The 82,456-nt window shown below is 61.1% G+C and carries 69 protein-coding genes, 3 tRNA genes and 6 pseudogenes (1 of these 78 only partly in view); 47 read left to right on the plus strand and 31 right to left on the minus strand.

Annotated features, from left to right (window positions below; genetic code table 11):
- Positions 1-293 carry the 5' portion of an NAD(P)/FAD-dependent oxidoreductase gene (locus O7A70_RS19590; RefSeq protein WP_337141841.1) on the minus strand. Its footprint begins 604 nt before the window's first position, so the window shows 293 of its 897 coding nt (coding positions 1-293); it begins with the start codon at positions 291-293; its stop codon lies off the left edge, out of view.
- 118 nt (positions 294-411) lie between these two features.
- On the opposite strand from O7A70_RS19590, the gene O7A70_RS19595 reads away from it, so the two are divergent.
- The 3 genes from O7A70_RS19595 to O7A70_RS19605 all read left to right on the plus strand — a co-directional run bounded on the left by O7A70_RS19595 (position 412) and on the right by O7A70_RS19605 (position 4,333).
- On the plus strand, positions 412-1,056 hold the full coding sequence (locus tag O7A70_RS19595; protein ID WP_337141842.1) for a TetR/AcrR family transcriptional regulator: 645 nt from the start codon (positions 412-414) through the stop codon (positions 1,054-1,056).
- 389 nt (positions 1,057-1,445) lie between these two features.
- Entirely contained in the window at positions 1,446-3,479 is a 2,034-nt protein-coding gene (locus O7A70_RS19600; RefSeq protein ID WP_337141843.1) for a class I SAM-dependent DNA methyltransferase, read from the plus strand.
- A 182-nt stretch (positions 3,480-3,661) separates the two neighbouring features.
- Complete coding sequence (locus O7A70_RS19605; RefSeq protein ID WP_337141845.1) at positions 3,662-4,333, plus strand: type IIL restriction-modification enzyme MmeI; 672 nt, start codon at positions 3,662-3,664, stop codon at positions 4,331-4,333.
- An 861-nt stretch (positions 4,334-5,194) separates the two neighbouring features.
- Here O7A70_RS19605 and O7A70_RS19610 read toward each other — a convergent pair.
- Positions 5,195-6,505, minus strand: a complete 1,311-nt coding sequence (locus O7A70_RS19610; protein WP_337141846.1) for a hypothetical protein — start codon at positions 6,503-6,505, stop codon at positions 5,195-5,197.
- Between the two features lie 302 nt (positions 6,506-6,807).
- On the opposite strand from O7A70_RS19610, the gene O7A70_RS34205 reads away from it, so the two are divergent.
- On the plus strand, positions 6,808-7,617 hold the full coding sequence (locus O7A70_RS34205) for a thermonuclease family protein (RefSeq protein WP_442921194.1): 810 nt from the start codon (positions 6,808-6,810) through the stop codon (positions 7,615-7,617).
- 12 nt (positions 7,618-7,629) lie between these two features.
- On the opposite strand, the gene O7A70_RS19615 is transcribed toward O7A70_RS34205, so the two are convergent.
- A complete protein-coding gene (locus O7A70_RS19615) occupies positions 7,630-8,256 on the minus strand; it encodes a recombinase family protein (RefSeq protein WP_337141847.1) in 627 nt (208 codons plus the stop codon).
- A gap of 189 nt (positions 8,257-8,445) precedes the next feature.
- Between O7A70_RS19615 and O7A70_RS19620 the strand changes: the two genes are divergently transcribed.
- The 4 genes from O7A70_RS19620 (at position 8,446) to O7A70_RS19635 (ending at position 10,714) form a co-directional block, all read left to right on the plus strand.
- Positions 8,446-9,189 (plus strand): hypothetical protein, encoded by a 744-nt coding sequence (locus tag O7A70_RS19620; RefSeq protein WP_337141848.1) that lies wholly within the window; start codon positions 8,446-8,448, stop codon positions 9,187-9,189.
- Positions 9,190-9,297: 108 nt separating this feature from the next.
- Entirely contained in the window at positions 9,298-9,813 is a 516-nt protein-coding gene (locus O7A70_RS19625) for a hypothetical protein (RefSeq protein WP_337141849.1), read from the plus strand.
- Positions 9,814-10,019: 206 nt separating this feature from the next.
- Positions 10,020-10,265: a DUF982 domain-containing protein gene (locus O7A70_RS19630; RefSeq protein WP_337141850.1), complete on the plus strand. Its 246-nt coding sequence runs from the start codon at positions 10,020-10,022 to the stop codon at positions 10,263-10,265.
- A gap of 113 nt (positions 10,266-10,378) precedes the next feature.
- Positions 10,379-10,714: a hypothetical protein gene (locus O7A70_RS19635; RefSeq protein WP_337141851.1), complete on the plus strand. Its 336-nt coding sequence runs from the start codon at positions 10,379-10,381 to the stop codon at positions 10,712-10,714.
- A gap of 106 nt (positions 10,715-10,820) precedes the next feature.
- On the opposite strand, the gene O7A70_RS19640 is transcribed toward O7A70_RS19635, so the two are convergent.
- The gene (locus O7A70_RS19640) at positions 10,821-11,471 is read right to left on the minus strand and encodes a hypothetical protein (RefSeq protein ID WP_337141852.1); all 651 of its coding nucleotides are present in this window, start codon (positions 11,469-11,471) and stop codon (positions 10,821-10,823) included.
- A gap of 67 nt (positions 11,472-11,538) precedes the next feature.
- Between O7A70_RS19640 and O7A70_RS19645 the strand changes: the two genes are divergently transcribed.
- Positions 11,539-12,405, plus strand: coding sequence for a DUF7946 domain-containing protein (locus O7A70_RS19645; protein ID WP_337141853.1), 867 nt, complete (start codon positions 11,539-11,541; stop codon positions 12,403-12,405).
- A 4-nt stretch (positions 12,406-12,409) separates the two neighbouring features.
- Here O7A70_RS19645 and O7A70_RS19650 read toward each other — a convergent pair whose 3' ends face one another.
- Positions 12,410-13,819, minus strand: coding sequence for a tyrosine-type recombinase/integrase (locus tag O7A70_RS19650; protein WP_337141854.1), 1,410 nt, complete (start codon positions 13,817-13,819; stop codon positions 12,410-12,412).
- Positions 13,820-13,911: 92 nt separating this feature from the next.
- Positions 13,912-13,986 (minus strand) — tRNA-Asn (locus O7A70_RS19655).
- A 222-nt stretch (positions 13,987-14,208) separates the two neighbouring features.
- Here O7A70_RS19655 and O7A70_RS19660 point away from each other — a divergent pair.
- A complete protein-coding gene (locus O7A70_RS19660; protein WP_027146779.1) occupies positions 14,209-14,469 on the plus strand; it encodes a hypothetical protein in 261 nt (86 codons plus the stop codon).
- 47 nt (positions 14,470-14,516) lie between these two features.
- Here the strand turns inward: O7A70_RS19660 and O7A70_RS19665 are convergent, their stop codons facing one another.
- Positions 14,517-14,825, minus strand: coding sequence for a hypothetical protein (locus O7A70_RS19665; RefSeq protein WP_337141855.1), 309 nt, complete (start codon positions 14,823-14,825; stop codon positions 14,517-14,519).
- A gap of 150 nt (positions 14,826-14,975) precedes the next feature.
- Between O7A70_RS19665 and O7A70_RS19670 the strand changes: the two genes are divergently transcribed.
- The 3 genes from O7A70_RS19670 to O7A70_RS19680 all read left to right on the plus strand — a co-directional run bounded on the left by O7A70_RS19670 (position 14,976) and on the right by O7A70_RS19680 (position 17,376).
- Positions 14,976-15,049: transfer RNA gene (locus tag O7A70_RS19670), tRNA-Cys, on the plus strand.
- Positions 15,050-15,139: 90 nt separating this feature from the next.
- The gene (locus O7A70_RS19675) at positions 15,140-15,808 is read left to right on the plus strand and encodes a protein-L-isoaspartate O-methyltransferase family protein (RefSeq protein WP_337141856.1); all 669 of its coding nucleotides are present in this window, start codon (positions 15,140-15,142) and stop codon (positions 15,806-15,808) included.
- Positions 15,809-15,990: 182 nt separating this feature from the next.
- On the plus strand, positions 15,991-17,376 hold the full coding sequence (locus O7A70_RS19680; RefSeq protein WP_337141857.1) for a TolC family outer membrane protein: 1,386 nt from the start codon (positions 15,991-15,993) through the stop codon (positions 17,374-17,376).
- On the opposite strand, the gene O7A70_RS19685 is transcribed toward O7A70_RS19680, so the two are convergent.
- On the minus strand, positions 17,373-17,690 hold the full coding sequence (locus O7A70_RS19685; RefSeq protein WP_337141917.1) for a hypothetical protein: 318 nt from the start codon (positions 17,688-17,690) through the stop codon (positions 17,373-17,375). The genes O7A70_RS19680 and O7A70_RS19685 overlap by 4 nt on opposite strands.
- Between O7A70_RS19685 and O7A70_RS19690 the strand changes: the two genes are divergently transcribed.
- From O7A70_RS19690 to O7A70_RS19710, 5 genes are all read left to right on the plus strand, one after another.
- Entirely contained in the window at positions 17,632-18,462 is an 831-nt protein-coding gene (locus O7A70_RS19690; RefSeq protein WP_337141859.1) for a PopZ family protein, read from the plus strand. The genes O7A70_RS19685 and O7A70_RS19690 overlap by 59 nt on opposite strands.
- A gap of 301 nt (positions 18,463-18,763) precedes the next feature.
- Positions 18,764-21,547: a valine--tRNA ligase gene (locus O7A70_RS19695; protein ID WP_337141860.1), complete on the plus strand. Its 2,784-nt coding sequence runs from the start codon at positions 18,764-18,766 to the stop codon at positions 21,545-21,547.
- Positions 21,548-21,906: 359 nt separating this feature from the next.
- Positions 21,907-23,154, plus strand: coding sequence for an OmpP1/FadL family transporter (locus O7A70_RS19700; RefSeq protein WP_337141861.1), 1,248 nt, complete (start codon positions 21,907-21,909; stop codon positions 23,152-23,154).
- Between the two features lie 291 nt (positions 23,155-23,445).
- Positions 23,446-25,170, plus strand: a complete 1,725-nt coding sequence (ilvD, locus tag O7A70_RS19705) for a dihydroxy-acid dehydratase (protein ID WP_337141863.1) — start codon at positions 23,446-23,448, stop codon at positions 25,168-25,170.
- Positions 25,157-26,005: a tetratricopeptide repeat protein gene (locus O7A70_RS19710; RefSeq protein ID WP_027146788.1), complete on the plus strand. Its 849-nt coding sequence runs from the start codon at positions 25,157-25,159 to the stop codon at positions 26,003-26,005. Before ilvD ends, O7A70_RS19710 begins: the two co-directional genes overlap by 14 nt.
- 165 nt (positions 26,006-26,170) lie before the next feature.
- On the opposite strand, the gene O7A70_RS19715 is transcribed toward O7A70_RS19710, so the two are convergent.
- From O7A70_RS19715 to erpA, 4 genes are all read right to left on the minus strand, one after another.
- Positions 26,171-26,488 (minus strand): hypothetical protein, encoded by a 318-nt coding sequence (locus O7A70_RS19715; RefSeq protein ID WP_337141864.1) that lies wholly within the window; start codon positions 26,486-26,488, stop codon positions 26,171-26,173.
- Positions 26,489-26,578: 90 nt separating this feature from the next.
- A complete protein-coding gene (xth, locus tag O7A70_RS19720) occupies positions 26,579-27,373 on the minus strand; it encodes an exodeoxyribonuclease III (RefSeq protein ID WP_140711439.1) in 795 nt (264 codons plus the stop codon).
- 7 nt (positions 27,374-27,380) lie between these two features.
- Positions 27,381-27,773, minus strand: a complete 393-nt coding sequence (locus O7A70_RS19725; RefSeq protein WP_337141865.1) for a VOC family protein — start codon at positions 27,771-27,773, stop codon at positions 27,381-27,383.
- A gap of 7 nt (positions 27,774-27,780) precedes the next feature.
- Positions 27,781-28,128 (minus strand): iron-sulfur cluster insertion protein ErpA, encoded by a 348-nt coding sequence (erpA, locus tag O7A70_RS19730; RefSeq protein WP_140508725.1) that lies wholly within the window; start codon positions 28,126-28,128, stop codon positions 27,781-27,783.
- A 76-nt stretch (positions 28,129-28,204) separates the two neighbouring features.
- Here erpA and O7A70_RS19735 point away from each other — a divergent pair, with 76 nt between their 5' ends.
- The 13 genes and pseudogenes from O7A70_RS19735 (at position 28,205) to O7A70_RS19795 (ending at position 44,286) form a co-directional block, all read left to right on the plus strand.
- Positions 28,205-29,419, plus strand: a complete 1,215-nt coding sequence (locus O7A70_RS19735; RefSeq protein WP_337129323.1) for a deoxyguanosinetriphosphate triphosphohydrolase — start codon at positions 28,205-28,207, stop codon at positions 29,417-29,419.
- A 61-nt stretch (positions 29,420-29,480) separates the two neighbouring features.
- On the plus strand, positions 29,481-31,238 hold the full coding sequence (gene argS / locus O7A70_RS19740) for an arginine--tRNA ligase (protein ID WP_337141866.1): 1,758 nt from the start codon (positions 29,481-29,483) through the stop codon (positions 31,236-31,238).
- A 103-nt stretch (positions 31,239-31,341) separates the two neighbouring features.
- Entirely contained in the window at positions 31,342-34,812 is a 3,471-nt protein-coding gene (locus O7A70_RS19745) for an SPOR domain-containing protein (RefSeq protein ID WP_337141868.1), read from the plus strand.
- Between the two features lie 164 nt (positions 34,813-34,976).
- Entirely contained in the window at positions 34,977-35,996 is a 1,020-nt protein-coding gene (nagZ, locus tag O7A70_RS19750) for a beta-N-acetylhexosaminidase (protein WP_337141869.1), read from the plus strand.
- A gap of 61 nt (positions 35,997-36,057) precedes the next feature.
- Positions 36,058-36,861 (plus strand): segregation and condensation protein A, encoded by an 804-nt coding sequence (locus O7A70_RS19755; protein WP_337141870.1) that lies wholly within the window; start codon positions 36,058-36,060, stop codon positions 36,859-36,861.
- Positions 36,858-37,625: an SMC-Scp complex subunit ScpB gene (scpB, locus tag O7A70_RS19760; RefSeq protein ID WP_337141871.1), complete on the plus strand. Its 768-nt coding sequence runs from the start codon at positions 36,858-36,860 to the stop codon at positions 37,623-37,625. Before O7A70_RS19755 ends, scpB begins: the two co-directional genes overlap by 4 nt.
- 179 nt (positions 37,626-37,804) lie before the next feature.
- Positions 37,805-38,026, plus strand: coding sequence for a twin-arginine translocase TatA/TatE family subunit (locus O7A70_RS19765; RefSeq protein ID WP_015317533.1), 222 nt, complete (start codon positions 37,805-37,807; stop codon positions 38,024-38,026).
- A gap of 30 nt (positions 38,027-38,056) precedes the next feature.
- Entirely contained in the window at positions 38,057-38,806 is a 750-nt protein-coding gene (tatB, locus tag O7A70_RS19770; RefSeq protein WP_337141872.1) for a Sec-independent protein translocase protein TatB, read from the plus strand.
- Positions 38,803-39,678 carry a twin-arginine translocase subunit TatC gene (gene tatC, locus O7A70_RS19775; RefSeq protein WP_337107238.1) on the plus strand — a complete coding sequence of 292 codons (876 nt, stop codon included), beginning with the start codon at positions 38,803-38,805 and terminating at the stop codon, positions 39,676-39,678. Before tatB ends, tatC begins: the two co-directional genes overlap by 4 nt.
- 192 nt (positions 39,679-39,870) lie before the next feature.
- Complete coding sequence (gene serS / locus O7A70_RS19780; protein ID WP_337141873.1) at positions 39,871-41,175, plus strand: serine--tRNA ligase; 1,305 nt, start codon at positions 39,871-39,873, stop codon at positions 41,173-41,175.
- A pseudogene (gene surE, locus O7A70_RS19785) lies at positions 41,175-41,932 on the plus strand (5'/3'-nucleotidase SurE). The gene serS and the pseudogene surE overlap by 1 nt, the downstream one beginning before the upstream one ends.
- Positions 41,929-42,588, plus strand: a complete 660-nt coding sequence (locus O7A70_RS19790; RefSeq protein WP_337141874.1) for a protein-L-isoaspartate(D-aspartate) O-methyltransferase — start codon at positions 41,929-41,931, stop codon at positions 42,586-42,588. The pseudogene surE and the gene O7A70_RS19790 overlap by 4 nt, the downstream one beginning before the upstream one ends.
- Positions 42,589-42,753: 165 nt before the next feature.
- Positions 42,754-44,286 carry a peptidoglycan DD-metalloendopeptidase family protein gene (locus O7A70_RS19795; protein WP_337141875.1) on the plus strand — a complete coding sequence of 511 codons (1,533 nt, stop codon included), beginning with the start codon at positions 42,754-42,756 and terminating at the stop codon, positions 44,284-44,286.
- Positions 44,287-44,398: 112 nt separating this feature from the next.
- Here O7A70_RS19795 and O7A70_RS19800 read toward each other — a convergent pair whose 3' ends face one another.
- Positions 44,399-45,289 (minus strand): NAD-dependent epimerase/dehydratase family protein, encoded by an 891-nt coding sequence (locus tag O7A70_RS19800; RefSeq protein WP_337141876.1) that lies wholly within the window; start codon positions 45,287-45,289, stop codon positions 44,399-44,401.
- A gap of 113 nt (positions 45,290-45,402) precedes the next feature.
- Between O7A70_RS19800 and O7A70_RS19805 the strand changes: the two genes are divergently transcribed.
- Positions 45,403-46,224, plus strand: a complete 822-nt coding sequence (locus O7A70_RS19805) for an AraC family transcriptional regulator (RefSeq protein WP_337141877.1) — start codon at positions 45,403-45,405, stop codon at positions 46,222-46,224.
- Between the two features lie 39 nt (positions 46,225-46,263).
- Here O7A70_RS19805 and O7A70_RS19810 read toward each other — a convergent pair whose 3' ends face one another.
- The gene (locus tag O7A70_RS19810) at positions 46,264-47,139 is read right to left on the minus strand and encodes an ATP-binding protein (protein WP_337141878.1); all 876 of its coding nucleotides are present in this window, start codon (positions 47,137-47,139) and stop codon (positions 46,264-46,266) included.
- Positions 47,140-47,429: 290 nt separating this feature from the next.
- Here O7A70_RS19810 and yajC point away from each other — a divergent pair, with 290 nt between their 5' ends.
- From yajC to O7A70_RS19840, 6 genes are all read left to right on the plus strand, one after another.
- Complete coding sequence (yajC, locus tag O7A70_RS19815; protein ID WP_010909882.1) at positions 47,430-47,771, plus strand: preprotein translocase subunit YajC; 342 nt, start codon at positions 47,430-47,432, stop codon at positions 47,769-47,771.
- Positions 47,772-47,822: 51 nt separating this feature from the next.
- Positions 47,823-50,372, plus strand: coding sequence for a protein translocase subunit SecDF (gene secDF / locus O7A70_RS19820; protein WP_337141879.1), 2,550 nt, complete (start codon positions 47,823-47,825; stop codon positions 50,370-50,372).
- A 25-nt stretch (positions 50,373-50,397) separates the two neighbouring features.
- The gene (locus O7A70_RS19825; protein WP_337141880.1) at positions 50,398-50,793 is read left to right on the plus strand and encodes an Mth938-like domain-containing protein; all 396 of its coding nucleotides are present in this window, start codon (positions 50,398-50,400) and stop codon (positions 50,791-50,793) included.
- Between the two features lies 1 nt (position 50,794).
- Entirely contained in the window at positions 50,795-51,643 is an 849-nt protein-coding gene (locus tag O7A70_RS19830) for a phytoene/squalene synthase family protein (protein ID WP_337141882.1), read from the plus strand.
- A gap of 79 nt (positions 51,644-51,722) precedes the next feature.
- A complete protein-coding gene (locus O7A70_RS19835) occupies positions 51,723-52,157 on the plus strand; it encodes a hypothetical protein (protein ID WP_337141883.1) in 435 nt (144 codons plus the stop codon).
- Positions 52,157-53,107, plus strand: coding sequence for a sterol desaturase family protein (locus O7A70_RS19840; RefSeq protein WP_337141885.1), 951 nt, complete (start codon positions 52,157-52,159; stop codon positions 53,105-53,107). The genes O7A70_RS19835 and O7A70_RS19840 overlap by 1 nt, the downstream gene beginning before the upstream one ends.
- A 5-nt stretch (positions 53,108-53,112) precedes the next feature.
- Here the strand turns inward: O7A70_RS19840 and O7A70_RS19845 are convergent.
- From O7A70_RS19845 to O7A70_RS19865, 5 genes and pseudogenes are all read right to left on the minus strand, one after another.
- Positions 53,113-53,387 (minus strand): annotated as a pseudogene (locus O7A70_RS19845) (type II toxin-antitoxin system RelE/ParE family toxin).
- A complete protein-coding gene (locus tag O7A70_RS19850; RefSeq protein WP_337141886.1) occupies positions 53,359-53,661 on the minus strand; it encodes a type II toxin-antitoxin system ParD family antitoxin in 303 nt (100 codons plus the stop codon). Before O7A70_RS19850 ends, O7A70_RS19845 begins: the two are co-directional and overlap by 29 nt.
- 73 nt (positions 53,662-53,734) lie before the next feature.
- A complete protein-coding gene (trmFO, locus tag O7A70_RS19855; protein ID WP_337141887.1) occupies positions 53,735-55,147 on the minus strand; it encodes a methylenetetrahydrofolate--tRNA-(uracil(54)-C(5))-methyltransferase (FADH(2)-oxidizing) TrmFO in 1,413 nt (470 codons plus the stop codon).
- A gap of 562 nt (positions 55,148-55,709) precedes the next feature.
- Positions 55,710-55,850 carry a DUF1127 domain-containing protein gene (locus O7A70_RS19860; RefSeq protein WP_084637117.1) on the minus strand — a complete coding sequence of 47 codons (141 nt, stop codon included), beginning with the start codon at positions 55,848-55,850 and terminating at the stop codon, positions 55,710-55,712.
- 48 nt (positions 55,851-55,898) lie between these two features.
- Complete coding sequence (locus O7A70_RS19865; protein ID WP_084637119.1) at positions 55,899-56,039, minus strand: DUF1127 domain-containing protein; 141 nt, start codon at positions 56,037-56,039, stop codon at positions 55,899-55,901.
- Between the two features lie 234 nt (positions 56,040-56,273).
- Here O7A70_RS19865 and O7A70_RS19870 point away from each other — a divergent pair, with 234 nt between their 5' ends.
- Positions 56,274-57,392, plus strand: coding sequence for a DUF2157 domain-containing protein (locus O7A70_RS19870; protein ID WP_337141888.1), 1,119 nt, complete (start codon positions 56,274-56,276; stop codon positions 57,390-57,392).
- Positions 57,389-57,973: a GDYXXLXY domain-containing protein gene (locus tag O7A70_RS19875; RefSeq protein ID WP_337141889.1), complete on the plus strand. Its 585-nt coding sequence runs from the start codon at positions 57,389-57,391 to the stop codon at positions 57,971-57,973. Before O7A70_RS19870 ends, O7A70_RS19875 begins: the two co-directional genes overlap by 4 nt.
- A gap of 25 nt (positions 57,974-57,998) precedes the next feature.
- Here O7A70_RS19875 and O7A70_RS19880 read toward each other — a convergent pair whose 3' ends face one another.
- Both O7A70_RS19880 and O7A70_RS19885 read right to left on the minus strand, forming a co-directional pair.
- Positions 57,999-58,703, minus strand: a complete 705-nt coding sequence (locus O7A70_RS19880; RefSeq protein ID WP_337141891.1) for a class I SAM-dependent methyltransferase — start codon at positions 58,701-58,703, stop codon at positions 57,999-58,001.
- A gap of 142 nt (positions 58,704-58,845) precedes the next feature.
- Positions 58,846-58,930 (minus strand) — tRNA-Leu (locus O7A70_RS19885).
- A 358-nt stretch (positions 58,931-59,288) separates the two neighbouring features.
- Between O7A70_RS19885 and tig the strand changes: the two genes are divergently transcribed.
- Complete coding sequence (gene tig, locus O7A70_RS19890) at positions 59,289-60,764, plus strand: trigger factor (protein WP_027146817.1); 1,476 nt, start codon at positions 59,289-59,291, stop codon at positions 60,762-60,764.
- A gap of 151 nt (positions 60,765-60,915) precedes the next feature.
- Complete coding sequence (locus O7A70_RS19895) at positions 60,916-61,440, plus strand: hypothetical protein (RefSeq protein ID WP_337141892.1); 525 nt, start codon at positions 60,916-60,918, stop codon at positions 61,438-61,440.
- A 156-nt stretch (positions 61,441-61,596) separates the two neighbouring features.
- On the opposite strand, the pseudogene O7A70_RS19900 reads toward O7A70_RS19895, so the two are convergent.
- The 4 genes and pseudogenes from O7A70_RS19900 to O7A70_RS19915 form a co-directional block, all read right to left on the minus strand.
- A pseudogene (locus O7A70_RS19900) lies at positions 61,597-61,761 on the minus strand (JAB domain-containing protein); the annotation flags it as partial.
- A gap of 576 nt (positions 61,762-62,337) precedes the next feature.
- A complete protein-coding gene (locus tag O7A70_RS19905; RefSeq protein ID WP_337141894.1) occupies positions 62,338-62,748 on the minus strand; it encodes a hypothetical protein in 411 nt (136 codons plus the stop codon).
- Between the two features lie 27 nt (positions 62,749-62,775).
- Positions 62,776-62,934: a hypothetical protein gene (locus O7A70_RS19910; protein ID WP_337141896.1), complete on the minus strand. Its 159-nt coding sequence runs from the start codon at positions 62,932-62,934 to the stop codon at positions 62,776-62,778.
- Positions 62,935-63,188: 254 nt separating this feature from the next.
- Complete coding sequence (locus tag O7A70_RS19915; protein WP_337141898.1) at positions 63,189-64,076, minus strand: hypothetical protein; 888 nt, start codon at positions 64,074-64,076, stop codon at positions 63,189-63,191.
- 224 nt (positions 64,077-64,300) lie between these two features.
- Between O7A70_RS19915 and O7A70_RS19920 the strand changes: the two are divergent.
- The 4 genes and pseudogenes from O7A70_RS19920 to O7A70_RS19935 all read left to right on the plus strand — a co-directional run.
- Positions 64,301-64,438, plus strand: a pseudogene (locus O7A70_RS19920) (IS3 family transposase); the annotation flags it as partial.
- Between the two features lie 412 nt (positions 64,439-64,850).
- Positions 64,851-65,608: pseudogene (locus tag O7A70_RS19925) on the plus strand (IS5 family transposase); the annotation flags it as partial.
- A gap of 158 nt (positions 65,609-65,766) precedes the next feature.
- On the plus strand, positions 65,767-67,071 hold the full coding sequence (locus O7A70_RS19930; protein ID WP_337141899.1) for a hypothetical protein: 1,305 nt from the start codon (positions 65,767-65,769) through the stop codon (positions 67,069-67,071).
- A gap of 33 nt (positions 67,072-67,104) precedes the next feature.
- The gene (locus O7A70_RS19935; protein WP_337141900.1) at positions 67,105-69,006 is read left to right on the plus strand and encodes a cell wall hydrolase; all 1,902 of its coding nucleotides are present in this window, start codon (positions 67,105-67,107) and stop codon (positions 69,004-69,006) included.
- 307 nt (positions 69,007-69,313) lie between these two features.
- Here the strand turns inward: O7A70_RS19935 and O7A70_RS19940 are convergent.
- A pseudogene (locus O7A70_RS19940) lies at positions 69,314-69,539 on the minus strand (DNA-binding protein).
- A 321-nt stretch (positions 69,540-69,860) separates the two neighbouring features.
- On the opposite strand from O7A70_RS19940, the gene O7A70_RS19945 reads away from it, so the two are divergent.
- On the plus strand, positions 69,861-70,271 hold the full coding sequence (locus O7A70_RS19945) for a tyrosine-type recombinase/integrase (RefSeq protein WP_442921195.1): 411 nt from the start codon (positions 69,861-69,863) through the stop codon (positions 70,269-70,271).
- 581 nt (positions 70,272-70,852) lie between these two features.
- Here the strand turns inward: O7A70_RS19945 and O7A70_RS19950 are convergent.
- From O7A70_RS19950 to O7A70_RS19970, 5 genes are all read right to left on the minus strand, one after another.
- Entirely contained in the window at positions 70,853-71,215 is a 363-nt protein-coding gene (locus tag O7A70_RS19950; protein WP_337141901.1) for a hypothetical protein, read from the minus strand.
- Between the two features lie 103 nt (positions 71,216-71,318).
- Positions 71,319-74,657, minus strand: coding sequence for an ATP-binding protein (locus tag O7A70_RS19955; protein WP_337141902.1), 3,339 nt, complete (start codon positions 74,655-74,657; stop codon positions 71,319-71,321).
- Entirely contained in the window at positions 74,654-76,846 is a 2,193-nt protein-coding gene (locus O7A70_RS19960; protein WP_337141903.1) for a trypsin-like serine peptidase, read from the minus strand. Before O7A70_RS19960 ends, O7A70_RS19955 begins: the two co-directional genes overlap by 4 nt.
- Positions 76,847-76,859: 13 nt before the next feature.
- Positions 76,860-78,029: a trypsin-like serine peptidase gene (locus O7A70_RS19965; protein ID WP_337141904.1), complete on the minus strand. Its 1,170-nt coding sequence runs from the start codon at positions 78,027-78,029 to the stop codon at positions 76,860-76,862.
- Positions 78,019-81,915 (minus strand): DNA/RNA non-specific endonuclease, encoded by a 3,897-nt coding sequence (locus O7A70_RS19970; RefSeq protein ID WP_337141905.1) that lies wholly within the window; start codon positions 81,913-81,915, stop codon positions 78,019-78,021. The genes O7A70_RS19965 and O7A70_RS19970 overlap by 11 nt, the downstream gene beginning before the upstream one ends.
- Positions 81,916-82,456 lie beyond the last annotated feature (541 nt).

An 82,456-nucleotide genomic window follows, 5' to 3' on the forward strand; every position in this document is an offset into this window, starting at 1 on the left:
AGGGTTTCGCCATCCTCAGTAGCGACCGCGAAATCGTCGATGGCGCCGGAGACGCTGTCGGCCCGGGCATTGACCAGCCTGACCGTGGGATAACGCGCCAGTTGCCGCCGCGCCTCGGCCAGGATGTCCAGCGGTGGCTTGTGATCGTGGCCGAGCAGGCCATGCGAGTGGCCGGCGAAGCGGTTGCGCGGCTGGCCGGTATCGAGAACGGTGACCTTGCGGCGGGCACGGCCGAGCTGCAGGGCGCCGGCGAGACCGGCAAAGCTGCCGCCGATGATGATGACGTCATCCATGGTGATGGGCTCCGTGTTGTGGATGAAGCGCTGGGCCCAGGGCACAACGACTTGCATTTCAGATACTATATGGTATCATAATGCAGGAATTAGGATACTGTCAAGGACTGGAATTGTCGTGACTGAAAACAGCCGGGGCCGGCGCGGCCGGCCCGCCAACGAGGCGCTTGGCCAAACGATCATCGACGCCGCGAGCGAACTCTTTGTTGAATTGGGTTTTCAAGCGACGACATTGGACAAGGTCGCCCAGCGAGCGAAGATATCCAAGCTCAGCATCTATCGGCACTTCGAGAACAAGGAGGCGCTGTTCAGCGCGGCCATCGCGGCCGGCTGCCATCAGTTTGCACAGGCTCTTTTTGAGGGCGTCGACGGTTCAGCCGAAGATCAGCTCATGGCGGTGGGATCATCCCTGCTTCGCACCCTGATGAGGCCGGACGTCAGCAATGTCGAAGCCATGATCATGGCCGACAAGACCAATCAAAAGTCGTTAAGCAAGCTCCATTACGAAGCCCGCCCCGCCCATATCATCGCCGAAATCGAGGCCCTGTTGCGTCAGTTACACGCGAAGGCGGTTCTGAACGTGCCCGATCCTCTCCGGTCCGCCCGCTTGTTCGCCGCGCTTTTCAAAGGATCCGATCTCTTGATTATCGCACGCTTCGATCAGGCGAGAGCAGAGGACGACAACGAAATCGAATCCTATTGCCGATCGGCCGTCGCCATGTTCATCGCCGCCCATGGTGGCAACGACTACGCGGGCGGATAGCCTAGACGAGGATCCTCGATGTTCTGACACTCTGGAAGCAGGACTTATCGAGATCGAAGAGTATGGGAGAAATTGCACGCTGGCACGCAGCATCGCGCCATGGCGTAGAAGAGGCGGTGGCTCCCCGGGCCAGACAAGTTCGACAAATCGAACCGGGTATCACAAGGCCAGAAAAGCCTTTATTTCCAGTCGCTTGGTGGGACCTCTTCCTCAAAGCGTCAGCCGCCTCGGTGTATCTCAAGGGGTAGCAGCGGTGTATCTCTCAGTCAAGCTCGGTTTTGCCACTCTCCAAGCAACAATGTATAGCCAGTCAGGTCTCTTGATGGTGCCTGAACAACCCCTATGATGGCGCTCGCTGGTCCCTCCAGCGTAGGGGAGGCCACCACAGCATGACGCCGCAAACCTTCATCGCCAAGTGGCAGAACTCTCAGTTGAAGGAGCGGGCAGCTGCGCAGGAACATTTCCTCGATCTTTGCCATATGCTCGGGGAACCCACGCCCGCCGACGCCGACCCAACAGGCTTGGACTACGGATTTGAGGTAGGCGCTTCTAAGACCATGGGCGGCAAAGGGTTCGCTGACGTCTTCAAGCGAAACCACTTCGGATGGGAATACAAGGGTACCAAGGCCAACCTCGACACCGCGTTTCTACAGCTTCAACGTTACGCCGTAGCATTGGACAACCCGCCTCTGCTCATCGTTTCGGACATTGGCACCACGATCCGTATCCATACCAACTGGACTAACTCCGTTTCTAAGACCTACACGATCGCCATTTCCGATCTTGGCGACGGCGAAAAACGCGGTTGGCTGAAGTCTGCCCTGTCTGATCCCGAGGCTCTGCGCCCAAAAAAGACCCGCCAACAGCTGACTGAAGAGGTTGCTGCGGAGTTCGCACAACTCGCCCGTTCTCTACAGGATCGCGGCCATGTGCCGGAACAAGTGGCCCATTTCATCAACAGACTGGTCTTCTGCATGTTCGCGGAGGATGTGAAGCTCCTTCCCGAGACGATCTTCACCCGGATGCTGGAACAGGCGCTGGACGATCCGACCGAGTTCGAACGCTTTGCCCGTGAATTGTTTGTGGCGATGAGGTCCGGTGGTCGGGTCGGCTTCGAGAAGGTAGCGTGGTTCAACGGTGGCTTGTTCGACGACGACTTAGCTTTTGCCCTGACCAAGCAAGAAATCAAGCTGGTCCACCGGGCAGCCTCGCAGTATTGGGGAGACATCGACCCTTCCATTCTCGGCACGCTGTTCGAACGCGGTCTTGACCCGGATAAGCGCAGCCAGCTGGGCGCGCACTACACCGACCGTGACAAGATCATGATGATCATCAACCCAGTGATAGTTGATCCGCTAACAGCCGAATGGCAGAAGGCCAAGGCCGAAATCTCGGGGCTGATGGCGAAGGCGGCATCATCGAAGGGCAGCATCGCAACACGGGCCTACAACCAAGCCCAAGGTGTCTTGGAGCGACACCTAAAGCGGCTTGCGGAGTACCGGGTGCTGGACCCTGCGTGCGGTTCAGGAAACTTCCTCTACCTCGCTCTGAGGGAGCTGAAGGACCTCGAACATAGGGCTCAGGTGGAGGCCGAAGCGATGGGGCTGCCGCGCCGGTTTCCGCAGATTGGTCCCGAGGTTGTCAAGGGCATCGAGCTAAATCCCTATGCGGCGGAGCTTGCCCGCGTCTCGGTTTGGATTGGCGAGATACAGTGGATGCTCAAGAATGGCTTCGCCGCCAGCCAGAACCCGGTCTTGAAGCCACTCAACAACATCGAGTGCCGGGATGCCCTGCTCACGTGGGTTCCTGGTGACGCTGACGACAGGGGACAATGGATCGAAGCCAAGTGGCCCGAGGTTGATGCAATCATAGGAAACCCACCTTTCCTCGGCGGGAAGATCATGCGCTCGGAATTGGGAGACAGCGCCGTGGCCAGCCTGTTCGCAACCTATCGTGGTCGCGTTCCGCCCGAGGCTGACCTTGTCGTCTACTGGGTAGAGAAAGCCGCAACCGCAATTCGACGAAGGCCATCGACCCGAGCTGGGCTTGTTACGACGAACTCCATACGCGGCGGAGCGAACCGCAGGGTCATGGAAGCCATCGCGGAGAACATGAGCATCATCTCGGCATGGGATGATGAACCTTGGACAGTGGATGGTGCGGCAGTCAGGGTTTCGTTGGTCGTGTTCGGATCGCTGTACGAGCATGAGGTTCCGCATCTAGACGGACGGCCTGTTGCCAAGATCAACTCAGACCTCACTGCCACCGATTTCGATTTGACCAAGGCACGCCGTCTCGCGGAGAACGCTGGAGTTGCCTTCCAAGGGCCTGTGAAGATCGGCTCCTTCGAAATCAGTGGAGATTTTGCACGTAAGCTATTGACCCTGCCTACCAACCCAGACGGCTCTCGAACGCTGACGTAATCCGCCCATGGGTGAACGGAATTGATATTGTCCGGCGACGACGGGATATGTGGATAGTCGACTTCCACGAACGGGCCGAGGCAGATGCCTCTGTCTACGAGGGTCCATTCGAACACATCCGAGCTATCGTCAAGCCATCTCGTGATAGCAATCGTAGGGATCGTAGACGGCTAAACTGGTGGATGCATGGGGAAACCGTGCCGGGGCTGAAGGGACGCATGGCCGGGCTTAATCGAGCGATTGTCACGCCCCGTGTTTCGAAGCACCGCGTATTCGTATGGATTTCGTCTGACACCTTGCCGGACAGCGCGGTTGTCGCCATTGCCCGCGACGATGACACCACATTCGGCATTCTCCATTCGCGTTTCCACGAGTTGTGGTCGCTGCGAATGGGCACATGGCTTGGGGTTGGGAATGACCCTCGTTACACGCCCACGAGCACGTTCGAAACGTTCCCGTTCCCCGAGGGATTGGCGCCCCAAAAGCCTGCTGACCAACACCCCATAAGCGCAGTTGCCATATCGGCGGCCGCCAAACGGCTCAACGAGTTGCGCGAGAATTGGCTGAACCCGGCTGATCTTGTGAGAAGAGAGCCGGAAGTTGTCCTCGGCTACCCCGACCGAATTGTTCCAGTCGATGACAATGCCGCCGTGATACTCAGCAAGCGCACTCTAACGAACCTCTACAACGAACGACCAGCATGGCTTCAGCACGCTCACAACGCGCTGGATGACGCTGTGGCGGCGGCCTATGGGTGGCCCGCCAACTTGTCCGACGAGGAGGTTCTGTCCCGCCTGTTCGCGCTCAATCAAGAGCGGGCTTCCGCTCAGGTCGCAACTCTGACCAAACATTGACGGGGGTCACGCGGGGAGGGGCCGCAACAAGCGGGCAACTGGCAGGCTGGAGTGCTGGATTAGAAGTTCACAAGCCAGTTCAACGTCGCGACCGATGTGACGCAGGACACGACCTCTCGACCTCGGATAGGCATGCAACTCTGTCGCGCCGATGCCGCTTCCCCATTGTTTGTGCGTTCCTGACGACATCTTGTGAACCAGTTTTGCAGTTTGTACACGCTTGAACTCTGCCTTGGTTTCCGCCTGGGGATCGTCGCGGATAACCATCTCGACAGCGAGCGCGGCCGCGACGACGCGACGGGGGTCTACCTTCGCCTTGCGTAGCCTCGCCCAGGCCGCTCGCGTACGATCGTCAGGAGATAACCCGCGAAGCCTGAACGCCTCCACATGAGGCCCTGCGGCCCTGTACAATGTCTCCACGCGCTCGATTGCGTTTGTGACCCATACGTTGTCCGCGTTCGCCTCCAGCCAAACGTGAGCAGCCTTGCGATAGGGTGTGATCTCCTTGGCCGTGTAGGATGGTTTGTACGCGCTGCCGTGACGGGCAAGGTGGTCAGAATGCGAGCGGCAGAACCGAGTATCCAGACCATCCGTGGTGCCCGCACGAGCAGGCTTTCCGCAGCCCAAGACACGGCAGCGTGTGAACATATGGCTTGGGTCAGCCGCTCGGGCTTTGACCTCGCTCTTGCGCTCTCGCTTCTTCGTCCAATTCGTCAATCTCGGGTCCCTCTTAGGTGTGCCGTGGGTTTCCCCTTAAGGGAACAAGCAGTGGGGTGAAGGGCTACCTGAGTGAGATGGAGGGGTAGCCTAACATGCAGATGAAGTTTGATAGGACCAAGTACAGGGACGAAGTCCCATCCCTTAGCCTTCAACCGTAACGGTGCCCTCAACATGGACATGGGCCTTGAACACATTGAGCATGACTTCCTTAGTCTCCAACACCTTGGAGGATGGAACCATCACTGCGTCATGGATCGGCAGAGCGACAATCCCCTCGGCGCGAAGGCTAAGGAGAACGTCTACAAGAATGCTGCTCTCAATGAACTGAGCGTCGTGGCCAAGACCCTTGTGGAATTGATCCTTGATTAATGGGTGCTTGGCTTCGATGGCGTCGACCACCTCGCCGATCTTGTCGGTCTTGCGAAACAGCGTCTTGGTGCCCTTGGGGAAGCGGTCTGGCCGGGCCTCAGCGAATATCATGGCGCTCATCACCTTCTTGATGCCATCTCTATGCTGGTTGTATCCGGCCATCGAATAGAGGTCGCCGGTGGCCGGGAGGTGGCCTGCCATGCCGTAGAGGATGCGGGCGCCCACTTGACCATAGTCCAGCTCCACGGCCTTCTCTCCCCCGATCTTGAGCCCTTGCCGTCGCTCGTGCTTCCGTAGCTGCTGCCAGAAACCTCCGAACATTCTGCCGCCACTGTCGAACCGCGCCTGGGTGAAGATGCGACGTAAGCGCCTGTCTCGGATGTCGAAAGCCGTGTGTGGCCCCAGAATGCCCAGAGGATCATACCTGAGGTCGGCCGCCGCCAGCCACTGGTTGATCTTCTCAAGCTCGTGGCGGTAACGCTCTGTGGTAGGGGTGTCGGCGTATTGCTCCAGTCCCCCTTCATCCCAATAGTTGTCAGGGTCCTTCACTCGCTTGAGGACAACTGTTTCGCCGTGGGGATGTTCGTCGAGGTCGTCAGTCTGGATGTCGCCGTCATCCATTCGCTTCAGCAAAGTCGGCCCCGGTCGGATAACCGTCGATTTCGAAGCGCCAGGTATCGGAGCGGCCTTGTCCTGACGCACGTAGCCCAGTTCGGGCTTGGCGAGCAGGTCCAGAATGCGTGGAAATACCTTGCTGTAGGCTCGCGGGCGATATCGGCTCCTCGTTCCCAAGACCCGATTGGACCGGGTGACATAGATGTCGAGCGGGTATTCGACGAGATGATGATGCATCAGGTCAGACAGGATGGCATCCACCGTCAGGTCGAAGGTTTCTTGGTCTACGACCCGACGCTTGTTCCTCGTCAACCCTGCATGCTGCTCGTAGTTCAGGAGCAACCTGATGGCTTCCGCCACGATGCCCTTGGTGCCGTCTGACGAAGCGAACCGATACGCATTGAACGGACGATCGCGTTCGTCATCTTCGTCATCTGAGGTCGCGGAAAGCGGGGCGATCTGGTCCAACTACAATCTTCCAATTCTTCAAAATGGCCACCCCGCGCCCACGGCCACACAGAGGGCCACGGGCGGGCGTGAGGTCGGGCTGAGGTGGGAGGCTCGGCAGCGTCTCGCGGGGTGTCAGAGCGCACCTACGGCTGCCTGTCACTGGTTGCCGAGCCAGCGAGATATCGCAAGTCAGGCGGCAACGACAAGGGCAAAAGCGCGCGGTCTGTGCCTCTCCCCGGCGAAATGATAGGCTGGGCTTTGACCTCGTCTGCCACGGCAACTCGGCGGGGTCTGTCTTGTGAGGCCGGGGGGCATTCACTGTGGAGCCCGAAGACCTGAAGTCCCGCATCGAGATTGCGCTGGCAGGCGACCGCCTGAGCCAATGGCAAAGGCATTTCCTCGTCGATATTCACGTCCGTCTGCAGAAGTACGGCTCCAACACGCGGCTGACCGACAAGCAGCGCGCCAAGCTATTAGAGGCCATCGGTTACGCCCCACCAATGAGCCAGGCACCGCCCCAGCCACGCCCTATCGGCTCTCGGTCCAGCCCGTGGAGGCCGCGCCGCCGCCGACGGAGCCCACTTGCGCGGGAGGCTCGATATCTGGCCCGTCGATTTGTCAGAACCTTTGGGATCGCTCTGGCAGTCATCGTCGGAGGCCTCATCTACTCTTACCTTACCGGAACCCGCCACATGCCTTCTTCAAGCGGTTGGGCCGTGGGGTCGCCAGAGACGGAAACCACCACCACGCCGTTGACGAGGAGCCAGTTCACCATCACGGACGGTGACACTATTCGCCTCAGCGGTGCCGCGAAGGGTACTCGGCTGGTCGGCTTCAATGCGCCCGAAAGCATCGAGCCAAGGTGCGCCTCTGAGGGAGACCTTGGGCGTCGAGCGAAGGCGCGCCTCAAAGAGCTGGTGGCCACTGCCAAGTTGGAACTGAAGATGGTTCCGTGTTCTTGCCCGCCGGGTACCGAGGGCACGGACAAGTGCAACTACGGGCGAAGCTGCGGCTCTCTCTTTGCCGATGGCCGCGATGTTGGCGACGTATTGGTGTCAGAGGGGTTGGCTGTACCGTTTGTATGCTTCTCCACAAGCTGTCCGCCGACGCCACGCCCTTGGTGCAGATAGGGCGCGTTCGCCTCACCTCCCGGCGATTGGTTCGAGACGCTTCGCCAGCTTCGCGAGGGTCGAGCGCGAGCAATTGGTGGCCTTTACGATGGTGTTCCAGCTCTGCTTCTTGCGCAGCATGTCCATGATCGCCTCATTGCGCTCGGCGTCTTCGGGGCGACCCTTCATCTTCCCCTCAGCCCTCGCCTTGGCAATCCCCTGAGCCTGCCTGCGGCGTCGGTCGTCGTAGTCCTTGCGAGCGATGGCGGCGAGCATGTCGAGCAGCATCCCGTTGATCGCGTCGAACATCCGCCCGGTGAAGGCGTCCTCGGTCTTCAGCATCATGTGTGAGGTCGGCAAGTCCAGCGCTACGACCTTGACCTCTCGGTCCTTGATCTCACGCTTGAGCTGATCCCAGTCCTTGTCCGACAGGCGGCTCAGGCGGTCGACCTGTTCGGTCAGCAGAATGTCGCCGGGCTTGCTGTCCCTGAGCAGCCGGAACAGCTCTGGCCTGTGCAGCGAAGCCCCGCTCTCGTTCTCCTCGTAGGTGGCCGCAATGGTCAGACCACGTTCCTTGCAGAACGCCTCAAGGTCTCCTCGTGCGCGCCCCGCGTCCTGTTCCTTGGTCGAGGCCCTGAGGTAGGCTCGAATGAATGTCACGGTGCCCTCCAGTTCGGTTTGACTGGTTCGCTAATAGATGGTTCGGTTTGACTGGTCAAGAGGCATTTATCGAACCAACATCAGCCCGGTACGGAAAGGGCACACCCAAAGAGACTGGGTGAAATGCCTGTTCAAATCACCGTCACGACAGCGCTAAATTGTAGCGCCGTGCCCGACGAGGAAGATGGAATGAGAGAAGACGAGCGCATTTCGATCGTTAAGGAACTCCTCTTTGCCTACGTGAAGAGCCCGTCCCTCCGCCATATCCGCGACCCCTACTCGCTGATCAGATTGGCGCAGGAGATCGTTAGGCGAATTGACCGAGGCAATTCGATCTGGAGGAAGTGGGACGGGCAACGCGAGGTCCTTCTCAAGTCCGCCCTGGGTTGTTGGATACCAGTCGAGGCTCTGCGCGACTTCATCAATGAAATGCCAGGGCCACAGGTTACGACGACAGATGTCGACCAGCGCCTGAGAGCGTTCGAGGACGAGGAATACTTCTCATACCCAAAAGAGCAGCTTCGCCCTGGGTGCCTCGCGCTTTACGAGAAGGAAAGAGCCCACGGTACTGAGCTTCCGGCCATCATCGGCTTGCTCAGGGACCACGTGGAGCGGGAAGAGGAACGGCTTCGGGTTGAGCAGGAAGAACGGTACAAGAGATCGCGTGAGGAGGACCGGATAGCTCGCGAACAGCGGCTCCTGTCAGGCGCAGACTGCAAGTGGACGCAGCTCCAGAAATCCCCTCACTGGTTTTGCCGCGTCAATGGCAGGACATACCGTCTCTCACCGACGAAAGACAAAATGTGGAACCTCTACCGCGTCAATTCGGTCTCGGAAGAGGATGAGAAGGGCTTGATAGGGAAGTACCAACGGCGCGGAGACGCGACGAAAGTGGTCTCACAAATGGCCTATCAGCCGGAGCCAAAGTGGTAAAGCATGAAATCGGAGCCTTGGCGTATTGGCCGTGGTGCAACGACAGTCCGTACCTGATAGATCATTTCGATTGTTGACGCTGTCCAACCCCGGCCAAGTGGAGAACGCATGAACGACAAACCAGACCGGGAGCGACAGCTTGTCATCCAAATCGTGAAGGGAGCAACTCCCGAGCAAGCCGACGCGCTCCGCACGTGGGCGTTGAAGCTCCTTGAAATCCGCCAGTCGGACTTGCCGGCGCGAACGAAGGCCAAACTGGCCGTAGCTGCAACCGTGCAAGGCAAAGTCGTAGGACCAATGCTCAAGAATGCGCTCGGGCGTGCGAAGAGCCTTGGGTGGGACAACAGGACTATGGCCCAGCGCCTCGGGCTCGGTGGCGCAGTCTTGGGGGTAGCAGTATTTGGCGGTCATAGTGCGGGGATTGCCGCTCTCGGGGTGGGCGTCGGGGTGCCCCTCTGGGCGGTACTGGGAGCCGGGTCGATGTTTGCAACGTATCTTTATGAAGAGCTTACCGAGGCCGCAGCGAGCGCCAAGAGTGGAGCTACCTACACGGTCATAGACGCGGACAAAGAGGACGGGCCGACGGCCTCAAGGAAAAGCCCGCCCCAAACACCGGCAGGATAACCCGTGGCCCAGGGTGCGTGTGTGAGGGTCTAATAACATGGCCGCATCGACAAACGGCTCTGGCGCGCCACCCATCGGGTGATGCGACGCTGTCATAGCGTCCGAAGGCCGAAAGGGGGTACGGGGGTAATCGCGCGCTGCCGCATATCTGATCGGGGTCAGAAAAATCTGTACCAAACATTCCCGACCTCCATTAGCGTCCCCTGATGGCACTCCACTGGTTCAACCCTCCGGTCTACGTTAGGACTGACCGACCTGGCATTCGCTTCGGGGTCAGCCATGTAGAGGGTGCCTCCGAGCAACTCCTCAAGTGGACCCAGCGCGGCCCTAAGTGGAAGCAGGCTGTCGAGACTTGCATGGCCGCCATGGAAGGCGATGTGCCCCCTCAGGACGCCCGTAGGGCATTCGAGGCGGCAGCCAAGGAAGAGAAGATGTTCTTTCCGCCCGCCTGAGCCGGGCCACGTTCGCATCACACCTCCTCGGAACCTTGACACGGCGCTCAAGCCCCTCGAAGAGAGACATTGGGCAGGCTGCGCCAGTCAGCCGGGCAGGAGAAAATACGAGCATGAGACGATTTCTTTTGGTTGCCCTCGCTGGACTGGCATTCACGCCGGCTATGGCCGAGAATATCCTCCCGATCAAAGCCGAGGATAGCCGCTGGATCGAACCCGAGGGTAACCGCTTCAGGCTCGCGTCGGCCATCCGGCGCTTTAACTACGACTGCCCGGAGGCCAAGCTGGGGGACATCGTTGTTGGCACGGAAAAGACCCTCTTGATACAATGCGGTCCTGCCGATGGCACAAAGAGGGTAATCGAGGGCCAGCTCTACTACCTCAACGTCGCGGCTGACAACTACGTGACCAGAGCGCCCGCGCCATCATCTTCGTGGTGGCCGTGGTAGCATCTCAACTTGTGGCTCGGCCTGCGAGATAGACGTGCCACAAACCAGCACCTTCATTCTATGTTTGGGACGTCGCCACCTACCAAGAGTGTCCCAGTAGCCTACGCTATGGCTGCGTAGCGTCGTCGCTCAATTCGCTCAAAATGCCGCCCTTCAAAGTGGGGCGTGGCTGGAAATGGACAAGCCCGCGCCGCTCTTCGGGATCGAACCCAGCACGCCGGATCGCGCCAAAGATGCGGGCCTCCACCCAATCCGCACCTTCCTTCAGCAGATCGAGCGAGTTTCGACCCTCGAAGGGGCCGCCTTTCATCAACAGCACAGGCTTGGCATCATCGTCGGCCAGCGCCAGCAGCGAGAGCCGAGCAGCCCGGAATGTGCCGTCTGGCTTTATCCATTGCTCGTAAGCGCGCCACTGATATTCGTGGATGACGTTGTCACGTTCCTGCCGAAGGAAATCCCAAAAGATCGCGTGATGTTCCCTCTGGTCTTTGATGGCATTCCACTCGACCGTGATCTCTTGCCTGATACGAGGCGAAAGGCACGATTTTGCGTCAACCCGGAACAAGTCGATCGCCGTCCTAAGGACCGCGCAGGTGCCTATCCAGATGACCTTCCACTCCGACAGCAGGAACGTCGCCTCTGCAAGCCGTTCGTCAAGGTGACGGATGCCGCTGCGGCCGTCGGACAGCGCGCGGTAAGAGGAGAGGAAATACTTCACGGGCACATAGCTGTTCGCGTACTTCGTCGGGACTGTCATCTGAGGCCGGGCCTTTTGACTTTCGTGTCTATTTGTTCTTCATTTCCACTTTGGGAGCGAGGGCACCATGCAAGTGGAAAAGGTCGATCCGATAAGGATCAAGTTCGATGGATTGGATGCGGACAGACACATCGTTGAACTTGAACCGCTTGCGCTTTCACTTCGTGGCGCCTCCAAGCTCATAGCGTCTGGTGGTCAGGTGGCGCTCACCGGACGCTATTCAAAGCGCGAGATAGGCAATTCTGTAAAGGTCTATGCACTGCCTCCACAGCCTGGGTCCTATGACATCTGGGTACTGGTTCAGGCTGGGTTTGGATTGGCAGCGGCCGTGACCGTTCCACTACTCCCTTACATCGATGTTGCAATCAGAACAGCGGCGACCAAGGCAACTGAAGCCTTGGTAAATGCAACCATCGCCCGTTGGGCCAACAAACCCAAAGAAATGGACGCTGCTAACAAGGTCGCGGTAAGGGCTTTGGAGGAAATGGGGCATACGGCACGGGCTGCTATTCAAATGGCGGAACGGCTATCACTATCAAACCATGCGGGCGTAAAGATGCTGGTCAGCCCAATCGGGACATCGGCTCAAACACTTCAAGTCGGCCATCTGGACAGTGGGGCTTTCCCGGTAACGGAAACGGATCGAGCTGAGATCGAGAAAGTCGAGCCCATAGAGATAGGGGCCGAGCAGGTAATGACGATAAGCATTTCCGAACTCGACTTGGTAACCAAGACCTGTAAAGTCTCTGTCGTTGGCGACGAGCAGCCAAACCGCCGGGTTTCCGGGCAAATCACCGACCCGTTGCTGGGGGTTCCAAACAATCCCTACTCGACAGCGTTTGATCGGCAAATTCCGATAGCGGTCAAATGCAAGCCGCAATACTCAGAAGGCGAGATTGACCGCATCTTTATCTCGGATGCAATGCAAGAATAGACGGTCACGAAACCGATCTGTTCACGGTGGCGAGCGCCTTCTCAAGCGCCCGTCTGGCGACCTCAAGCCTCGCCTCGTCGCCCCCATAGTCCTCCCCAACGCTGCCTGAGGAGTGCCCAAGGATGATGTCTTGGTCTGACTTGCTGACGCCAGCCAGTCGCAGCCGATCTTTCATCAGGTGACGAAGTGAATGCGTTGTGGCCTTTGGGTCCGCCACGCAAGCCCTAACGTGTTTCCCGAGGGCTGCTGAAGCGGACGCGGGACCCCGAGGTCGTCCATAGGCCGGAAACAGCATCATGGCATTGCCGGCAGCTTTGACGGCTTCCTTTGCGGCGTCCAGAGCGTCGCCGATCAAAGGGACGTTGCGCCGCGACACCTTATTCTTGATACGCCGGTCGTCATGCCACTCGACCGTGATGTGTGGAATGGCGTGGTCAAGGTTCACGTCCGACACACGAAGGCCCGACACCTCAGCAAGGCGGCATCCGGTTCCATTTAGAATTGTCCAAATGTGCCTAAGGTCCGTCTTGGCATGGTAGGCGATGCGGGCGGTTATGGCTTCAACCTCGTCCAGGGTGAATGGCCGACGCTTGTCCTTGTCGGGCTCCGCCCTGTCCTTCGGCGCAGCCTCCAAGTTCATAAAGGGGTTGGTGGCGCCGGCTAAGTCAAATTCCCTTATGGCGTGGTTGATGACCGCGCGGACCACGTTCAAGTAACGGTCTACAGAAGACGCTTTGCGCCCATCGAGCATGTGATCGCGAACTTCCTTGGCGTCCTCGCGCTTGATGCTGGCCAGCTTGCGGTCCTTGCCAAGTGCCTCCACGACGAGCTTGAAGACCCGCTCAAGCTCCATCTGCTTCGTCTCGTCGTCCCCAACTCGCTCCTTAAGATAGAGCCTCTTGGCGTCCTCAAGGGTCGGGGCTGGCGTACCCGATGGGTTCAGCATCAGCGCGCGCGCCAATGCGGTGTCTGCCTCGGTCGGGAGGAAATCGGGGAAGGGGAGGTCGTCGTCGTCGTCATCCTCGACATTGTCGAAATCTGGAACGTACTTGCGGGCAATCTTCTCGACGGCCTTCATTCTGGCCTGCCAGTCCGTGTCATGCTCGATCTCGTCGAGAGACGGGAAGTCCCGGTCTTGGCGGAAGCCCATCTTGCGGGCAGCGGCTATGCCGTCGCGGAAATGACCCCATTCAGTTGGGGCAGGCCCATTGGCGCGCTTGGTCGCGTCGGCCAAGAGTTTCTCAGCCTCAGCGTGAACTCTCGGATATTTCCTAAGCGCCTCCTGCTCGGTGGCCCCAAGCGGCACGAGGTGTTCTCGCTTGCCCAAAACGGTCCGAAGTTCGTCAGGGATTTTGCGCCTGTAGCGCCATCCGGCTTTGCCGCGTTTCTGTATATGCTTCACGTCAATCTTCATGCTCAGGGTACCCCGCAGTGTATCGCGCGGTGTATCTCTGGGGAAGCGGAAACCCTTGCAATCCTTGGGCTTCAAGACTTTTCTGGTGATAGTGGCTCCCCGGGCCGGATTCGAACCAGCGACCAACCGGTTAACAGCCGGTTGCTCTACCACTGAGCTACCGGGGAACGGAGGCTCTTTGAGCAAGTGGCGCAGCCTATAGCAAACCCGTTTCGGCTTTGCAAAGCAGCATTTCGCATTTTGTCGAGACTTTTTCGCCCGGTGGTTTCTCGCAATCGGCTTTGCCCACCCACATATTAGCCGTCTTGGCGACGGGCGCGGAACCGAAAGGGCGGTCGCGGCTTTCGTAAAATGGCATTATCTGGCCCCCAGACAGGCAGTTTTTCGCAATGACGGCAGCGGACGAAAACCGGATACCCGCACGAAAGATCTCGGTTTTCGGGCGCGAATTCACCATGCCGCAGTCGCGCGGTCTCAGAATCACCATCGGCGTGCTTTTGACGATTGGCGGCCTTCTGGGGTTCCTGCCGATCCTTGGCTTCTGGATGGTGCCGCTCGGACTGCTGGTACTCTCCTACGAAATCGCCATGGTCCGCCGCCACCGGCGCCGCTTGGTCGTCTGGTGGGAGCGGCGACGCCGGCCGGACTGAGCGGCCCTTGCCGACGCACCTCGCACGGCGGTGGCCTTCGAAGAGAATCAATCTTGGCGCCGTCTCTCCGTGCCAGATTCCTCCGAATCGGGTTGCGCGCCTGCCTTCAAATCCTCGCTGATCTCCTTCAGGACCGCGGAAGCCGAGGCCAGACGCGCGCGGTCACGCGGTGACAGCCTGCCGGTGCCTTCAATTCTCAGGCAGTCGATGGCATAGCGCACCAGTTCCTCGCACCCCAGCAGCGGCACGCTTTCCGTTTCGTGCGTTTCATCCTTTGGTTTTGCCATGGGCATGGCGCAGTCTCCCTGTTTCTCAACGCAAGCCGGTGCGCGGCGTTTCGCTCGATCATCCGCCATGCTTAATGGATTGCTAATAGGGCGGCCGTGACGGCGATCTGACAGGGGGGCGGAGCCGGCGCAGAGGAAAGCGTTCGGAATACGTCGTGGCCGCTTGACGGCATTTTCGCCGCAACCTATTGGAACCGGGTGGAACGCCGGGAGCAAAGAGGCCTCGTGGCGGAGTGGTTACGCAGAGGACTGCAAATCCTTGCACCCCGGTTCGATTCCGGGCGAGGCCTCCAATGCCCAGGCTCCCGCGCGTCAGCGCCGGAGCCTGAAGTTCCGGTCGAAATGAACCGCGATTCTGACGCGGCAAGCAGATTGGTTGGAACATGAGCGCTGATTTTTCCGAACTTCGCATCAAGATGGTCGATGGTCAGGTTCGCACCACCGACGTGACCAGCGCGCCGTTGCTCGACGCGATGCTTTCCGTGCCGCGCGAGGTTTTCGTCGGCGATCGCCAGCGCGATCTGGCCTATATCGACGAGGACATCCGTATCGCCGGCAGCGCCGATGGCCCGCGATACCTGATGGAAGCTTCGCCGCTGGCCAAGCTGATGCAACTGGCCGAGATCAGCGTGGCCGATTCGGCGCTCGATGTCGGCTGCGGCACCGGCTACGCCTCGGCGATCCTGTCGCGCCTGGCGAGATTCGTCGTGGCGCTCGAAAGCGATTCGGCCTTGGCGCAAACCGCCGCGTCGACCCTGTCCAGCCTGGGCTGCGGCAATGTGACCGTGGTTCAGGGCGCACTGGCGCAAGGCCATGCGGCCAAGGCACCTTACGATGTCATCTTCATCGGCGGCAGTGTCGGCAAAGTGCCTGCGTCGCTGCTCGACCAACTCGCCGAAGGTGGACGCCTGGTCGCGGTCGAAGGACAGGGCAATTCCGGCGTGGCGCGGCTTTTTTTCAAGGGTGGGGGGGTTGTAACCGGGAGAAGGGCATTTAATGCGGCAATTAAGCCACTACCCGGCTTCGAACGTGAGCATGCTTTCGAATTCTGAATGATTTGGCCTTGCAGCAAAGGCTTTGTCATGGTCGCTTGCATTTGAACGATCGTTGCTGATCCCAGACTGGGGGCACTTTGGGCCGAGCGACAGGGAACATGAAACACGCCACGCCGGCTGCTCCAGAAGGAGAAGCCGGCGCGGCGCGGTTCCCATGGAAAACGAATGAGGGATATACCGTGCCGTCAGTACGCAAATCACTTTTCACCGCCGTCCTTGTTTCGGCGACCGCACTATCCCCACTGGCTGCATCGGCTGAAACCATCACCGGTGCCCTAGCAAAAGCCTATCAGTACAATTCCACACTGAATGCATCGCGTGCCGGCGTGCGTGTGACCGACGAGAGCGTGGCCATTGCCAAGTCGGGCTGGCGTCCGACGGTTACCGGATCGGCCAACATCGACTATACGAACACGCGCCGGGCAAATGGTGGCGGCAATTCGAAGCTGACAAGCGGCAGCTACGGCATCCAGATCAACCAGTCGCTGTTCGACGGTTTCCAGACGAGAAACAACGTGGCGGCGGCTGAATCCCAGGTCAAGGCGTCGGTCGAAAGCCTGCGAAACACCGAAGAGAACACCCTGTTCAATGCGGCTACCGCCTATATGGACGTGATTCGCGACCGGCAGATCGCGGTGCTGACCGAACAGAACCTGCAGTTCCTGACCGAGCAGGCACGCGCCGCGCGCTCGCGCTTCGAGGTCGGCGAAGGCACCCGCACCGATGTCGCGCAGGCCGATGCCTCGCGCGCTTCCGCGGTGGCATCGCTGAGCGCGGCCCGCGCGCAGGCGCTGGCAAGTGCCGCGACCTATCACCAGGTCGTCGGTGACGAGCCCGGCAAGCTCAAGCCTGCTTCGCCATTGGGCAGGTTGCTGCCGTCGAGCCTTGACGCCGCTATCGCCATCGGCTCGGCCGAACATCCGGCCATCCTTGCCACCCAGCATCTGGTCGACGCCGCGGGGTTCACGGTGAAATCGTCCGAGGGCGCGCTGTTGCCGCAGTTGTCGGCTTCGGCCGGCGTTTCGGAAAACTACCGCAACTCCATCCCCGACGTGACGGGTTCCAACGGCAATTCGACCTCGGCCAATATCGGCGCGACGCTGACCATCCCGATCTATTCCGGCGGCCGGACCTCGGCGATCGTGCGGCAGAACAAGGAGTCGCTCGGGCAAGCGCGTATCCAGGTCGACGTCAGCCGCGACCAGGTCCGCCAGGCTGTCGCCACGGCATGGTCGCAATACACCGCCGCGCAGCAAAGCGTATCCGCCAACAGGCAGGTGATCGAAGCCGCACAATTGGCGCTGAACGGCGTCATCGAGGAGCGCAATGTCGGCCAGCGCACGACGCTCGACGTGCTCAATGCACAGGCCACCGTAATCACGGCCAAGATCAACCAGGCCAATTCCGAACACGACGTGGTCGTGGCGAGCTATGCCATCCTCTCCGCGATCGGCCACCTGTCGGTCGACCGGCTTGCGCTGCAGGTGACGAAATACAAGCCCGAAGAGCACTACAACGCCGTCAAGGACAAGTGGATCGGCCTGCGCACGCCGGACGGCCGCTAGGCCTTTCGTTCGAACGGCGTTTCCGGGTTGAGCGGTTCGATCGGAAACGCCTGACTGTCGTTGTCCTTCGATGGGTTGCTGACGGGGGCCGTCACGCGGCTTTGGCGGAATCGCTCTAATCTGTTGAAATCCCACATGTCCCCAGATTGGGGATTCTCGTGCGGCGATCCGTCGGTTACGCTGTCGTCATGATTCGAATCCGGCTGTTGCCGGAGCGGAAACCTGCAACGGGTCACAAGGGCGGCGGATGTGACGATGGCAACGGCAAGCAGCGCACAGCGCGAACCCTCCATGGAAGAGATACTGGCTTCCATCAGGAGGATCATCGAAGACAGCGACAACGGTCGCAAGCAGCCTGGCGAGGCCGATGAGTTGCAGCAGGATTTGGAGCCCGCGCCGAGTGCTGTTGCGGCCGCCGATATAGACGCGTTCCGCGCCGAACTGCATGCCGTTCCCGAGGTCAGGAAACCGGCCGCTATGGCGGAAGTCCAGGCGCCAGCCGTACAGCCGGCGATCGCACGCACGGAAGCGCCGCCACGTGCCGATCCGGCTGTTGGCAGGACGCCGACGACATTGGCCGAGGTCAGCGCCCGGGTTGCCGCCGAGCCGGTGCCCAGCCGCGACGCGCCAGCGGCTCCCGCGGAGCTTGCGGCGAGTGAAGCCATTATCGCCGATTGGCGTCGCGAGATCGCGGCGGTTGGCGAGCAAGCCAAGGCGATGCCGGACCGGAGCATCCGCAAGCCAGCGGCACGGCCGGAGGTGGCGGCGAGCGAAACGGCGGTGGACCCCGCGACCGAGCGGTCTTCGTCGAGCGATGCTCCGGGCACGGCCCAGGCGCGCGCGGCGGCAAACGAAGCGCATGCGGTGCGTCCCGCGATTCTTTCCGAACATACCGGCCGGCAGGTTGCTGCCGCCTTCGGCGAACTGTCCGACGCCTTTGCAAGCCGCAGCAAGAAGACATTCGACGAGATGGCCGAAGAAATGCTGCGGCCGATGCTGCAGGATTGGCTGGACAACAATCTGCCGACGCTGGTCGAAAGGCTGGTGCGCGAAGAGATCGAGCGCGTGGCACGCGGGGCACAGTAGCGTCCAGGCTTGCATTCCAGAAGAAGCGCCGCCGTCGAGGCGGCGTTTCTCGTTGTGGCGAGGTCAACCGCTGGTCGCCGAACTGGCAAAGGCGATCAAATTGCCGTCGGGGGTCGCTGACAATGAAGGTGCGGGAGCCCCAGGGCTCGGTTCGCAACGATGCCTTACGGCCGTCCGTTGAAATGAACAGGGCCGCGCCTATCTGCTTGTGATGATCCCGGGCGGCCTCGCGGTTGACTTGGCCAGGACCTTCCGATTTACACCGAACCAGCAAAATCCCGACAGCGCGGACCGTTTCCCCATGCTTGAAAAGACCTACGACGCCAAGACCGTCGAGCCGAAGATCGCCAAGGTGTGGGAGGAAGCCGACGCGTTTCGCGCCGGCGCCGGGGCGGAGGAGGGGGCCGAGGCCTTCACCATCGTCATTCCGCCGCCCAATGTCACTGGCTCGCTGCATATGGGCCATGCGCTCAACAACACGCTGCAGGACATTCTGGTTCGCTTCGAGCGCATGCGTGGCAAGAACGTCCTGTGGCAGCCCGGCATGGACCATGCCGGCATCGCCACGCAGATGGTGGTCGAGCGCCGGCTGATGGAAAAGCAGATCCATCGCCGCGATCTCACCCGCGAAGAATTCATCGAGAAGGTTTGGGAATGGAAGGCCGAATCGGGTGGGTTGATCTTCAACCAGCTGAAACGTCTCGGCGCCTCCGCCGACTGGTCGCGCGAACGCTTCACCATGGACGAGGGCCTGTCCAAGGCCGTGCTCGAAGTGTTCGTCACGCTCTATAAGGAAGGGCTGATCTACAAGGACAAGCGCCTTGTGAACTGGGACCCGAAACTGTTGACCGCGATCTCCGACCTCGAGGTCGAGCAGCAGGAGGTCAACGGCAATCTCTGGCATTTCCGCTATCCGATCGAAGGCGCGGCCTTCGATCCGGAAAACCCGAAAACCTTCATCATCGTGGCGACGACTCGTCCCGAGACGATGCTGGGCGACACGGCTGTCGCGGTGAATCCCGACGACGAGCGGTTCCAGCATCTCATCGGCAAGAACGTCGTCCTGCCGATCGTCGGGCGCAAGATCCCTGTCGTGGCCGACGAGTATTCCGATCCGGAAAAGGGGTCGGGAGCGGTCAAGATCACGCCGGCGCATGATTTCAACGACTTCGAGGTCGGCAAGCGCCACAAGCTGCCGGCGATCAACATCCTCACCGTCGAAGCCGCCATCAAGCTCAGGGATAATGAGGACTTCCTCGCCGGCCTCGAGGTGACACCAGAGCGTCAGGCGGTATGGGACGAACTCGACGGCCTCGACCGTTTCGTCGCGCGCAAGAAGATCGTCGAACTGATGGAGGCCGGCGGCTTCCTCGACAAGGTCGAGCCGCATCGCCATGCGGTGCCGCATGGCGACCGCGGCGGCGTGCCGATCGAACCGTTCCTCACCGAACAATGGTATGCCGATGCGGCCGAGCTCGCCAAGCCGGCGATCGCCTCGGTGCGCGAAGGTCGTACCAACTTCGTCCCGAAAAATTGGGAAAAAACCTATTTCGACTGGATGGAGAACATCCAGCCCTGGTGCATTTCACGCCAGTTGTGGTGGGGACATCAGATTCCGGCCTGGTATGGGCCGGACGGCCGCGTCTTCGTCGAGAAGACCGAGGAAGAGGCGCTGAGTGCGGCGATCGAATATTATTTGGCTCTGGAAGGGCCATGGAAGGCCTGGGTCGAGGACAAGCTCGAGAACTTCAAGCCGGGCGAGATCCTGATCCGCGACGAGGATGTGCTCGACACCTGGTTTTCGTCGGCGCTGTGGCCGTTCTCGACGCTTGGCTGGCCGGACCAGACACCGGAGCTGAAGACCTACTACCAGACCGACGTGCTGGTCACCGGCTTCGACATCATCTTCTTCTGGGTTGCCCGCATGATGATGATGGGCCTGAACTTCATGGACGAGGAACCGTTCCACACCGTCTATGTCCATGCGCTGGTGCGCGACAAGAACGGCGCCAAGATGTCGAAGTCGAAAGGCAACGTCATCGACCCGCTCGATCTCATCGACGAATATGGCGCCGACGCATTGCGCTTCACCCTGACCGTGATGGCGGCGCAGGGGCGCGACGTGAAGCTCGACCCGGCGCGCATCGCCGGCTACCGCAATTTCGGCACCAAACTGTGGAACGCGACGCGCTTTGCCGAGATGAACGAAGTCGCGCGCAATGACGATTTCTGGCTGAACGACGCCAAGCTGGCGGTCAACCGCTGGATCCTGACCGAGTTGACGCGCGCCGCGCGCGAGATCACCGACGGCATCACCTCGTACCGCTTCAACGAGGCGGCTGGAGCGGCCTACCGCTTCGTCTGGAACCTGTTCTGCGACTGGTATCTGGAACTGCTGAAGCCGGTGTTCATGGGCACGGACGAGGCGGCCAAGGCTGAAAGCCGCGCTTGCGTCGCCTTCGTGCTCGACGAGATTTACAAGCTGCTTCATCCGATGATGCCGTTCATGACCGAAGAGTTGTGGGCGCAAACGGCGGGCGAAGGCAGGGAACGGGCCTCGCTGCTGTGCCATGCCGCATGGCCGTCGCCGGATTTCGAGGACGCGGAAGCAGCCGCCGACATCAACTGGCTGGTCGATCTCGTCTCCGGCATCCGCTCGGTGCGCTCTGAGATGAACGTGCCGCCGGCGGCCATTGCGCCGCTCGTGGTGGTCGGCGCCAACGACGTGACGCGCGAACGACTGGTTCGCGAGGAGTTCGCGATCAAGCGGCTGGCGCGCGTCGGCGACATCTCGCTCGCCGATGCGGCACCCAAGGGGTCGGCGCAGATCGTGCTCAACGAGGCGACGATCTGCCTGCCGCTTGGCAGCCTGATCGACCTCACGGCGGAGGCCGTGCGGCTGCAAAAGGAACTGGTCAAGGTGACCGAGGAAATCGCGCGCCTGCACAAGAAGCTGTCGAATGAGAAATTCGTCGCCAGCGCGCCGGCCGAGATCGTCGAAGGCGAACGGGAAAAGCTCGCAGAATATCGCGACGCGCAGGACAAGCTTTCGGTGGCGCTGACCAGGGTTCGTGACGCCGGCTGAAGGGCAGATTCGGGAGATTTTAGCGCCCTCTAAAATGGGCGGTCTCGTGCCTCGAAAACCGGCATTCCGTTGCGTTAATGTTGACGTAAACGGAAGTTTTTGCCCCATTGTTGCCATAATGTAACAATGGGGCCGCAGACCGCTTAAATCGGCCTTTTTTGAGCCTTTCCGGTCGCTTTTTCCCTCTTTTGGAGCGGTGAACCTCACCAAAGACCGTTTTTTGGCGTCGCGGCGTCCGCCTGCATTTTGCCCGAAATGCGTTGGGCGAACATGTACATGTACGCCCAACGTATTCGTTATTGCACCGTTAACGTGAATTGGTTCTAGCTTGATCCAATAGTTATTCGGGGAGGATGTCCATGAACAATTTGCGTCTGAAAGCACTGCTGGGGGCAGGGTGCTTTTCGTTGGCTTTGATGGGTTCGGCGATGAACCCGGCGCATGCCGGCGGCATTGAGCGCGGTGGCTACGACATCGATTTGCTTTTCGATCCTGCGCCGTTCGCCACGGAAGCGGAAGCGACTTATGTGATGCCGCAACGCAAGCTTAAGAATGCGGTGGATACAGATCCAAGTGACGGAAACGTCACGTTCTTGGGCAGCACGGCGAATGACAGCGAGAACTATTGGGTGCCGCGCATCGGCGTCAAGGCGCAGGTCGTCCAGGGCGTCGATTGTATGTTCGACTATTCGCAGCCCTGGGGTGCACACACCAATCCGGGTCTTTGGGCCGGTGCCGAGTCCAATATGGAAACCGACATCAAGAGCAACAATTATGCCGGCACCTGCTCCTACAAGATGGACGCCGGCAAAGGTCAGGTCCGCTTCATCGGGGGCGTCTACTATCAGGAAGTCTATGGCTTCAAGGAAGACCTGGTGTCGCCGCTGGTGCCGGGCTTCCAGGGCACCGGCCGAGTCGATCTCAAAGGCACCGGGTGGGGCTGGCGCGCTGGCTTGGCCTATGAAATCCCTGAGATCGCGCTGCGCGCTAGCCTCGTCTACAATTCGCGGGTCAAGCTCGACAACATCACGGGCACGCTGGATTTGACGCATGTCGGCAGTGTCGTGCTGCCGATCTACGGCGCGACCGAGTACATGCCGGACACGGTGGAATTGAAGTTGCAGTCAGGCATAGCGCCCGGCTGGCTTGCCTTTGGTTCGCTCAAGTGGGTCAACTGGAGCCTACTGCAGAGTGTTCCGATTTGCGTGCAAGGTACTCCCGCCGCGGCATGCGTTACAGGTGATGCTCTGCATTCAGGTCAGATCACGTCGCTGGATCTGATGTATCGTGACGGCTGGACGGTTGCGGGCGGCATCGGTCATAAATTCAACGATGAGTGGAGTGCGGCTGGGCAGCTTTCCTGGGATCGCGGCACCTCGCATGGCTTTGGGTCGCAAACCGACACCTGGACGCTGGGCGGCGGCGTCGCCTACACGCCCAAGCCCAACATCGAGGTTCGTCTGGCTGGTGCGATCGGCGTCCTGACCAGCGGCCATTCGGGTACAGTGGCAGGTGAGAACGGCTACGTCGCCGGTAAAGAGGTCAGCTATGACTTCGGCAACGACCTAGTCACCGCGATTTCGGGCGGCCTCAAGATCAAGTTCTAAGCCTCTGAAAATGGTAGTAAAAGGCCGGGCGATGCTCGGCCTTTTTCGTTTGAGCCTGGGTTGCCGTCAAGTCTGTTATCCAAGCGGCGATGCATATAAGCCGCGCTCTCCGCCGCCTCGCGCAATTGTGACGTTTCAGCAACACTTTCTGAACAACCCCTCCGCTAAGGGGCAGGCCGAGGAAATTGCCCATTTCCCGCCATAAACCCGGCGCACCTCGATCTTGTCCCGGGACATGCGCCAAAAGGCTCGGCGATGGGACGGGCCGCACCGCCCGCGGCAAGGATGAGAATGGACGCCAAGGTCATTTCAAAGGCTAAGCTCCCTAGCCGCCATGTGACTGTCGGTCCGGCGCGTGCGCCGCACCGGTCCTATCTCTATGCCATGGGCCTGTCGGCGGCCGAGATCGCGCAGCCGCTGGTCGGCGTCGCGTCCTGCTGGAACGAAGCGGCACCCTGCAACATCTCGCTGATGCGCCAGGCGCAGGTGGTCAAGAAGGGCGTCGCAGCCGCCAACGGCACACCGCGCGAGTTCTGCACCATCACCGTCACCGACGGCATCGCCATGGGCCACCAGGGCATGAAGTCGTCCCTGGTGTCGCGCGAAGTCATCGCCGATTCGGTCGAGCTCACGATGCGCGGCCATTGCTACGATGCGCTGGTCGGCCTCGCCGGCTGCGACAAGTCGCTGCCCGGCATGATGATGGCCATGGTGCGGCTCAACGTGCCGTCGATCTTCATCTATGGCGGTTCGATCCTGCCCGGCAGCTATCGCGGCCGCCAGATCACGGTGCAGGATGTGTTCGAGGCGGTCGGCCAGCACTCGGTCGGCACGATCGACGATGCCGAGCTGCTTGAAATCGAGCAGGCCGCCTGTCCGTCGGCCGGTTCCTGCGGCGCCCAGTTCACCGCCAACACCATGGCCACCGTCGCGGAGGCAATTGGCCTCGCGCTGCCCTATTCCTGCGGCGCACCGGCGCCCTACGAAATGCGCGACCGTTTCAATTTCGCCTCGGGCGAAAAGATCATGGAGCTGATCGCGAAAAACGTCCGCCCGCGCGACATCGTCACGCTGAAGGCGCTGGAAAACGCGGCGACCGTGGTTTCGGCCACCGGCGGCTCGACCAATGCGGCACTGCATCTGCCGGCGATCGCGCATGAGGCGGGGATCAAGTTCGACCTGTTCGACGTGGCGAAAATCTTCGAGAAGACACCCTACATCGCCGACCTCAAGCCAGGCGGCAAATATGTCGCCAAGGACATGTTCGAGGCAGGCGGCATCCCGCTGCTGATGAAGACGCTGCTCGACCACGGCTATCTGCATGGCGATTGCCTGACGGTCACTGGCCGTACTTTGGCCGAAAATATGGAGCATGTTGCCTGGAATGAACACCAGGATGTGGTCCGTCCGGCCAACAGACCAATTACCCAAACCGGCGGTGTCGTGGGGTTGAAGGGAAACCTTGCCCCCGAAGGCGCGATCGTGAAGGTCGCGGGCATGGCGGAGTTGAAATTCTCCGGCCCGGCGCACTGCTTCGATTCGGAAGAGGAATGTTTTGAGGCGGTGACGAACCGCGCCTATCAGGAAGGCGAGGTTCTGGTCATCCGCTATGAAGGACCACGCGGCGGCCCGGGCATGCGTGAGATGCTGTCGACGACTGCGGCACTCTACGGCCAAGGCATGGGCGGCAAGGTGGCGCTGATCACCGATGGCCGCTTCTCGGGCGCGACACGCGGCTTCTGCATCGGCCATGTCGGGCCGGAAGCGGCGGTGGGCGGCCCGATCGGTCTCATCAGGGATGGCGACGTGATCACGATCGACGCGGTGAACGGCACGATCGAGGTGGCGCTGTCCGAGAGCGAGCTGGCGGCGCGAGCGAAGACATGGAAGGCGCGCACGACCGACTATCAGTCTGGCGCGATATGGAAATACGCACAAACGGTAGGGTCCGCCAGGGATGGCGCGGTCACCCATCCGGGCGGTGCGAAAGAAACACACTGCTATGCGGATATCTGAGTTGTTGAAGTCAACACCAGAGTTGTTGAGGTCATCCGTCCTTTCGGCACTGGTCGCGGTTGCGATCTTTGGCGCCGTGGGCCAGGCCATGGCCTTCGACGACAAGGTGTTCGACGACAAGACCGGCGTGAAGCCGCAGTCGAGCCCCTGGGCGGTGTTCCAGTTCGGTTTCTCCGCCTACAAGAGTGGCCACAAGGAGCAGGCCGCCGAGGCCTATAAATACGCCGCCGAAAACGGCCAGATCGGCGCCACCTGGAAGCTTGCCCGCATGTATGCCGAAGGCGACGGCGTGGCCCGCGACGATTATGAGGCGTTCAAGTTCTTCTCGGAGATCGTCGACCAGGACGTCGAGCCCGGCTCTCCGGAAGAAAGCTACGTCTCCGACGCTCTGGTGGCGCTCGGCGACTATCTGCGCACGGGCATTCCAGGCAGCCCGGTCACCGAGAACGAGGTGGCGGCGCAGGAATACTACATGCGCGCCGCCGCCAACTACCGCAATCCGAACGCCCAGTTCGAGATGGGCCAGATGTTCCTGAAGGGCGAGGGCGGCGTGAAGGCCAGCGTCAAACAGGCCGGGCGCTGGTTCCAGCTCGCCGCCGAGAAGGGCCATGCCGGCGCACAGGCGACGCTTGGCCACCTGTTGTTCCAGAGCGGCAAGATCGTGCGCGGCCTGGCGATGATGACCGCGGCCCTCGAGCGTGCGTCGCCGGCCGATCAGCCCTGGATCCGCGGCATGCAGGAAGAGGCGTTCGCCGCGGCCGGCGAAGCCGACCGCCGCACCGCGATCTCGCTGGCGGACGATATCCTGACCAAGGGCAACAACACCGATCAGTAGGCTCTTTCTCCCGTCACCATGCGACGAGCGGAGGAGCGATCCGTGTAGTGGACGAAAAGCCAACTGCTTGGCTTTTCGAGCGACAAACGCCAGCAAGGCACTGAGGGGCAGCGTCGGCCTATCAAGGCTCGTCTCGACCTGAAGGCGAGGCAATCCAGAAGAAAATCAGTTTTCGGTCGGTTCCGTCGGCACCATGCTTGGCGCGGGTGTCGAGATCGGCGTGACGTGCACCTGCGGCGCCATGGTGTTTGCGGGGCAGCTATCGCCAACCTTGGTCCAGGATGTGTTGTTCAGCACCATGTCGCAGCGAGCCAAATGACTCTGATCGGCGACCGTCAGGCAGGCGACCTGGCCGACCGGATAGGATTTTCCATTGGCAAGACATTCCTGCGCGGCGAGGGCCGGCACGATCGCGACCGTGGCGAATGCCAAGCCGATCGGACAAAGAGCAAATCGAATGGTCATGGGAACCCCGGCCGCCATGATGATCTCCCATCATGCGTCGGAATGTGGCGATATAAGGTCCTCCGGCATCGGCGTGCCTGGCACTAGCCCGCAGCGGCAGGCCCCAGGTCAGGCCGGCAGCAAGGCGAGGTCGATGGCAACCGGGACGTGATCGGACGGTTTTTCCCAGGCGCGCACATGCTTTTCGATCGAGGCCGATGAGAACCTGTTCGCGGCTTCCGGCGACAACAGCAGATGGTCGATGCGGATGCCGTTGTTCTTCTGCCAGGCGCCGGCCTGATAGTCCCAGAAGGTGTAGGTGTCCGAGGCATCGGTGACCGCGCGCACCGCCTCGGTGAAGCCGAGGTTCAACAGCCGCCGGAAGGCTTGCCGCGTCTGCGGCTGGAACAGCGCGTCGCCCAGCCAGTTCTCGGGAAATCGCGCGTCGACCGGCTCGGGGATGACGTTGTAGTCCCCGGCCAGCACCAGCGCCTCTTCCAGCCTCAGGCGCTCCTGCGCCCAGCGCTCCAGCCGCGCCATCCAGGACAGCTTATAGGGAAACTTCTTCTCGTCATCGATCGGGTTGCCATTCGGCAAATAGAGCGAGGCGACGCGAAGCGCCCCCTTGTCGGTCGAGAACACGCCTTCGATGAAACGCGCCTGTTCGTCGGCATCGTCGCCCGGCAGGCCTTTGATAACCTCGTCGAAGCGCAGCTTCGACAGCAGCGCGACACCGTTGAAGCCCTTCTGACCGTGGATTTCGACATTGTAGCCAAGCGCCTCGATCTCGGCGCGCGGGAACTGTTCGTCGACCGTCTTGATCTCCTGCAGGCAGACGATGTCGGGCGCGCTTTCGGTCAGCCAATGGGTCAGGTTGCCGATGCGGGCGCGCACGCCATTGATGTTCCAGGTGACGATTTTCATGACGGTCTCATTGTTCCTGCGACGGAAGGCGTTCGACGAGTCCGATCGTATTGCCTGCCGGGTCCTTTATAAAGGCCATCCATTCGCTTTCCCCCGCCGGACCGAACTGCCCCTCGGTGTCGCGATGGACCAGCGTCGGCGGCGCGGTGAAGGGAATGCCGGCTGCCCTTGCCTCGGCGTGGAAGGCTTCGAGGCCAACACTATCGAGATAGATGGTGCCGGCCGGGATGCCATCGGTGAACAACAGCCTGACATCGCCGGCCATGATGAAGGCGATGCCGGGCGGATCGTAGCGGGCATGAACGCTCATGCCGAGGACATCGCGCCAAAAGGCCAACGTCGCGTCGAGGTCGCGACCGGCGGAGAGCGCAACCTGACGAACCGCGCCGGTTGCGGGCATCTCGGTCCTAGATGGAGAAGCTGGTGCCGCAGCCGCAGGAGGCGACCGCATTCGGGTTCCTGATCTGGAACGACTGGCCCATCAAATCGTCGACGAAGTCGATGACCGAACCGCCCATATAGACCAGGGACAGATCGTCGATCAGCACCGTGGCGCCATCCTTTTCGATGGCGACGTCGTCGTCGTTGCGTGTGTCGACGAGGTCGAACTTGTAGGAAAAGCCGGAGCAGCCGCCGCCTTCGACGGAAACGCGCAGCGCTGTCTTGCCGGCTTCGGCCGAAACAATCCTGGCGATCCGCTTGGCGGCAGCCTCGGTCATCTCGACTTTCATGGCGGTCTTGGCATCCGCGCCCATAGGCGTCACCTTGCTTTCGGTTTCACATGATAGGTATGAAGCGCGACGGGGCAAGTCAACTGCGGCAGCATCAGCCATGACAAATGAGCTTGGCGACATCGGATTCGGCTATCGGCCACGCGCGGCCTATGCCACGGATCCGGCCCGCTCGCGCGGCCGGCTGTTCGACGAGGTGGAAAGTCCGACCCGCACGCCGTTCCAGCGTGACCGCGACCGGATCATCCATTCGACGGCGTTTCGGCGGCTCAAACACAAGACGCAGGTCTTCATCGCCCATGAAGGCGACCACTACCGGACAAGGCTGACCCATTCGATCGAAGTGGCGCAGATCGCGCGTGCGCTGGCGCGGGCGCTACGCGGCGACGAGGATCTCGCCGAGGCGGTGGCGCTGGTGCATGATTTCGGCCACACGCCCTTTGGCCACACAGGCGAGGACGCGCTGAACGAAAAGATGGCGGCTTGGGGCGGCTTCGACCACAACGCACAATCGCTGCGCATCGTGACCAGGCTGGAGGCTCGCTACGCCGAATTCGATGGGCTCAATCTGAGCTGGGAAACGCTGGAAGGCTTGGTCAAGCACAATGGTCCGCTCACCGACAGCAGCGGCCAAGGCCTGAAAGGGCCGGTACCGCAGGCGATCCGCGACTACTCGCAATTGCAGGATCTCGAACTTGACCGGTTCGCCGGCATCGAGGCGCAGTGCGCGGCGATTGCCGACGACATCGCCTACAACACGCATGATATCGACGATGGGCTGCGGTCAGGGCTGTTGACGCTGGACATGCTGAAGGGCGTTTCGCTGCCCGGAACGATCCTGACGAGTGTGCGCGAGCGCTATCCGAGGCTTGATGACGTGCGCACCGGTCACGAATTGATGCGGCGGCAGATCACGGCCATGGTCGAGGATGTGATCAAGTCGACGACCGCCAATCTGGAGCGGATCAGGCCGCCGAGTGCCGACGCGGTGAGGGCGGCGGGCGAGACGATGGTGACCTTTTCGGCCGAGATGGCGGAAGCCGAGAAGGAACTGAAGGCCTTCCTCTACAAGCACCTCTACCGGCACGAGGAGGTCATGCGGGTGCGCGCGGACGCCGAGCAGATCGTCAGGGACCTGTTCGATGTCTATTTCGCCGATCCGCGCGCCATGCCGGACGGCTGGCGCGAAGGGCTGGACCGCGCGCAGGATCGCATCAAGGCGCGCAGCGTCGCCGATTTCCTGGCCGGCATGACCGACACCTACGCGCTCAAGGAACACAGGCGTTTGTTTGACCGCACCCCGGATTTGAGCTAGGGCGGGCTCGATTTGCCGGCCAAAGGGCCGGATTCGTCACAAAGCCGCCAGAGCATACACCATGAACATCTTCGCCGATTTCACCGCGCGAGTCGTAAAAGCTGTCGAAGCGCTTGACCTGAAAGACAAGGACGGCGTTTCGCCTGATCTGTCGCGTATCGCCGTCGAGCCGCCGCGCGACGCCAGCCACGGCGATCTCGCTACCAATGCGGCAATGGTGCTGGCCAAGCCGACCGGACAAAACCCGCGCGCGCTGGCCGAGAAATTGGCGGAAGCGCTGCGGGCCGACAGGGACGTCGCCGCCGCCGAGGTCGCCGGTCCGGGTTTCGTCAATCTGCGGCTCAAGGACGGTTTCTGGCAGGCGCATCTGTCGGCGCTTCTGGGCGAGGGGCGCAATTATGGCCGTTCGACGATCGGCGCCGGCCACAGAACCAACGTCGAATATGTCTCGGCCAACCCGACCGGGCCGATGCATGTCGGCCATTGCCGGGGTGCCGTCGTCGGTGATGCGCTCGCCAACCTGATGGCGTTCGCCGGCTACGACGTGACCAAGGAATATGTCATCAACGACGCCGGTGGGCAGATCGACGTGCTCGGCCGCTCGGTCATACTGCGCTACCGCGAGGCGCTCGGTGACGACATCGGCGAGATACCACCAGGGCTTTATCCGGGCGACTATCTCGTCCCTCTTGGCCAGGCGCTAGCTAAGGAATTTGGCCGGGGCCTGCTGCAGATGCCGGATGAGGAGGCGCTGGCCATCGTCAAGGATCGCGCCATCGATGCGATGATGGCGATGATCCGCGAGGACCTTGCGCTGCTCAACGTCCACCACGACGTGTTTTTCTCCGAACGCACGCTGCATGCGGACAATGCCCGGAAGATCCGCTCTGCGATCAACGACCTGACGCTGAAGGGCCATATCTACAAGGGCAAGCTGCCGCCGCCCAAGGGCGAGAAGCCGGACGACTGGGAAGACCGCGAACAGACGCTGTTCCGCTCGACCGCCGTCGGCGACGACATGGACCGGGCGCTGGTCAAGTCCGATGGCTCGTTCACCTATTTCGCCGCCGATGTGGCGTATCTGAAGGACAAGGTCGATCGCGGCTTCGTCGACCTGATCTATGTTCTCGGTGCCGACCATGGCGGCTACGTCAAGCGCCTGGAAGCCTTGGCGCGCGCGATTGCCGGCGACGACGTCAAGCTCACCGTCCTCTTGTGCAATCTGGTCAAGCTGTTTCGCGATGGCGAGCCGGTGCGTATGTCGAAGCGGTCCGGCGACTTCGTGACGCTGCGCGAGGTGGTGGAGGAAGTCGGACGCGATCCGATCCGCTTCATGATGCTCTATCGCAAGAACGATGCGCCGCTCGATTTCGACTTCGCCAAGGTGACCGAGCAGTCCAAGGACAATCCGGTGTTCTACGTGCAGTATGCCTCGGCGCGCTGCCATTCGGTGTTCCGGCAGGCGAGCGAACAGTTGGGGGAGGCGAATTTCGATCGCAACGGCCTGGCGGCCGCGGCAACGTCGCTGACCGACGAAGGTGAAATCGGCCTGATCCGAAAACTCGCTGAATATCCGCGTCTGATCGAGTCCGCCGCTCTTGCGCTCGAGCCGCATCGGCTGGCATTTTATCTCTATGATCTGGCTTCCAGTTTCCATGGACACTGGAACCGTGGCACGGATAATCCGGACTTACGTTTTGTTAAGGTTAACGACCGACAATTGACGCATGCCAGACTAGGGCTGGTGCAGGCTGTTTCGGATGTTCTCACGTCCGGCCTGACGTTGATCGGAGCCGCCGCGCCCACCGAAATGCGTTAGGTTTGACTAAAAAACCTGTCACCTTTTGCCCACATTGCGCTGGTAAGGGCCAACCCTGCGCGACGTCCAAGGCGTCCGAATGAGTGCGAGTTCGGGAACAATAATGGCAGACAGAACCCAGCTGAGAGTAGCCGACAACAACGATATCGGCGAGGATGATCCGTTCGCGGAACTGACCAGGATCATGGGATTCGACCCACGCCAGCCGGTCAAGCCGGCCGAGCCGAAAGCCGCTGTCACCGATGGGGCTGCGCGAGAGGGCGATTTCGACATCGATCTCGAGAAGGAACTGATGGGCGAGTTCGACGCTGTCGATAGCGTTGCTGCTCCAGTTGTCGAAGCTCGTGAGCCGGCATTCGAGCCGATGGCCGTCGATGCGGTGGACGACGATCTTGCGCTGTCGCTCGATGACGATTTCCACCTGGACATGGCTGAAGTCGATGACCAGGCGGTCGCCGCAAGCCATGCGAACCCTGGCGCCTCGGAAGCCGTGCTGTCCGTCGAGCCTGCCTTTGACGCCGATTTCGATAGTGCCGTCGCCAGTTCTCTGGAAGACGTTTCGCCCTTCGACGACGATCTGCCAATGGAGGACGAGCTTGCCGCCTCCCTCGACCAGGATTTCCATATCGAGGACGAGGCAGCCGAGACCCGGCATGCCATTGAATCGCCGGTTGCCGAAGTGCCGGTGGCCGTCGAGCCGGCCTCCAATCATGAATTCGACGATGCGGTCGCGATCTCGCTCGAAGACGAGCTGATGCTCGACGACCATCCGGCGGATCAGCGCCAAGAGGCTGCTGTCGAATATCCAGAACCTGTACTGGCCACCGCGAGTGAGACCCAGGCGATCTCCGAAGAGGATTTCGTGGATCACTTCGACGACGCCATGGCAGATGTCGACGTGGATTTTGACGTTCAGGCGGATGAGCCAGAGGCTTTTGACGGCACGCAAGCGCACCAGTTGCTTGCCGATGCCGTCGACACGACGGACGAGATTCCAGGTGTTGAAGCCATTTCGGATGACGCTTTCGATCTGAATTTGGACGAGGCGTTTGCCCAGCCTGGCGAAGAGCCCGTCGCTGAAATCGCCGCGGCTCCGGCGCAGTCGGCAGCGCCCGTGGCAACCATTGCACCGCCAGTGCAAGCCCCCATCGCGGACGAACGAAGCCTCGAAGACGAGTTGAACGCGCTTCTTGGCGCCATGACCGCGCGCACGCCGCCATCGGCCAAGGAGCCGGTCATGGCTCAGTCCGTCGTGAACCAGCCGGCCGCGGTACCCGTTCAGCCGCCTCTCGGCGCGACAGCAAAGGTCGCGGAGGAACCCGCCGATTTTGTTGGTGATCTCGACTGGGATCTCGACGAAGCAGTATCCGAGGATGTGCATCACGCCGGATCCGCCCAGGCCGCCGGCGCCAACCTCGACGACCTGTTGCTCGATGAACTTCAGGACCAGGATTTCGGTTCGGATGGCGCTGAACAGGGCGATGTCGATCTCGACAATGATGCCTTGGATGCCGCCCTGGCCAAAAGCATCCATTCGCATGACGAAACAGCGTCCCGGCGGGATCAGGCCGATTCGCTCGATTGGCTGGCGGATCGCTCCGCACAGTCGGAGCCGGCCCGTTCCTGGAGCCGCGTGACACCGGTCCCCCAACAGCCGGCATTTGCCGCGCAGCCTGTCGCCTCGACGGCGGCCAGGACGGCAGCGCCGGAAGTGGCCACGGTGCCTTCCTACCGTTCGGCCGAGCCGGTTGCAGCTGCTCCCTATATGGCTCCGGTGTCGGCACCGCAGGCGCCGCAGTCCTCGAGCTATGAAGAGATGCCCGATGTCGAGACGGTCGATGTGCCGGAGCGTGTCGTGGCGCTGGCTGACGATCTCGACATTCCAGAGTTGCATTTCGAGGAAGATCAGCCGGCAGCGTCCGGTTATGACGATCTCGACGCCGAATTCGCCAGCCTTCTGACTGAGATGAATTCCGTGGAGGTCGCGCCTGCTGACGCCAGCGCCGCCGCTTATGCCGACGAATCCTACAATGCCGGGTACAATCCGGGCTATGACAAGGTCAATCCGGGATATGGCGCAGCCAATCCGGGCTATGACGCAGTCAATCCGGGATATGACAGGGTCAATCCGGGCTATGACAGCGTCAATCCCAGATATGGCGCGGCCAATCCGGGATCCGAAGAGCCCAGGCAAGCCTATCAGCCGGAAGCGCGGACCTATGCGGCACGGCCGGCGGAAATGGCTGGCCGCGCGTCGGCGGCTTCGGCCTATGCCGATGCCGCCGAAGGCTTCGATCTCGACAATCTGCCCGGCAGCCAGCCGGTCTCGCAGGCGGACGATTTTACCGTCGATGAACTCGACTACGATCCCGAACTGGACGAAGCGATGTCGGTTCCGGGCCTCGGCGAGCGGGAAGCCGCCAGGTCGTCGGGCCGGCGCGGCCTGTTCATTGCCGCGATTGTCGGTGCCGTGGCGGTCGCTGGCGGTCTTGGCGCCTTCGCGCTGTCTTTGGGCGGCAAGGGCGGCAGCGAAGCTCCGGTGATCGTCAAGGCCGACAATTCGCCGATCAAGATCAAGCCGGAAAATCCGGGCGGCGCCGTGGTGCCGAACCAGGACAACAAGGTCTATGACGCGGTGGTCAAGGGTGCGAAGCCCGCCGAGCCGGTCCAGCAGAAGCTTGTCACCAACGTCGAGGAACCGGTGAACGTGCAGGCGAAGGACGCGGCCCGCGCAGTCGATCTTTCTCCCGACCAGAACGCTGCCGCCGGCACGGATGGCGGCGGCGACGTTTCGACCGCTGGCGCGGCCCCGGCCGACAACGCGGCGCCCGCGCCGAAGTCGGAGGATCGCATCGCGCAGGTCCTGCAGGACGCCGACAAGGGCACCAACAATAATGTTGTTGCCGTTGCGCCGCGCAAGGTCAGGACCATGGTGGTCAAATCCGACGGATCACTGGTGGCGCGCGAGGACCCGGCACCGGCGGCACCCCAGGTGGCCGCGGCGGAGCCGACCGATCCGGCGCCACAGCATGTGGCGCCTGCCGGTCAGGCCGAGGCCGACCAGACTGGCACCGACCAGACTGGCACCGATCAGACTGGCACCGATCAGACTGGCACCGTGGCGCCCGCCGCCGCGCAGGCCGACGATGCGCCGGCTCTGAAGCCCGCCGCCAAGCCTGCCAAGGCTGAAGCCAAGGCACAGTCGGCCAACACGCCAGCCAAGGTTGCGATCGCGCCGCAGCGTCCGTCCGACCAGCCGGTCGACGTGGTCGGCGAGGTCAAGCCCGATCAGGTCGCTTCCATCGATCCGGCCTCGACCGCGACCGGCAGCGGTTCGTGGTCGATACAGATCGCTTCGCAGCCGACGGTGGACAGCGCCCAATCGACCTACCGGGATCTGCAGCGCCGCTATGGCAGCGTGCTTTCCGGCCGCACGGCCAACATCGTCAAGGCCGAGATTGCCGGCAAGGGCACGTTCTACCGCGTCCGCGTTCCGGCCCAGTCGCGCAACGACGCCATCAATTTGTGCACCAGCTACAAGGCTGCGGGCGGCAACTGCTTCGTATCGCGCTAGACGTCGATCCATCTCTCAAAGCCGGCGCGGCCCAAGCACACGCCGGCTTTTTCATATGGCGACATTCATATGCCTGACTTTTTCATGTGGAAGCATGTCTTGCAGCCCGCCGCATGCGGTCAGGCATGATTCCCTTTGATCGCGCGAAGCCCTAGACTCCTGAAATGACCGAATCAAAATCCATGATCCTCGGCTGTGCCGGGAAATCGCTCACCCGCGAAGAAATCAATTTCTATCGCAACGAATGCCCGTGGGCCTTCATCCTGTTTGCCCGCAATATCGGCGAGGCCGAGCAGATCCGCGATCTTGTCGCCGAAATGCGCGACTGTATCGGACGCCCTGACGCGCTGGTGTTCATCGACCAGGAAGGCGGCAGGGTACAACGCCTGCGGCCGCCGCTGGCCCCGAACTATCCGGCCGGTAGCGCGCTTGGGGCGCTGTGGCGCGATGACCACGACGCCGGTGCCCGCGCCGCCTGGCTGATGGCACGGCTGCATGCCTTCGACCTGCTCCGCTACGGCATATCGGCGGATTGCCTGCCGGTACTCGACGTGCCGATCGAAGGGGCCAGCGATGTCATCGGCGCGCGCGCCTACGGCAAGGATCCGCGTCCGGTCATCGAACTCGGCCGCGCCGCGGGCGAGGGCCTGATGTCGGGTGGCGTGCTGCCCGTGATGAAGCATATTCCGGGGCACGGCCGAGCCTTTGCCGACACGCATTTCGAACTGCCTGTCGTCGACGCCTCGCTCAGCGATCTGCAGCGGCACGACTTCGCTCCGTTCCGCGAGCTCAACCATCTGCCGATGGCAATGACCGCGCATGTCGTCTACAGCGCGATCGATCCCAAGAACCCGGCGACGACTTCCGGCAAGGTCATCGACGAGATCATTCGACGCGAGATCGGCTTCGATGGACTGCTGATGAGCGACGACACGTCGATGAAGGCACTTTCTGGGGATTTCCCGACAAAGGCGGCCTCGATCCTTGCGGCGGGCTGCGATCTGGTCCTTCACTGCAACGGTATTTTTGAGGAGATGGCTGGCATCGCATCGCGCACCACAGGACTTGAAGGCAAGTCGCTGGAGCGCGCCAAGCGGGCGATGACCTATATAAGCAAGCGCGACGCGGCCGAAGAAACCGAGATCCGTGCCGAATTCGCCACCTATTTCGACGCGGTGGCCTAGCAAGAGGACGTGACAGGCAGTGGCGGAAGCATTGGAAAGCAAGGCCGCGAAGGCTGCACCGATGGACCGTCTGTGGGCCGAGAACGATGAGTCACGGCTGACGGGCGACCCCTCGCTGGTCGTCGACGTGGCCGGCTTCGAAGGCCCGCTGGATCTTCTCTTGCATCTTGCCCGCACCCAGAAGGTCGACCTGGCGCGCATTTCGATCCTGGCGCTGGTCGAGCAATATTTGACCTTTGTCGAGACGGCGAGGGCGCTGCGGCTCGAACTTGCCGCCGACTATCTGGTGATGGCGGCGTGGCTGGCCTTTCTCAAATCGAAGCTCCTGATCCCCAAGCAGCCGGGCGAAGAGGGCGAAAGCGGCGAGGAACTGGCGGCGGTGCTGCAATTCCGGCTAAAGCGGCTCGAAGCCATGCGCGACGCGTCGGCGCGACTGGTCAACCGCAACCGGCTCGGCCGCGACGTGTTCGCGCGCGGCATGCCGGAAATGGTCATCATCGAGAAGCGCAACACTTATTCGGCTTCGCTCTACGATCTCTTGACCGCCTATGCCCAGCAGCGGCAGAAGCAGGCGATCACCAATGTGACGATCGCCAGGCGCGGCGTCTGGTCACTCAAGGATGCTCGCGACATCCTGACCCGGCTGATCGGCTCGCTGCGCGACTGGACGACGCTCGACAGCTTCCTCATCCAATATCTGACCAGCCCGCAAGAGCGGCGCACCGCGATCGCCAGTTCGTTCGCGGCCACACTGGAACTGGTGCGCGAGCGCAAGATGGATATGCGGCAGGACGAGGTGTTCGCACCGATCTATCTGCGCGACCACCGCGCACAGGCAATCAAGGCAGTCGAGGTGGCATCATGAGCGAACGCGCCAACGCTTCGGTCATTCCTTTCAAGATGGACGATGAGCCGGAAGAGGGCGAGATCGATCAGGCTTCGGCCCAGAATCCAGTACAGAATCCGGCCGAGCGGCTGCATATGGCGGAAGCCGTGCGCATGGCCGAGGCGATCGTGTTCGCCAGTGCAGAGCCCGTCAGCGAAAAGCAGCTCGCCGCACGGCTTCCCGATGGCATCAACGTCGCCCTCGCCATGACAGAGCTGCAGCAGATCTACGCCCGGCGAGGCGTCAATCTGGTGCGGGTCGGCGACGCCTGGGCGTTCCGCACCGCCGGCGACCTGGCCTTCCTGATGAGCCGCGATACGGTGCAGCAGCGAAAACTGTCGCGGGCGGCGCTCGAGGTGCTGGCGATCATTGCCTATCACCAGCCGGTGACGCGCGCCGAGATCGAGGACATCAGGGGCGTCGAGACCTCGAAGGGAACGCTGGATACGCTGCTCGAGACGGAATGGGTGCGCATGCGCGGCCGGCGCAAAACGCCCGGCCGTCCCGTTACCTATGGCACCACCGAAACCTTCCTCGACCATTTCGCGCTCGAGGAGATCCGCGATCTTCCAGGTATGGAGGAACTGAAGGGCTCGGGTCTGCTCTCAGGCCGCATGCCGTCGAACTTCTCCATCCCGCAGCCGCCCGCCGATCCCGACGTGCTGACCGAGGACGAGGATCCGTTGACCGACATCGATCTCGAGGAGCTCGGCCTGCTGACGCCGCGCGTCACGGAAGATTGACCACGAGCGCCTATCAAAAGCCGCTTTACGCCTTTACATGCGCCGTTTGGTAGCGGGCCGCTTCGCTGAAAATGCGTGACATCCGACACCCTTTCATAAACTCTGTCGCGGTTGTGTTTGAATCCCAACGCGAAAACGCATAGATCATCGCCAGGGAAACCATTCGAGAGAGATTTGCTATGGGTTCATTTTCGATTTGGCACTGGATGATCGTGCTGGTCATCGTGCTTCTGGTGTTCGGCCGCGGCAAGATCCCCGAGCTGATGGGCGACATGGCCAAGGGCATCAAGAGCTTCAAGAAGGGCATGGCCGACGACGACGTCGCCGACGACAAGCGCACCGTCGAACACCGTGCCGATGAGACCGTTTCGGCCGCGAAGGAAAAGGCCAGCAAGAGCTGAGCCAAAGAGTTCTAGTCGGAACAGATTGCCATGTTTGAAGTCGGCTGGACCGAAATGCTGGTGATCGCGATCGTCATGATCGTGGTCGTCGGGCCAAAGGATTTGCCCAACATGCTGCGCACCTTTGGCCGCACGGCGGCGAAGCTGCGCGCCATGGCGGGCGACTTCCAGAAGCAGTTCAACGAGGCGTTGAAGGAAGCCGAGCTCGACGACGTCAAGAAGTCGGTCGACGAGCTCAGGGGCCTGAGCCCGGTTGCCGAGATCAAGAAGCAGCTTAATCCGTTCGAGCAGGCTGCGGCCGATGTGCGCGCCGGCGTCGACGCCGTGATGAAGCCGAAACCAGCGGCCGATCCGTCGGCGCCCGCCGCTTCGACGCCACAGGTGGCCGAGCCGTTGAAGAACGGTGCAACGACCATGCCTGGCGTCAACGGGCCTGAAGCCACGACACCAGCCCCGATTTTCCCGGCGATGACCGATGAATCGGTGGTGGCGGCATCCACGGAATCTGCCGTTGCGCCCAAGGCAGCTAGGAAAACCGCGAAGACGGCACCGGCTGCGAAGGCGCCGTCCAAGGCCTCGACGTCCGCGAAGGCCGTGACGGCAAAAGCCGCGCCCGCGCCCAAGGCGCCGACGAAGGCCACGACAGCGGCAACGCCTGCGGCCGTGACGAAGCCTGCCGCCGCCAAGTCGACCGCCGCCAAGGCTGGGACGAAAGCCGAACCGAAGCCTGCTCCGGCGAAGAAGCAGGCGACCAAAAAGACGGCTGGAGCCGCCAAGTGAGCGTTTCGGACAAGGAAAAGGACGAGATCGAAAAATCGTCGGCGCCGCTGATGGAGCACCTGATCGAGTTGCGCAGGCGGTTGATCTGGTCGCTCGGTGGCTTCTTCGTAGCCTTCCTGGTCTGCTTCTTCTTCGCCAAGCGGCTGTTCAACATTTTGGTCGTCCCCTTCAAATGGGCGACGAAATGGGCGGGGCTCGACCCGCACAAGGTCGAGCTGATCTACACCGCGCCGCAAGAGTTCTTCTTCACCCAGGTCAAGCTCGCCATGTTCGGCGGCATGGTCATCGCCTTCCCGTTGATCGCCACGCAGATCTACAAATTCATCGCGCCCGGCCTCTACAAGAACGAGCGCAATGCCTTCCTGCCGTTCCTGATCGCATCGCCCATCCTGTTCCTGATGGGCGCCTCGCTGGTCTATTTCTTCTTCACGCCGATGGTGATGTGGTTCTTCCTCGCCATGCAGCAGGTCGGCACGGACGACCAGGTACAGATTTCCCTGCTGCCGAAAGTGTCGGAATATCTCAGCCTCATCATGACGCTGATCTTCTCCTTCGGTCTGGTGTTCCAGCTGCCGGTGGTGACCAGCTTGATGACGCGTGTCGGCATGCTGTCGTCCAAAGCGCTGGCGGAAAAGCGCAAATGGGCGATCGTCATCGCCTTCATCGTGGCCGCGGTGCTGACACCTCCAGATCCGATGAGCCAGATCGGTCTGGCCCTTCCGACCATCCTTCTCTACGAGGTCTCCATCTGGGCCGCGCGATGGATCGAGCGGGATCAGGAAAAGCAGCGGCTTGCCCGCGAGAAGCAGGAAGCCGGCGAGACCGTGGCGGACAAGGCGCCGGACGAGCCGCCAGCGCCAGCTGCTTCGTAGGACAACAGGGCCGGGCCAGCGTCGGAAAACAGCAATCAGCCCATCTTGCATCGATCAAGGATGCGGTTTACCCCCTCTGACTGAAACGCATCGCCATAAAGGCGGTGCGTTTCAGTTTTGTTTTGAGCATGTCGTTGTCCCAAAACCGCTACGCACTTTTGGGCGACATGCTACCCGAGGAGCGTTCAAACCATGCTTGACATCAAATGGATTCGCGACAACCCGAAGGCCCTTGTCGAGGCGCTCATCAAGCGCTCGTGGCCGTCGGCTGAGGCGCAGTCCACGGTCGATGACCTGATCACCCGGGATGAGGCGCGGCGCGAGCATGTCACCGAACTGCAGACCAAGCAGGAGCGCCGCAACGCCGCCTCGAAGGAGATCGGCAACGCCATGCGTTCGGGCGATGCCGCCCTTGCCGAAAAACTCAAAGCCGAAGTCGGTGAGATCAAGACTTTCATCCAGAACGGCGAGGCGCGCGAGCGCGAGCTCGACAAGGCCCTGAACGACGCGCTGGCGGTGCTGCCCAATGTGCCGCTCGACGACGTGCCGGTCGGCAAGGACGAGCATGACAATGTCGTCAGGCATATCGTTGGCAAGGCACCGACGCGGCCGAACTGGGTGAAGGAGCATTTCGAGATCGGCGAAGCGCTCGGCATGATGGATTTCGAGCGCGCGGCAAAGCTGTCGGGCTCGCGCTTCACCGTGCTCAAGAGCGGCCTGGCGCGGATGGAACGCGCGATCGGCCAATTCATGCTCGACCTGCACACGACCGAGCACGGCTATGAGGAGATCATCCCGCCGCTGATGGTGAAGGACGACGTTCTGTTCGGCACCAACCAGTTGCCGAAATTCGAGGAGGATCTGTTCTTCACGCCACACGGGGAGGGCAGGCTTGGCCTGATCCCAACCGCCGAAGTGCCACTCACCAATCTCGTGCGCGAGGAAATCACGTCGCATGAAAAGCTGCCGCTGCGCTACACCGCGCTTACGCCCTGCTTCCGTTCGGAGGCAGGCTCGGCGGGGCGTGACACGCGCGGCATGCTGCGTCAGCATCAGTTCTACAAGGTCGAACTCGTGTCGATCACCGACCAGGAATCCTCGCTGGCCGAGCATGAGCGAATGACGCAGTGCGCCGAGGAAGTGCTGAAGCGGCTCGGCCTGCCGTTCCGCACCATGGTGCTGTGCACCGGCGATATGGGCTTTGGCGCCCGCAAGACCTATGACATCGAGGTCTGGCTGCCCGGCCAGAATGCCTATCGCGAAATCTCGTCCTGCTCGGTCTGCGGCGATTTCCAGGCGCGCCGCATGGATGCCCGCTACAAGGACAAGGACGGCAAGGGCAACCGCTTCGTCCATACGCTCAACGGTTCGGGCACCGCTGTCGGCCGCGCCCTTATTGCTGTCATCGAAAACTACCAGAATGAGGATGGCAGCGTAACCATTCCTGAAGTGCTGCGGCCTTACATGGGCGGCCTGGAAAAGATCGAATCGAAATAATGCGCATTCTTCTGACCAATGATGACGGCATTCATGCCGAGGGCCTGGCGTCGCTCGAGCGCGTCGCCCGCACACTGTCCGACGATGTTTGGGTGGTGGCGCCGGAGCAGGACCAGTCGGGTTATGCCCATTCGCTCTCGATCTCGGAGCCGCTGCGGTTGCGAAAAATCAGCGAGAAGCATTTTGCCGTGCGCGGCACGCCGACCGATTGCGTCATCATGGGCGTCAGGAAGATCCTGCCCGGCGCCCCCGACCTGATCCTGTCCGGCATCAATTCGGGCGCCAACATCGCCGATGACGTGACCTATTCGGGCACCGTCGCCGGTGCCATGGAAGGCGCGCTGCTCGGCATCAGGTCGATCGCGCTCAGCCAGGGCTACAGCTATGTCGGCGAGGATCGCGTCGTCCCTTACGAGACGACCGAAGCACTGGCGCCGGCGCTTTTGAAGAAGCTCGTCGCGGCGCCGCTGCCCGACGGCGTGCTGCTCAACGTCAATTCCCCAACTGCCTTCCCGAGGAGGTGGCCGGCACTGTTGTCACCACGCAGGGCAAGCTGGTCCACAGCCTGTGGGTCGACGAGCGCCGCGACGGCCGTGGCCTGCCTTATTACTGGCTGCGCTTCGGCCGCGAGCCGGTCGAAGGCAAGCAGGGAACCGATCTCTTTGCCCTGCGCAACCGGCTGGTGTCGGTGACGCCGTTGCAGCTTGACCTCACCGCGCACGAGATCCGTGACCAATTGAGCAAGGCGCTTGCATGAACCAAGGCTTTCCAATCGACGATCGCGAAGGATTTGCCGCTTTCCTGTTGCGCCTGCGCGGCAGGGGCACGGTGCCGAAGGCGCTGATCGCGGCTTTCGAGGCGACACCCCGGCGCGGCTTCCTGGCGGCGCAGTTCCACCCGATCGCCTGGTCGGATCGCATGTTGCCGATCGAATGCGGCGAAGCGATCGAAGGGGCTGACATGCAGGCGGCGGTGATCGCCGCACTCGCTATCGAAACGGGAAACCGCGTGCTAGAGATCGGCACCGGTTCCGGCTACACTTCGGCTGTCATATCGCGGCTGGCGGCGCGCGTCGTGACCGTCGATCGCTACAAGACGCTGGTCGAGCAAGCCCGGCAGCGATTCGAGGCGCTCGGCATTGGCAATGCCATCGTGCGCCAGGCCGATGGTTCCAACGGATTGCCCAATGAGGGGCCGTTTGACCGCATCGTGGCCTGGGCGGCGTTCGACAGCCTGCCGCGCTTCCTGCTCGACCAATTGTCGAGCGGCGGCATCGTCATCGCACCGATCGGGCCGGAGGAGGGCGAGCAGGTGCTGGCCAAGCTCACCAAGGTCGGCAGCCGTTTCGAACGCGAGGATATCGGTATGGTGCGGCTGCAACCAATTCTGCGCAGCCTGGCAGCGGTTATCTAGTTTCAGGCCGGCTGCCAGATCTCTTTCGGGCCCGCTATCGGCATCGCCGACCATCCTCAAATGTTTTAAGAAAATTTTCGTCGGATTCTAATGGGTTAACCGCCCAGTAACATTAACGCGCTTTAATCCTGTCCAGTTGGTGCAGCGTTTGTGCGGGTTAGTGCGATGCAACTCAGTGTTTTGAAGGCAAATAGTCGCAATCTGGCGCGGGGCTGCGCTGTTCTGATGATTGCGGGCGCGGCGGCTGGGTGCAGTTCCCAGGCTTCGCGGTTCAACAGTGTCGATGACGTCTTCACTTCCTCGACAAACAATCAGCGCGCCATCATCAACAAGCAGGATGCGGTGCAGCCCTATCCGGGCGATGTGTCGGCCGCTCCGCTCGACGGCAGCCATACGCAGTCGGTCAGTCGCTCCAGTCTCGAACCGGTTTCCAGCCGGCCATTGCCGCCGCCGGCTTCCGCGCAGGCGCAGCCGGCTCCAGCGCTCGCGTCCGCCGCCAATCCGGTGCGTGTCGCATCGGCGCCGGCCCTGGTTCGGCCCGCTCCTCATGTCGACAGGACGACGACCGGTGCTGTCGCGCCGGCCGCCAAGCCTTTCAAGAATGCCCAGCCCGGCGAGCCGAAGATGGCCCAGGCAGGCACACCGCACGCGACAGAAATCGTCGTCAGGGACGGCGAGACCATTTCCGGCCTGGCGGCGCATTACAAGGTGCCGGCCGATGTCATCATGAAGGTGAACGGCCTGAGCCCGACCAAGGGGCTGAAGACCGGCCAGAAGATCGTCATCCCGGCCTATGGCTATTCAAGCAAGGGCGAGCCGAAGGTTGCCGACGCAAAGCCGGCGAAAGACGGCAAGCACGATCTGCCGGCCACCGCGCCGGACAAGGTCGCCGTGCTGCCGCAGCAGCCGAAGCCCAAGGAGGGTAAGTCCGCGGCTCAGGTCGACGCGTCGGCCGCCGCGAGCCAGCCCAAGGAGCCCAAGCCGGCGCAGCTGGCCAAGGCAACCGGCGCCGCGGGCACCTATACGGTCCAGTCGGGAGACACGATGTCCTCGATTGCCAGGAAGACCGGCGTCGGCGTCGTCGCGCTGAAGCAGGCCAATGGCATGAAGGATGGCTTGCTCAAGATCGGCCAGACCCTGAAGGTACCGGCGGGCGGAACAGCGACAGTAGCCAGCGCCAAGCCGGCCAAGGTCGATCCGGTGACCACGGCAACCACGCAAGCTCCGGCAAAGACCACGCCGTCGGAAACGCTGGCATCCTACACGCCGCCGAAGAAGGACGCGAAGGTCATCCAGCAGGCCGAGGACGACGACGCGGTGGCGCCGGGTGCCACTGGGATCGGCAAGATGCGCTGGCCGGTTCGCGGCCGGGTGATTTCCGGTTTCGGATCCGGCAAGGACGGCGTCGACATCGCCGTGCCAGCAGGAACGCCGGTCAAGGCGGCCGAGAACGGCGTCGTCATCTATGCCGGCGACGGGCTGAAGGAATTCGGCAACACGGTGCTGGTGCGTCACGAGAATGGTCTGGTCACCGTCTATGGTCATGCCAGCTCGATCGAGGTGCAGCGCGGCCAGAAGGTCAAGCGCGGCCAGGAAATCGCACTCTCGGGTATGAGCGGCACGACGGACTCGCCGAAGCTGCACTTCGAAGTGCGCAAGAACTCGGCTCCGGTCGATCCGTCAGGCTATCTCGAATAGAATAAAAAAAGCGATTTGCGGGCCGTCTGACCTCCAGTCCGGCCCGCCGGCTCAGGCCCGCCCCGAAAGGAGCGGGCTTTTTCAGTTTTGTCGGATGCCTGCTTCTCAAGGCTCAAAGATGATCGCGTAGCGTGTCGGCGATCATGACCTCAAGGCTGCTGGCCTTGATACCGAGAAGCATCTCGGCGTCGGAAGAATCGACCAGCAAGGGGTTCTCGAAAAGATAGCTCATCTCGATGAGTTCATGCATGCCCAATGCCTCCATCTCGGCAGTGGAATAGGATCGGATTTCTGAAACCTCTCGTCGAAGCATCGCAGCGGTTTTCTGGATGAGCTCCCTGGGTGAGGCGTATTGCGAGGGGACGTGAAACGCGCGCCCCCATTCGCCCGCGTAACGGGAAGCCGCGACAAGCGTTCTGGCGACGTCCTTGGTGAAGGTCCACGCATGCGTCGCATCGAGGTCTCCAATGAAAGCGGTGGGTCTCCCGTCGATGATGGAGGGCAGAGCGACCAGCGAGAAGTAGCTGATGGCGCCATGCCCGAGATAGTCGCTCGACCGCACTTCGATCGCCGGTACGTCGGCACGAACCGCCCGCTGCCACATGATCGTCCTCGCGGTTCCTTTCTTCGAAGTCGGGTCCAGGGGCAGGTCGGAGCGAAGCGGGCTGTCGGCATTTTCCCCATAGCCATACAGGTTTCCCAGCACGATGAGCTTCGCGCCGACCGCTTCCGCCGCGCGCACGGTGCCGTCGATGATGGGGAAAAAATCGGTCGGCCACCTGTGATAGGTGGCCATGGCGCACATGAAGATGGCATCGGCGCCTTGGCAGACACGCGCGAGTTCCGACGCATCGGTGGCGTCGGCCTGTACGCCCCGTACATTCCGCAATGCGTTCGAACCGACACTCCGGCTGGTGAGGACGACATCATGTCCTTCCTCGCCAAGAAGGCGAGCGGTTTCGCGACCGACCGGGCCGGCTCCGACAACAACATAGAAACTCATAGCTTAACCTCTCGTCCAAGTTTGATGGAGAGGCGTGAGTACAGGTCCAAGGCATTGAAAATCGCGCGGGAATTGCCAAATCTTGAACAGGTTTTGCCATGAATCGAGAGAGCATGCGTTCGCAATACGCTCCGGCCCAAGTCGCGTCCAACATAACAATAGCCTCTCGGCATATCGAAGCTGGCGTCCACCGCCTGCCCCGGGCGCCACACCATCGCATCATGGTGCATGCCAGCGCGGCGACGCGCTCCTATTGCAAACAGGTCGGACGATATTTCGTCAGGCGCGCCGGCGATATCGACCTGGTGCCGGCCGGTCAGGAGGGCGGCTTCGAGGCCGAAACCTCGTTCGACACGATCGAGATCGCGTTGCAGCCAGCCTTGATGGAAAGGGTGGCGGCGGAGCTTGGCGGCAAGGCGCAAGCGTTGCGGCTCGACACGCGTCACCTGCTTCGTGACCAGCGCATCGAACATCTCGCTCGAGCGCTCGAGAGCGAACTGAACGCAAATTCGCCGAGCGATCCTTTGTTTGCCGACAGTATTGGCGCCGCACTGGCGGTGAGGCTGCTTGGCCTCGGTGAACCTGATATCGATCGAACGAACCGATTGTCGAATGCCCAGCTCCAGCGCGTGCTGGAACACATCGAGGCAGCTCTCCACGAGCCGCTTTCGATCCATCAACTAAGCCGTGTTGCCGGCGCGAGCAGCTCGCATTTGCGGATATGGTTCAAGGTGGCGACGGGCGTCACCCTGCACCGCTATGTGTTGCGACGTCGCGTCGAACGCGCACGTGTTCTGCTGCAGCGAGCCGATCTCAGCACAAGCGAAGTGGCTGAAATGACGGGCTTCGCGCACCAGTCACATCTGGCGCACTGGATGCGCCGCGAGATCGGCCAAACGCCGCGCGACCTGCGACGGGCGCAGCCGCCCAAATGACGTTGGCGTTTGGTCGCGTTGGCGACGCGATCAAACGCCTCAATCCTTCAATGGCCTTCCGAGACGGCCGGCAAGATCCTGCGTGAACTGCCAGGCGACACGGCCCGAGCGGCTGCCGCGCGTCGTCGCCCATTCCAGCGCCTCTGCCCGTAGCTGCTCGGGATCGACGTCAAGGCCATGATGGCTGGCATAGCCGTTGATCATATCGAGATATTCGTCTTGCGAACATTTGTGGAAGCCGAGCCACAGGCCGAAACGATCGGACAGCGAGACCTTTTCCTCGACCGCTTCGGACGGGTTGATGGCGGTCGAGCGCTCATTGTCGATCATGTCGCGCGGCAACAGGTGGCGGCGGTTCGAGGTGGCGTAGAAGATGACGTTGGCCGGGCGGCCCTCGACGCCGCCTTCGAGCGCTGCCTTCAGCGACTTGTAGGACGTGTCGTCATGATCGAAGGAGAGGTCGTCGCAAAACAGGATGACACGGAAGGGAGCCGTCTTCAGCAGGCTCATCAGCTTGGGCAGCGTATCGATATCCTCGCGGTGGATTTCGATCAGCTTCAGCGGCAGGCCGGAGTGGGTCTTGGCATTGATTTGCGCATGCACGGCCTTGACCAGCGACGATTTGCCCATGCCGCGCGCGCCCCACAACAGGACGTTGTTGGCAGCGAATCCTGCAGCGAAGCGCTCGGTATTGTCGACGAGGATGTCGCGGACCCGGTCGACGCCGCGGATCAGACCAATGTCGACGCGGTTTACCTTGCCCACCGGCTCCAGATAACCGGGATCGGCCTGCCAGACGAAGCAGTCGGCTACGTTGAGGTCGGTTTCAGGCACCGGCGGCGGAGCGAGACGGCTGACGGCCTCGATCAGGCGGTCCAGTTTCTGGTTCAGGGCGTCGATGCTGGTATCGGTCATATCAGGTCTTTTTGCTTTGGTTCTTGCGATGGCAGGCGGACCCGGTTCGATTCCGGCGGTTTCGAAACCGGTTGCAACCATTTGTTCGAACGTGATCTTTTGCGAAAACCGGGTCTCGGTTTTCGTGATCCTGCTCTAACACGGCTAAACAGGCCGGAAAAGCAGCGGATTTGCCCGACCGCGCAGTTGCATTGGCAACTTTACCGACTATATTCCGGCCAAATTTCGCGGGGCCGCCAAATCTCGCTTACCTGTTTGGCGGCTGCTTTTCAAAATTCAGGAGTACCTCGATGTTCGTGACACCGGCATACGCCCAAGGCATCGGCGGCGCCTCTCCCGATATGTTCATCAGCATTTTGCCGTTTGTCCTGATTTTCGTGATCATGTATTTTCTGATCATCCGCCCGCAGCGCACGCAGCTGAAGAAGCGCGGCGAGATGCTGGCGGCGGTTCGCCGCGGCGACACCGTCGTCACCGGCGGCGGTTTCGTCGGCAAGGTAACGAAGGTGATCGACGACAACGAGCTCGAGATCGATCTTGGCGGCGGCACCAAGGTGACGGCGCTGCGCTCGACGATCGCCGACGTGCGCGTCAAGGGCGAACCGGTCGCTAACCAGAACGCCAAGAAATAACCAAATTCCAGGCGGAGCGATCCGCGGACACGCTCTGACGGACGACGCCATATGCTTTATTTTTCGCGCTTCAAGATGATCCTGATCTGGCTGGCCGTGGCCGCCACAGTGATCCTCGCCGCGCCCAATCTGTTCCCCGCCAGCACGCTGGCCCAACTCCCCAGTTGGGTGCCGAAGCGGCAGATGACGCTCGGCCTCGATCTGCAGGGCGGTTCGCACATCCTGCTGGAGATGAATCAGAACGATCTGATCAAGGATCGGCTCGAGACGACGCGCGATGAAATCCGCACACGGCTGCGCGATGCCAAGATCGGCTATACCGGCTTGGGCGGCACGGGACGCACCTTGCAGGTCCGCATCACCGATCCTGCCCAACTCGATGCCGCCAAGAAGGCGTTGAAGACCCTGACCGATCCTGTGGCTGCCGGCCTCTTCACCGGCGGTTCCATCCAGGAAATGTCGCTCGACGATTCCGAGCCGGGCCTACTCAAGTTCACCGTCACCGATGCCGGCATCAAATACCGCACTTCGACCGCTTTGGCGCAGTCGATCGAAGTGGTCGAGCGCCGCGTCAACGAACTCGGCACGACCGAGCCTATCGTGCAGCGGCAAGGCGACGACCGGATCCTCGTCCAGGTGCCTGGCTTGCAGGATCCGCAGCGGCTGAAGGAAATCCTCGGCCAAACCGCGAAGCTGACCTTCCAGATGGTCGACCAGTCGATGCCGGTGCAGGACGCGCTCAAGGGGCGCCCGCCGGCCGGTTCTTCCGTGCTCTACTCGCAGGACGATCCGCCGGTTCCCTACCTGATCGAGAACCGCGTTATCGTATCGGGTGAAAACCTCGTCGACGCACAGGCGACATACAATTCACAGAACAACGAGCCGGTGGTTTCGTTCCGCTTCGATTCGAAGGGCGCCGCACGCTTCGGCCAGGCCACCGCGCAAAACGTCGGCAAGCTGTTCGCCATCATCCTCGACAACCAGGTGATCTCGGCGCCGCAGATCCGCGAGCCGATCCTCGGCGGCACGGGTCAGATCTCCGGTAATTTCACTGCCCAGAGCGCCAATGATCTGGCCGTGCTTTTGCGCGCCGGTGCTTTGCCGGCGACGCTGACCGTCATCGAGGAACGCACCGTGGGTCCGGGCCTGGGCCAGGATTCGATCCATGCGGGCAAGGTCGCCGGCATCATCGGTTCGATCCTCGTCGTCGCCTTCATGTTCGTCGCCTACGGTTTCCTCGGCTTCCTCGCCAATATCGCGCTGGCGGTGCACGTGGCGATGATCGTCGGGCTGCTGTCGCTGCTTGGCGCGACACTGACCTTGCCGGGTATTGCCGGTATCGTGCTGACCATCGGTATGGCGGTCGATTCCAACGTGCTGATCTACGAGCGTATCCGCGAGGAGCGACGCGCCGGTCGCTCGGTAATCCAGGCGATCGACACCGGCTTCTCGAAGGCGCTGGCGACCATCGTCGATTCCAACGTCACGTCGCTGATCGCCACCGTGGTGCTGTTCTATCTCGGAACCGGACCGGTGAAGGGCTTTGCCATCACCTATGCCATCGGCATCCTGACCACGGTCTTCACCGCTTTCACCTTCACCCGCCTGCTGGTCTCGATCTGGCTGCGGCGAGCCCGTCCGAAGGAATTGCCGAAAGCACCGGTGACCTTCGTTCCACCGGGCACGAAAATTCCGTTCATGGGTATCCGCCGGTGGACGTTCGCGCTGTCGAGCACATTGTCGATACTGTCCGTGGTGCTGTTCATGAGTGTTGGCATCAATTACGGCATCGATTTCAAGGGTGGCTCGCTGATCGAGGTACAATCCAAGTCGGGCACTGCCGATCTCGCCGACATCCGCGGCAGATTGACGGAACTGAACATCGGCGAAGTGCAGGTGCAGCAGTTCGGTGCACCCAACGACGTGTTGATCCGCGTCGGCACGCAAGATGCGGGTGAAAATGCCGAGCAGACCGTGATCGACAAGGTGCGCGGCGAGCTGCAGGACCAGTATAATTTCCGCCGCGTCGAAGTGGTTGGCCCGACGGTTTCGGGCGAACTGGCCAAGCAAGGAACGATAGCCATGATCGTCGCGCTGGTCGGCATCCTGGTCTATGTCTGGTTCCGTTTCGAATGGCAGTTCGCGGTCGGCGCCATTGTCGCGACCGTGCACGATGTGGTCATGACGCTCGGTTTCTTCGTCATCAGCGGGCTCGAATTCAACCAGTCGTCACTTGCGGCGATCCTGACCATCATCGGGTATTCGCTGAACGACACGATCGTCGTCTATGACCGCGTCCGCGAGGATCTGCGAAAATACAAGCGAATGCCGCTGCCGCAACTGTTGAACAACGCCATCAACGAGACGTTGTCGAGAACGACGCTGACGTCCGTGACGACCAGCTTGGCGCTGCTGGCGCTGGTGCTGTTCGGCGGCGAAGTGATCCGCTCCTTCACGCTGGCGATGCTGTTCGGCGTCGTGTTCGGCACGTATTCGTCGATCTTCATCGCGGCGCCGCTGCTGATCCTGTTCAAGCTGCGGCCGCAGGCTTCAGCCGATGAGGAAAAGCCGGTCAACGGTGGCAAGGCGGTCGCGACCTGACGCGCGGCCCCGAAGGGGTGACAGAGTGGTGACCGGCAAAGGCATCGTCATCCGCGAGGCGCATTTCCCCGGCCGCGCGCCGATCGAGGCTTATGGCAATGGCGGCTTCCGCTTTGCCGACATGTCGCATCGCGGCTCGCTCCTATGTCTGCCGTCCGGCATCCACGGCTGGGAGCCGGCAAATCCCCTGGCGCTGACGGTCGCGGATTTCGACCGGCTTCTGGCCGAGGCCGACAAGGTCGAGATCCTGCTGGTGGGCATGGGCAGGGATCTGCGGCCGTTGCCGGCGGCACTGCGGGGGGCATTGAAGGATGCAGGCATAGCCTTCGACCCGATGTCGACCGGGGCAGCAGTGCGGACCTACAACGTCCTTCTGGCGGAAAACCGCGCCGTGGCTGCCGCGCTCATCGCCGTCGACTGATATGTCGCAGAATGCCAAAATCGTCATGGAGGCGGTGCGCGCCGCCGACCATGACCGGTATCTCACCGCCCTCTACGCGCCTGCCGACAAGCGCGACACGCTGTTTTCGCTTTACGCTTTCAATGCCGAGATCGCCGGCATCCGTGACCGCATCCATGAGGCGTTGCCCGGCGAGGTGCGGCTGCAGTGGTGGCGCGATGTCATTGACGCCGGCGGCGAAGCGGGTGCTGGCCATCCCGTTGCCGAAGCCTTGAACGCCACCATTGCGGCATTCAAGCTGCCGAAACTGGCCTTCGAGAACATGCTCGAGGCACGTATCTTCGATCTCTACGATGACCCGATGCCATCGCGCACCGATCTGGAGGGCTATTGCGGCGAGACGGCGGCCGCGCTCATCCAACTCGCGGCGATGGTACTCGATTCCGCCGAGGCGCCAGGATTTGCCGAACTGGCGGGCAGGGCGGGCTGCGCCCAGGCAATGACCGGGCTGTTGCTTCTGCTGCCGCTGCACCGCAGGCGCGGGCAGTGTTTTATCCCGGCTGACGTCCTGGCGGCGGCGGGCTCGTCGCCGGAAGAATTTGTTGCCGGTGACGGCGGGTCTGGCGCCCAGCGCGCAGTGGCCGCGATGATCGCGCTGGCGCGCGAACATCTTTCGGCCTTCGAGCGGGGTGCCGCCGCGCTGCCGGCGTCATTGCGTCCGGCATTCCTGCCGCTGGCGCTGTCACGCGCTTATCTCGACAAGATGGAAGGCCCGCGCCACTCACCGCTCAGCGGCGTGGCACGGCTTTCGGCATTGCGCCGGCATTGGTTGCTGCTGCGTCGTGCAGGCAAGGGCTGGCCGACACTTTGACGTAAACGTCAATCGTGTTAAGGAGGTCCGCCTGCCGAGAACTGTCGCCGAAGACGACAGGCTGGCCAGGAGGAAATCCATGAGCTTGCCCGTGCTGGTCGCGATCGTCGTGCTAGGCATTGCGCTGTCGCTTGCCACCGTGCATTTCACCGGCGGCAGCAAGGAAGCAACGCTGGCTGGCGCGGACCAGGTGTTGAGCCGTTTCGCGGAAGATTTTCCGGACGAGATGGCCGCCACAGTCTGCCTAACGACAGACGCCAAGACGGCGTTTCTGGATATCGGGCGAGGGCGCATCGGCATCGTTCATGGCATCGGCGACTGTTTCTTGACGCGTATCGTCACCGCTGAGGACGTCGCGGTGTCCGAACCTGACGAGACGAACACAATTCTGATGCGGCTGACGGACTTCACCTGGAAGGGCGGCCGCTTCCGCTTCGCCAATACCGCCGACGCGCGGGCCTTGCTGAACGCTCTCGAGCCGCGAGACACGAGTTCCGCCAGGGAGGCCGCGTGATGGACAGCTACGATTTTCCGCAGGTCACCCAACTGGCCATTCCGTTTTTCGTCGCCGCGATCCTAATCGAGCTATGGCTGGTGCGCACAGGTCGCGCGAAGGGCTCGTTCGAGACGCGCGACACCTTGACCAGCCTGATGATGGGCACCGGCAATGTCGTTGCCGGGCTGCTGCTTGGCGTCGTCTCCTACTGGGCGCTGCTCTGGCTCTGGCAGTTCCGTATCTTCAATCTCGGCCTGTCGGTCTGGGTATTCTTGGCCGCCTTCCTGCTCGATGACCTGCGCTACTACGTCTATCATCGCATTGCGCACCGGGTGCGCTGGGTGTGGGCGGAGCACGTCAATCACCATTCCAGCCAGCACTACAATTTGTCGACGGCGCTCAGGCAGAGCTGGACCGGGCTGTTCACCTTCATGTTCGTGCTGCAGGCGCCGCTGGTGCTGCTCGGCTTTCACCCGGCGGTGATTGCCTTCACCTTCGGCTTCAACCTGATCTGGCAGTTCTGGATCCACACCGAGACGATCGGCAAGATGTGGGGCTGGTTTGAATTCGTCTTCAACACGCCCTCGCACCACCGCGTCCATCACGCCACCAATCCGCGCTATCTCGACGCCAACTATGCCGGCACGCTGATCATCTGGGACCGCATGTTCGGCACCTTCGTCGAGGAATTGGAGGAAGACCGGCCGCGCTACGGGATCGTCAGGAACCTGGGCACTTTCAATCCGCTGAAAGTTGCATTTCACGAATGGATCGGCATGTTCAGGGACGCCTTCGCACCCGATCTGACGCCGCGCGAGCGCCTGAACTACCTTATCAAGCCGCCAGGCTGGAGCCATGACGGCTCGCGCGATACGTCGGAGAGCTTGAAAGCGGCGTATGTCAGGAGAAATCCGGGCGAGGCGGGCAAGCCGGGATTGCCGCCGGCGAGCGTCGAGCCGGCGGAATAGTTCTGCTACGATGGCTCACTCGACCCGCCATCACGCATCAGCGCTTCATAGTCGCGACCGCCATAGAAGATTTTGACGATACGCACGAGGTCGTTGTCGATTGCGTAGGCGATGACGGCCGAGTGTTCGAACGGCACGGTTCGCAGCCCCGGCGCTATCCCGTCGCGGGACCGCCCGCCGCGAGGCGCATTGCCGATGCTCTGGCAGCGAAGCTTGATCCGGTCGAATCCAGATCAGCGAGCGCCTCTTGGCTAAGAATGATGGCGAGACGCTGGATCATCGCTCTCTCTCGCCAGCTCCGAGATTCGCTTCTTTACTCTCGCGATCGCTTCGTCCAGCGGGACGCCTGGCCTCGTGTCTTCGATCGAAGCTTTTACGCGGGCCCGGATCGAGGCCATACGTTCGGCATGTTCTTCTTCTTCGCGCTGAAAGGCGCGAAGGGCCGCCCGAATGACCTCGCTCGCTGAGCCGAAAGAGCCATCCTCGACTTTCTCTCGGATCATACGTGCCATGGCGGGCGTGACGGTGACGGATAGTTTCTCGGCGGATTCCATGGAGCGGCTCCTGAGACGCAAAGTAGGATACTATACCACTTTGCGCTCTGATCCAAACAGATGCGGCAATCCGCTATTCCGCGGCCTCAGCCGTTAGTGCCGGCAAACCCAGCCATTGCCGGCAATCGGCCCGCGCACGCGACGTGATGGCATGCCTCTTGGCTACGGTCTTGTCCTTGCCGCGCAGGCGCTTGCCTTCGACTTTCTGCGCCTCAACCGGCGGGAACAGGCCGAAATTGACGTTCATCGGCTGGAAGGAACGTTTGCCCGGCTCATCGTCGGAGACGATATGGCCGCCGGTGATGTGGTTGAGCAGCGCACCGAATGCCGTGGTGAGCGGCGGCAGGAACGGTGCATGGCCAAGCCGCTCGGCGGCGGCGAAGCGGCCGGCGAGCAGGCCGATCGCGGCGCTCTCGACATAGCCTTCGCAGCCGGTGATCTGGCCGGCGAAGCGCAGGCCGGGCCGCGATTTCAGCTGCAGCGAGCCGTCGAGCAAGGTCGGAGAATTGATATATGTGTTGCGGTGCAGGCCACCGAGGCGGGCGAAGTCGGCGTTTTCCAGGCCCGGAATGGTGCGGAACACGCGCACCTGCTCGGCGTGCTTCAATTTGGTCTGGAAACCGACCATGTTGTAGAGCGTGCCCAGCGCGTTGTCCTGGCGCAGCTGGACGACCGCATAGGCCTTCACCGTCGGGTTATGCGCATTGGTCAGGCCCATCGGCTTCATCGGACCGTAGCGCAGCGTCTCGACGCCGCGTTCGGCCATGATCTCGATCGGCAGGCAACCGTCGAAATAGGGCGTGCCTTCCCACTGCTTGAATTCGGTCTTCTGGCCGTCGACCAGCGCCTGCACGAAGGCGAGGTACTGATCCTTGTCCATCGGACAGTTGATATAGTCCTTGCCGGTACCGCCCGGTCCGACCTTGTCGTAGCGCGACTGGAACCAGCAAGTGTGCATGTCGATCGTGTCGAAATGGACGATCGGCGCGATGGCGTCGAAGAAGGCCAGCGCGTCGGCGCCGGTCGCCTCGGCGATCGATTGGGCGAGCGATGGTGCGGTCAGCGGCCCGGTGGCGATGATCGCCTGATCCCACTCCGCCGGCGGCAGGCCGGGAACTTCCTCGCGCTCGATAGTGATCAGCGGATGTGCTTCGAGCCTTTTCGTCACTGCGTCGGAAAAACCGTCGCGGTCGACTGCCAGCGCGCCGCCGGCCGGCACCTGGTTGGCGTCGCCGGCGCTCATGATCAGTGAGCCCGCGAGCCGCATTTCGGCATGCAAAAGGCCAACGGCGTTGTTTTCGGCGTCGTCCGAGCGGAAGGAATTGGAACAGACGAGTTCGGCCAGGCCATCGGTCTTGTGGGCGTCGGTGCCGCGGACCGGGCGCATTTCATGCAGGATGACGGGAACGCCGGCCTCAGCCGCCTGCCATGCCGCTTCGGAACCGGCGAGCCCGCCGCCGATGATATGGATTGGATTTTTGCTCATGGCGCCGGAATAATCGCTTGCCGCGGCGATTGCAATTGTCGCGCGCGCGAAACGCCTGGTCGGGAAAGCCTGCCCCTGAAAACAACAACACCCGCCGGGGGAGGAGGTCCGGCGGGTGTCGTTTTTGGGGTAGACCCTCGGGAGGAGGTGAAGGCCGACCGTATTCGTCGTCGCCGGGGAGGAGGTCGGCTCAGACGAAATTCTTTTCGCATTTTTAGCGAGGGCGAAGCCTCTGGGGCAAAATTCGTTTTGCCCCGGGAAACAACGCCCGCCGCGGGAGGAGGTGCGGCGGGCGCCGTTTGGGTGGCCAACCCTCGGGAGGAGGTGAAGGTTGGGCCTATTCGTCATCGCCGGGGAGGAGGTCGGCTTTGACGAAATTCTTTTCGCCACTTTAAAGAGGGGCAAGGCCTCTGGGCAAAACTCGTTTTGCCTGGGAAACAACGCCCGCCGCGGGAGGAGGTGCGGCGGGCGCCGTTTTGGTGGTCAACCCTTGGGAGGAGGATAAGGGCTGACCGTCTTCGCTTGGGTCGGGGAGGAGGTCGACCCCAGCGAAATTCCTTGGTTAGACCGCCTTGCGGGCGACGATCTTGATTTCGTCGCGGACGATACCGAGATCATGCAGCTGGCGGTTCGAAAGGCGACCCAGCTCGGTAACCGTCTCGCGATAAACGCGCCAGTTACGATAGTTGCGGATCAGGTTCATTGTCATGCTCTTCTCAAAACTGGTTCGGACCATTCGCGGTCCGAAGAATTAGACCGCCTTGCGAGCGACGTAAGGAATGTCGCTGCGGCTGATGCCGAGGTCGGTCAGTTCACGGGTGCTCAGGCGGCTCAGCTCGGAAACGGTGTCCCGGTAGCGGCGCCAGTTGCGGTAGTTGCGGATCAGGTTCATGGTAGTTCTCGTTTCGTCTTTCTCGCGGATCATTCCGTTTGTGTACGAACCATAAATAGGGGGACCCATATCGATTTAAAAGCGCTATGACTGCATGGCAGCAATGCAAATTGTGCAATGCAACATTAACGCGGCTTCACGGACCTGACACAAAGAAGCCGGAATCAGAAAGTGCCGTGGCGTCAAGGGTTTGGCTGCGTCGGCTAAAAAGACGACCGGGTGGGGAGTGAGGACATGGCGGGGTACTCGACACGGGTCAGGGCCGACATCGAGCGATGGCGGCAGGCCGGACTGATCGACGCCTCGACGGCTGATGTGCTGAGGCGCGACGTCGACATCAACGCACGCCAGTCGCTCAGCTTCGGCTCGATACTGGCGATGATGGCAGCCCTGCTCTTTGGAGCGGCCGTCCTTATCTTCGTCGCCGCCAATTGGGAAGCGATCCCGCGGCTGGCGCGGGTGGCCGCGCTTTTTGCCATCATCCTTGGCGGCTATGTCGGCGGCGCGGTGCTGAAGACGCGCGACCATGCGGCAATCGGCGAAGCCCTGTGGATCGTGGCGGCGGCCGCGTTCGGCGGCTCGATCGCGCTGATTGGCCAGATGTACCATTTGTCCGGCGACGAGGCTTCGGCGCTGGTCACCTGGGGCGCCGGCACGGCGCTGGCGGCGATTGCGCTGCGGTCGAACCCGCTGACCGTCGCGGCGGTCGGTATCGCCGACGCCTGGCTGTTCCTGAAAGGGTTCGACTATTACAGCCGTAGCGACTTTCCGCATGCCTTCGTCGTCATGGCGGTGGTGCTGTTTGCCGTCTCGTTCTGGACCCGCAGCCAGCCGGCGCGGCACCTGATCATCCTGTCGCTGCTCTTCTATCTCGTATTGCTGGCGATGGACCATGCCACGCTGCCAGTGGCGATCCCGCTGGTCATTGTCTCTGTGGTGCTTTTCGCTGTTGCCGTCTTTGCACCGGAACCGGTCGACAGGATCGTGCGGCTTGGCGGCCGCTTGCCGCTGCACGCGTTGCTTGGCTTCCTCGCCGGCCTGGCCATCATCCAGTTCGAACTGGCCGACGAAAGTACCTACAACAGCGGTTTCGCCATCGCTTCGGTCGTCGCACTGGCCGGCATCGTCGCGGCAATCGTGCTGGCAGGGCGCGAGAGCCGGGGACTGCGCTGGCTCGCCTATCTCGGCTTCGCCTTCGAACTCGCCATCATCTATGTCGTGACCTTGCAGTCGATGCTCGATACGGCCGGCTTCTTCCTGGCCGCCGCGGTGCTGCTTGGCGTGCTTGCGATCGTCATCATCCGCGTCGAAAAACGCATGAAGGATCCAGCCATCGGGGGAGCCACGGCATGATGACCGGAAAGAGGCTTGTCATCTCGGCACTGGTCCTGACGCTCGTCCAGATCGGATTCCTGAGCTGGATCATCGCCGGACGGGCGGCGATCCTGCGCAATGGCAAGGAGGTGCTGCTGAAGATCGAGCCCGTCGATCCGCGCGACCTCTTGCGCGGCGACTATATCATCCTCGGCTATGACATTTCGCGCATACCGGTGAAAATGATCGCCAACATTCCCGAGGGCAAATTCTCGAGCGACGACACGCCGATCGTGGTCCGGTTGAAGAAGGGCGCCGATGGGTACTGGACACCGAGCATCGCCTGGTTCGGCAAGGCGCCGGGCCCGGCCAGCGCAGAGGAGGCCGACATTTCGGGCCATGTCGCCGCGGGTTGGGACCTTCGCGGCGAAGGCATGACGATCGCGCCGGATTACGGCATCGAACGGTTCTACCTGCCCGAAGGCGAAGGGCTGGCGATTCAGGGCGACATGCGGGTGCGCCCGTTCGGGATCAAGCTGGCACTCGCCGCCGATGGCACGGCGCAGATCAAGGCGCTGGTGGATGGCGACAAGACGCTGTTCGAGGAGCCGGTTTATTGATGTCCATCGCGCCCATAATGTGATTTCAGAGAAGTTTTCGGCGAAGCAGTCGAAAGTCGACAATGCGGAGGAGTCTGATTTTGTCGGTCACGAATCTGTCGAATGCCGCGTCGAAATCATTCCCGATCGCTCGCCATTCATCTCTCAACGCGCGAACGCGCCGTGCGCGCAGCCAGTTCTTTACCTTGGCGACGGCCCCCTTGGGTTTCAGGATGACGCCACAGCCGTAGTCGGCATCCACAGTGAAATAGTCGAGATCCGGATTGCCCAGAACGAAATCAATAAATGCCTTGTAGGTCACGCCGCACCACTCACCGAGGAAAAAGGAGGGATTGGCCGCGGTCCGGTTTGGGGGCAGGCAGTCATGCACCACCACGGCACCCCCGGGCGAGACCATGCGGAAGGCTTCCCGGATATCGCGCGCCGAGCACTCGTATGTGTGGTGCGGATCAACGAACACAATGTCGAATGTCTGCCCCTTTAGGCGCACGTCATTGAGACATGCCGCAATATCCTCGTCTGCGGATGTGAAATCCACGGGGAGGCCATCGACTGGCGGCTCAGTTGCCCGATACACCAGGCGCATGCAGGGCTGAAAACCCAATTGTGATGCTTCTGTATACCTGAAGCCCGTAGTGCTCGTGTTGATCTCCAGGTAACTCGTGAGTCCGAAGCGCACCGAGAGCAGCCCACAGATGTGGGCCTTGTTCCAGTATTCAAGCATGATCATTGTCCCGCCATTCCCGACAATGAGTTGACCTCATTATCGGCAATCTCTCAAGCGATCGATCGGTAGGACTTTTCACGGGCTTTCGGGCGCGGACGATGGCAACAGATCCGGGATGAGGCGGAGCCAAACGCTCATGTGGGGTTGGTGCGGATGAAGGGACTCGAACCCCCACGCCTTTCGGCACTGGAACCTAAATCCAGGGCGTCTACCAGTTCCGCCACATCCGCATGACCTGGCAATCCCATGTAGCCATCATTCTGTCAATGTCGGAGACAAGATGTCGGGTCAGGGCCGAAATGTTGGTTATTCGCCTAAACGCGAAGACTGTTGAAAATTAGGCTCGCCTGTGACAAAAGGCGTGTCAAATGTGACGGGACGCGACGATCCGCTTCTACAAGATGTGATAAGAAGTAGGAAAAACAAGAACTTATTCACATTTTGGAACGCAGTTGGGAGAGTTTGAGCCGCATTTCCGGTCAAATCGCCAGGTTCCGTACCAAAGCCATTCCCGGCAAGAATTACCGGCAGGCTGTAAACGGCAGGGAGCCGTTTGGCAGCCTCATTGGTGAAAACAAAGGTTTTACGATGCAGGTCACCGAAACACTCAATTCCGGTCTCAAGCGCGAGATCAAGATCACCGTGCCGGCCGGTGACATGGAAGCCAAGCTGATGGCGCGGCTGTCGGACGCCCGCGACAAGGTTCGCATCAACGGCTTCCGTCCGGGCAAGGTGCCGGTGCAGCACCTGCGCAAGGTTTATGGCAAGTCGTTCATGGCCGAGGTGGTCAACGAGATCCTCAACGACTCGACGCGTTCGATCATCACCGGGCGCGGCGAAAAGGCCGCCATGCAGCCCGAGGTCATCATGACCGAGGACGAGAAGGAAGCCGAGAAGATCCTGGCCGGCGGCGCCGACTTCGAGTTCCGCCTCAATTATGAGGTAATTCCGGCGATCGAGATCAAGGATTTCTCGGACATCAAGGTAACGCGCCAGGTGTTCGACGTTCCGGATTCGGAAATCGATGACCAGGTCAAGCGCGTCGCTGAATCGGCGCGCAGCTACGAGCCGAAGACCGGCAAGGCCGCCGAAGGCGACCGCGTCTCGATCGACTATGTCGGCAAGATCGCCGGCGAGGCTTTCGCTGGCGGCGCCGGCAATGATCAGCCGCTGGTGCTGGGCTCCAAGGAGTTCATTCCGGGCTTCGAGGAGCAGCTGATCGGCACCAAGGCCGGTGACGAGAAGCAGGTCACCGTGACCTTCCCGGACAACTACCAGGCAGCGCATCTGGCCGGCAAGGAAGCGACCTTCGACGTCACGGTCAAGGAAGTGTCGAAGCCCGGCGAACTGGAAATCAACGACGAGACCGCCAAGAACCTTGGCCTGGAGTCGCTCGAGCGCCTGCGTGACATCGTGCGCGGCCAGATCGAGAACCAGTTCGGCTCGATGACGCGCCAGAAGGTCAAGCGCCAGCTGCTCGATCAGCTCGATGCGGCCTATTCGTTCGAAGCGCCGTCGAAGCTCGTCGAGGCGGAATTCAACAACATCTGGGCACAGGTCAACCGCGACCTGGAAGCCGCCGGCCGCACCTTCGCCGACGAGGAGACGACCGAGGAAGAGGCGCGCGCCGAATATATGCGCCTTGCCGAGCGCCGCGTGCGCCTCGGCCTCGTGCTGGCCGAGATCGGCGAGAAGGCCGGCGTCACCGTATCGGACGAGGAACTGCAGCGCGGCCTGTTCGAGCAGGTTCGCCGCTTCCCGGCCAACCAGCAGCAGGAAGCCTTCGAGTTCTACCGCAGCAACCCCGAGGCGCTGAACGCGCTCAGGGCGCCGATGTTCGAGGAGAAGGTTGTCGACCACCTGCTCGAACAGATCTCGGTCACCGACGTCAAGGTCAGCAAGGAAGAGCTGATGGCCGACGACGAGGAGGCCGAAACCGCGACCAAGGCGAAGCCGGCCAAGAAGGCCGCCGCGAAGAAGGCTGACGACAAGAAAGCCGACGACGCGGAAGAGCCGAAGAAGAAAGCCGCACCGAAGAAAAAGGCGGCCAAGGACGCCGAATAGGGCGCACATTCCGACGAATTCCGAAAGGCCGCCTCCGGGCGGCCTTTTTCGTTGCGAAACTGCAACATCGGATTCGTTCCTGATGGGCACCGGTGGCGATACGAAGCCTTGATCATTATCTGATTGGTTGGAAGACCAGAGGTGGTTGGTGATGTCGTTGGGGGTGTTCGTGGAAATGAGGCGCGCTGCCGCCACGGTGTTTTTCCTGGCCTTGGGTTGCGGCGCTGCCGGGGCCGGCACGGACAATTGGCGTTTCGACACCGGCAATGACGGCCTCGTCACCGCATCGGTCTATGCCACAAACAAGCTGATCACCGGGGGCGGTGCGCTGAGCTACAGCCCGGTGCTGACCATTGCCTGCCGTGCGGACGGCGAGCCGGCCTGGACCGAATGGCTGCAATTGAACGACGCGGTCTCCGCCAGCCGGAAAATCACCATGTCGGTCACCATCGACGGCGATAACAAATTCGATGAGAGCTGGTCCGTCGGCACACGCGGCAGGCTGCTGATGCGCGACGGCGCCGAGGCAATCAAGCGCCTCGTCCCGGCAAACCGCCTGCTGCTGTCGTGGCGCTTCGGGCTGCTGTCCGGCCGCGGCCAGGCCGATTTCGACCTTGCCGGCCTCGGTGAGGCGGTCAGACAGATTGCCGGCAACTGCAAGACCGATCCGCCGTGATTGTGAAAAGGGGCAGCCTTTTGGGCTGTCGCTACCGGAAGATTGATCCGAAAAGTGCGCGATATCGGCATCGTTCTTCCAAGATTGAATGATTTTCAAATTCCAGCCAAGGCATCGCACGGCGTCCTGGCGGCGCTGCCTTGCGGGATTCCGGACCTAGATCAGCAACAACCCCTTCATGCTGGAATAGCCTTTTCGCCCGATGATGATGTGGTCGTGCACGGAAATACCCAGCCTCTTGGCCGCTTCGATGATCTCTTTTGTCATCTCGATATCAGCGCGCGACGGTGTTGGGTCGCCCGAGGGGTGGTTGTGGAGCAACCAAGCGACCAGATCAAGTATAAGAAAACATGAGAAAATTCTTCGGTCTGATTGCTATCAGGAGCGGTAATTGGGGTCGGTAACGCAGGCCTCGGCGTGATCATCATGCTGGCTCACCTTCGTTCATCGTGAGTCGTTTTGACGCACGGCATTGCGCCGTATTCTTCTGGTTCCATTTCAAGTTGCTCAAATATCGGGTACAAAGCCGACCTCCCGATTGTGATGTAAGCTGTTCCGGTCACCGAGGTAACATCTCGGTGGCACGCTACACGACGGGCTAGTGCGAAGACTGTTGGTCGGTCGGGAGCCCAGATGTTTCCTGGGTGGTAGCGTCCGCAATTGCGGTCCTTCCGCTCCACTTCCTGTTCCTTGACTTGGATGCGACGAAAGTCATCGGCCGCCTCGGCGATGTGAACCCGGTACCCTTGACTCGCTATTAATACGCGAGCGTGCGCCGGGGGTGACCCGATGGCGACCGCAACGGTCTGCACCCCTGCGGCTAATGCTGTTCTGGCCAACGCCGGTCTTATGGGGGCCGATACGGTCATCGGCTGCTCACGCGATAATCCAAAAACGTCATGGTCCGATTTTGACCTCAACATAGCCTGGCGAGCCAAGCAAGCGCTCGAGATCGGTACGAAGCGGCTGTGGCGAGTCGATAAAGCTCTTTTCGAGTTCCTCGAACTTCGGCAGTTCGGAAACCTGAAGGCCGCGCCTATCGAATTCGTCCTTGTAGTTCTTAGCGCCTGCCACCCGACTGCCAAGTTCCACCAGAAGCGCGCCGCGCGGAATGGTCTTGTATTTGCTGCGTTCGGTCGAGACAACTGCTAACGCGGTTGGCTTGTTGCCCCCCGCCGGGACCGGCAGGATGGCGTCGAGAATTTGGGCAGGTTCGGCAGGCGGTCCGTTCAAATCGTCGCTCCAGGGTGTCGCGTTCTCGCTGCCATGGTGGCCGATCTTCAGGAAGTCGAGGGGCTTGCTCAGCAAATCGTGCTGCCTGTTCCACATCGTATTTCAGGCGGCGTTGGACCTGCTTTCTTTGAAGCCCGTATCCCACTCGGCATCGCCGACAAACAAGAGGCGCTTTTTACCCCATTCTATCAGCAGGACGACGCTGGTGTTATTGGTCACCTTGCTCGACAGTTCGGCAAAGGCAAGCGCGCTAGACAGCATGCGCGTGCATCGAATGGTATGCGCAACTCGAGCTTCTCTTGCGTTTTTAGACCGATGTAGCGGCTAGCGGCGTAAAGGCTAACGCGGTCGGCCCGGTCAAGGCTGATGCCATCGGCAGAATCGGCCGTCGCATCACCGACGCTCTCGGTGTCACCATTGTCGGCCATGCGCTCTTCCTCCGCGGTAGCTGAATGTCCCAGTCTCTTTAACCTGGTAGTATGATCCGCAGGCGAGCTTCGTGTTCGCGCCGAGCGTCAAATCTTTATGGAGACATCGACTATACCACCAGCAGCCAACGCTTGCTGCCCCCAAGTAAATTGGTCAGCTTTGGCGGGAGTACCAGCCGGACTGAGGACCACAAAGTAAGGTCCAGCAGCCGGATCTATTTCGAAGCCGCCATAGGCTGGAAATCTCCCGCGATCCTTCAAAAAAAATGTGAATATGTTGCCTTTCGAGCTTCCGGTAATAGTTCCAACGCGAGGGGGCACGGTGTCTTTATCGATCCATTTTCCTAGAAATACTTCGATATCACCTGTTTTCGCTACATCTCGGATTGCCCGAATTGAGATCCACGCCTTTGTTGGCGGTGGCCTCTTTGCCACTTCCGGAACCTTCAATTCCCTGTATCCAAGGGCGACTAGCATCGTATTTACGCCCGCGCTACCACCAGCAATCACCATAGCAGTTAGGATATAACCGACGTACCCGGGCTCAAAAGGCGGGTTATGCGCGGTTACGGAATTAACTAGGCTTGTCGTTATGTCGAGATTGAACATCGACACTACAAACCAGGAGAACGCAAATGCGATCAAGGGCCTAGTGGCCCTGGCATTGAACGTCTCAATGAAAGGTCGCCAATTGAAAAGTATCGCGAGCGCCGATTCCAGCACGAGCGCCAACACGAAAAGAACGAAGATAGCCTTGACCGCGCCGGAGAATACAGTGTCCGGGATGGTCGGTGCAGGATCGCCTGCGTATGCTGGCAAGGTGATAAATAAGAAAAGCAATACATAAACTACGACAGAAGCGCTCCGCTGCATCTCCTCGACCCCCCAACAGGACAGTTCGTCACGATTCGAGCCACGGGCATCCTTTTGCATCGAGCAGGAATCGCGGAACAAAAATTTGACAAGCTTCAGCATACGGTCAAAGTCGCCAATGCAGGAAAACAGTGGCCACGCGAACCGCAGTTGGTATAGAGTTTTAGTATAATCAAAGAGGAACAACGATATATTAGTTGTGGCGCAGAGGGAAGAGCCTCCGATGAAAGGCATTTGTTCGGCCCGGCGCTGTCGCAAAAATACGCGCCTTGGCGGCAGTACCTGGCTTGCCGATTGGAATTTGCCCTAGGCCCGCCATGCAGCGAGCACGCATCCGAAAACGCATCTACAAAACGCGGGGTCTCGCCGGAGCCGATATCTTTGATTATATCGAGGCGTTCTACAACCGAACCCGCCACCACAGCTTTTTGGGCGGCATCGGTCCCGAGGCGTTCGAGAGCGCCGAGGCTGGGATTTGCCTGCCAATCCAAGAGCAGTCCGCCCAAAGGCTACGCCGGCGGAGTTGCTTCAAGGAGACGTCAGTGGCACGTGGTTGAAAGTCGCGCTGAGGGCGCTGGGAGGAAGCGGCGCTGACCGCAACCTAGCCATGTGAGGCTACGGAGCACTTAAATTGATCGAGGATTGCGACCGCACCGACAGCTGACTGGCGTCCTTTGAGGAATACAGCAACGTGTTTCCCTCCGGGTCGGCCTTCTCGGCCTTGCGCACGACTGCCCCTTGCTTCCGAAGCTTAAGCCTTGCGCTCGGATTCTTGCTGATTTCAGTAACGCCAAGGAAAACGCTCGTTTGTTGGAGACTTATTTGTCGAACCTCGCGCCGCGCGATTCTCTTAGTGTCTGCTCCAAAAAGAAGTGATCGGACGCGGAGTGGGCGCTGATCGAGCCGCTGATGCCGGCGCCGAACCGGGTCGGCCGGCCCCGCAAGACGGACCTGCGGGAGGCGTGAACGCGCTGCTTTACATGGCGTCGTCGGGCGGAGCATGGCGGCTTCTGCCGAAGGACTTCCCACCGTTCTCGACGGTGCAGAAGTACTTCTGGCACTGGCGCGACGAAGGATTGCTGCGCGCCATCAACAATGAACTCGTCATGGCGGCACGCGAACGGGAAGGCCGGGAAGCGAGCCCGTCGGCCTGCGTCATCGACAGCCAGAGCGTGAAAACCACCGAAAGCGGCGGACTCCGGGGCTTCGATGCGGGCAAGAAGATCATGGGCCGCAAGCGCCACATCGGCGTCGATACGCTGGGCCTGCTGGTCGGCGTCGTGGTCCACGCCGCCGACTTCCAGGATCGCGACGGTGCGCCGACCGTCCTGAAATCCATCCTCAAGCGCTGGCCGTGGCTGCGCCATGTCTTCGCCGATGGCGGCTATGCAGGGCCGAAACTGCGGGGCGCCCTGCAAAAGGTCGGCAAGTTCACGATAGAGATCGTCAAGCGGACGGACAAAGCTAAGGGCTTCGAGGTCCTGCCCCGCCGCTGGGTCGTGGAGCGAACCTTCGCATGGCTGGGCAGATGCCGAAGGCGTGCAAAGGACTTCGAGCGATCCATCGAATCCGCTCAGGCCTGGATCTTCATCGCAAACATCCGCATGCTCACCCGACGGCTCGCAAGGGCTTGAAAACCCGGTGCACATTCTGATTCAGACTCTTAGTTGCGCCAGTCTGCATCGATGTATTTCTGTGGAAACCTGCTCTGACGTATGGACGACCCTTAGCGCAGTCCCGTACATTAGTGATTCAGAAAAGCTGTATCGTTTTCTTCGTGAGAAAATCAAAGATGCGCTGGGCGGGCCTCGTTAGATATGTTGTTGTAGGGGTAGCCTTATGTTCTATTGCTTTTTCTGCGGGTTGCAATCATCAGGATAATTTAGGTTTCGTCTCCGAGGGGGTGGGGACGAATTTATATTCGAGCGATGTTCAGCGGCAATACCAAATCCAGCAGCTTTACTATGGCTACCTTTGCGGCCAGGCTGGCCTTCCGCAAAATGGAAGTTCGCGCGGAATTCCTAGCTGTGATTTCGCGGACTTCCATACTTATGAATGGAACACGTTAGTTCAGGCCGGCCTCAACGACATCGACCAGAGATGCGATGCCTATCTGGCCTGGTATGACTCCCGCAAGCGTTCGCAAAAACCCCTGATCAGCCAGATCAACACTACGGGCCGGCTGGTGAACGCCATCCTGCAAGCCTACGCACCGACGTCCGCCGCTATCGGTGTCGTTGCTGAAGCCTTCGGGTTTGCTGAGGATTCGGTCAACAATTACAATTCCAGGCTGCTCTACGAGATCGATACCTCGACGTTGCAGGCGCTAGTGCTCAACAATCAGGGGGAGTTTCGAAATGGCATCGTCGACATAAAGTTTCAAACCAAGCCGGCGGTCGAGCACGCTCTTCGCTCCTACCTGCGAATCTGTATGCCGTTTTCGATTGAAACCGAGGTCAACAATGTCCTCACGGTCATAAAGCGGGGTGGCGGCGACCCCGGACCACTGATCACACCCCAGTCCGTTGAAGCCGCGGTAGATGCAACCGGTCCACGGAAGGCCGAGGAAAAAGTCATCGTCGAGCGCATAACGGTGCCGGTCCTGCCTCCGCAATCGGCAGAGGTGCGGAAGTTGTTTATTCCCGAAACCTATGGCGATGCCGATCTTATGAAGTTGCAGGTTGCGCTATGCGTGCCGCGCGACGAACTGGGTAAAGTTGGACCGCGGACCCGGGTGTCCTATGCGATCTTCGAGGATTACATGGCCGGCCGGCCGGGAATGAAGGCGGACGGCAAGATCTCCAACCGAAAAGAATACGCCAGCGCAACCAAAAACGTCACATGCTCCGACAGTTACAAGAACATCTTCGAAGCCGAGCAATTGAGCGACCCGAGACGAGTTTCAGCCCTGTCTGGAGCGATGAAGCTTTTCAACGTTCCCGGTTTTGTCGATCTGGGAGCAAAGGCCTCCGACCTCGCCGCCATGCGGGCCAACATCATCGCGGCCAATGCTTTCTTCCAAACAACCGGCTCCAATGGAGCCGACTCCGACGAAGTGACGCCAGCACTGTTCCGCAAAATGAAGATCGCCTTTTAACGTCAATCCTTCGAGACGACGGAGTGGCCGGGCATGCTCTTTACGATACGCGATCTAGATGGCGGTCCAGTCGCCATGAGAGAAAAGCCGTCGCCCGATGCTCCCATCGTGAACATCTTCCTGGGTGGCGAAACTGTCGATGCGCCGGACCCGCAGCCGCCCATTCCGGCCGGTTCCACCGGCAGCGCAGCGGATTGGAGCTTCGTGACGTTCGCCACCGTTCCGGCCCCTTTGAGCGGCTGGGTCGAGCGCCGCTTTCTGGCGCCGGTAGAACCCAAGAAGCGGCCGCCACTGGACGAAGAGGCTTTCGTGCGCGAATGCGTGCGCGCCGAACTTGATTCGAATGCCGGTGACAGCGCCGATGCGTTCCCGGTCGACGCCGACTATCTGATCGCCTGGGCCATCATCGAATCCGGCATTTCAAACCCGGCACCCGACAAGACGAACGACAATGCGGATGGGCCCTTCGGACTGACCGACACGGAGTGGAAAAGTTTCCTTGCCGACTCGCCTGAGGGAACAGACCCGACCGACAGGGAACTGCCAATCCTCCATGCCTATACGGCCGCCTACGTGTCGCGCGAGCAGATGCAGGCGCTCAGCGACAAGCTGACGGCTCTGCCTGTTCCCACTGACGGTCCCTATGTGCCGACCTATCTCAACGTCCTGCATGCCCATCTCATTGGCGTGAATGCCGCAGTCGCAGTTCAGAAAAGCCTCCTCGACGGCAAGGGCAGCGATTCGATGGAAACGGCTCTCGCGGCCGCATTTCCAGTGAAGGCAGATCGGGATGCGCTGATAAGCAGACGCGAACTGTTCCTGAAGGATGGAGGGGCCGTCGTAACCGTCGATGGCTTCAACGCCAAGACGAGCCGCGCGCTCAACACAAGTCTGACCCGGGCCTACAAGCTCATAAATAAGCATTTCCCGGAACTTATTCCGCCTAAGGCCGAGATCGGGTCTTCGGGGTCCTGGTTCGATATCGCGCAGGCTGAAATGGCCGTCTGGAAGAATGGCAACCTGACCGAGAGCGACGGCGACGGCAAAGCCCGCGTGCTTGAATATTTCGCGTCGATTGGCGTCGAACTCCACAAGGTCGAGCCTTGGTGTGGCGCCTTTGTCGGTCACTGCCTCAAGAAATCCGGAGAACCCGGCGGATCGAGCGTGGTCGTCGACGCCGGTTGGGCGGCGAATTGGAAGAAGTGGGGAGACACGCAGTTGCGGCTGCGTGCGGAGGACAATAACGTAAACGGAATTCCGAAAGGGGCGATCGTTGTTTTCGAGCCTCTGGCAACTGGCACGTCGGGCCATGTCGGCTTTTTCGAAAGCCTGAAAAGCGGCAACATGATCAGCATCATTGGCGGCAACCAGACCGGCGGCGTCAGTCTCAAATCGATCTCCCGCGGCAAGATCGTCGCGATACGCTGGCTGGCGACGGTGCCGCCGCCTGCTCCCGGCGAACCGACGACAAAACCCGTACCCGGATCACCCGTCGGTGGGACAACACAGGACGTTCTGATCCTGGCCAGGACGCTCTACGGCGAAGCCAGGGGCGAATTCGATGCAGAAGGCAAAGGCGATTTCGCCGTTGAGGCAGTCGCCAATGTCGTGATCAATAGGGTTGTGGCCAAATTCCGCAAGAAGACGACAGTGCAAGGTGTTTGTCTCGACCCTAAGCAGTTTTCCTGCTGGAATGGCAGCGATCCCAACAGGTCCAAAATCATCAAGCTGGTGAAAGGCTCTGATGCTCCACGTTTCGATAGGTGCCTCGACATCGCGACACGGGCCGTAGCGGGGCAGATCGCTGATCACACGGGTGGAGCGCTGCACTATCATGCAACCGGAATCGTCAAGCCGTCTTGGGTGAAAAACTCGCCGGCCGCGAAGGTCTCGCTTAAGGTCGGCCATCACATTTTCTACGTCGGTATAAAATGACCGATCTCTGGCGCCAGTCAGCCCGCTTCGCAATGAGTAAGTTGGCGGGATGATTCATAGGGCAGACCACTGACTGGCAATGAAGATTCGCGCTCCAGGCTTGTTCGCTGCACAGCCAATGATGAGAGCCTCCATGAGGTCCACTGTGTCGCTCCCCAGGTCGTGGCGAGCACGATCAGGAAGGTTGTGCAACTTCTTCGCCCCGCATGCTATCGTTTCGAAAGATATAGTAAATATCATTCTCGCCAAGAGTGTTGGGAGCGGCCTCTACGGGCGGCATTGGATGCTCCTCGGTCGCCAATCACACTCACTCACCGGCGACTATGGTGAATCGCGTTGACGCACGGCACGCCACTGTATTCTTTTGATCCCACATCTCGAGTTCCCCAATTGGGTACAACACCGCTTTGCCAAGCTTGACATACGCCGGTCCAATCCTCTTGGCTCGCCAATTTCGCAGCGTTCCAAGAGAGATGCTGCCGCGATTAGCGTTCCGACACTTCCTCAGCTGTCAAAAATTTCCTGTCGTCCATCAGGCTCTCCAAATGTCAGACGTCGGGAGCATGTGAGCAGGCTTAAGCACGCTCCCAAACCGTGGATCATGCAGTTGCACGGCCATGAGTGGGTATGTGGATAAGAAATAGAAGCCGCAGTGAGAGGGAGTAGAAGCGGCGGATATGGCTGGATAGGAATCGGATCAGCTGCCAACCAAATTCGCAAGATCGGTCGAGTCGGGCAGCCGGAAATGAGGAGGGCGGTTTCCGGTACCATCTGCTGACGTGTTCGTGCTTGGAGGAGGTGGGAGTGGACGAATTCGGATCTGGGACCGCATACGCAGCAGGACTACGTTCGTCATGTCCGGCGCTTCGCAGCCTTCCTTCGACGCTCTCGGCGCGGGGTCATGCTTCCGCATGGCTGGCTGTTCCCCAGGGCGCGGCTGTACGGCGCCGATCTCGTCGCGGCAACTGCATCGCGCGGTTCAGGAAACCGCCGAAGTCGCCGGCATCCGCAAACGCGACAGTCCGCACACGCTGTGTCATAGCTTCGCCACCCACCTGCTCGAGCAGGATGTCGACATCCGCGTCATCCAGGTGCTGCTCGGACGCAGCAAGCTCGATACGACAGCGCTCTACACCAAGGTCTCGACCCGGACGATCCACGCGGTATGGAACTCTCCTTCTCCCGTCACCGGGATCATAATTGGAAAATTCCAGCTCAGAACGGTTCGAAAAACCGGAGGCACCTCAAGGCCAACTACCTATTGACCGTTGAGACAGGGGCGTGCTTGACTTGGAAGAGCTTATGCAGGCCATCTTGCACTCCATGATGTATACCGGATCGAGGCTCGACCAGATCGAGTCCGGATCGGCCATTGGGCCGTGATCCAGCGACAAAAATCGATGTCCGTCAGCAGGAGACGCCAATCTCAAAACTAGCGCGATACACCCAACCCGCCAGAGCTGTAACAGACTGCAATTTCCGCGGCGGCCTCGATATAGCCTGCAACCGAAACTGTGCTCCACCAATTCAAGCTGTATATCACAGGTCTCATAGTGAAGCCCAATATTTCAAGCACCTCCCAGTTCGCAGGCAATGTGACGAGACTTTTCAGCAAGCCGAAAAGCGAGCTGATATTGATGAGACCAAGGGCGGCCGCATCGCGTATTGCGCTGCACCCGAACTGTGCTGCTGGGTGCCCCGCAACCAAAACGCCTCTTGCCAGTCCGACAAAAAATAGCAACGGCCCGAAAATAAGACCCAGTCCGTTCCCCATTGCTCGTCCAATACTCAATGGCCCGTCAACAGCGAGTGGCACCAGGTGATCTGCAATAAAAAGACTCAAAATTCATGCCATGCCGTTCCCGATCAGGACGATCGGTATAGAAAACATCATCATCAAAGGTATGCTCAGGACTGCTATGCGTTTCAATTTCTGGCGTTCGGACTGACCCGTCAGGAGTAGATATAAGAACACAATCTGAACTACCATCCCGCAAAAAAGCAGCACGCCTGCAATTAGCCATCGACTTATACTTATAGAATATGAGAATAGCTCAATAAAGAAAGAAACGATGTTGAGAAATGCTGAAACAGCAATCCACAACCCCATAGGCGCGCAGATCACGGTCCAGATCGGAAAAAAGATCATCAAAAAGCCAGCGACCGGAACTTGGTCCAAATCGCCGCGACGATTGTCCTTTTTATTCACGAAGTTGCTCTCTGAATGTACCCGAGTTTATATACGCTGTTTGGATAGAGTGGAACAACATCATCTCGGAACTTGTGCGCGACGTGCTCCAATCAGGCTGATATCAACCCGCTGGTAGTTTGACCTGTCGTGAACGCAGCGTCGCCAACGCGCGTCCATTGTTGTCGGCGGAGCGTGCGTCAGCAAGCTCGCTGAAACGGCGTCGCGCCAGCTGGCGGATCCCCTGCAGCTTCGAAACCGCGTCAGCCTCATCGTCCCGGACAAGCGGCTGCAGATGCGACAGGATGCCGTCAAAATCACCGGCCCGGTCGGCTGCGGTCAGGAGTACAACCAGATCGTTCGGCCACGCTGCTCGGCGTAGCAATGCCTGTAACGGATTGAACAGCCCGTCTCGGTCGGAACTGTAGATCTGCGGCGAGAGGCTTTGCTGGAGGCGCGCCTTCCAGCCCGGCTGAAGCGAATCGTTAAGCAGATACGCGAAGGGAATGATCCATTCAGGCTCGCGAATTCGGCTGTACAGGCCTCCAAAGGCTTTCACCCTCCCTGCATCAGCCGATGAGCCAATCGCCCGGATCATTTCACAAGCATAAAGGACTACCTGCTTCTCGTTGTGAAGGATCCGCGGCAAGGTTGAGATGTCTTGCGCAGCGCTCATCACATGGAAGGCACGTGCCGACTCCATTAGCTTTTCGGCTGCCGGAAAGTTTTGGGCCGGCACCTCATAGTCAGTTGCCCAGGCCAGTGCAACGAACTCAGCGAATGAAATGCCGCTTGAGATGCGATCAGGCTCCGTCACGCACCACGCAGAAAGAGCAGGCATCCGGCTTTCATCGCCGAGCGCCAGCAGGGTACGCAACGAGATGTCGCGCAGTCGGCCCTGTCCGGACGCTCCTTCGAGTGATGATACAATCCGCCGGTCGATATGGGCAGCGAGAACCGGATCATAGAGCTTGGCAGCTGTGAGCGAGAAGGTCAGCGCATGCCAATTGTCTGTCCCACGGGCGCTGTACAGTCTTTCGATCAAAATGGGATAGTGTTTTGCCCAGAAATCCGGCGCGACTTCCCCTGCAAGGGAAAGCTGCGCGATGTAGAAGGCGAACAGGGTCAGATCGTACTGCGAGAGCGGAACCGTCAGATTGCTCGGCGTCAGGTTGTTCCACAGGCCGCACTTGATCTGGATCGCCTGCCAGGGTCCCATCGCCGCCAGTTCGTTCGTTGCCGGCGGGCCACGATGCATGAGCATGGCCGTCCTCGGCTCAATCTTGCGGTCATTGACGCCTCGCAGGCCGCTGCCCGTGCGGCCGAGGTGGTCCCAGACCAGCTCGTCCGGTAGCCGCCGCATCGGCTCTAACTCAAGCGGACGCCGCGCACACCGCGCCTGAAGGAGCACCCAGGCCGACGAGCCGACCTCGAAGTCTTCGAGATCGCCGTAGAGCTCGGCGAGGACCGTCGGTTCCACGACCGTTGAGAAGAGCTTGTCGTCTTCCCCGCGAAGCAGAGTGTAGTAGGCGTGCTCGACTGGATCGGCCGTCTGCGACTTGCCGTAGTAGTCGACGAGGGCGTCCGCGACCTTGTTGAAGAGTTCCGGATTGTGCCTGCGCATCAAAGGCAACGTCCTTGCCCGCAGATCGCGGCGGTGACGTAACGTCCTGCCACCATCTTCGACGTCGACGATCCAGCCTTCCCGCCCAAGGATCGCGAAAGCTGCTTCAGCCTCATCCCGCGTTAGTCCGCAAATTGGAGCCAGCACATTCTTCGCCATGTCGAGCGTCACGCGTCGGGCCACCAATCCCGGCCAGGCGAGCTTTTGGGCGTGCTTGTCGCGCACGTGATCGAGAATTCGCCGTTCATACAGCCGGGCGACAAATGCCTGATCGGCCTTCTCGCCGTCGCGCTCTATGTCTGCGACCACCTTGTCGCGTTGCGACGGATCGGCATTGCGAACCAATTCGACGGCGAGTCGAAGGCTGAGCGGCTCGCGCCGGACGGCCGGGTCCGTCTTTCGACCGGCCAAGCGGTTAGCCCAGTTGGATTTCCATTCGGACTGGAGCAGATCGATGCCAAGTCTACTGACCATGGCCCGCGCGTCTTCCAGCGAGAACGGCGGCAAGACGACAGGCGTAACTTCGAACGCCTCGATCTCCAGAAATTCCTCGAAGCCGGAGCGGCCGGCCGCAACAAGACACAGTTCGATGAACGGCTCTTCCACTAGAGTTCTCACGAGACTGACAACCCCCAACATTGCATCCGGATCGGCGTCCACGATCTCCAGCGTGTCGAGCACGAGCAGGAAGGTGGCCGAGTGGCTGGAGCGGGAAATGATCTGCCGCACGATCACCCGGAAAGTCTTGCACCACGAGGTCAGGCTGCCCGTCGCGCGACCGGCGAGGACGTTGCGAATCTGGTCGCTGAGATCAGCAAGTGCGGACTCCTCTTCGCCATACTGGCAAGCTAGCTGCCGACAGATTTCGAGCAATAGCAGTCCGCCGGCGCGTGGCTGGATGTCTGAGCGGTCGAAATCAAGATAGGCGAAGGGGAAACGCTCGCCCGGCTTCGTAGCGTGATCGTAGAGGAACTTCGCGACCAACGCCGTTTTGCCGAGGCCGCCACGCGCCTTGATCGTCAGCAGACGTGGCTTTCTTCGAACCAACCGCTGCACGGTTCGCCGCAGCCCCTCCAGAAGTGTTTCGGAGCCGAGTTCATCGACGACGCTACGCAGCGTCGCAAGCTGATCAGAACGTCCCACGAAACGGTCTTTGCTGCCGACTGGTGCATCGTCGGCGATGCCAATAATGACGCCTAGCGGCGCGAGGATTTCTGCTAGATTGGCTTGCCGGCGACAGTCCGCCAGGCTGGGTGCCGCTGGTGGCAGTCTACCAATGCCATCGAGCGCCTCTCGAGCCGCCACCGCTGCACGCTGGTGGAGGGCCGGGAGCTGCGAGGCGGCAGAACCGAAATTGCCCCGGAGAAATTCACGCAAATAGGCGTCGACCAGCCGATCGAAGTCGACGGTCTTCGCAGCGAGCGTGGCCCTATCCGCAACCTCACGGGCGGCTAGCAGGAGCGGCAGGAGCGAAGTCGCCTCGGGCGCATCGAGGATGCGTCGGCGCTCGCTGTTGTAGAGGCGGAGCAGCCTGCGCGCGCCAACCGACACCATCTTCGCTTGCCGCACCAACCAGCTGCGCTCGGCATCGTCGGCGGACTCCTCAGGGTTGAAATTGTAGCTGGTCGCCGCTTGCAGCATGTCCTCGTCCACCACTGGCGGAATGTCCTTAGTGGTGTTCTCGATTACCGCCTCGCGCTGAGCGATCTGTTCGACCACCGCACGCCCGGCGTTGGCGGCAGCCTCCAGGACGTCTCTGCCCACGGCCTTCTCTAGCAATGCTCTCGCTTGTGGGTTCGCAAGCAAGTCAGTCAGGTAGGAATTTGAGAGGCCTTTCATAGCGGGTGCCCTCCCTTGGCGTAGATGCCTGCGATCAGGTCCGTGGCCAAACGCTGGCAGACGCTTAGAAGCGTTTGCTCCACATTCTGCTTCCCCCGTTCGGTCTGCAGGGCGGCCGGCGCGATTAGCTGAATAGCGGCAGCGACACTCGCAGCATCGAGGTCCTCAATGCCAGCTTCTGTGAACGCGGCTGCGAAAGTCGTCTCCAGTGCGTCGACCGGGACAATGTCGGCCGTGATCGTTTCGACGGTCATGTCCGACGCGAGAAGGAAGTCGGGGGCGCGGCCGAGGAACAGCCACTGGATCGCCGAGCGAACGCCCGCGACCGCATTCTCATCTACGTCGGCCCCGATCAGGCCCGCGACGAATCGGCGTACTTCCGTCGATGGCGGCTGTCGATCCACGTCTTCAAGTAGAACCCAAGTCTTGCGCCAGCGATCCTCTGAGACGATGACCGGCGGGCTGGCATTGGCGAGCGTTATGTCTTCCTGTGCATTCGGCCGGCCGAATGCTTCATTTGCCGCGACCAGTGACCGCGCGATTGCCGATCGGTTGGTTTCGACCGTCCGGTGGGCTGCGAGGCGACCGGCGAACCATTCGGGTAACTCCTGCGACAGCCACCGGTCGAGCTTGTCACCGTCCTTCGCCCCCTGCGGGAGGGTGGCGCCTGCACGCGTCGGCATGGCACCGAGATCTTGTGCGCTCATGCCGAAGCCGGCCGCTAACACATTGATGAATTCCTCGACCGTCTCCGGCATGGCGGAGGTTTTGCCGCCGATGACGACGATGTTGTGCCCCAACTGGCCGACCAGCAGGGTTCTGAGGATGTCGTCCGTGAATGTCTTTCCAGCGCGCTGCGATTGTGCATCAGCCGCATAGACCCGGTCGCTGCGACCACGCGAAGCCACGGCGGTCGCCCCCTTCATCGCAGCATCGCACCAGACCTGCAGCTTCTGTCGGCCGATAATCGGCACCAGTGATCGATCCGCGCGTGTCGCTCGCCACGCTGTCGCTGCAGGTGGTGGTGGGGGCGCCTGATTCTGCAGATGGGCCACGACCTGCGGACAGACTACATCGATCCGCACCGCCAGATTGCCCAGGACGACCTGGCCGGGCATGTAGGCGGCGCTGTGCACACCGATGACGTCCATATCGGCGTTGAGGCAGGGGGCGCCGGAGGAACCTCTCGCTGCATCGAGCTGATAGATGATCCTCGTTGTCGGATCCCAAGGTCCCGTGATGCTGCCGAACGCGTGTTTAAGTGGAAGGCCGCCCGGATGCTGGGGCATCGCGAGCTGCGTATTTGCCGCGAAAGGAAAAGGTCCCGCTGGCGTGGCCACCTTGAGCCATCCACGGCGTGCGCGCGCTCCCGTTTGTACAGGCAGGTTTCCCACCGGAGTCGCCAGTCGAAGCAATGCGAAATCCAAACCCTGTAAAAGCTCCTGGATCTGTTGAGGGTCAAGATTTGCGACGGTTCCCGCCCATCTAACGGACGGGCTGGACGTCACCAGCCAATCCGGATGGAGACCGACGACCCGCAGACCCGGCCGTTGCAGCAATTGTTGATGGTCGACGATCGGATCGCCGAATTTATGATCGAACGCCACGCTGAAGCAGTCGGGAACTTCGGGCAGTTGCTGGACGTCGTCGAAAGTATGCTTCGCCGTAAGGACGAGATCAGGCCCGACCAGAAATACGGTTGCGTTGATAGAAGCCACGGCTCCATTAACGTCAAGGAAGGTTCCCGCCAGAATTCCAATTCTGGGCCCAATGTCATTGTACAAAACGCCCAATTTATTATCTGCGAAGAAACTACCTCTTTTCGTCAGCAAAGCTTGGAGGGCAATTTGAGGGGTCGGGCTGCTTCTGACCGATTGTGCAAATCCCGCAATTATCCTCCTGTTTCCGTCGGTCCACGGTATCTGGATCAACATCGTTTCGACAATCGCTGTCAGAATGCGCCGTCGATTAAGCTCTGCCAGGATCGCCCTGTTGAGCGCTTTGATTGGGTCGGCCTGCCCCGCCATCGTCTCCTTTACGAACGTCTCGAAGTCATCGACGATACGATTCTCTCGCGCGAGGTTCTCCATGTGAATGGGCGCAACTTCCCGCGCGCAGATGCCGGCGAGGATGTCCAGCTCCGCATCCGTGAGAGCGAGGCCTAGGTCGATTTCGGTTCCTCCGTCCATCGCTGTGCTCCACTTATGTCAGCATCGGCCCGATAACTGGATGGCGGCGGATCGCGTCCGCCCCGACGGCCCGGTTGCCCGCAGTCGAGTCGCCCCAGTAGTGAAGGGCTCGGACCTCATTCGAGCCGAAGCCGAGCACCGCCGCGCCCGAATAACCTCCAATAGTCGAAGCGTCGTGAACGATGTAGGCCTGGTTGGCCTGCTCAGGATCCATCAACTGACCAAAGCTCACTCGCTTCCGCTCGTCGGGCCTCCCGAAAACAGTCAGGATGTCCTCCGGGACATTCTCCAGATAGCCGGGGTGGCCGACGATATAGAGCCGGCCGACGTCGAACGCGTCCGAGCGCGAGATCGGTAGCGGCGCAGGCTGCGGTCCGCTCATCGGCTCGACTGCGAGGATCGCCGCATCCACGGGGTCGTTATCCTCCGCAACGAACGGAACGCCAACGACCCGGTAGACGTTCTCACGCACCCGACCGTTATCGAAGGCAAAGTCCAGCGTAATCTCGAAGTCGCCTTTGAGCCGCGCCGTCGTGGTTCCGGGAAAGCGCCGACCAAGGCGCACGCCACCGTCGGGCGGGAACAAGACATGACGGTTCGTCATTGCCATACCCGGTCCAATGAGGAAGGCGGTTCCCTGCACCCAGCTCCGGTTCGTGATGAAGCGCTCGGTGACCTTCACGGCGGCCGTCGCCGAGGCGATTGCCCACATTGCGTCGAAATGTTCTCCGGCCAGCAACTGCCAGATTTCCGAATCTGGATCAGTAAACCTGTCGAACTCCTCGGCCAGGATCCGAACCGCAGGCCGGCCGCGCACCTGGACGACGGCTTCGAGTGCCATCGCGGCCTTCTGCCCGAGTGAGCCGTCCGGCGCTCCGTCCAGGTCGAGCAGCGCGCGGTTGGCATTGGCAACGATGGTGCGCGCCAGTCCTTCCGCCTCGACCGGATTCATCACCCTGCCAGAGGCGGCGCGTGCGGCGAGCAGGCGGGCTGTGATGGCCTGCACGTCCCGCTCGTCCGGCATCCGGTTTTGAGTCCCGCCGGCCTCCAACGTGGACTCAGGGCCTGGGGGTGGCGCGGCTCCCTCGAAGCCGACGCCAAGGGCACCCCGGCCGCCGCCAAAAAAGAGCTTCCTTACGCGCTTAGCCGTGCGATCGAGCCTCGGTTCCAGTTCATCGACCATCGGAAGCTCCCAGGTCGGTCCAGCTTCTGAAATCGTCACCCAGGCGCGCGCGCAGCGAGCGCGACACGAGGCGCGGCGGCATCGCCTCAATCTTACCGGCTCGCGCCTGCGTTGCCCGAGCCGTGTCTAAAGCGAGGCATGCCAGTTCAAGCAGGTTCTGCTTGTCCTCGAGAGTTGGAGCGATCGCCTCGACCTGGCCGGACGCCGCCACTTCCGCCAGCAGATCCCGGACCTGGTCGACTGTAGAGCGCGCGATGGCGACGGTTTCAGGCGCGCCGGCGAACTCTGGCTTTCGGCGCAACAGCGCGTCTGCGTTGACAATGCCGGCGCCATAGTGGCCGGTATCGAAACCGGCCGGCACATCCGCGCTGAGCTGGATCGTCGCCTTGAACAGCGACTGCAACGTCCGGCCCGGCGCGAGCTGGCCGATAAGGGCATCGCGACCGTGATGGGCGAGCCAGCAGGCCGCCACACCCGCGAGATGCGCGGTCGCGTAGGACGTGCCCTGGCCCGGTCCGACCTTGCCGTTGTTGACAAGGTCTCTGGCATCCGCTCGCATGACGAGTTCGGCCGGACCAGAAATGTCAACGGTCTCGCCGCGGCTCGACCCCTTCCAGGGTTGGAATTGCTCGTTGATGCCGCCGACCGCGATAACCTCGTCGTAGCGTGCCGGCCAGACCACCGTAAAGACGCAATTGCCGGCTGCCGCCACCACGATGATGTTCGCCTGGACCGCCTTGCGCACGGCGGCATGGAGAGCGGAGCTGAAGACGCCGCCGAGGCTCATCGTGATGACGTGGGCGCCGTTGAGCCGCGCATGATCGATTGCCTGTGCGATGCGGCTCTGGTCGAAGACCGCCACGGAGGTGATACAGCGGATCGGGACCAGTGTTGCTTGCGGCGCCGAGCCGCTCATCGCACCGGCCTGCGGGCTCGCGACCACGCTGGCCGTGCTCGTCCCATGGCCGACATTGCCGCTGCCCTTCATAGGGTCGATCGGCGGCTTGCCGACTTCAATCATGTTCCCTGCGAGCTTGCTTCTGACGATGTTGGGCGGCAGCTCGGTTTGAGTGGGCACCACGCCGGTGTCCGGTTGGAACACCAGGATGCCCTTGCCGCCGCTCGGCCGGCCGGCCGCGCTCGAGAATGCCCAGGCCTTTCGCACGCTGGTCTTGTTCAGCGCCCAGTCGGGATCCGTCGGCGAACTCTTCGTCTCGTCAACCCAGCACCAGAACGCGAAGTCGGAACTCTCAGCCGAACCTTCCGGCGCCGATGCATTGGAGCCGTCGTCGAAGTAGTTGGTGGAAAGGTCCGGCTCCGCTGTCTCGCTACCAAGTAGCGTATTGATGAAACGGGCGATATCGAATAGGTCCGAGCGATCCTCAGCGACGACACCAGGAATGTCGAGCGCGCGGAAGCGGTCGAGGTCGCGGTCCGGCGCGAAGAGCGGTCCCACGCGCACGTTCAGCTCCAGCGCGCCCCCAACTTGGTCGCGGATCACCTCGTCCGAGAGCGGTGTTGCCAGCGCGATCACAAAGCGGACGTCATGCACGGACGGTTCGCGCGATTTCTGCTGCTCGCGCCAGAACGCCGTGATGTCGCCCACGACGAGATCTGGCGCCGAGCCGGGGGCTTCCTCTGATGCCTGGGCGGGTCCGGCGATCCCGGCCTTGCCGCGGACCGTCACGCCTTCAGTGGTGCCCAACTGGTCGCCTTCGCGAACGGCACGCGAAAAGTCGATGCCGGCGAGTTCCTCGATTTCGGCGACGGACACCATGTGCTGGCGCCATTTGTCGGGCACTGCCATCTCAACCACCACGCCCGAAAGATCCTGCTCCAGGAGGAAGGCGAAGCTCTGCAATCGATTTTCCTTGCGCGCGACAATCACCTTCCAGAACTTTCGCGGCACCGCAACGACGACCTTGCCCTCCGTGTCGACGCCGCGAAACATCAGGTCGCCTTCGGCCAGAATCGGCCCCCCGAAGACCACCAGGTTTTCCGTCTTGGCGTTTGCCAACACGAGGTTCTCAAGAGCACCCCAATTTTCCGCCGCCTCGTTTGGCCTGTTGAACGAAGCCGTCTGCGGCGAACAGTTCGTGACGTGGAACGTATCGCCATTGGCGTTGCGCATCTCCTCATAGGTGTCGCCCCAGGCCACGTCCTCGCGGCGCACAATATGGCCCTTGTCAAACGACTTCCGGTCCTGGTTGTAGAATTTGTCGGGCAATTGCTCTGTTCCGAGGATACGCGGATCGCCGAACCACTTCTCGGTGTCGTGCTCGCCGAGCCCGCCCAGGCCGTCGCGCTGATAATCCTTATCCGGACGATTGCCCGGCCGCTTCCGCTTTGGATCGACGCTGACATTGGCCGCGCAAAGCAGGGCGAGACGCCGCACCTTGTGCATGACAATCGAGAAATGGTTGTAGGGGATAACGAATCCACCGTCCGCCATAAGCGCGAGTTGGTCCAAGCGTCGCGGCCGCGGCAACGGTACGGCGACGCCAAGGAAGTTCGGGTCGTAGCCCTTGCGAGTCGAATAGTCGGTGTCGTGGACCGGCTCCAGTGCCCGCTCCACGACTACCGGTTGCCCGGTGTCCTCCATTGTCGGTGCCGGAGTAGGCGATAGGTCGCCGCCCGGCGGGACAGGCTGGGCCTGGCCGAGGCGCACCGTTATTTCAAGAGGAATAACGATCTTCGTCTCCATTGCAGGCGGTCCAGTTGGAGTTGGTGTTGATTGTCTCGAGGTTTTGGTCGGGGAGGGGACCGGAGGCTGGACAGCCGGAACCGAGCCAGCGCTGGTCTCGGCCGCTTCTATTTCCTGCCAGGCGTCGTCCCATCGCGTCGAGCGTCGCGACACTGGGCCAGAGAAGACGGGGCCGGCGTCGATTACGCAGCCGTCCTGCGCCAACGCGCCCGCCGGCACGTAGTAGTTCGTGACAGCGTAGACGCCGCCGAAATGCAGGCCGACGACCTCGCCCGTCCTCGGATCGATGACGCAGGATCCCGAATTGCCGCCCAGTGTGCTGCTGTCGTGCAGCCCTGCGTCTACCACTCGCCCGTAATAGGCCTCTACTGGAGCGATGCCCTTCAGCTTGCCAGGCTGCAGGCGCTTGATCCCGTAGACGCCGGCGAAGACGTCGTTCTGCACGCCGGCGGGATTGCGAACGTCGAAGGTTGGATAGCCGACCACCACGACGTCACGGCCCCGCAGGGTTTCCGGGTCGGTCGTCGACAGACGCAGCGGCGAACGATTGGATGGCAGGCCGTCAACTATGAGCAGCGCCATATCCCAGTGTGGATGAATCATCGTCACCCTGACGACGCGCAGGTAGGCCGCCTCGGTCGATCCGCGCTCCTTCAGGAAGTCGATGCCGGCTTCCAGGCCGGCGACGAATTTTAGCCCGTTTCTTCCCATTCCGCTGGCAAAGATCTCCGCGACGTGGCGGTTGGTCATCAGGAGGTTCGGGCCAACTACAAAGCCGGTGCCGCCATACGGCGCGGTCGGATGGTTAGGCAGTTCGATTCGCCCGATGCTCGGGAAGAGGGCCTTGAGGCGGCCCTTGACGTCGGTGTCGTTGAGAAAGAGCCAGTCTGGATGACGGGTCGTGAAATCGCCCCGGACGATATCGATGGCTGGCCGCTTGTCTGGGATAATGATGGCTTCCAGGTGATAGCGCTCGCGAGGGTCTAGCGCCTGGCCTCGGGCCAGCTTCTCCAGCGTCATGCGCGTCAGGGCCGTGTCTGTGGAGGTTGCTTCCGCGCCAGCTGATTCGAGGCGGCCAGCTGAAAGCATCCTACTTTCGGCAACGACCTCGTCGATCGAATTCGATCGGGTTGTGCCCGCCAGAAATGCGCGCAGATCGGCGTCGGTGGCAGGCGAAGTCATCGTGCCGCCCCCCCTCCTTGAGGCACAAAATAGCGCCCGCCTTCAAGCCATGCTCGGCGGCAGGCGAGATTTTTCTTGTGACGGATGCTCCAAATTGAAGTATAATACAGAATAAGAGATCCAGGAAGTGGATTATTTAAAACCCGCGCCTTATCAGAATACGCTTTTCTTAGGTCTTTTGAATCCTGATTGAAGCGAACACGTAACAGCATCAAAATTGCCTATCATAGTACGGCACCCGTCTCACAAAAGTAATTATCTAAGGAAAAAATCAGGTAACTGAAGATCATTGCTGAACTAGACCTTTTGCTACTTATAATCTGGATCAGCTATCGCTCAGCAGTTCGACTGTCCTTGGCAGAACCGGTAAAAATATTCCGCAGTAGGGTAACACAACGACGAGACTGATTTCCACCTAGCAGGCTGTTGAAAAAGGTGCTCGCCGCAGGTCGATGACCGTGATTCACTAATTCCGAAGAGATTCGGAGATGACACGTGCGCGGTGGCGACAATCGAACTGGCGAGTTGTTCAGCTACGTTG

Origin of the sequence: Mesorhizobium sp. Cs1299R1N1 (assembly GCF_037179655.1) — a bacterium.
GTDB classification, from domain to species: domain Bacteria; phylum Pseudomonadota; class Alphaproteobacteria; order Rhizobiales; family Rhizobiaceae; genus Mesorhizobium; species Mesorhizobium salmacidum.

Excerpts from the sequence above, each read along its gene's own strand:
- O7A70_RS19810 (WP_337141878.1), bottom strand. The coding sequence starts at position 47,139 with ATGACCGATACCAGCATCGACGCCCTGAACCAGAAACTGGACCGCCTG.
- O7A70_RS19645 (WP_337141853.1), top strand. The coding sequence starts at position 11,539 with ATGCAAGTGGAAAAGGTCGATCCGATAAGGATCAAGTTCGATGGATTG.
- O7A70_RS19755 (WP_337141870.1), top strand. The coding sequence starts at position 36,058 with ATGGACCGTCTGTGGGCCGAGAACGATGAGTCACGGCTGACGGGCGAC.
- secDF (WP_337141879.1), top strand. The coding sequence starts at position 47,823 with ATGCTTTATTTTTCGCGCTTCAAGATGATCCTGATCTGGCTGGCCGTG.
- serS (WP_337141873.1), top strand. The coding sequence starts at position 39,871 with ATGCTTGACATCAAATGGATTCGCGACAACCCGAAGGCCCTTGTCGAG.
- O7A70_RS19700 (WP_337141861.1), top strand. The coding sequence starts at position 21,907 with ATGAACAATTTGCGTCTGAAAGCACTGCTGGGGGCAGGGTGCTTTTCG.
- O7A70_RS19710 (WP_027146788.1), top strand. The coding sequence starts at position 25,157 with ATGCGGATATCTGAGTTGTTGAAGTCAACACCAGAGTTGTTGAGGTCA.
- O7A70_RS19850 (WP_337141886.1), bottom strand. The coding sequence starts at position 53,661 with ATGGAATCCGCCGAGAAACTATCCGTCACCGTCACGCCCGCCATGGCA.
- yajC (WP_010909882.1), top strand. The coding sequence starts at position 47,430 with ATGTTCGTGACACCGGCATACGCCCAAGGCATCGGCGGCGCCTCTCCC.
- O7A70_RS19725 (WP_337141865.1), bottom strand. The coding sequence starts at position 27,773 with ATGCCCGCAACCGGCGCGGTTCGTCAGGTTGCGCTCTCCGCCGGTCGC.
- O7A70_RS19650 (WP_337141854.1), bottom strand. The coding sequence starts at position 13,819 with ATGAAGATTGACGTGAAGCATATACAGAAACGCGGCAAAGCCGGATGG.
- O7A70_RS19955 (WP_337141902.1), bottom strand. The coding sequence starts at position 74,657 with ATGAAAGGCCTCTCAAATTCCTACCTGACTGACTTGCTTGCGAACCCA.
- ilvD (WP_337141863.1), top strand. The coding sequence starts at position 23,446 with ATGGACGCCAAGGTCATTTCAAAGGCTAAGCTCCCTAGCCGCCATGTG.
- O7A70_RS19960 (WP_337141903.1), bottom strand. The coding sequence starts at position 76,846 with ATGGACGGAGGAACCGAAATCGACCTAGGCCTCGCTCTCACGGATGCG.
- O7A70_RS19945 (WP_442921195.1), top strand. The coding sequence starts at position 69,861 with ATGTCCGGCGCTTCGCAGCCTTCCTTCGACGCTCTCGGCGCGGGGTCA.
- O7A70_RS19605 (WP_337141845.1), top strand. The coding sequence starts at position 3,662 with ATGCATGGGGAAACCGTGCCGGGGCTGAAGGGACGCATGGCCGGGCTT.
- O7A70_RS19620 (WP_337141848.1), top strand. The coding sequence starts at position 8,446 with ATGAGAGAAGACGAGCGCATTTCGATCGTTAAGGAACTCCTCTTTGCC.
- O7A70_RS19695 (WP_337141860.1), top strand. The coding sequence starts at position 18,764 with ATGCTTGAAAAGACCTACGACGCCAAGACCGTCGAGCCGAAGATCGCC.
- O7A70_RS19675 (WP_337141856.1), top strand. The coding sequence starts at position 15,140 with ATGAGCGCTGATTTTTCCGAACTTCGCATCAAGATGGTCGATGGTCAG.
- xth (WP_140711439.1), bottom strand. The coding sequence starts at position 27,373 with ATGAAAATCGTCACCTGGAACATCAATGGCGTGCGCGCCCGCATCGGC.
- O7A70_RS19660 (WP_027146779.1), top strand. The coding sequence starts at position 14,209 with ATGACGGCAGCGGACGAAAACCGGATACCCGCACGAAAGATCTCGGTT.
- trmFO (WP_337141887.1), bottom strand. The coding sequence starts at position 55,147 with ATGAGCAAAAATCCAATCCATATCATCGGCGGCGGGCTCGCCGGTTCC.
- O7A70_RS19865 (WP_084637119.1), bottom strand. The coding sequence starts at position 56,039 with ATGAACCTGATCCGCAACTACCGCAACTGGCGCCGCTACCGGGACACC.
- erpA (WP_140508725.1), bottom strand. The coding sequence starts at position 28,128 with ATGGGCGCGGATGCCAAGACCGCCATGAAAGTCGAGATGACCGAGGCT.
- O7A70_RS19860 (WP_084637117.1), bottom strand. The coding sequence starts at position 55,850 with ATGAACCTGATCCGCAACTATCGTAACTGGCGCGTTTATCGCGAGACG.
- argS (WP_337141866.1), top strand. The coding sequence starts at position 29,481 with ATGAACATCTTCGCCGATTTCACCGCGCGAGTCGTAAAAGCTGTCGAA.
- O7A70_RS19690 (WP_337141859.1), top strand. The coding sequence starts at position 17,632 with ATGGCAACGGCAAGCAGCGCACAGCGCGAACCCTCCATGGAAGAGATA.
- tatB (WP_337141872.1), top strand. The coding sequence starts at position 38,057 with ATGTTTGAAGTCGGCTGGACCGAAATGCTGGTGATCGCGATCGTCATG.
- O7A70_RS19715 (WP_337141864.1), bottom strand. The coding sequence starts at position 26,488 with ATGGCGGCCGGGGTTCCCATGACCATTCGATTTGCTCTTTGTCCGATC.
- O7A70_RS19665 (WP_337141855.1), bottom strand. The coding sequence starts at position 14,825 with ATGGCGGATGATCGAGCGAAACGCCGCGCACCGGCTTGCGTTGAGAAA.
- O7A70_RS19745 (WP_337141868.1), top strand. The coding sequence starts at position 31,342 with ATGGCAGACAGAACCCAGCTGAGAGTAGCCGACAACAACGATATCGGC.
- O7A70_RS19630 (WP_337141850.1), top strand. The coding sequence starts at position 10,020 with ATGGCACTCCACTGGTTCAACCCTCCGGTCTACGTTAGGACTGACCGA.
- O7A70_RS19635 (WP_337141851.1), top strand. The coding sequence starts at position 10,379 with ATGAGACGATTTCTTTTGGTTGCCCTCGCTGGACTGGCATTCACGCCG.
- tig (WP_027146817.1), top strand. The coding sequence starts at position 59,289 with ATGCAGGTCACCGAAACACTCAATTCCGGTCTCAAGCGCGAGATCAAG.
- O7A70_RS19895 (WP_337141892.1), top strand. The coding sequence starts at position 60,916 with ATGTCGTTGGGGGTGTTCGTGGAAATGAGGCGCGCTGCCGCCACGGTG.
- O7A70_RS19625 (WP_337141849.1), top strand. The coding sequence starts at position 9,298 with ATGAACGACAAACCAGACCGGGAGCGACAGCTTGTCATCCAAATCGTG.
- O7A70_RS19835 (WP_337141883.1), top strand. The coding sequence starts at position 51,723 with ATGAGCTTGCCCGTGCTGGTCGCGATCGTCGTGCTAGGCATTGCGCTG.
- O7A70_RS19600 (WP_337141843.1), top strand. The coding sequence starts at position 1,446 with ATGACGCCGCAAACCTTCATCGCCAAGTGGCAGAACTCTCAGTTGAAG.
- O7A70_RS19735 (WP_337129323.1), top strand. The coding sequence starts at position 28,205 with ATGACAAATGAGCTTGGCGACATCGGATTCGGCTATCGGCCACGCGCG.
- O7A70_RS19875 (WP_337141889.1), top strand. The coding sequence starts at position 57,389 with ATGATGACCGGAAAGAGGCTTGTCATCTCGGCACTGGTCCTGACGCTC.
- O7A70_RS19970 (WP_337141905.1), bottom strand. The coding sequence starts at position 81,915 with ATGACTTCGCCTGCCACCGACGCCGATCTGCGCGCATTTCTGGCGGGC.
- O7A70_RS19965 (WP_337141904.1), bottom strand. The coding sequence starts at position 78,029 with ATGGTCGATGAACTGGAACCGAGGCTCGATCGCACGGCTAAGCGCGTA.
- O7A70_RS19800 (WP_337141876.1), bottom strand. The coding sequence starts at position 45,289 with ATGAGTTTCTATGTTGTTGTCGGAGCCGGCCCGGTCGGTCGCGAAACC.
- O7A70_RS19640 (WP_337141852.1), bottom strand. The coding sequence starts at position 11,471 with ATGACAGTCCCGACGAAGTACGCGAACAGCTATGTGCCCGTGAAGTAT.
- O7A70_RS19840 (WP_337141885.1), top strand. The coding sequence starts at position 52,157 with ATGGACAGCTACGATTTTCCGCAGGTCACCCAACTGGCCATTCCGTTT.
- O7A70_RS19685 (WP_337141917.1), bottom strand. The coding sequence starts at position 17,690 with ATGGAAGCCAGTATCTCTTCCATGGAGGGTTCGCGCTGTGCGCTGCTT.
- O7A70_RS19805 (WP_337141877.1), top strand. The coding sequence starts at position 45,403 with ATGCGTTCGCAATACGCTCCGGCCCAAGTCGCGTCCAACATAACAATA.
- O7A70_RS19870 (WP_337141888.1), top strand. The coding sequence starts at position 56,274 with ATGGCGGGGTACTCGACACGGGTCAGGGCCGACATCGAGCGATGGCGG.
- O7A70_RS19765 (WP_015317533.1), top strand. The coding sequence starts at position 37,805 with ATGGGTTCATTTTCGATTTGGCACTGGATGATCGTGCTGGTCATCGTG.
- O7A70_RS19880 (WP_337141891.1), bottom strand. The coding sequence starts at position 58,703 with ATGATCATGCTTGAATACTGGAACAAGGCCCACATCTGTGGGCTGCTC.
- scpB (WP_337141871.1), top strand. The coding sequence starts at position 36,858 with ATGAGCGAACGCGCCAACGCTTCGGTCATTCCTTTCAAGATGGACGAT.
- O7A70_RS19935 (WP_337141900.1), top strand. The coding sequence starts at position 67,105 with ATGCTCTTTACGATACGCGATCTAGATGGCGGTCCAGTCGCCATGAGA.
- nagZ (WP_337141869.1), top strand. The coding sequence starts at position 34,977 with ATGACCGAATCAAAATCCATGATCCTCGGCTGTGCCGGGAAATCGCTC.
- O7A70_RS19915 (WP_337141898.1), bottom strand. The coding sequence starts at position 64,076 with ATGCTGAAGCTTGTCAAATTTTTGTTCCGCGATTCCTGCTCGATGCAA.
- O7A70_RS19790 (WP_337141874.1), top strand. The coding sequence starts at position 41,929 with ATGAACCAAGGCTTTCCAATCGACGATCGCGAAGGATTTGCCGCTTTC.
- O7A70_RS19795 (WP_337141875.1), top strand. The coding sequence starts at position 42,754 with ATGCAACTCAGTGTTTTGAAGGCAAATAGTCGCAATCTGGCGCGGGGC.
- O7A70_RS19830 (WP_337141882.1), top strand. The coding sequence starts at position 50,795 with ATGTCGCAGAATGCCAAAATCGTCATGGAGGCGGTGCGCGCCGCCGAC.
- O7A70_RS19930 (WP_337141899.1), top strand. The coding sequence starts at position 65,767 with ATGCGCTGGGCGGGCCTCGTTAGATATGTTGTTGTAGGGGTAGCCTTA.
- O7A70_RS19910 (WP_337141896.1), bottom strand. The coding sequence starts at position 62,934 with ATGCTGTCTAGCGCGCTTGCCTTTGCCGAACTGTCGAGCAAGGTGACC.